This window comes from Streptomyces sp. NBC_01241, from assembly GCF_041435435.1.
Classification (GTDB): domain Bacteria; phylum Actinomycetota; class Actinomycetes; order Streptomycetales; family Streptomycetaceae; genus Streptomyces.
On the sequence record NZ_CP108494.1, the window covers coordinates 5,905,877 to 6,021,219 of the forward strand.

The following is a 115,343-nucleotide window of genomic DNA, read 5'->3' on the forward strand; positions in this document are numbered from 1 at the left end:
GAGACCGTCGACGCTGTTCTCGCGGATCACACCCAGCGCCTCGCGCGAGGTGTCCGGCTCGTCGATGGAGAGCGCGGCGGTGGAGTGGATGGCGATGGCGGAAAGATGGTTGGCCACCATGTCGTGCAGCTCTCGGGCCATCCGGGCGCGCTCCGCGGTCACCGCCTGCGTCCGGTCCATCTCGGCCAGCAGCGCGGTCTGATCGGCGCGCAGCAGGGCGGCCTCGGCGGCGTCCCGGTGGTTGCGGACGCTGACCCCCGTGATGGCGGGCAGGAAGGAGACCATGCCCGTGACGACGCCGATGAGCAGCGCCTGCGGGTTACGGAACCAGGTCAGGAATCCGATCGTGACCGCGACCGTGATCAGGAACGTGGTCACCGGGATGCGACGGGCGGCGGACGGTGTCCCGTACAGCACGGCCGCGTACATCAGGTCGGTGAACATCAGCACCGTCGCCAGATTCCCGACCGTGAACTGGTCCGCGACCAGCGCGAGCGTGCCGATGACCAGCGCCGCCTGCGGGGCGTTCCTGCGTACCAGTTCGAGACCCGAGACGACGGCGAGCGGCAGCAGGGAGACCCACGGTGCGACGAAGGGCCGGTCGCCCTGCATGTGCAGCCCGAGCACCCACAGGAACAGACCGCCGAAGAGACCGATGGCGGCGATGAGTACGTCGTGGCGGTGCGGCCGGGAGAAGGAGAACACCCTCCCATCCAACACGGCGGCCCGGCCCCGGACCTCCCTACCGGGGGTGAGGCCCGAGTACATCGAAGGATGCAGCCGCGGTTCGTCACTGCCGACGACGATTTCGGGTAGCTCGGCCGGAAGGCTGGAGGCGACGGGAAGGAGAAGCGCCGTGATCCTCACGCTGATCGTGCTCTGCGAAGTCGCCTTCTGGGTGCTGCTGGCCGTGGGGCTCGCGCTGCGGTACCCGGCGAAGAAGCCGCGTCTGGGCGCGGCCGTGCTGCTGTGCGAGCCGCTGCTGGAGGTCGTACTGCTGGTGGTCACGGCCATCGACCTGAAGAACGGGGCCGAGCCCGACTGGAAACACGGGCTCGCCGCGGTCTACATCGGTTTCACGGTGGGGCTCGGCCACTCCACGATCCGCTGGGTGGACGCCCGGGTCGCCCACCGTTTCGCGGGCGGCCCGCCGCCGGTGAAGCCGCCGAGGTACGGGATGGCCCGGGCGGCGCACGAGTGGCGGGTCGCGGCGCGCTGGACGGTCGCGGCGACGGTCGCGCTGGCGCTGCTCCAGGCGGCGGTCTGGTACGTGGGCGGGGACGGCGACGTGACGTCGCTCCAGGCGTGGCAGCAGAGGATGCTGTTCGTGATCGGGATCAACGTGGTCATCGCCGGGAGCTACACGGTGTTCCCGAAACGGGAGCCGGCCGGCCGCTGAGTGGCCGGACGGGCGTGGACCGCACCCGTCCGGCGCCGTCGGCTACCGCTCGCCGCCCGGCGCCTCCGGCTACCGTTCCCCGTCCGGCGCCCCGGCTACCGCTCGCCGCCCGGCACCCACAGCACGTCGCCGACCTCCTTGTTCGCCGTCCTCGCGAGGATGAACAGCAGGTCGGAGAGCCGGTTGAGATACGTCGCCGTCAGCGCGTTCATCACCTCGCCGTGCACCTCCAGCGCCGCCCACGTGGACCGCTCGGCCCGCCGGACCACGGTGCACGCCTGGTGCAGCAGCGCCGCCCCCGGCGTACCGCCCGGCAGGATGAAGCTGCGCAGCTTCTCCAGCTGTTCGAGGAAGTGGTCGCAGTCCGCCTCCAGCTTGTCGACGTAACTCTGCTCGACCCGCAGCGGCGGGTATTTCGGGTTCTCGACGACCGGCGTCGACAGATCCGCGCCCACGTCGAACAGGTCGTTCTGCACGCGGACGAGAACCTTCACGACGTCCTCGGAGAGCTGTCCGAGCGCGATCGCGGTACCGATGACGGCATTGGCCTCATTGGTGTCGGCGTACGCGGAGATCCGCAGATCGGTCTTGGCGGTCCGGCTCATGTCGCCGAGGGCGGTGGTGCCCTGATCGCCGGTGCGGGTGTAGATACGTGTCAGATTGACCATGCCGCCAGCCTAGTGACGCGACGGGGCAACGCCTGCGGGGAGGGGCGCCGGTCGCGCACCGGCCCGGCGGAGACGCTCGCGGTGCGAGAACCCTCAACTGCGCCCGGCGCGCTGCCGAATGACGTGTCCCGGTGTGATGTCCGTCATGTGAGACGTGACGCGCATCTCTTCCCCGCCCCAGGACCCCTCGCGGGTACTAATCTCCGCCGGAGAGCATGTGAACAAGGGGCAGGACCGGCCGTGCGGCGACCAGCCGCGGAGGCGAACAGAAACCGAGGGGTGTACACGTGGCCAGGAAGCTCGCCGTCATCGGAGCCGGACTCATGGGATCCGGCATCGCGCAGGTCTCCGCCCAGGCGGGCTGGGACGTCGTGCTGCGGGATGTCACCGACGAGGCCCTGACCCGTGGACGCGACGGCATCAAGGCCTCGTACGACAAGTTCGTCTCCAAGGGGAAGCTGGCGGCGGCCGACGCCGATGCCGCGCTCGCCCGCATCACCACCACCACCGACCTCGACGCGGTCGCCGACGCGGATGTCGTCGTCGAGGCCGTCTTCGAGAAGCTGGAGGTCAAGCACGAGATCTTCCGGGCCCTCGACAAGATCGTCCGGGACGACGCCGTGCTCGCCTCCAACACCTCCGCCATCCCGATCACGAAGATCGCGGCCGTGACGGAGCGCCCCGAGCGGGTCGTCGGTGTGCACTTCTTCTCGCCGGTTCCCATGATGCAGCTCTGCGAACTCGTACGCGGCTACAAGACCAGCGACGAAACCCTCGCCACCGCACGGGAGTTCGCCGAGTCCGTCGGCAAGACCTGCATCGTCGTGAACCGCGATGTGGCCGGCTTCGTCACCACCCGGCTGATCTCGGCGCTCGTCGTCGAGGCCGCCAAGCTGTACGAGTCCGGCGTCGCCTCGGCCGAGGACATCGACACCGCCTGCAAGCTGGGCTTCGGCCACGCCATGGGGCCCCTGGCCACCGCGGACCTGACCGGCGTCGACATCCTGCTGCACGCGACGAGCAACATCTACACCGAGTCGCAGGACGAGAAGTTCGCCGCACCGGAGCTGATGCGCCGGATGGTGGATGCAGGTGACATCGGCCGCAAGAGCGGGCAGGGCTTCTACACGTACTGATCGTTTTCGGTCCACCGGTTTGCCTGATCTGCCGTCGATCAGGCCCGGAGACCGGGGGGAGCTACCCGGAATCAGCGGATCCGCACGGGTCCGTGCCGGGCCTCGGTCACTCAACGGAGTGAATCCGATATCGGTTCGCTTACAGACGGCAACTTCCCTGTCGCTGCCGCAGTCAGTTGTGGAAGAGACAGAACAGACAGACGAACCTTGCAACGGAGTAATCCCGGGGAGCGCATATGCACATCAGGGGCGACCACGCCGAGCTGGTCGTCGGGGGCCGCCTCGATGTCCGAAGCGCGGCGGACGCCCGTACGGTCCTGCACTCGGCCCTCGACGACGGAGTCGGCGACCTGGTGCTCGACCTGACCGAGCTGGATTCCTGGGACGCCACCGGACTCGGCGTCATCATGGGCGCACACCGCCGGGCCGGCCGGGCCGGACGACGGCTGGTGCTCCGCGGTGTGCCGCCGCAGATGCAGCGCCTGCTGGTGGCGACCCGACTGCACCGCATCCTGGCCATCGAAGGCGGGATCGCCGCGGACTCCCTGCCCCGCGTGTAGGGCCGGTCCGGCCCGGTCGCGCGGCGCGACCGGGGGCGCACATTCCGCACGAGAACGTGCGCTTCGGGCGGCGTGGCCCCCCGACTGTGCGGGTACACCGTGCGACGGTTTAGGGTTCGGCCGTCCGCCGATTGACGGAACCCACCGGGCGGACACCGGACCAGAAGCGACAGCAGGGCGTGCGAGGCCGGGAGGGGCAATCGTGCGCTACGCGTCTGGGGGCTTTGTCGATGGACCCGACACACCGGGGACCGGAAGAGTACGGCCGGGAGAACGACGGCTTCGGCACGCCGGACGGCCGGCGCCGGCCGTCCGGCGACGTGTCCCCGGGCTCTCAGCTCCGTTCGGGCAGCAGGGGAGGCCCCGTCGCGCCGGATTTCGGCCAGCAGACGCCGCAGCAGGCGCGTGTCGTACGGCTCATATCGGGCGACTACCTCCTCACCGTCAATCCGGTCGACGGCAGCGAGGTCGAGCTGTGCCCGCCTGGGGAGCAGCCCGACCCGCCGGCCCGGCGCACCGCGGCCGAGCGCACCGACCGCGAACGCGCCACCGCACCGCCCGTGCCTGCGGGGCCGCCCGCCCCGCAACTGCCCCTCCTGGAGCGCGCGGAAGAACGCGAACGGCTGGCGCGCCTGCTGGCCCGCGGCCACTCGGTGCGGCTCACCGGACCGGCCGGATCCGGCCGTACGGCACTGCTGGACGCTGTCGCCGCCGACTGCGCGGACCTCGCGCCGGACGGGGTCGTACGGCTCTGCGGCCACAAGCGGACCGCCACCGACCTGCTGTACGGGCTCTTCGAGGCCGTGTACGAGGCGCCGCTGCACCGGCCCGACCGCGCAGATCTCCTCGACAGCGTCCGGACCATCGGCGCCGTCGTCGTACTCGACGACCTGGAATTCGGCGGGGCCGCCCTGGAGGAGCTGCTCGACGCCACGCCCGAGTGCGCCTTCCTGTTCGCGACGACTCCGGACGTTGCCGCACCCACCGGCGACTCGCACCTCGAAGAGGTCGTCCTCGCGGGCCTCGGACGCGGCTCCTCGCTCGAACTGCTGGAGAACGTCGTCGAGCGAGCGCTCACCGACGAGGAGGCGAACTGGGCGGGAGACCTCTGGTTCGAGTCGGAGGGGCTGCCGCTGCGCTTCGTCCAGGCGGGCGCCCTGCTGCGCCAGCGCGACATGCTGCGCACCGACCCCGAGGCGTACGACGGCCTCGACCTCCGGTCCACCGAGGCGCCCTTCGGGCACGACGAGGACATCGACGGCGTCCACATACCGCTGCCCAGCCTCGGCGAGGGTGCGGCGCCCGCCGCACTGCTCGCCTCGCGGCTGAGCGGGGCCGCCCGCGACACCCTGCGCTTCGCGGTCGCGCTCGGCGGCGAGGTGCCGCACCAGGCGCATCTGCCGGCGCTCGTGGGGGACACCCACGCCGACGCCGCGCTCGGTGAGCTGGCCGGCTGCGGACTGCTCTCCCCGGCCGGCCCCCGCTACCGGCTGGCCGCCTCAGTCGCCGCCCAGCTGGCGGCCGCCGGATACGACGGGGACAGCACCGACCGGGCCCGGACGGCGGTCCAGCACTACGCCTGGTGGGCCGGTCACCCCTCGGTCACCCCCGCGCGGGTGACCGCCGAGGCGGACGCCATCGTCGCGGCCATGACGCAGCTTGTCCCCGGCGAGGGGGCGGGGCAGACCAGTGCGGCCGTGCTGCTGGCCCGCAGCGCCTCTCCCGCCTTCGCCGCCGGACTGCACTGGGGCGCCTGGGAGAGGGCCCTGCGGCTCGGTCAGGAGGCGGCCAGGATCGCCGGAGAGGTCGCCGAAGAGGCGTATTTCCACCACGAGTTGGGTGTTCTCGCGCTCTGCACCGGCAATCCGGACCGGGCCAGGGCGGAGCTGGAGACCTCGATCAGCATGCGCGGGGCGCTCGCCGACAAGTCCGGTGCGGTGGCCGGGCGGCGCGCGCTCGCCCTGGTCGCGGACCGTTCCGGCGGCTCGCTGCCGGACGTTCTCGCGCCGGTGGGCGATGAGGGGCCGGTCCCGTGGCCGGACGAGCCGGTGCGGCCGCCCGTCGGTCCGACGACAGGCGTGACGCAGACGCTGTCGCGGCCGTACGAGGAGGCCACCGCGGTGATGGCCCGGCAGGGCGCCCCCTCGGCCGCCGGAGGTGCGCGGGGAGGCCGCCCGGCGGTGCTGGGCAAGGCCCGTCGCAATTCCGTCGCGGTGGGCGCGGGCGTGCTCCTGGCCGGTGTGCTCGGCACGGTGGTGGTGCTGGGGCTGACCTCCGGCGGCGATGCGCAGGGGAATCCGGGGGTCACGAGCGAGGATTCGGTGAGCCAGGACGACAGCGGCAACGAGGCCCCGGCGGACGGGCCATCGGACGGTTCGGCCCCCGCGGGCCCGGCGTCCAGCGGCGCCGCGGTGGCGCCGGGCTCCTCGGGCAGCGAGGTCACGCCGAGCGGGAGCGGTACGCCGTCCGGTGGCTCGGCGGAGCCGGGCGACACCCCGTCGTCGGCCGCGCCGTCCAGCGGCCGGCCGTCGTCGCAGGGGCCGACCGGGCCGAGCAGGTCGCCCAGCCCGACGAAGCCCACGCCGACGAAGCCGAGCAGCCCGCCCCCGAGCCCCTCGGACACCAACTCCCCGAGCCCGACGGACACGGCGACCGAGCCCGAGCCGACCGAGCCCGCCACGTCCGACTCGGCGAGCGGGCCCTCGCTGACGTCGTCGTCACCGGCGGCGGCAGCGAGTGGGGACAGTGGCCCCCTCGTGGTCTGAACCGCCCCGTGGACGCCGAACGCCGGACGTGACGTACACGTCCGGCGTTCGAAGAAGTTCGGGGACGAGGCTCGGAGGAGAAGCTCGGAGAAGAATTTCGCGACGAAGTTCGGAGGGCAGGTTCGAGGGCCTTGTGAGAGCGATCGGAGGAGGTCTCAGAACAGCCGCAGCTTGTCGTCCTCGATGCCGCGCAGCGCGTCGTAGTCGAGGACCACGCAGCCGATCCCGCGGTCCGTCGCCAGCACCCGCGCCTGCGGCTTGATCTCCTGCGCCGCGAAGATGCCCTTCACGGGGGCGAGATGGGGATCGCGGTTGAGCAGTTCCAGGTATCGGGTCAGCTGCTCCACACCGTCGATGTCGCCGCGCCGCTTCAGCTCCACGGCCACGGTCTGCCCGTCGGCGTCGCGGCAGAGGATGTCGACCGGTCCGATCGCGGTGAAGTACTCACGCCGGATCAGGGTGTAGCCCTCGCCGAGTGTCTCGATCCGGTCAGCGAGCAGTTCCTGCAGATGCGCTTCGACGCCGTCCTTGATGAGACCCGGGTCGACACCCAGCTCATGGGACGAGTCATGGAGGATTTCCTCCATCGTGATGATCAGTTTCTCGCCCGCTTTGTTCACCACGGTCCAGATGCCCGCGGTGTCGTCCGTGCCCTCCTTGAGGGTGCAGGGCGGTGACATCCAGTTCAGAGGTTTGTACGCCCTGTCGTCGGCGTGGATCGACACGCTCCCGTCCGCCTTCACCAGGATCAGACGGGGAGCGGAGGGCAGGTGGGCCGTGAGCCGGCCGGCGTAGTCCACGGAGCAGCGGGCGATGACGAGACGCATGGTCGGCAACGCTACTCGACGACGGGTGCTCCACGCGATTCTCCCCCTTCCGCCGCCGATCACCGGACCGATGACTTTCGGTCTTGCCCCTCTTTGCTCCCCTTCGTTATTGGCCGGTTGTGTTCCCAATCTCCTGGTGCGGCCAGGACTGCACCCTTACCGTGTAAGCAGGAGGTCGCCGTGTGTGCACGCTGCGTCGCCGTCCTCCTTCCCTGCCCGTAAGGCCCCGACCCGTCGTCGGGGTCGCGAGAGGAGAACCCATGTCGCTCGACGTCTCACCGGCGCTGTTGGAACAGGCCGAGCGAGGCGAGGTCGACGAAGCCGACTTCGTCGACTGCGTCCGGACCTCCCTGCCCTACGCATGGGAGATGATCAGCTCCCTGGTGGCTCAGCTGAAGGTCGACGGCGGAGAATTCGCCGACAACCAGACGCCCCCGCCGGACGAGCAGGCACGTGGTCAGCTGCTGCGCGCGCTTGCGAGTGATGCGATACGCGGCGCTCTGCAGCGGCACTTCGGGGTGCGTCTGGCATTCCAGAACTGCCACCGCGTCGCGGTGTTCCCGCTGGATGCCTCGGTCGACGAGCGGCTGGCCCGATTCACCTCGGTGAGGGGCCAGTTGCTCAATCAGTCGCCCGAACTACGGGACTGCTAAACGCTTCTGCTGCCGCTCCGGGCCGCGGGAGGTGCAACTGGCTCCGGGGCGGCAGCACCCTCGGCTCCGACGATGTGTCATGTGAGCAGCGGCAGTACGTCGGTGCCCAGCCGCGTTACGTTCTCCTCCGTGGCCGCCAGATCTCCCGAACCCTCCACCAGGAGCGCGAAGCGGGTGATGCCTGTCCGCTCGGCGGTGGCGGCGAGCCGGTCGGCGGCGAGCCGGGGCGGGCCCACCGGATGAAGGCCGCACAGCAGCTCCGTATAGGCGACCGGGTCGCGCATCACCCGGCGCCGGCCGTCGACCGTCACATGGGCGTCCAGGCCCTGCCGCAGCCAGCCGGGCATCGTCTTCACGAGCGTCTCCACGGCGTCCTCGGCGCGGTCGGCGATCTGGGCCACCCCTGCGGACACATGTCCGGCTTCCCGGACGCTCTCGGGCGAGCGTCCCGCGGCGAGCGCGGCGGAGCGCCACAGAGCGACCATCTCGGCCTTCTCCTCGTCCCCGCAGTGCATCCCGAGCAGCATCGGCAGACCGTTCTGTGCGGCGAGCCGGACCGTCTTCGGCGAGGTGCACGCGACGACCACCTCGGGGCCGCCCGGGCTCTCGCCGCCGTCCTGGCCGAGCAGTTCGTCGGCCCGGGGGACCACCGCCACCTCGCGGAAGTCGTAGCGCCCCCCGTTGCCCGCGACCCGGGGCGCGGTCAGCCAGTCCAGCAGCAGCTCCAAGGACTCCGGGAAGCCCTTCTCGTACGCCTCCAGGCCCCCGCCGAACACCTCCAGATCCACCCAGGGGCCGCCCCGGCCGACGCCGAGCGTGAATCTGCTGCCGCTGGTGAGGTGGAGCAGCGCGGCCTGTTCGCCGAGCGCGACCGGATGCTGGGTCGACAGCACGCTCACCGCCGTACCCACCCGGATTCTCCGGGTGCGGCCGAGCAGCAGCGCGGCCAGCGTGACGGCGGACGGGCAGACCCCGTACGGCACGAAATGATGTTCCGCCAGCCAGACCGAGTCGAGACCGGATTCCTCCGCGACCTCGGTGGACCGGATCGCGCGGTGCAGCGCTTCAGCCGGCCCCTGTCCCGGAAACTGGGCTGCCAGTACGAACGTTCCCACACGCATCGCCAATTGCCTCCTTGCGGCCGACGCGGGCTCCCCTACCCGCAACAACGTCCGACACGTGCCAAAGGCACGGTCCACCAGCAAGCTGTTGCGATTTTCCGGTAACTCACCCTGTGCGGGGCGCCGCCCCACGCGCTGCGGGACACGGGACTCGGCCGAATGGCCCTACGCTGGACGGAACTGCCCAGCCTGCCCCGTGAGGTGTCACGTGTCCCCGCGCCGCAACCGCCCCCGAGGCGGCGAGAGTCCCCACGACAGCACCGCGGATCCGGGGGCCCGGTACGGCGGTGGGGGGCGCACCGAGGAGTGGCGGGGCGAGGAGTGGACGGTACGCCCGGTCAGCGGCGCGAGTGCGGCCGGCAAGCGCTACCGCTGCCCCGGCTGCGACCAGGAGATCTCGTCCGGCGTTCCGCACCTGGTGGCCTGGTCCGAGTACGGCGGGATCGATGACCGCAGGCACTGGCACAAGGCCTGCTGGAACGCGAAGGACCGCCGCACCACACAGGTGCAGCGGTCCAGGAACGCGCCTCGCTACTGAGCCCGGCCACCGGCCGGGCCGGGAAGCGGTCAGACGTCGCGGTTCTCCAGCGTGATGTACGCGCCGAGCATGGCCACGGCGGTCACCCCGAGCATGATCCACAGCGGGTCCCAGCCGGACGGTCCCGATCCGGTGACCGAGGTGTCGTAGAAGGCACTGAGCTGGCTGGGGATCGAGTACTCGAAGAGCGCCTGCTGCAGGCCGGCCAGCGCCTTCGTGAACATGAACAGGGCCAGCACGAGCGGCAGCAGCACCACCCCGATCATGACCGTGATCGCACCCGCGGAATGCCGGATGAGCGCGCCGATCGCCAGCGCGAGCAGCCCCAGCGTCGCCATGTAGAGGCCGACGCCGACCGTGGCGCGCAGCCACTCGCCGCCGGTGGGCGCACTGCCGTCCAGCATGGCCGAATGCAGCGCGGCGACCGCCGTGGTCACCACGGTCGTGATCGTGAAGGTGAGCAGGAAGAAGACGATCGCCTTGGCGGTGAGTACCCGGGCACGGCTGGGGCAGGCCGTGAGCGTCGTACGGATCAGGCCCGTGCCGTACTCGGAGGCGATGGTCATCACGCCGAGCGTGATCACACAGATCGAGCCCAGGAGTACGCCGAAGAAGCCGAAGCTCAGCTTCGGGACGCTTTCTGTGTGCGCGTCGGTCACGCTGAGCAGGACCGCTGTCATCACGCCGAGACCGAGGACCAGCACGATCATGATGCCGAGCGTCCACACCGTGGACCGCACCGAACGGATCTTGGTCCACTCGGAGGCGAGCGCATCACCGAGGGTGGCGGCGCGCTGCGGGATCGGTGAGGCGTAGAGCCCGGCCGAGGCATCCTGCCAGTTCTGCTGCGGGGCATCGGCGGGGGCGGGGGCCTGCTGGTACGGCGCCTGCGGGGGCGGCGGTGTCGTCATCGGGCGTCCTCGCTGCTCTCGCTCTTGGTCAGGTCTGCGGGGTCTGCGGCGGGCGCTGCCGGGGCGGGTGCGACCGGAGCGACCGGGGCCGCCGTGTACGGGTTCTGTCCGGGCGGCGGCGGGGCGTACCAGCCCTGCTGCGGCAACTGTGGCACCGGCTGCGGCTCGTAGCCGGGCGGCCCGCCGTACCCGCCGGGAACCGGCTGCTGCAGTCCCACCTTCTGGTCCGCCGTCGAGCGGTAGTCCACGGCGCCCTGCGTCATCCGCATGTACGCCTCCTCCAGCGAGGCCTGGTGCGCTGAGAGCTCCCACAGCCGTACGTCCGACTCGTGGGCCAGATCGCTGATCCGAGGCAACTGCAGACCGGTGACCCGCAGGCCCCCGTCCGGCTCCGGCATGACCTGGCCGCCCGCCTCGGTGAGCGCGGCGGTCAGCTTCTCCCGCTGCTCCCGCACACCGTCCGCGACGCGCACCCGGGCGAAGTCGGCCGAGTTGGCGGAGATGAACTCCTTGACGCTCATGTCGGCGAGCAGCTGCCCGCGGCCGATCACGATCAGATGGTCGGCGGTGAGTGCCATCTCGCTCATCAGATGGCTGGAGACGAAGACCGTACGGCCCTCCGACGCCAGCGTCTTCATCAGATTGCGGACCCAGAGGATGCCCTCGGGGTCGAGGCCGTTGACCGGCTCGTCGAAGAGCAGCACCTTCGGGTCGCCGAGCAGCGCGGCGGCGATGCCGAGCCGCTGGCCCATGCCGAGCGAGAAGCCCTTGGACCGCTTGCGCGCGACGTCGTGCAGACCGACGACGCCGAGCACCTCGTCGACCCGGGCAGCCGGGATACCGGCGAGCTGGGCGAGCGAGAGGAGGTGGTTACGGGCGCTGCGGCCGCCGTGCACCGCCTTCGCGTCCAGCAGCGCACCCACCTGACGCGGGGCGTTCGGCAGGCTGCGGAAGGGGTGGCCGCCGATCGTGACATGACCGGACGTCGGACGGTCCAGGCCCAGCATCATGCGCATCGTGGTGGACTTGCCCGACCCGTTGGGACCGAGGAATCCGGTCACGGCGCCCGGCCGCACCTGGAAGGAAAGATTGTGCACGGCCGTCTTCGCACCGTAGCGCTTGGTCAGGCCGACTGCCTCGATCATGCTCCAGCCCCATCGACTTCTGTCTGTCGTCGGGGCCCGGGCCGTCCGGCCACACACCCCCGTAAGAGTTAGGAGGATATCCAGGCCTTGACGGTTCCGGCCAAGCCGTTGTGCGAGCGCATCCCCGCGTCGGAGCGGACGGGGCGCTTCCGGGGGCGGGACGCGCGCTCCCGGAGCGCTCCGGTCACACGCCCCGCCCTTCGCTCACGCGTCGCGCTTCTTCAGTACGAGATAGCCGCCGGCCAGCGCGGCCACCACCCAGGCGAGCAGAATGCCCAGCCCGCCCCACGGACCGTACGGAGCGGGATTGCTGTTCATGGCGTCCGGAACCACCTGCATGATCTTGGACCCGGCCTGGTCGGGGAAGTAACGGGCGACCTTCTTCGCGCCCGGGACCGCCGACAGGATCTGCGAGACCAGGAAGAAGAACGGCATCAGGATGCCGAGCGACAGCATGGAGCTGCGCAGCATCGTCGCCACACCCATGGAGAAGATCCCGATGAGGCCCATGTAGATGCCACCGCCGACGACCGCGCGCAGGACGTTCTCGGCGCCGATGTCCGTGCGGTGATCGCCGAGGAGAGCCTGCCCGAGGAAGAACGAGACGAAGCTGGTGACGATGCCCACCACCAGGGCCAGCACACCGGCCACCGCGATCTTGCTGAAGAGGAACGAACCACGCTGCGGTACGGCCGCCAGCGAGGTGCGGATCATGCCCGAGCTGTACTCCGTACCGACCACGAGCACACCGAAGACGACCATGGCCAGCTGGCCGAGGACCATGCCGGAGAAGCTGATGAGCGTCGGGTCGAAGGTGGCCCGCTCGGCCACGGGCAGGTCGCTGAACTGGGCGTTCATCAAGGCACAGAGCGCCGCGCTCATCGCGACGGTGACGACGAACGCGGAGATCAGGGTCCAGACGGTCGACGAGACCGTACGGATCTTGGTCCACTCGGAGGTCAGGACCGCGGGTACCGATGCCATCGTCGTCACGCCTCCTTCCCGGTGCCGGAGGGTGTCTGCCGGCTGTACGGATCGTCCCAGTGCGGGCCCACGGGAGGCGGCGCCTCGGCGAGCTCGGAGTGCGCGTGGTACTCCACCGAATCCGCCGTCATCTGCATGAACGCTTCCTCCAGGGAGGCCCGCTGGGAACTCAGCTCGTGCAGCACGAGCTGATGCCGGGCGGCGAGCTCACCCAGCGCCTCTGTGGTGGCGCCGTCGATCTCCAGCGTGCCGTTCCCCGTCTCGACCACGACGAGCCCCTCCTGGTGCAGCACATCGCGCAGCCGCTCCTGCTGCGGGGAGCGCAGCCGTACGTAACTACGGGAGTTCTGATGGATGAAGTCGGCCATCGAGGTGTCGGCGAGCAGCTTGCCTTGACCGATCACGATCAAGTGGTCCGCCGTGAGCGCCATTTCGCTCATCAGATGCGAGGAGACGAAGATCGTCCGGCCTTCCGCGGCGAGTGCCTTCATCAGATTGCGGATCCAGTGAATGCCCTCGGGGTCCAGACCATTGACCGGCTCGTCGAAGAGCAGCACCTGCGGGTCGCCGAGCAGTGCGGCCGCGATGCCGAGCCGCTGGCCCATGCCCAGCGAGAAACCCTTCGACTTCTTCTTCGCCACCGCGGTCAGGCCGACGGTGTCCAGGACCTCCGCGACCCGGCTCCGCGGGATGCGATTGCTCTGGGCGAGGCAGAGCAGGTTGTTGTACGCGCTGCGTCCGCCGTGCATCGACTTGGCGTCCAGCAGCGCACCGATGTATTTGAGGGGTTCCTCCAGGTCGCGGTAGTGCTTGCCGTCGATGCGCACCGAACCGCTGGTCGGGTTGTCGAGGTCGAGCATCATCCGCATCGTCGTGGACTTGCCCGCCCCGTTGGGCCCCAGAAAGCCCGTCACCATTCCGGGTCTGACGCGGCACGAGAGCCCGTCGACGGCAACCTTGTTGCCAAAGCGCTTGGTGAGGCCATCAAGCTCGATCATGCGTTCACGCTAGAACGGCCGCGCGCCCGGCGCCACCACAAAGGCGGAACCGGGCGCGCGAGGGTCGCACGGACCGTACGACTGCGGTACTCCGGGGTCAGCGGGTCTGCTGAGCCGGAACGCCGCGGGTGACCGGCTCGTCGTCGGCGGGGGTGCCGGCGGCGGCCACCGCGGCACCGGTCAGCGTCGCCAGCATCTCGCGGACGTTGGTCAGCTGGGCGTTGATCGAGTCGCGGCGGTTGGTGAGCGCCGCGAGCTCGCGCTCCGACTCGCTGCGGATCCGGTCGGCCTTCGCGTTCGCGTCGGCGACGATGTCCTCGGACTGGCGCTGTGCCGTCTCCACCGTCTGACGGGCCCGGCGCTCGGCGTCCGTACGGAGCTTCTCGGCCTCCAGGCGGAGCTGCTCGGCGCGGTGCTCGATCTCGGCGAGGCGCTTCTCGGCCTTGGCCTGACGGGACGCGAGGTCGCGCTCCGACTGGTCGCGGCGCTTGGCCAGGTTGGTCTCGAAGTCCGCAGCGGCCTGGGCGGCCTTGGCGCGGGTCTCCTCGAAGAGGGCGTCCGCCTCCTCACGCTTCTGCGCGGCGTCCTTCTGGGCGTCGGCACGCAGCGTGCCGGCCTCGCCCTTGGCCTTCTCGACGATCCGGACGCCCTCGTCCTCGGCCTTCGCCTTGCGGTCGGCGGCGAACGACTCGGCGTCGTTGCGCACCTGCTGGGCGGCCGACTCGGCGAGCTCACGGTGCTGCTCGGCGGCGCGACGGGCCTCCTCACGCAGGTCCTTCGCCTCCTCCTCGGCCAGGCGGAGAATCTTCTCCACACGGGCGCCGAGACCGGCGTACGACGGCTCCGCGTCGTTCACCTGGGCCTGGGCGTTCTGCGTTTCGAGGTGGAGCTCCTCGATGCGCTTTTCCAGAGACGTGATGCGGCCGAGAGCGCTGTCACGGTCGGCGACGAGCTTGGTAATGCGGTCATCCACCTGACCGCGGTCGTATCCACGTCGCACGAGCTCGAAGCCGAAGGGGGAGGAAGGGTCGCTCATGGGGTTCCTGTCGAATGAGACCGGTGAGGTGTTAGGGGGAATCCTAGGGGTGCGGACGGCGTGTCATCGAGCGGATGCCCTTTTGATCTGGAGAATGACACCCCTTTCGAGTGGCTGACCCACCGTAACTCTTGCCACTCGGAGAGTTGAACGCTCCTGCCGAAGCACGGGAGATGACGGGGCGACTACCCATCGGACGACTTGCCACTCGAACGCGTACCCGCCGAGGCCCCGGCCTTGACGCCGCCGGTGGAAGTGCCGCCCTTGCCGCCGGCGGCCGGTGTCTCGAACGACTCCAGCGCTTCCAATACGTCCTGGACACGGGAGATCTCGGTGTTGATGTCCGCGCGCCGGCGCACCAGCAGATCGAGTTCGCGCTTGCCCTCGTCCACCGTGCGCTTCGCCTCGGTCTCGGCGTCGGCCCGCAGCTTCTCGGCCTCGCGGATCAGCGTGGCCTTCTTCTGCTCGGCCTCCTTCAGCAGCGACTCGGCCCGCTTCACCGCCGCGATCCGGACCTTGCTCGCCTCCGAATTCGCGTCTGCCAGCAGCTCCTTGGCCTTGGCCGCCGCCTCGTCGCGCTGTTCGGTCGCCGCCTTCATCAGGTTGTCGACGCGCTCGCCCGCCGTCCTCATCTGCTCGGACGTCTCCCGCCGGGCCCGGTCGTGCAGCTCCTCGATCTCGCTCTCGAGCCGGGCCCTGAGCTCCTCGGCCCGCTCCCGGATGGCCGTGGCGTCCCGGCGCGCGCCGACCAGCAGCTCGTCCGCGTCCGTACGGGCGCGCTCCACCAGGGAGTTGCCCTCGACGGTCGCCTCCGAGGTGATCCGCACGGCCTCCTTGCGGGCCACGCCGACCATCGTGTCGGCCTGCTCCTCGGCCTCGGTGGCGGCGCGCAGCGCCTCCTCCTGCGCCTTGTTCATCAGCTGGTCCGCCTGCTCGGCGGCATCGGCACGGCGCTTCGCCGCGGCTTCCCGCGCCTCGTCCAGCAGCAGGTCCGCCTCCTCGCGGGCCTGAGTGCGCATCAGCTCGGCCGCCGCCTCCGCCTCGGTGCGCACCCGCTCCGACTCTTCGCGGGTACGGGCCGCGTGCTCCTGTGCCGAACCGACGGTGGCCGCCGCCTCGGCACGCAGCCGCTCCGCCTCGTCCGCGGCCTCGTCCGTCGTCCGGGCCGCCTGCTGCGTCGCCTCGTCGACCAGCCCGTTCGCCCGCTGTGTCGCCTCCTCGACGAGCCGGGTGGCCTGCTGCGTCGACTCCGTACGGACCCGCTCGGCCTCGCTCGTCGCCTCGCCGATCAGCCGGTCGGCCTGGGCCGCGGCGTCGGAACGCATGCGGTTGGCGTCCTCGCGGGCCTCGGCCCGGCTGCGCGTCGCGTCCTGCTCGGCCGAGGCCAGCGAGTCGGAGGCCTCGGTACGCATCCGCTGGCTGTACTCCGCGGTGTCCGCCCGCAGCCGCTCCGACTCCGCGATCGCGTCCGAGACGGTCCGCTCGGCCATCGCCTTCGCGGCCTCGGACTCCTCCCGCGCCTCCCGGCGGATCCGGGTCGCGTCCTCGCCCGCCCGCTCGCGCTCGGCGTGCGCGTCGGCGCGGAGCCGGTCCGCCTCCTCCTGCGCCTCGGACTTCGTCCGCTCCGCGACATGCTCGGCGGTGGAACGCAGCCCGGCGATCTCCGCCTCGGCCTGCTCCTGCAGCCCGCTGACCGAATCCCGTACCTGCTGGGCGGTCTGCTCGGCCGTGGAGACCAGCTCCGTCGCCCGGCTGTCCGCCTCCTCGACCAGGCGGTGCGCCTCGGCCTGCGCCTCCGCGACCCGCTTGCGGGCGGAGGCGAGCAGCTCCTCGCTCTGCTCGCGGGCCCGCTCGCGCTCCTGGTTCGCCTCGGTACGCGCGGCGTCGAGGGTCTCCTCGGCCTCCCGGCGGCGCCGGTTCGCCTCCTCCTGCGCGGCGGCCAGCGCCTCGGCGGCCTCCGTGCCCACCCGCTCCGCGGCGGCAGCGGCCTCGCCGCGCAGCCGGTCGGCGCTCTCCTGCGCCTCGGACTTGAGCCGCTCCGCCTCGGCGGCCGCCTCACCGCGCAGCCGTACGGCGGTGGACTCGCCCTCCGCACGCGACTGCGACGCATCCGCCGCGGCCTCGTCGCGCAGCCGTTCCGCCTCGGTCTCCGCCTGCTCCCGCAGCGCCCGCAACCGCTCGGCGGCCTCCGCGCGCAGCCGCTCGGACTCCTCGTTCGTCTCGCGCCGGATGCGCTCCGCCTCGGCGCGCGCGTCCGTGAGCTCCTGCTCGGCGGTGGTGACCTTGGTCTCGGCCTCGGTGTGCAGCCGGGTCAGCTCCTCGGCTGCCTCCGCCTGCCGGGCCGCGACCGCACGCTCGGTGTCCTCGCGCAGCCCCGCCGCCGCCTCCTCGGCCGCGACGGTGGTGGACCGGGCCTGCTCCTCGGACTCCGTACGCAGCTGCTCGGCCTCGGCACGGGCCCGCTCCAGGGCCTCCTCGGCCTGCTTGCGCAGCGCGCCGGCCCGCTCGGCCGCGTCGCTACGGACCCGCTCGCTCTCCGCGCCCGCGGTGCCGCGCAGCTCCTCGGCGTCCGCCTTCGCCTTGGCGAGCAGCTCCTCGGCGGTCTTCGCGCCCTCCTCGATCTGCTGGACGGCCTCGCGCCGGGCCTCGCCGCGGATCCGCTCGCCCTCGGCGACCGCCTCGGAGCGCAGCTGCTCGGCCTCGCCGCGCAGCCTGCGCGCCTCCTCCTGCAGCTCGACCGTCTTGGCCCGGTACTCCTTGGTGTCGTCCTTGGCCGCGCCCTTGAGCTGATCGGCCTGTTCGGCGGCCTCGCCGCGCAGCCGGTCCGCCTCGGCCTCCGCCTCGCGGCGGATCCGGTCGGCTTCCTCGCTCGCCGCCCTGGTGGTGGACTTCGCGTCCTCGGACGCCTTGGTCAGCACCTCCTCGGCGGCCCTGGCGGCCTTGGCGAGCTGGGCGGCGGCGTCCTCGGCGGCCGCCGTGCGGGCCTGCTCGGACGCCTCGGACTTCAGCCGGTCCGCCTCGGCACGGGCATCGGCGAGGGCCTGCTCGGCCTCCGCCTTGAGGGTCTCGGCGCCCTTGGTGGCCTCGCCGACCAGCCGGGCGATCTCCGACCTGGCCGTACGGGTGCGCTGCTCGTTCTGCGACTCGGCGGCGGCCAGCCGCTTGACGGCGGCCTCCTTCGCCTCCGCGGTGACCTTCTCGGCCTCCAGCCGGGCCTCGCGCAGCTGGGTCTCGGCCTCCTGCATGCGCTGCTCGGCGGCCCGGTTCAGCTCGGTGGTCCGCTGCCGGGTCTGCTGGGTCTCCGCCGTCGTCGACGTCCGCAGCTGCTCGGCGTGGCTGGTGGCCTCCTGCGCCTGGCTGGAGGCGGCGTTCAGCAGCCGCTCGGCGTCCTTGCGGGCACGCAGCAGGATCGCCTCGGCCTCGGCACGGGCCGACTCCGCTTCGGAACCGAGCCGCTGCCGGGTCTCCTCCGCCAGCCGCCCCGCCTCGGCGCGTGCCGCCGTCAGGGACTGCTCGGCCTCGGTACGGGACTCCTCCAGCAGCCGGCGGGCCTGGGACTCCGTCCTGGCGCGGAGCTGCTCGGCCCAGGCGACGTTCTCGTTGACGTGGGACTCGACGGTCTGGCGGCGCTCGGCCAGCTCCTGGTCGAGCTGCTGGCGCCGCTGCACGGCCTCGTTGTGCAGCTCGGCCTGGAGCCGCGCCTGGTGCTCGGCGTGCTCCTGCAGGATGCGCTGCGTCTGCGCACGGGCGTCACGGAGCTCCCGCTCGGCGTCCGTCCGCAGCTGCTCGGCCTGGATCTGGGCATTACGGAGCAACTGCTCGGCCTGGTAGCCGATGTCCGCGCTGTCGTAGGCGGGACGGGTCGCGAGATTGCGCCGAGCCTCGTGCAGCTTGGCGCGCAAGACCTCGACCTGGTAACCGAGGTCCTCGGCGTGCTGGACGGCCTTCTCCCGGTCGGTCTTCAGCCGGTCCATCTCGGCTTCGAACCGCGAGAGATGGTCGTCGTCAGCTCGGTGGCTCTCCTGGCGTTCGTAGCCCCGCACTGCGCGGTCCCATCCTTCCCCGAGCTCTCAACTTCGTTCGAGCAGGGGAGACCCCAACCCTGGTCGCAACTCTCCAACGAGTACCGTTCACCGGTGAACGGTCCCCCGGGGAATGGTGACAGATCAACGGCTGAGGACGCGGCGCGGCCCCGACCCGGCCCCGGCCCGGAACTGCCCACTCTACCGGGCCGGGTATCCGGAGGTCAGTGCTCCGCTGCGGACGTGACCAGTTCGGTCAGAACGCCGTGGCAGTCCTTCGGGTGGAGGAAGGTGATCCGGGACCCCATGGACCCGGTCCGGGGCTCCTCGTACAGCACCCTGACCCCCTTCTCCCGGATGTCCGCGGCGTCGGCGTCGACGTCCGCGGTGCCGAAGGCGATGTGGTGGACGCCCTCACCGTTCTTCGCGAGCCACTTGCCCACGGCCGAGTCCTCCCGGGTCGGCTCCAGGAGCTGAAGGTAGGAAGCGCCGCCGTCGGACGTATCGTTGATCTTGAGCATGGCTTCCCGTACGCCCTGCTCCTCGTTGATCTCGGAGTGGAACACCTCGAACCCGTAGGTCGAGCGGTAGAACTCGACGGTCCTGTCCAGGTCGAAGCAGGCGATCCCGATGTGGTCGATTCGCGTCAGCATGCCACCAGTGCAGCGCTCCACCGATGGTTACGCAACGTGCGCGCGATCACACCGGCTGCGGGATGACGGACGAGGTACCGCTCAGTACATTCGTGTAAACCCTCGTTCACTCCTCATCCCAAGGGGCCGTGTCTCATGTCAGGAACGACCGGTACCACCTCAGTGATCGTCGCGGGCGCGCGTACGCCCATGGGCCGGCTCCTTGGCTCACTGAAGAGCTTCTCCGGGGCCGATCTCGGCGGCTTCGCCATCAAGGCCGCGCTGGACCGGGCCGGCATCGGCGGCGACCAGGTCGAGTACGTGATCATGGGCCAGGTGCTGCAGGCCGGTGCGGGCCAGATCCCGGCCCGCCAGGCCGCGGTCAAGGCGGGCATCCCGATGAACGTCCCCGCGCTCACCGTCAACAAGGTGTGTCTGTCCGGGCTGGACGCGATCGCGCTCGCCGATCAGCTGATCCGTGCGGGTGAGTTCGACGTCGTCGTCGCCGGGGGCCAGGAGTCCATGACGAACGCCCCGCATCTGCTCCCGAAGTCCCGGGAGGGCTACAAGTACGGCGCGATCGAGATGCTCGACTCGATGGCGTACGACGGTCTGACCGACGCCTACGAGAACATCCCGATGGGTGAATCCACCGAGAAGCACAACACCCGGCTCGGGCTGAACCGCGCCGACCAGGACGAGATCGGCGCCCTCTCGCACCAGCGCGCCGCCGCCGCCCAGAAGAACGGCATCTTCGAGGCCGAGATCACCCCGGTCGAGATCCCGCAGCGCAAGGGCGACCCGGTCCTCTTCTCCAAGGACGAGGGCATCCGCCCGGAGACGACCACGGAGTCCCTCGGCAAGCTGCGCCCGGCCTTCACCAAGGACGGCACGATCACCGCGGGCACCTCCTCGCAGATCTCCGACGGCGCCGCCGCGGTCGTCGTCATGAGCAGGGCCAAGGCCGAGGAGTTGGGCCTGGACTGGATCGCCGAGATCGGCGCCCACGGCAACGTGGCGGGCCCGGACAACTCCCTCCAGTCCCAGCCGTCCAACGCCATCAAGCACGCCCTGAAGAAGGAAGGCCTGGAGGCCGCGGACCTCGACCTCATCGAGATCAACGAGGCGTTCGCGGCGGTCGCCGTCCAGTCGATGAAGGACCTCGGCGTCAGCCCCGACAAGGTGAACGTCAACGGCGGCGCCATCGCGCTGGGTCACCCGATCGGTATGTCCGGCGCCCGCGTGGTGCTGCACCTCGCGCTGGAGCTGAAGCGGCGCGGCGGCGGCACCGGGGCGGCGGCGCTGTGCGGCGGCGGCGGTCAGGGCGACGCGCTGATCATCCGCGTTCCCAAGTAGGACCCGGGGTTTCCCGGCAGGAACGGCCCGGCCGAGCCGTACGTAGTACGTAATGCACGGCGTACGAAATGCACGGCATACACGGCGTACGTAATGCACGGCGTAGTACGCGGAGAGCACGCAGCGAGTGAACGGAGCGGTGATGGTGGACGTCCCCACCCTGGTCGAGCAGGCCCGTGCGGGCCGGCCGAGGGCCGTGGCCCGGCTCATCTCCCTGGTGGAGGGGGCGTCGCCGCAGCTGCGCGAGGTGATGGCGGCCCTGGCGCCGCTGACGGGCAACGCGTACGTCGTCGGTCTGACCGGTTCGCCCGGTGTCGGCAAGTCGACGTCCACGTCGGCGCTGGTCTCGGCGTACCGGCGGGCGGGCAAACGGGTCGGCGTCCTGGCCGTCGACCCGTCCTCGCCGTTCTCCGGGGGCGCGCTCCTCGGCGACCGGGTCCGGATGTCGGAGCACGCCTCCGACCCGGGCGTCTACATCCGTTCCATGGCCACCCGCGGACATCTGGGCGGCCTCGCCTGGTCGGCCCCGCAGGCGATCCGGGTGCTGGACGCGGCGGGCTGCGAAGTGATCCTGGTGGAGACGGTCGGCGTCGGCCAGTCGGAGGTGGAGATCGCCTCCCAGGCCGACACCTCCGTGGTCCTGCTGGCGCCCGGCATGGGGGACGGCATCCAGGCGGCGAAGGCCGGAATCCTGGAGATCGGCGATGTGTACGTCGTCAACAAGGCCGACCGCGACGGCGCGGACGCCACCGCGCGCGAGCTCAACCACATGCTGGGCCTCGGCGAGTCCCGCGGTCCGGGCGACTGGCGCCCGCCGATCGTGAAGACGGTCGCCGCCCGGGGCGAGGGCATCGACGAGGTCGTCGAGGCGCTGGAGAAGCACCGGGCGTGGATGGAGGAGCACGGCGTGCTCGCCGAGCGGCGCACGGCCCGTGCGGCCCGCGAGGTCGAGACGATCGCCGTCACGAGGCTGCGCGAGCGCATCGGAGATCTGCACGGCGACCGCCACATCGACGCGCTCGCCGAACGCATCGTGGCGGGGAGCCTCGACGCGTACGCGGCGGCGGACGAACTGGTGGCGGGGCTCACCGAAGGCTGATCCCGATCCGGTGCGGACGGTCGGGGGGCGGCGTGCGGGCCGCTTCGGGGGCGTCGGCGGCCGGTGCGGCCCGGCGCGGCGCCTGTTCGGGCCGTCGGGCCGCTCCGGGTTCCTCGGGGTGGCCGAGTCCCGGTGGGCCGGGCCCTGTTGGAGACCTCCGGTCACGACGGCCCTTCCGGCGGGTGCCGGATCCTGGAACCGCCGTCCGGCGTCGCCCGTCCTTGATGGCCGAGGGTGCGTCAGCCGGGCCCTGGCGTGCGGTTTCCGTGCTGTTCGGCGCTACGGTTGATGACGTGCTCGTGGCAGGATTGCCGCCGGACGCGAGCACGGGGCGTCCGGCGTTTCATGCGTGACGACGGGGGGAATGGCGCATGCTCGGACCGTTGCGGGACGACTCGCCCAGGCGGATCGGGAGCTACGGGATACGGGCCCGGCTCGGCGCGGGCGGCATGGGGGAGGTCTTCCTCGGCGCCCCGGACGGCGGCGGCGACCCGGTCGCCGTCAAGACGGTACGCCGCGACGTGGCCCAGGACCCCGGCTTCCGCAGCCGCTTCCGCCGCGAGATCGCCGTCGCCCGGTCCGTCACCGGCCCCCATGTCGCGCCGCTGCTCGACGGGGACGCCGACGCCGAAGTGCCGTGGCTCGCCACCGAATACGTCGCCGGACCGACCCTGTCCGCCGCCGTCCGCGGGGCGGGGGCCATGGCCGGGGCCGAGGTGCGGATGCTCGGCGCCGGACTCGCCCACGCGCTGGCGGCCGTCCACGCGGCCGGAATCGTCCACCGCGACGTCAAGCCCGGCAACGTACTGCTCGCCTCCGACGGCCCGCGCCTGATCGACTTCGGAATCGCCCGCGACGCCGGCGCGACCCCGCTCACCACCACCAGCCGCATGGTCGGCAGCCCCGCCTTCATGTCCCCGGAACACGTGGCGGGCAGCGGACGCGTCGTCCCGGCGTCCGACGTCTTCTGCCTCGCCTCCGTGCTCTGCTTCGCCGCCACCGGGCGCGATCCTTTCGGTGACGGGCCGGTCGCCGCCGTGCTCTACCGGGTCAAGTACGTCGAGGCCGACCTCGGCGACGTGCCCGAGGCGCTGCGTGCCGTCCTGGCGGACTGCCTGGTCGCCGACCCCGCCGCTCGCCCCACCGCCGCGGAACTCGCGCAGCGGCTCGCCCCCGACGCGGCCGCGCGATGGCCGGAGCCGGTGGTGCGGCACATCGCCGAGTACGAGCGGGAGCTGGCCCGGGTCGTCGCACTGGGCGGACCGCTGCTGCCGGGATACACGCCGACCGAGGTGGCCGCCGGAAGTCCTCCGGCCCCCCATCAATTGCCCACCCAGGGAACCGACTTCGCTCCCGGCCTGCACATCGCGCCCACCCAGGGCCCGGGACTCGCCCCGCCCCCGCGCCGCTCCCGGCGCACCCTGGGCGCGGTCGTCGCCGCGCTGATCGTGCTGGGTGCGGCCACCGGGGGCGTCCTGGCCTGGCGCAACAACCGCACCACCCCCAACGAGGCCTCTCCCGGCGGCGGTTCACCCGCAGCGGCCAAGATCGTGGCCGGTGTGGACGAGAACGGCGGCCCGGACGCCTCGGGCACCGTCCCGTACGGCCGCGATGTCCGGCCGACGGGGTGGAAGAAGTCCTGGCAGGGCAAGTTCTCCGGATCGCCGATCGGCTGCTCCGCCGGCCGGGACGTCGTGGTCTGCCGGAAGACGGACGGTACGTACGAGGCGTTGTCGGCGGCGGACGGGCACCGGATGTGGACGTTGGATGCGGGGGAGACCACCCGCCCGGCGGGCTGGGGACCCCGTGGACAGTTCTTCATGCCGGCCGGCGCCACCCGCCCCCGCGTGTACGACGACACCGTCCTGCTCGCCGCAGGCGACCGGTTGCAGTCGGTGGACGCCCGTACAGGGAAGGTCCGTTGGGAGGCCCGAGCCGGTGGGGCGCACGACCTGGACAGTGCGCCGGTCGTGGTCGACGGCCTGGTCTTCGCCTCCACCTCACCGTCGTTCGACGGTGCGTCCCTCGCTGCCTACGACCTGAAAACCGGCGCCGAGAAGTGGCGAAAGCCGCTGTCCCCGCAGGGCGTCTCCAACGCCCAGGGGGGCAACTTCTGGCCGGTCGCCACCGACGACGGTGTGCTGTACGCCGTGGGTGAGGAAGCACCGAAGGCTTTTCGGCCGAAGGACGGCACGCTGCTCGGCACAGCCGGTGGCGAGGCCGTTCAGGGGGCCGGCGAGCGGACGAACCCGGGGTGCGGGGACCTCCGGGTGCGCGGTGGTTTCGCCTTCTGTACGGCCTACTTCACCAGCGAAGACCCTGCGGGCTCCGGCAGTGACATGCACCTGCTGCGGCTTTCGGCGGGGACACTCAAGACGCTGGGGCGGGTGCCGGTGGATTCCTCGCTCGCTGCCGAGGCGACGCTCACCGCGCTGGACGACCGGGTGATCACGCTCCGCAGAGGCGGCAAAGGCGTGCACGACGAGCTCGTGGTCGTGAGCAGCGACGGCAGCCGGATCCTCGGCAGGTTCCCGCTCGGCGGGAAGCCGGCGCAGGGCATGAGCAACCCGGTGTCCGACCCGATGATCGTCGCCGACACACTGGTCTGGGCGGACAGCACAACGCTGTACACGGTCCCTATCCGCTCCGACGGAACCCTGGGCCCACTGGCCGGGACCCGGGTTCCGGGCGCTCCTGGCCCGACCAGGACACCGACCTACGACAGCGTCACCAACGGCATCGATCTGGAGCAGGAACTGCTCGACCCGCAGGTGCTGCCGGTCGGCGGCGTCGTGCACGTCGTGTACGACGACGGCACCACGGTCTCCGTACCGCTGCCCGGATGAACGACGAACCGCTTGAGGGGACCGTGCAGTGATCGAGCCGCTTCCACCCGGCAGAGCCAGGCTGATCGGCCCGTACCAGTTGCTCGGACTGCTGGGTGCAGGCGGCATGGGCGAGGTGTATCTGGCCCGGCCCGCCGGTGCGGGGGACACCACCGCCGGGCTGGTCGCGCTGAAGACCGTGCGCCCGGACCTCGACCTCGACGACGGCTTCCGGATCCGCTTCCGGCGCGAGATCGACGCGGCGGGTGCAGTCTGCAGTCCGCACACCGCATCCCTCGTCGGCGGCGACGCGAGCGGCCGGCTGCCCTGGCTGGCGACCGAGTACGTCCCGGGCCCCTCGCTCGCCGAGGCGGTGATCCGTGGCGGGCCGATGCCCGAGCCGGTGGTGCGCGAGATGGGCGCCGGTCTCGCCCGCGCGCTCGCCGACATGCACGCGGTACGCGTACTCCACCGCGACCTCAAGCCGGGCAATGTGCTGCTCGGCGCCGACGGGCCGAAAGTGATCGACTTCGGGATCGCCCAGGCCTTCGATGCCACCCAGCTCACCCGGACCGGTGTGGTCGTGGGCAGCCCCGGCTACATCTCGCCCGAGCACGTCAACGGCTCACGGTCGCTCGTACCGGCGTCGGACGTCTTCTGCCTCGGTGCGGTGCTCGCCTTCGCGGCGACCGGTCGGGGCCCGTTCGACGACTCCGACATGGCTGCCGTGATCTTCCGGATCGCCCAGGGCGAGGCCGAACTGTCAGGTGTGCCACCGCAGTTGCGTGCAGTGATCGAGGAGTGCCTGCGCAGCGACGCCGAGGCCCGGCCGACCCCTCGGCAACTGGCCGGCATGCTGCTGCCGGGAGACCGGGTGGGCGCGGCGGCGGGCGGACCGTTTCCCTGGACGGAAGCGGTACGGGGGCAGCTCGCCGCGCACGCGGCGGGGGCGCGCGCCGTCGTGGAGGCGGCTGCGCCGTCCGCTGCCGCGCCACCGGTCCCGTCCGGTGCCCCGCACCCCGGCGGGCCCGCCCTCGCTCCGACGCCCGTCGTGCCCGTGTCCGTGCCCGGCGACGGCAAGGGCAAGAAGGGACTGTGGATCGGGCTGGCGGCAGCGGCCACGGCGGTGTGCGTGGTGCTGGGGGCGGTGCTGCTGCCGGGTCTCTTCGAGGGGGACGGCGGGGGCGACGGCAAGGCGGGCGGAGCCGGTGACGGCGCGCAGCCGACCGCTGCCGCCACGGACGCTGTGCGGACGAAGGCCGGGCCCGCCGTCATTCCGGGCGCGGACTCGGGACACACCGGCGATTTCGGGACGGTTGCCGCAGATGCCTCCGGGAAGCCCGCAGGCTGGCAGCCCTGGCACGTCAGGATCGCAAACGGCCGCGTCGAGTGCGTACTCGCGGACACGTCCCTGGTCTGTGGCGGCCCGCAGCGGATCACCGTGCTGGACGCCGCGAACGGCAAGCAGCGCTGGCAGACCGAGCCGGGAAAGGCGGGCACCGGACCGGCCTCGGTGGCCGCAGTGATCGGCAACACCGTGTACGCGTTCTCGGACGGGGCCCTGGTGGCGCTCGGCCTGGCCGACGGCGCCGAGAAGTGGCGCGAGCCGCTGCCCGACGGCACCCGGGTGACCGACTCCGTCCAGTCGGGCGGAGTTCTGTACTACGCCACGAGGGCCACCGGCACAGGTGCGGCCCGGATCTTCGCCCACCAGCTCACCGGCGCGCACACCCGCAAGTGGGACAAGCCGTGGGACGACACAGCCGGCGAAGGGGAACTGGCCTTCGCCGACGGTCGGCTCGTCGCGGTCGGCGATGTCGTCACCGTCCTGAAGGGTGCGGACGGGGCGAGGTCGGGAGGCACCGGACCCGGCGACATCACCTGCCGCATGCCTGTCCTGAAGGGGATGGCACTGCTCTGTCCGGGGCCGAACGGTCTGACGGTCGTCGATGTGACCGCCCCGCAGAACCGCCGGACGATCGCCGACGGAGTGGACATCGCCTACCGGCCCGCCGTCACCCAGGGCGGCACGGTCGTGCTGAGCAGCGAGGAACGGGTGTACGCCTTCGGACTTGCCGACGGGCGGCAGAACTGGACGACGCCCGACTCAGTGGACTACTCGGGCGCACCGGTCGTCGTCGGCGACCACGCCTACCTCGTCACGGAGGACTATGTGGAGTCCTACGAATTCGCCCCCGAAGGGCAGGACATCCCGGTCAACACCAAGCGGTACGACGGCTGGCCGGACGAATCCGCCAACGGGGCCGACCCGGGAACCGTCTCCCTGCTGGCGAAGGGAGACGTGGTGTTCCTGAGCTTCGAGGACGGAAGAGTCCTCTCCGGGTACGCGCCCTGAGCTCTCCCCGGTCCTAGCCGCGTCCTAGTCGTCGTCCCCGTGGCGGTCGTCGCCGTGGTCGTCGTCATCGCGGTCATGGCCGTCGTCCGACCGGTCCACCGTGACCTTGGCCGTCTTGGCGTCGACGTTCAGCTCGTGCGGCACGGCCTCGCCGGTGGTCACCGCAGGTGCTCTGCGCATGGACACCGCCGCCGCCGGGTGCATCTCGGCACAGCCGAAATCGCCCTCACCACCAAGGAGTTCGCGGTGCCGGAACAGTTCGTGCTGCGGGCCGGGCAGGTGGTGAGCAAGGCGGACATCCTGGAACACGTCTGGGACTTCGCCTACGACGGCGACCCGAACATCGTCGAGGTGTACGTGAGCGCGCTGCGCCGCAAGCTCGGCGCCGCGGCCATCCGTACGGTGCGCGGCGCCGGATACCGGCTGGAGGCGCTGTGAGGTCGGTACGGGCCAGGGCCGCGCTCGGTGCCACCGTGGTGGTCGCCGTGGCACTGATCGGCGCCGGGCTGGCCGTACTCCTCGTCCTGCGCGCCAACCTCACCGACCAGGCGGAGCTGCAGGCCGAGGTGGTGGCCCGCGAGGTGGCCGGGCAGCTGGCCCTCGACGTGCCGTACGACCGGCTGGAGATGCGCGCCGAGGAGGACAATCCGGTCCAGGTGACCGACGAGGACGGGCGCGTGGTGGCCGTCTCCAAGGACCTGGAGGCGATCTCCGGCACGGGCACGGACCAGGTCACTTCGGCCAGGTCGCCGGCCGCGGGGGACCCCACGGCCTCCGAGGGTTCCGACGACGGCGGCAGCGATGGCGACGACGGGCGGCACAGTACCCCCGGACGGGGCGAAGCCGACTCCGGCGACCCGGACTTCGGCAACGGCACCGCCACCGTCGACGGCGACACGGCCGACTACCGTTTCGCTTCCGTGCGGGCGGCCACCTCCGCCGGGGTGACCCTGACCGTCCACGCGGGCGCCCCGCTGGCCGCCGAGCAGGAGGCGGTGGGCAGTGTGCGCGACGCGGTGCTGATCGGGCTCCCGGTGCTGCTGCTCGTCGTCGCCGCGGTGACGGGGCTGGTGACCCGGCGGGCGCTGCGCCCGGTCGAGGGCATCCGGCGCGAGATGGCCGCGATCACCGCCTCGGAGGATCTGAGCAGGCGGGTGCCCGAGCCCGGTTCGCGCGACGAGATCGCCCGGCTGGCCCGTACCACCAACGAGACCCTGACGGCCCTGGAGGCATCGGTGGACCGCCAGCGGCGCTTCGTCGCGGACGCCTTGCACGAACTGCGCAGCCCGATCGCCTCGTTGCGCACCCAGTTGGAGGTGGGCGCCGCGCATCCGGAGCTGCTGGACGTGCCGGCGCGGTCGCCGACACCGTACGGCTGCAGGCGCTGGCGGCCGATCTGCTGCTGCTGGCCCGGTTGACCGCTCAGGCCGCCCGCCGCAGCAGGCCGTCGCCGCCCCGCGGGTCACACCTTGCCGCGTCGGCCCCGCAGATGATCGGCGACCGGGGCCAGCGCCGCGTGCAGTTCCGCCAGCGCCTGAGGCGTCAACAGGTCCATGAAGTGCTTGCGCACCGACGCCACGTGGTGCGGAGCCACCTTCCGCATCGTCTCCGCGCCGTCCTCGGTGAGGACCGCGTACAGACCGCGCCGGTCGGACTCGCAGTTCTCCCGGCGGACCAGGCCCGCGCTCTCCATGCGGGTGATCTGGTGCGAGAGCCTGCTCTTGGACTGCAGCGTCGCGGTGGCGAGATCGCTCATCCGCATGCGCTGGTCATCCGACTCCGAGAGATTGACCAGGATTTCGTAGTCGTTCATGGTCAGCCCGAAGGGCTGGAGGTCCTTCTCCAGCTGGTGGGTCAGCAGCCTGCTGACGTCCAGGTGGGTACGCCAGGCGCACTGCTCCGCGTCGTTCAGCCAGCGGGTGGCCGTCTCGGTCTCCATATGTGGATTCTACCTAAGAAGTTGAAAGCCGGACGAAGTGGGGGAGTGTGACGCCCGGCACCCGCCCGGAGGCGGACTCGGATGCGGGGTGCGGACGTTCGACGTCACACTCCGCAGGTTACCGTTCACAACCCGAAGCGGCGTTGGAGATCCCCGAGCTGACCGGGCATGCGGGATGCGGACCCGGGTTGACCGCCCCCGCCCGGGACCCCCGGCTGCTGCGGCACCGCCCCGGTCGGCTGCTCGGGCATCAGGATCTCGGTCGACTGGAGCAGCACCGTACCCGCACCGACGAACTCGAACTGGTGCTCCTCGCCCGAGGTTCCGCCGATCCCGGTCAGCGACCGCAGCCCGCCCAGCACGCCGGTCATATAGCCGTGGTCGTAGTGGTGGCACGGCGAGGGGCAGTCCGCCCAGCCCACCAGGGCCTGCGGATCGACCCGCAGCGGCGGCTCCATGAAGACCACCGGACCGTTGGACGCCGCCACGAACTTCCCCGTGCCGATCAGCGTCAGAAAACCCGGCACGATGGACTGCTTGAGCGCCAGCGTCGGCTGGTACGCGAGGAGGTTGCCGGACCGGATCGTCAGATTCCCGTCCTGAAGGTCGTACGAGTTGACGTCGAAGGCCCGGTCCGCGAGCAGCATCTTGCCGCTGCCCTCGGCCACCACCCAGTCGCTCACGTGCAGCGGCGAGTGGAAGCTCGTACGGATCAGCCGCTCGAAGCGGCCGTGACCGATGCCGTTGAACTCGATCCGCCCGTAATAGGCGATCATCTTGCCCTTCTGCAGGAACCACTGGCTCCCCTTGAGCTCCACGCAGAAGGTGTAGGAGTTGACGTTGTCGTCCGACGGCAGCGTCATCGGGTCGAAGACCACGGGCGTGCTCACAGCTTCTCCTCCGAGGCCTGGACGTACACCGCGCCGCTGCCGCTCAGCTCCAGCTGGAACGCCTCGCCGGAGCCGCGCCCCACCATCTCGCGCCAGCCGAGCGCGGTGGAGAGCTTGTTGCGCACGTCGCCGTGGTGTGCGACGTACGCCTGCGGGTCCACGTGCACCTCACGGCCCGGGGTGATCGGCAGCTCGATCACCCCGCCGTGTGCCATCACGGCGACCGCGCCATGCCCCTTGAGGGTGGTGGTGAACAGCCCCTGCCCGGTCACCTGACCGCGCACCATGCCCATCACCCCGCCCTGCGAACCCATGAACATCGTGCCCTGCTGGAGCGTCCCGTCGAAGGCGAGCAGCCGGTCGGCCTCCACGTACAGGGTGTCGCCGGCCAGGTTGATCACCTGGATGTGATGTCCGCCGTGGCCGAACATCACCGTGCCATTGCCCTCGACCGTCATCAGCGGGGTCGCCTCATTGGCCACCCGGCGGCCGATCATCGACATCACACCGCCCTGACCGCCCTGGATGTTCGGGGTGAACGACACCTCGCCCTGGTGGGCGAGCATCGCGCCGCGCTGGCTGTACATCTTTTGGCCGGGAACGACCGTCGCCTCGACCATCTTCGAGTTGATCTCGCGGAACGGCATCAGACATCGCCCCCGATGGTGTTCCGCTCGCTCGGCTGGACGTAGACGATGCCCTCGCCCTCGAAGCGGATCTGGAAGGACTCGCCCGAGCCCTCGCCCATCAGCGTCCGGAAGTTCACCCCGGACTGGAAGTGCTGTTGCACGTTTCCCTGATGGGCGATGTAGGCGCCCGGGTCGACGAACAGCGGGTACGAGGCCGAGACCCGCAGCGCCACCGCCGAACCCTCCGACATGATCGCCACCTGTCCGGTGCCCTCGACGGTGGTGGTGAACAGGCCGTTGCCGCTCGCCCCGCCGCGCAGGCCGGTGAAGGTGGTGCCGGTGCGCAGCCCGGCGTCGGTGCAGAGCAGATTGCTCGCCTCGACGCAGAGCTTGTCGCCGCGCAGCGAGACGAGACTGATCTCGCTCGCGCGGTCGGCGAAGTAGCAGGTGCCCTGCCCCTTCACCTCCATCACGGCCATCTGCTCGCCGGTCAGCCGGCGGGTCACCATGCCGCGCAGGCCGTCACCACCGCCGGTCATCTTCTTGAACGTGATCCGGCCGTCGTACGCGACCATCGAACCGTTCTTCGCCTTCACGGCGTCGTCGGCCAGGTCGACGGCGAGCGTTCTGCTGCCTTGGAGTCGGAACATTGCCACGGAGCGACGTTAACCGCAGCGGCCCGGCCGGGACAGGGCCCAGGGGAGGAACCGGCCCCCTGAACGGCCCCTGATACGCATCCGGTACGGGACCCGGACGCAATCGGGACGTACCCGTACGGGGTACCGGGCCCGGCCGACGACACGTGACCGGCGACATACGGCCCCGGCACCGACCACCGCCCGGGTCGATGCCACAATGGAACGCGCTTGTGCCTGCATTCACAAGCTGTCACGATCCTCCCACCGAAGGTGCCCTCGTGGACGTCAAGACCGCTACCGCCCTGCACCGGCTGCGCCTCATCTCGGTTCCCGAGGCGCTCTCCTTCCCGGCACTGATCATCTTTGGCTCGATCCTCAGCCGGGTCTCCGACATCGACTTCCTGATGATGCCGCTCGGCATCCTGCACGGCGTCCTCTTCGTCATCTACGCCGTGCTGCTCCTCGACGTCTGGGCCAAGACCAAGTGGCCGCTGAAGCGCGTCGCGCTCTTCTTCCTGCTCGCACTGCTGCCGTTCGGCGGCCTGTACGGCGACAAGGTGCTCAAGCGCTACGAGGCCGACGGCGCCATCGCCGCCCGCGCCCGCCGGGAAGGCGTGGTCAGCGCATGATCGTCGCGTTCTCGGTCAGTCCGCTGGGCGTCGGTGAGGACGTCGGTGAGTACGTCGCCGACGCCGTCCGGGTCGTCCGTGAGTCCGGGCTGCCCAACCGCACGGACGCGATGTTCACCTCCATCGAGGGCGAGAGCTGGGACGAGGTCATGGACGTGGTCAAGCGGGCCGTCGCCGCCGTCGAGGCCCGCGCCGGACGCGTCTCCCTCGTACTGAAGGCCGACATCCGCCCCGGTGTCACCGACGGTCTGACCTCCAAGGTCGAGACGGTCGAGCGGTACCTCGCGGACTGACGCCCGTACCACCCGAGGAGCCCCCTTGCCGCACGGCAGGAGGGCTCTTCGTCATCCAGGTCTACTCGGTCGGCACCGCCAGGGCGATCCCGAGCGGCGTCCGCTCGTACAGCACCTGGTGTCCATACCGCCGCGACGTCAGCAGCCCCGCCGCCCGCAGCACCGACAGATGCTCCGACACGGAGGACGGCGCCAGGCCCAGCCGGTGCGCGAGCGCGCTCGTCCCGGCCGGTTCGTCGAGCGCGCACAGCACATCGGCCCGCGCCCGCCCCAGCAGCTGGGCGAGCGTGTTCGGCGTGCGGTCCGCGGGCTCCGTCCACAGAGCGCCGATCCCGCGCGCCGGGTAGATCACCGCGGGCTGCCAGGGCGGCTCGTACCCGCTGACCACATCCGGCCAGGCGAAGACGCTCGGCATGAGGACGAGGCCCTGACCGCCGAGCACCCGGGAATGCCGGCCCTTGACCCCGATCAGCGTGAGCGTCGAATCCGCCCAGCTCAGCTGCGGGCTCAGCTCACCGAGCAGCCGCGAGAAGCCGACCGCGGCCAGCCGGCGCGAGTGGTACGCGATGTCCGCCTCCAGCAGCGCGCGCAGTCGCGGCCAGTCCGGTTCGACCAGCACCCGCCACGCCTGCTCCAGCAACGCGGCCAGCTCCTGCCGCGCCCGTGCGGGGTCGGCGAGCATCGCCCGCCCGGCGGGGGAGCCCCGGGTACCCGGCATGCACGCGAGCGTCAGCTCCAGGTCCTCGCGGACCAGCCGGGGGTCGATGGCACGGACCCCGGCGATCTCCTCCTCGAAGGAGGCGTAGGGCCCCAGCGGTGGCGGGGACAGGAAGTCGGGACTGTGTCCGCTCTCCGGCATCAGCGACCACAGCGGCCGCAGATCGAGCCCCGTGGCGGCGCTCCGGATGCGCCTCAGCCACGGTTCGTGGTAGCCGTGCCGACCGGGGCGCAGGAGGGTACGTACCGCCTGCTGCGTCTCCCAGATCGGAGAGATGGCGAACCTGCAGCGGAGCAGATCGCTCTCGTCGAAATGCAGATGGAACGACATCGGCTGCCTCGTCAAGATTCGGTTTGGGCCGAAAGTCTACGGAACGAGGGTGTTGCTCCTTCAAGCTGCGCCCATGCCGAGCAACAGCCCCGACCTGATGGGCAGCCCCCACGACGCGGCGGACACCCCGGACGGCCCGACGGGTCGGACTTCCCACGAACCGTCAGCCGCACGCCGCCGAGCGGACGCCCACCCCGCAGGACCGGAGCCGTCGCCGGCCCCCTCCCCGGAGCGCGCCGACCCCATTGACCCGAACCCGTCGCCCGCGCTCCGGGCCCCGGCCGCCGCGGACCCCGGCACGTCCCGCGGCTACCGCGCCGTCTTCGCCGTACGGGAGTTCCGGGCCGTATTCACCGCTCATCTGCTTTCCCTCATGGGCCTGATGGTCAGCGAGCTGGCGCTCACCGTCCTCGTCTACGACCTCACCGACTCGCCGCTGCTCAGCGCCCTCACCTTCGCGCTCGGCCTGCTGCCGTACCTGATCGGCGGCACGCTCCTCGCCGGGGTCGCCGACCGCTACCCCGCCCGCCGGGTCCTGGTCACCTGCGATCTGCTCTGCGCGGGCTGCGTCGCCGTCATGGTGCTGCCCGGCACCCCCGTCGGCGGGCTCCTCGCCCTGCGCTGCGCCGTCGCGCTCGTGTCACCCGTCTTCACCGGCACACGGATGGCCGCGCTCACCGACATTCTCGGCGAGGGCGATCTCTATGTACTGGGCCGCTCGCTGCTGCGGATCGTCTCGCAGAGCGCGCTGCTGATCGGCTTCGGCGCGGGGGGAGTGCTGCTCACCGTGGTCTCCGCGCGCGAGGCGATCGCGATCACCGTCGTGACCTTCCTCTCCTCGGCGGCCCTGCTCCGCTTCGGCACCCGGAACCGGCCCGCCCGGACCGGCGACAGCGGCGACGGGGGCAATCTGCTCAAGGACTCACTCGCGGGAGCGCGCACCGTCTTCGCCGACCGCAGGATCCGCGCGCTGACGCTGCTCTTCTGGGTGCCGCCCATGTTCGTCGTGGCACCGGAGGCGCTCGCCGCACCGTACGCCGACGAGATCGGGGCCGGCCGGGCCGCGCTGGGGCTGCTGATGTGCTCGATGCCGATCGGCAACATCGTCGCGGAGCTGTACGTGGGCGGCGTGCTCACACCGCGCGCCCGCTCCCGGATCGTGCTGCCGGCCGCCGTCGCCGGGCTCCTGCCGCTCCTGCTGTACGGGCTCCGCCCCGGCCTGCCCCTGACCATGGCCGCGCTCGCACTGGCCGGGGTGGGGGCGGCATACGTCATCGGCCTCGACCAGTGGTTCGTCGAAGCAGTGCCCGAGGAGCTGCGGGGCCGGGCGATGACCCTGCAGACCGCGGGGCTGATGACGGTCCAGGGCATCGGCATGGCCCTTGCCGGGCTGGCCGCCGAATTCCTTCCCGTCCATCAGGTGGTCGCCGGAGCCGCCGTGATCGGTACGGTGTGCACGCTCCTGCTCGTCCGCGAGGTCAGCCGCACGGCATCCGCACCCCGAATTCGGACCGAGGTTCGAGACAGTGATGACCAGCATATGACCAGTGGGTAAGGTCGGTGCCGTGCCGAAGCCGCTCCGTCTCCCCTTCGATCCCATCGCCCGCGCCGACGAACTCTGGCAGCAGCGCTGGGGTCCGGTGCCCTCGATGGGGGCGATCACCTCGATCATGCGCGCCCAGCAGATCCTGCTCGCCGAGGTCGACGCGGTCGTCAAACCGTACGGACTGACCTTCGCCCGTTACGAGGCGCTGGTGCTGCTCACCTTCTCCAAGGCCGGCGAGCTGCCGATGTCCAAGATCGGTGAGCGGCTCATGGTCCACCCGACCTCCGTCACCAACACCGTGGACCGGCTGGTCCGCTCCGGGCTGGTCGCCAAGCGCCCCAATCCGAACGACGGCCGCGGCACCCTTGCCTCCATCACCGACAAGGGCCGCGAGGTCGTCGAGGCGGCGACCAAGGACCTGGTCGACATGGAGTTCGGGCTCGGGGCGTACGACGCCGAGGAGTGCGCGGAGATCTTCGCCATGCTGCGGCCGCTGCGGATCGCGGCCCATGATTTCGAAGAGGCCTGACAGCCCTTCCGGCCGCCGGACCCGGTGCGCGGCCCCCGGCCGGCCGCGCCGGAGGGCTGCCGTGCCGCGCCCGGCGGGTCCTCCTGCGCGGACGCACCCGGCCGCCGCGTTCCGAGCGGGTCCTCCTGCTTGTGCGCCCCCCGCTCGTGCACGGCGCACTCGTATGCGGTCTACTCGTACACGGCGACGAGCCGCCCGATGACCTCGCCCCGCTCCAGCCGGCCGATCCCGTCGCCGATCGCGTCGAAGCCGATGCGGGTGATGCGAGAGGTCACCTTGCCCTCGGCGATGAGTCCGACCACCGCCTCGCAGTCCTCGATGGTCCCGGCCTGGGAGCCGATGAGGACGACCTGGTTGAGGGTCAGCTGCTGCAGGTTGATGGTGCCTTCCGCGACTCCGAGGCCCACCTGCACCACGCGCCCGTCCCGCCGGACCGTGTCGACCGCACCCGCGGTCGTGGTTCCGAAGCCGGCGAAGTCCACGACGACGTCCAGCTTCTCGTCGGCGAGTTCCGTGATGTCCTTCACGACCTTCTTCGCCCCGAGCTCGCGGGCGAAGGCGTGCACCTTCTCGTTCTTCTCGGCGACATAGACTTCGGCACCGACCGCGAGAGCCACCTGCGCCCCCAACGAGCCGAGCCCGCCGAAGCCGATGACGCCGACCTTGGTCCCAGCCGTCACGCCGCCCTGTACGACCACGGCGTGGTACGAGGTCAGCCCCGCATCGGTCGCCGCGGCCGCCTGGTCCCAGGCGATGGCGTCGGGCAGCCGGATCACCAGTTCCTCGCGGACCGCGACCCTGCTCTGGAAGCCACCGTTCGACGAGGTGCCGGGTCCTTCGATCGCGGCGGGCACAGCGACCCTGTCCCCGACACGGAAGCGTGATACACCCGAACCGACCACGGACACCACGCCCGCGATCTCATGCCCCAGGGTGATCGGCCGGAACGGCAGCAGCGAGGTGAGGGTGCCGTCCAGGAAGCCGACGTCGCTGTGGCAGAGCCCGGCGGCCTTCACGTCGATGACGATCTCACCGGCCCCCGCCTCCGGCTCGGGGATCTCGTGCAGCGAGAGGGGCTGCCCGACCTCGGTGAACTGCCATGCTTTCATGATCGATTCCTTCTGGTTCAGTTGCTGTGACGTCATACGTGCGTCGGCGGCGGCGCGCACGGGCGTCACCTGCGACGTAATTAACGGTACCCGGTCCCGAAAATAGTCGGAACGTGTGCCTCCGAATGGAGAGGAGCAGCCGGTATGGGAGACACGAGGCGGCCGCGAGGGCGGCCGCCCGCCTCGTCGCGGGAGAAGATCGAGGTGGAGGCCGTCGAGCTCTTCCTCCGCCACGGCTACGCCGGGACCAGCATCGCGATGATCACCGAGGCCTGCGGTGTCGGCAGAACGACCTTCTTCCGCTACTTCGACTCCAAGTCGCAGATCATCTGGTCCGCCTTCGACGACCACACCCAGAGGCTTCGCGAGCTGCTCGCCCGTGCGGAGCCGGATGCCCCCGCCCTGACGGTGATCCGTGCCTGCGTCGTCGAGGCGCTGCGCGACTCTGTCGACGAGCGGGGCATCTGGCTGAAGCGGTTCACCATTCTGGACACCTCGGTGGAGCTGCGCTCCGAGGAGTCGGCCCAGTGGCTGAGCTGGGCGCGTGCCGTCGCCGGGTATGTGGCGCACCGCACCGGGGCCGATCCGGACGGCATCGTCCCTGCCGGCATCGGCGGTGCGCTCCAGGCTGCCTTCCTCGCCACACTCCGCAGCTGGCAAGGGACGGAGGAGTCGCCGGACCGGCTGCTGCACCAGATGGACGTGGGACTTGCCCCGCTCTGCGACGTGCTCCAGGAGTGGCTGGACCGGAGCTGAGTCCGGGCTCGCCCGGGTCCGGCCCGCTGCAAGATCGCCCCGGGCGTCCGGTTACGCTCGATTCCATGAAACCCAGCGTGCTGACCCGCTATCGGGTGATGGCCTACGTCACCGCCGTCATGTTGCTGATCCTGTGTCTGTGCATGATCTTCAAGTACGGCTTCGACATGGGCAAGGATCTGACGCTCGTCGTCTCCCAGATCCATGGTGTGCTCTACATCATCTACCTGATCTTCGCCTTCGACCTCGGCTCCAAGGCGAAGTGGCCGGTGGGCAAGCTGCTCTGGGTGCTGATCTCCGGCACCATCCCGACGGCCGCGTTCTTCGTCGAGCGCAAGGTCGTCCGCGAGGTCGGGCCGCTGGTCGCCGACGGTTCTCCCGTCACCGTCAAGGCCTGAGTCGCCCGGCCGGGCCCGGCCCGAACCGCACCACCCGAACCGCCCCGTGCAAAGCACCGGGCGGTTTGCCATCGACATTTACTAGGACGTCCTAGTAAATTCGATTGTATGGACGCTGACGCGATCGAGGAGGGCCGCCGCCGCTGGCAGGCCCGTTACGACAAGGCCCGCAAGCGTGACGCGGACTTCACCACACTCTCCGGGGACCCCGTGGAGCCCGTGTACGGCCCCCGCCCCGGGGACACGTACGAGGGATTCGAGCGGATCGGCTGGCCCGGCGAGTACCCCTTCACCCGGGGGCTCCACCCGACCGGCTACCGCGGCCGGACCTGGACCATCCGCCAGTTCGCCGGCTTCGGCAACGCCGAGCAGACCAACGAGCGCTACAAGATGATCCTCGCCGCGGGCGGCGGCGGGCTCAGCGTCGCCTTCGACATGCCGACGCTGATGGGCCGCGACTCCGACGACCCCCGCTCGCTCGGCGAGGTCGGGCACTGCGGTGTGGCCATCGATTCCGCCGCCGACATGGAGGTCCTCTTCAAGGGCATCCCCCTCGGCGACGTCACGACGTCCATGACGATCAGCGGACCCGCCGTCCCCGTCTTCTGCATGTACCTGGTCGCCGCCGAGCGCCAGGGCGTCGACCCGGGCGTGCTCAACGGCACGCTCCAGACCGACATCTTCAAGGAGTACATCGCGCAGAAGGAGTGGCTCTTCCAGCCCGAACCCCATCTGCGCCTCATCGGCGACCTGATGGAGCACTGCGCCCGCGACATCCCCGCGTACAAGCCGCTCTCCGTCTCCGGCTACCACATCCGCGAGGCCGGGGCGACGGCCGCGCAGGAGCTCGCGTACACGCTCGCCGACGGTTTCGGCTACGTGGAGCTCGGCCTCTCCCGCGGGCTGGACGTCGACACCTTCGCGCCCGGCCTCTCCTTCTTCTTCGACGCGCACCTCGACTTCTTCGAGGAGATCGCCAAGTTCCGCGCGGCCCGCCGGATCTGGGCCCGCTGGATGAAGGAGACCTACGGCGCGAAGACCGACAAGGCGCAGTGGCTCCGCTTCCACACCCAGACCGCCGGTGTCTCGCTCACCGCCCAGCAGCCGTACAACAACGTCGTACGCACCGCGGTCGAGGCGCTCTCCGCCGTCCTCGGCGGCACCAACTCGCTGCACACCAACGCCCTCGACGAGACCCTCGCGCTCCCCTCCGAGCAGGCCGCGGAGATCGCGCTGCGCACCCAGCAGGTGCTGATGGAGGAGACCGGCGTCGCCAATGTGGCCGACCCGCTGGGCGGTTCCTGGTACGTCGAGCAGCTCACCGACCGGATCGAGGCCGACGCCGAGAAGATCTTCGACCAGATCAAGGAGCGCGGCACCCGGGCCCATCCCGACGGGCAGCACCCCGTCGGGCCCATCACCTCCGGCATCCTGCGCGGCATCGAGGACGGCTGGTTCACCGGCGAGATCGCCGAGTCCGCCTTCCAGTACCAGCAGTCGCTGGAGAAGGGCGACAAACGCGTCGTCGGCGTCAATGTCCACCACGGCTCGGTCACCGGCGACCTGGAGATCCTGCGCGTCAGCCACGAGGTGGAGCGCGAGCAGGTCCGGGTGCTCGGCGACCGCAAGGACGCGCGCGACGACGCCCGGGTGAAGTCGGCGCTGGACGCGATGCTGGCCGCCGCCCGCGACGGCTCCAACATGATCGGCCCGATGCTCGACGCGGTACGGGCCGAGGCGACGCTCGGTGAGATCTGCGGGGTCCTGCGCGACGAGTGGGGCACCTACACGGAGCCGCCCGGCTTCTGACGGGCGGTCGGTGGCCGCGTTCGGCGGCCGAGGAAGGAGGCGGGCGGCAGCGGTCCGCCCCGTCACGCGGAGGCCGCCGCCCCCAGCCCCGCGAGCAGCAGCACGGTGAAGCGCCGGGCCCAGTCCGCGTCGATGGGCTCGGCGCTCACCAGGGCCCGGTGCACGACCGCGCCGGCGATCACATCGAAGATCAGATCGGCGGTCGCCGCCGCCCGCTTCTCGTCCTGCTCGACGGGCAACTCCCCGCGCTCCTGGGCCCGTTGACGCCCCTGAAGCACCAGTCGCTTCTGCCGGTACACGATCGAGTCGCGGATCCGGGTCCGCAGCGCCTCGTCGCGTGTCGACTCCGCGACCACCGCCATCAGCGCCGTCCGGGCCTCCGGCCGCTCCAGCAGCACGGCGAACTGCAGCACCACCGCCTGCACATCGGCCGACAGGCTGCCCAGATCGGGCAGTTCCAGCTCGTCGAAGAGAACCGCGACGGCGTCAACGACCAGTTCGTTCTTGCCCGCCCAGCGCCGGTACAGGGTCGTCTTGGCGACACCCGCCCGCGTCGCCACATCCCCCATCGTCAGCTTCGACCAGCCGAGGTCCACCAGGGAGGCTCTGGTCGCCTCCAGGATCGCTTCATCGGCCGCGGCGCTGCGCGGGCGTCCCGTTCGAGGGGGTTCGGGGTGGCTGTGGCTCAGCATGCCGTGACCATACCGGTCAGTAAGTAGTGCCGACCGGCCCCGTTCGCCGTGAGACAGATCACCGAACACACTTGCTGCGCGAGGGGTGCAGGGCAGTTACGCTACGGGTCGTAGCGTAAGGGCGGCGGTCATCCCGTTCGTTGCGCCACGACCGAACGACAGCCACAGGCACTGGGTGGGGACCCGGCGCCGAACAGGGCCTTTCAGGGGCCCTCGGGCCGCATCCGTCCGGGCGCCCCGCACGCCGGCGGGGACTACGGACGGGTGGGGTTCTCGTATCGCTTTCCGTATCGGTGCGCCAAGGGGGGAGGATGTACGTATGCAGCCTAGGAACATGTCCATGAGCGGCGTCGTCGACCTCGCCGCGGTGAAGGCGGCCGGCGAGGCCAAGGTGAAGGCGGAGCAGGCCCGTGCCGAGGCCGCCCGGCAGGGTGGTGGCGGTGCCGTATCGCCGTCCGCCCTGGTGATCGATGTCGATGAGGCGGGCTTCGAGAGCGATGTCCTGCAGCGCTCCACGGAAGTCCCGGTCGTCATCGACTTCTGGGCCGAGTGGTGCGAGCCGTGCAAACAGCTGGGACCGCTCCTGGAGCGGCTGGCCCACGATTACAACGGCCGCTTCGTGCTGGCCAAGGTCGATGTCGACGCCAACCAGATGCTGATGCAGCAGTTCGGCATCCAGGGTATTCCGGCGGTCTTCGCCGTCGTCGCCGGGCAGGCCCTCCCGCTCTTCCAGGGCGCGGCCCCCGAGGCCCAGATCCGGCAGACGCTGGATCAGTTGATCCAGGTCGCCGAGGAGCGGTTCGGTCTCACCGGGATCGCGGTCGACCAGGACGCGGCCGCCGCCGAGGGAGCCGGTCAGGCTCCGGCCGAGGTGCCCGCCGGGCCGTACGACGCCCTGCTCGAAGCAGCCGTACAGGCCCTGGACGCCAGCGACTTCCCCGGTGCCGTCCAGGCGTACAAGAACGTCCTCGCCGAAGACCCGGTTAACACCGAGGCCAAGCTCGGTCTCGCCCAGGCCGAACTGCTCGCCCGGGTCAAGGACATCGACCCGCAGCGGGTCCGCCAGGACGCCGCGGAGAAGCCGGCCGACCTCGCGGCGCAGCTCGCGGCCGCCGATCTGGATCTCGTCGGCGGTCATGTCGAGGATGCCTTCGGGCGGCTCGTCGAGACGGTGCGCCGTAATTTCGGTGACGACAGGGACGCGGCGCGGCTGCGGCTGCTGGAGCTGTTCGAGGTGATCGGCCCCGACGACCCGCGGGTCGTCGGGGCGCGTACGGCGCTGGCGCGCGTCCTGTTCTGACGCGGGTCTTGTCCTGATGTGACAACACGGCCGTGGTGCCCCGGGGTGCCACGGCCGTTTTCGCGATCAGAGCGATAAGAGGCGACTTCGCTTTACCAAATCTTGATAAAAGTGTCGCCTGTTACTCGCAGTAAATCACCACTCGGGATCTGTCCGTATAACGGCCCCGATTCTCCCTTTCGTCCTTCCGTTCGGTGCCACCCTGTGTGGTCGGGTGGTATCACCCGGTCGCGGCTCGGTTATCGGGCCATTACTAGCGAGTAACGAACCCCTTGTGCGGCGGGCGCGAATGCACCACGATCGGCCACGCTCGGTCCAATAACGCCAGCCCGGCTGCCAGTCGGCGCGGCGGCCCTGTTGGGTCCCCACCGAGTGGGTCGGCGGCAGTGGTGCCGACTCCGGACAGGGGGGTTCCTGCCGTCCGGCAGGGCCTGTCCGATCAGGTTGCGCGATTGCGTGGCCAGTGGTTGTCGCTCGGGGGTGATCGCCGGTGATTCGGACGCGGTTCCTGCCTCCGTACGCGGGCGCTCTCCTTGCCGAGGACGTAGCACTTCTCCCATCCCAGGACGGGCCAGGCCCGGACCGGAGATGTACGTCCGAGAAGGAGGAAAATTATGAGTTCCCAGGTTCGTGGCGGCACCAGATGGAAGCGCTTCGCTCTGGTCATGGTGCCGAGTGTTGCCGCGACCGCCGCGGTCGGCGTGGCCCTCGCGCAGGGTGCGCTCGCCGCGTCGTTCAGCGTGTCCGGCCAGTCGTTCAAGGTGTCGGCCGATTACCTCGACGGCCACGGCTTCTCGCAGTACGGCGGCATAGACGCCGGCTACGCGGAGCTGAAGGGTGACAAGAAGACCATGCACCCGGTCGCGATCTCGTCGTTCCGGACGGCCGAGATCACCAAGATGTGCCAGTCCGTCGTCACGCCGGACATCCCGATCCTCGGCTCGGTCAGCCTTCAGCTGAAGGCCGGCGGCAACGGGACCCCGGTCTCGGCCGAGAACCTGTACATCGACGTCGCCGACCTCAAGGCAGATGCCGAGTTCTCCAACATCGACATCGGTGTTGCGGCCAGGGACGCCCGGAAGGGTCCGGCGATCAAGGCCAACGAGAACGTCTTCGAGAACGGTTTCGCCCAGCAGGCGAAACGCGCCCAGTTGCGGAACGTGCGGCAGACGGCGTGGGCCACCACGGCCGGAACCTTCAAGCTGAGCGGTCTGAGCATGAAGCTCTACAACGGCGTCAAGGAGTGCTACTAAGCACTCCGCCCGGACGGGCGGGGCGGTCACGCCGCTCCGCCCGTCCGACTCCCTTCTTCTTTTCACAGCACGACCGGTTCCAGGGAGCTGTTTTCCATGAGCGCCGAGACCACAGGCACCCGCGACTTCACCTACTGGAGGCTGCGGTTCCGTGACTGGCGGCAAACCCGGCCTTTCTGGGCGGGTCTTTTCACCGCGCTCGGTGGCGGTCCGATCGCATATTTTCCGTACGCGAATCTCAAGCTCGGCCATCTGACGCTGGCCATGGCAACCACCGCCGGCGCGGGTTCACTGATCATCGGTGTACTGCTGGTCACCCTCGGCCTGACCATGTGGTACCAGCAGATCGTCCGGGTGTTCTCCGGTGTCGCCACGATCCTGCTCGCGCTGGTCTCCATCCCGGTGTCCAACCTCGGCGGCTTCTTCCTCGGGTTCCTGTTCGCTCTGGTCGGCGGCTGTCTCGCGCTGTCATGGGCCCCGGGTGAGCCCGGGGCCGAGACGGAGTCCGGTGGGCACACGGCCGGCAAGCAGGCCGAAGAGCCGCAGGGCGGGGAAGCAGCCGGCGTCGAACTGCCGGAGCAACGCGCCACGGCGGCGTACGACCCGGGTGGCGCTCCCTGGAGCGACGACGTCCCGAGCGGAATTGTTGACGCCAACGGCGGGAGGAACAGTGCGGGGTGACGAGACGCAGCTGAACGCGACCGGGGAGGACGTCCGGACGAGAACCGGACCGCGCCACGCGGCCCCCCGGAAGTCGTTGCTGACGAAGCTGCACATACCCGCGGGCAAGGCCTTCGCCCTCGCCGCGATGCCGACGGCCGTCTTCGTGGGCATGGGGCTCACCCCCAAGCTGGCGCTGGCCGACGACAGCATGGACATCCCGTTCGCGCCCGGTCCCTGCGTGACCCGCTCCGACGAGCCGAGCGAGTCGCCGTCACCGTCCGCGTCGGAGACGAAGTCGCCGTCCCCGTCCCCGTCCGCCTCCGAGTCCGGTGACAAGGGCGACGCGGCGACGCCGAAGCCCTCGGCCACCCCGTCGGCCGGCGAGACCGTCGAGGCTGAGCCCAAGTCCGTCCAGGCCGAGCCTAAGTCCGTCGAGGCCGAGCCCAAGTCCGCCCAGGCGCCCGCCGCCACGCCGAGCGCCTCGCCCACCCCCACGAAATCGACGAACCCGCTCGACCCGCTGGGTGTCGGCGACGCGCTCAAGGACCTCTTCGACGGACCGGCCAAGGAGACGGCGAGCCCGTCCCCGAGCGCCACCACAGCGTCCCCGAAGCCGTCGGAGAGCGACGCGGCCAAGCTCGTCGAGAAGCCTGTCGCGAAGCCCGTCGAGAAGGCGACGGACGCCGCGAAGGAGACGGTCGACAAGACCGCCGCTGCCATCCGCGACGCGGCGGAGAAGGCCGGCAAGCCGGTCGAGGAGCTCGACGAGAGCGTCAAGGGACTCGACGCGAAGAAGGACGAGGACATCCCGGACGGCGCCAAGGAGCGCTTCCCGTGTCCGACCGCCGACCCCGAGGCGCTGGCCGCGGCCGATCTGGAGCAGGGCATCCCGCTGCTGCCGAACGAGCCGTGGATCCTGGAGAGTTCGATGCTGACCCTGGGCGGCCTCGACTACAAGGGCATCGTCGAGGTGAAGAAGGGCGACGGCACCACGAAGAAGGTGCTGAAGTTCACGGCCAAGTCCGTCGACATCAAGGACCTCCACCAGCTGACAGTCGGTCCGGCCGGCACGACGGGCCATGTCGAGGCGCGGAAGGGCTCCACGTCCACCATCCGCAACGGCACGGTGACGATGTACACCGAGGAGCTGAAGGGCAACCTCTTCGGCCTCATCCCGGTCACCTTCAGCCCGCAGACCCCGCCGCCGCTGAACGTGCCCTTCGCCTTCTTCAGCAACGTCAAGGTGACCCAGGCCGGCCAGTTCGGCGGCACGCTCAAGGTGCCCGGGCTGCACAACTACTTCACCGGCGGCAACAGCTAGCAACACACCGAACCGTTCGGGAGCCGTACAAAGGCCGTGGGCCGCACTCCGGAAGGAGTGCGGCCCACGGCCTTACGGGCACCGGGCGCGTCAGTCGCGCGCGCCGCCACCGACATGGTGCACCCGCACCATGTTCGTCGTGCCCGGGATGCCGGGGGGCGAGCCGGCCGTGATGACCATCGTGTCGCCCTCGTTGTAGCGGTCGAGCTTCATCAGCTCCCCGTCGACCAGGTCGACCATCGCGTCCGTGTTGTCCACGTGCGGGACGACATGGGCCTCCACGCCCCAGCTCAGGGCGAGTTGGTTGCGGGTGGACTCGTCCGTGGTGAAGGCGAGGATGGGCTGCGCCGCACGGTAGCGGGAGAGACGGCGGGCCGTGTCACCGGACTTGGTGAAGGCGACCAGTGCCTTGCCGTTCAGGAAGTCCGCGATCTCGCAGGCGGCACGGGCCACCGACCCGCCCTGGGTGCGGGGCTTCTTGCCCGGGACCAGCGGCTGGAGGCCCTTGGAGAGCAGCTCCTCCTCGGCGGCGACGACGATCTTCGACATCGTCTTGACCGTCTCGATCGGGTACGCGCCCACGCTGGACTCGGCGGACAGCATGACCGCGTCCGCGCCGTCCAGGATCGCGTTGGCGACGTCGGACGCCTCGGCGCGGGTCGGCCGCGAGTTGGTGATCATCGACTCCATCATCTGGGTCGCCACGATCACCGGCTTGGCGTTCCGCCGGCAGAGCTCCACGAGGCGCTTCTGCACCATCGGGACCTTCTCCAGGGGGTACTCCACGGCCAGGTCGCCACGGGCGACCATCACACCGTCGAACGCCATGACGACGCCCTCCATGTGCTCGACCGCCTGCGGCTTCTCCACCTTGGCGATGACGGGGACCCGGCGGCCCTCCTCGTCCATCACCTTGTGGACGTCCTTGACGTCATTGGCGTCCCGCACGAAGGAGAGCGCCACCAGGTCGCAGCCCATCCGCAGGGCGAACCGCAGGTCGTCGACGTCCTTCTCGGACAGCGCCGGGACATTGACCGCCGCACCGGGCAGGTTGATGCCCTTGTGGTCGGAGATGACGCCGCCCTCGATGACGATCGTCCGGACCCGCGGGCCGTCGATCGCGATGACCTTCAGCTCGACGTTGCCGTCGTTGATCAGGATCGGGTCGCCCTTGGTGACATCGCCGGGCAGGCCCTTGTAGGTCGTGCCGCAGATCGACTTGTCGCCGGGAACGTCCTCCGCGGTGATGGTGAACTCGTCCCCGCGGACCAGCTCGACGGGGCCCTCGGCGAACTTCGCCAGGCGGATCTTCGGGCCCTGGAGGTCGGCGAGCACGCCGACCGCACGACCGGTCTCGACGGCGGCCTTGCGGACCCGGTCGTAACGGCCCTGGTGCTCCTCGTGGCTGCCGTGACTGAAGTTGAAACGGGCCACGCTCATGCCGGCCTCGATCAGAGCGACGAGCTGCTCATGGGAGTCGACGGCGGGACCGAGTGTGCAGACGATTTTGGAACGGCGCATGAGGCGGATCCTATCGGTTTGTTTCGCTGCGGAATATTCCGTCTGGTGGAAGGTACAAAGGGGCGCGGGGGTGCTCAGTTGTGGACCTGTCCGAGAAGCGCGAAGGTCTGGACCGCGATCTCCAGTTCCTCGTCCGTCGGGACCACGGCGACCGCGACCCGTGCGTAGTCCGGCGAGATCAGCCGCGGTGCGCCGGACCGTACGGCGTTCAGATCCGCGTCCACCACCAGGCCGAGCTCCTCGAGACCGGCGATCGCAGCCTCCCGCACGGGCGCCGAGTTCTCCCCGACACCCGCCGTGAACACCACGGCATCCACTCGCCCGAGGACCGCCGAATAGGCGCCGATGTACTTCTTCAGCCGGTGCACATAGATGTCGAACGCCAGCGCCGCACGCTCGTCGCCCTCGTCGATCCGGCGCCGGATCTCCCGCATGTCGTTGTCACCGCACAGCCCGACCAGGCCGCTCCTCTTGTTCAGCAGCTCGTCGATCTCGTCCGTCGACATCCCCGCCACCCGCCGCAGGTGGAAGGTGACGGCCGGATCGATATCGCCGGAACGCGTGCCCATCACCAACCCCTCCAGCGGCGTCAGCCCCATCGAGGTCTCCACGCACCGGCCGCCCGCCACCGCCGACGCCGAGGCGCCGTTGCCCAGGTGCAGCACGATGACATTGACCTCCTCGGGCGTACGTCCCAGCAGCTCGGCGGCCTTGCGGGAGACATGCGCGTGCGAGGTGCCGTGGAAGCCGTAGCGCCGGATGCGGTGCGCGTCAGCGGTCTCCACATCGATCGCGTACCTCGCCGCGTACTCCGGCATCGTCGTGTGGAACGCCGTGTCGAAGACCGCCACCTGCGGAAGGTCGGGACGCAGGGCCTGTGCGGTACGGATGCCGACGATGTTCGCCGGATTGTGCAGCGGGGCCACCGGGACCAGGCGCTCGATCTCGTCCAGCACCTCGTCGTCGATCACGACGGGCTCGGTGAACCGCAGTCCGCCGTGCACCACCCGGTGACCGATCGCCGCCAGCGCGGGGGAGTCCAGGCCCAGCCCGTCGGCCGCCAGCTCGTCGGCCGCCGCCTTCAGCGCGGCCTCGTGGTCGGCGATCGGACCGATTCGCTCGCGCGGCTCGGCGCCTCCACCGACCAGCGGGGTGTGCACCAGCCGGGAGGTCTCCTCGCCGATCCGCTCGACCAGCCCGACCGCGAGCCGGGAGCGGTCGCTCATGTCCAGCAGCTGATACTTCACCGACGAGGAGCCGGAGTTGAGGACCAGCACACGGTACGCGCCCGTCGGGGCAGAACCCTCCGTGGTCGGGGTGGTCATCCGTTCACTCCTCGCCCTGCGCCTGGATCGCCGTAATGGCCACGGTATTGACGATGTCCTGGACGAGCGCACCCCGGGACAGATCGTTGACGGGCTTCCGCAGCCCCTGGAGCACCGGTCCGACGGCCACCGCGCCCGCCGAGCGCTGCACGGCCTTGTAGGTGTTGTTGCCGGTGTTCAGGTCCGGGAAGATCAGCACCGTCGCCTGCCCCGCCACCGCGGAGCCGGGCAGCTTCGTCGCGGCGACGCTCGGCTCCACCGCGGCGTCGTACTGGATCGGGCCCTCGATCATGAGGTCCGGTCTGCTCGCCCGGACCCGGTCCGTCGCCTCGCGCACCTTGTCGACATCGGCGCCCGATCCCGAAGTACCCGTCGAGTACGACAGCATCGCGATCCGCGGCTCCACACCGAACCGGGCGGCGGTGGCGGCCGACTGCACCGCTATGTCCGCGAGCTGCTCCGCGTCCGGGTCCGGGTTCACCGCGCAGTCGCCGTACACCAGGACCTTGTCGGCGAGGCACATGAAGAAGACGGACGACACGATCGAGGCGTCCGCCTGGGCCCTCCCGTCGCCCGCCACCGCCCTGCCTGACGAGCTTCGCTCGGCCCCCTTGGTTTTTATGATCTCGAACGCCGGGCGGATCGTCGCCGCGGTGGAGTGCACCGCCCCGGAGACCATGCCGTCGGCGAGCCCCTCCTGGACCATCAGGGTGCCGAAGTAGTTGACGTCCGCGATGACGTCGTACGCCAGCTCCACCGTGACCCCGCGGTGCGCGCGCAGCTGCGCGTACCGCTCGGCGAAGACCTGGCGCAGCTCGGAGGTCTGAGGGTCGATGAGCTGTGTCCCGGCGAGATCGATGCCGAGGTCCGCGGCCTTCTTGCGGATGACGTCGGCGTCGCCGAGGAGGGTCAGGTCGCAGACGTCGCGGCGCAGCAGTACGTCGGCGGCGCGCAGCACCCGTTCCTCGGTGCCCTCCGGCAGGACGACGCGGCGCCGCACGGCGCGGGCCTGCTCCAGCAGCTCGTGCTCGAACATCATCGGGGTGACGCGGCCGCTACGGGCCAGCGAGATTCGTTCCAGCAGCGCGCCGGTGTCCACGTGGCGCTCGAAGAGACCCAGCGCGGTCTCCGCCTTGCGGGGCGTCCCCGCGTTCAACTTGCCTTCCAGGGCGAAGAGCTGCCCGGCGGTCGGGAAGGAGCCGCCGGCCACGGAGAGGACCGGCGTACCCGGTGCGAGCCGCGCGGCCAGCTGGAGTATCTCCTCGCCGGGGCGTTCGTCCAGGGTCAGCAGCACACCGGCGATGGGCGGGGTCCCGGCGGTGTGCGCGGCCAGCGAACCGACCACCAGATCCGCCCGGTCCCCGGGCGTGACCACCAGACAGCCCGGCGTCAGCGCCTTCAGCATGTTCGGCAGCATCGCCCCGCCGAAGACGAAGTCCAGCGCGTCCCTGGCCAGCCCGGAGTCGTCGCCGAGCAGCACCGTGGCGTCGAGCGACGAGGCGATCTGGGCGATGGTCGGCGCGGAGAGCGCCGCGTCGTCGGGCAGCACCGAACAGGGGACGGGCAACCGGGCCGCCAGCCGCTCCGCGATGGCGTCGCGGTCCTCGGCCGCCACCCGGTTCACGATCATCGCGAGGACGTCGCAGCCCAGGCCCGCGTACGCCCGGTAGGCATTGCGGGTCTCGGCCCGCACGGACTCCGCGGTCTGGCCCGTCCCGCCGACCACCGCGATCACCGAGGCGCCGAACTCATTGGCGAGCCGGGCGTTGAGCGCCAGCTCGTCGGGGAGCTGGGTGGCGGCGAAGTCGGTGCCGAGTACCAGCACCACCTCGTACTTCTGGGCCACCCGATGGAAGCGTTCGACGAGCCGGGAGACCAGCTCGTCGGTGCCCTGCTCCGCCTGGAGCGCGGACGCCTCGTGGTAATCCAGGCCGTAGGCCGACTCGGGGTCCTGGGGGAGGCGGTAGCGGGCCCGCAGCAGTTCGAACAGCCGGTCGGGTCCGTCGTGGACGAGCGGCCGGAACACCCCGACCCGGTCCACCTGACGCGTCAGGAGCTCCATGACTCCAAGATCGACGACCTGGCGGCCGTCTCCCCGGTCGATTCCCGTCACGTACACGCTGCGCGTCACGCGTGCTCTCCCGTCCAGATTGTGGTTTGGGATGGTATTGCCATGTTGACGATACCTGCGGGGGCTCGGGCGCCGCCCGCCGGGCGAAGGGCCCTGAGCCAGGGGCGTACGGCCTGCCTCGGACCTCACGTACGCACTCGCCGGAGGGCCTGCCGCAGGCCACGCCGGACCCCTGCCCGGAGGGCCTGTCGCACCCGGCGGAACACCCGTGCGGGGATCCGCGGAGCGACGGGGAGCGGTGGGGAGCGCGAGGTCCAGACCTGACGTGGGACAATCGACATGGCTCACAGTACGGGGGATTCTCACGGGGGATTCTGTAGTCGTCCCCGAATCGAACGTCACCAGCGAGCAGGAGATACAGCACGATGCGCATCGGAGTTCTCACCGCAGGCGGCGACTGCCCGGGCCTGAACGCAGTGATCCGGTCGGTCGTGCACCGAGCCGTGGTGGGGCACGGGGACGAGGTCATCGGCTTCGAGGACGGGTTCAAGGGACTCCTCGACGGCCACTTCCGCCCCCTCGACCTCAACGCGGTCAGCGGCATCCTCGCCCGCGGCGGCACCATCCTCGGCTCGGCCCGGCTGGAGCGCGACCGGCTGCGCGAGGCCGCCGAGAACTGCGCCGAGCTCAGCCGCCGTTACGGCATGGACGCCCTCATCCCGATCGGCGGCGAAGGCACCCTCACGGCCGCGCGGATGCTGTCGGACGCCGGAATGCCCGTCGTCGGCGTCCCCAAGACCATCGACAACGACATCTCCGCCACCGACCGCACCTTCGGCTTCGACACGGCGGTGGGCGTCGCCACCGAAGCCATAGACCGGCTCAAGACCACCGCCGAATCGCACCAGCGGGTCATGGTCGTCGAGGTGATGGGCCGCCACGCCGGCTGGATCGCGCTGGAGTCCGGAATGGCGGGCGGCGCGCACGGCATCTGCCTCCCCGAGCGCCGCTTCCAGGTCGAGGACCTGGTCAAGATGGTCGAGGAGCGCTTCGCACGCGGCAAGAAGTTCGCGGTCATCTGCGTCGCCGAGGGCGCGCACCCGGCCGAGGGCTCGATGCCGTACGCCAAGGGCGAGATCGACCAGTACGGTCACGAGCGCTTCCAGGGCATCGGCAACCGGCTGGCCATCGAGCTGGAGACCCGGCTCGGCAAGGAGGCCCGGCCGGTCATTCTCGGCCACGTGCAGCGCGGCGGCACGCCGACCGCGTACGACCGGGTGCTCGCCACCCGCTTCGGCTGGCACGCGGTGGAGGCCGCGCACCGGGGCGACTTCGGCCGGATGACGGCGCTGCGCGGCAACGACATCAAGATGGTTCCGCTCGCCGACGCCATCACCCGGCTCAAGACGGTGCCCGCGGACCGGATGGACGAGGCGGAGTCGGTCTTCTAGTCCCTCCCAGCCCTCCAGCCCCTTTCAGCCCTCCAGCCCCTCCCGGCCCTGACGGGCGCGACGGCTTCGCAGGAGCTGACCGGCGGCCCCGACTGTCTCCCGTGGACGGTCGGGGCCGCTTGGAAGCCGGGCGGCTCAGACGGTCGTCCCCCGTACCCCCGCCGCCTGCCAGAACCGTTCCACGATCTGTGTCAGGAACGCCCGTCCCGCATCCCCCGTCGATCCGGCCCGCTCCGTACCCGTGCTGCTCCAGCTCAGCGTCGACACCATCAGCGCCTGGTAGTCGGTGTACAGCTGTTCCAGTACGTCCCGCAGGAAGCCGCGCTCCAACGGCACCAGCTTCGCCACCGGACGGACATGGGCCTGCCAGCGTGTCTTCACCGCCGCACGCAACAGGTCGGCGAGCTCCTCCTCCCGGCCGGACACCGTCACGAACCCGGCGGCGGTCAGCCCCAGCACCTCGCTGAGCGCCTCGGACTGGCGTTCGTTGCCGCGCCAGCGCCCTGCCTCCTCCATCCGCAGATACGCGGAGGTGGTCAGCCCCAGCAGACGCGCCAGTTCCTCCACCGCCAGCTCCCGGGACATCCGGTGCTCGCGCAGGGTGCGCGCGGCGGTGAGCAGCTCACCCGGTGAGCACCACAACACTCCGGCCAGCGCGGTGAGTTCGTACTCGCCGGGGACAGCCAGCCCGCGTTCCCAGGCGACCACCGTCTCGGTGCTGACACGGAGTCCGTACTGCGCTCCGAGACCGTACGCGACATGGCCGGGAAGCATCCCCAGGGCCTCGCGGAGCCGGCGCGCGGCGGGGGCATTGAAGGGCGGAGAGGGGTGCACGGCCCCACCGTAGGAGTCACCGTGTGGACTGACTACGGTGTGTTCCACCGATATCACGGCTTGTAGGAACATCTAGGACCTGTCCGGCCTTGGTGCCGCAGGCCGGGGGCCGTACGGTCAGCGCTCCTGGGCCACCCATCGGTAGTGCAGCTCCGGGCGCCCGATCTGACCGTACTGCGGACTGCGCACCGCGCGCCCCACCGTCACCAGATGTTCCAGGTAGCGGCGCGCCGTGATCCGCGAGATGCCCAGCTCCGCCCCGGCGGCGCCTGCCGTGACCCCGTCCGCTGCGGCCCGCAGGACGCGGGTGACGGCCTCCAGCGTCGGACCGCTCAGCCCCTTCGGCAGCCGGGTCGGCTGCGGTGCGCGCAGGACGCCGAGCGCCCGGTCCACCTCGTCCTGGCCGCTCGCCTCGCCGGCCGCCGCGCGGAACTCGGCGTAGCGGACGAGCCGGTCGCGCAGGGTGGCGAAGGTGAACGGCTTCAGCACGTACTGGACGACACCGAGCGAGACCCCCTCCCGGACCACCGCCAGATCACGCGCCGACGTCACCGCGATGACATCGGCCGAGTGCCCGGCCGCGCGCAACGAGCGCAGCAGTTGCAGACCGTGCCCGTCCGGCAGGTACAGATCCAGGAGCAGCAGATCGACCGGCGTACGCTCCAGCGCCCGCACCGCCTCCGCGCGCGAGTGCGCGACCGCGGCCACCGCGAATCCGGGGACACGGCCCACGTACAGCTGATGGGCGTCCGCGGCCACGGGGTCGTCCTCGACGACCAGTACCTGGATCACGCGGTGGCCTCCTTCGTCGTGTGCGTCGTGCGGCCGCCGCCGGCCAGGGGCAGTCGTACCGTGAACTCCGCACCGCCGTCCGGGCCGCGGTCCAGCGCGACCGTCCCGCCGTTGCGGTGCACGGCCTGCTGTACGAGGGCCAGCCCGATGCCCCGGCCTGCTCCGTGCGTCGACCAGCCCCGGTCGAACACCTCGGCGGCATCGGCCGGATCGATCCCGGCCCCGGTGTCGGCGACCCGCAGCAGCAGCTCGCCCTCTTCGGCGAGCGCGGTGACGGTGACCCGGGCACGGGCGGCCCGGCCCGGCCCGGTCGCTCCCCGCTGAGCGGGCACGGCCACACCGTCCCCCGTACCGGCCGCACCGGCCCCCGTACCCGACGCATCCGTCGCCGCTTCCGAAGCCGCGTCCACCGCGTTGTCGATCAGGTTGCCGAGAATCGTCACCAGGTCCCGGTGCGGCAGCGTCGTGTGCAGGGCGCCGTCGTCGATCAGGCTGTCGTCCGCGAGCACCAGCTCCACACCCCGCTCGTTCGCCTGCGCGGCCTTGCCCAGCAGCAGCGCCGCCAGCACCGGTTCGGCGACCGCGCCCACCACCCGGTCGGTGAGGGTCTGGGCCAGCTCCAGCTCGGCGGTGGCGAAACCGACCGCCTCCTCCGCCCGGCCCAGTTCGATCAGCGAGACGACGGTGTGCAGCCGGTTCGCCGCCTCGTGCGCCTGCGAGCGCAGTGCCTGGGTGAACCCCCGCTCGGAGTCCAGCTCCCCGGACAGCGCCTGGAGCTCCGTATGATCGCGCAGCGTCACGACCGTGCCGCGCTGCTCGCCGCCCACCACCGGACGGGTGCTGACCACGATCACCCGGTCCGCCGTCAGATGCAGCTCGTCGACCCGCTCCTCCGATGCGAGCAGTGCACCGGTCAGCCGCGCCGGCAGATCCAGTTCGGCGACCCTGCGCCCGACCGCACCCGGTTCGAGACCGAGCAGCTCCCGGCCGGCGTCGTTGATCAGCGCGATCCTGCGCTGCCCGTCGAGCATCAACAGTCCCTCGCGTACCGCGTGCAGCGTGGCCTGGTGGTAGTCGTGCATCCGGCTCAGCTCGGCGGCGTTCATGCCGTGCGTGTGCCGCCGCAGCCGGGCGTTGATCACATACGTGCCGATGCCGCCGAGCGCCAGCGCCCCGCCCGCCGCCAGCCCCAGCGCCCCGAGCTGCGCCCGCACCTGCGAGGAGACCCGGTCGACCGTGATGCCCGCGCTGACCAGGCCGGTGATCCGGCCGCCGTCCCGGACCGGGGTGACGACCCGGATCGAGGGACCGAGCGTGCCGGTGTACGTCTCCGTGAACGTCTCGCCGCGCAGCGCCCGCGCGGTGTGCCCGAGGAACTCCTCCCCGATCCGGTTCGTGTCCGGGTGCGTCCAGCGGACCCGCTGCGGGGACATGATCGTGACGAAGGCGATCCCGGTGTCCCCGCGGACCTTCTCCGCGTACGGCTGGAGCACGGCGGACGGGTCCGGGGTGCGGATCGCCTCCCGTACGGACGGCGAGTCGGCGATCGCCAGCGCCGCCGCCGTGACCTGCCGGGTCGCGGTCTCTTTCGCCTGCCCGCTGCCGGAGACGTAGGCGAAGAACGCGCACCCCGCCACCACGGCGGCGACCAGTACCACCTGCATGGCGAAGAGCTGGCCTGCCAGGCTGCGCGGGCGGGTACGGGGACGGGGGAAACGCATGGCACCAGTCTGCCTGGCCGAAAACATATGAACGAAATGCACGCAACCGTGACCGGCATCACAAGCGGAGGGATAGTCGCCGGGACCCCCAGGGACGGGGGAGCGACCAGGACGAACCGAGGAGACCCCCGTGGGAGTGGCAGCCGCCAAGCGGGACCGTACGCATTATCTGTATCTCGCCGTGATTGCGGCTGTGGGTCTCGGCATTCTCGTGGGCTTCGTGGCCCCGGGCGTCGCCGTCGAACTCAAGCCGATCGGTACCGGCTTCGTGAACCTCATCAAGATGATGATCTCGCCCATCATCTTCTGCACGATCGTGCTGGGCGTCGGATCGGTGCGCAAGGCCGCCAAGGTCGGCGCGGTCGGCGGCCTCGCCCTCGGCTACTTCCTGGTGATGTCGACCGTCGCGCTCGCGATCGGCCTGCTCGTCGGCAACATCCTGGAGCCCGGCCAGGGCCTCCACCTCACCGAAGCGGTACGCGCCGCCGGCGAGAAGCAGGCGGCGGGCGCCAGCGAGTCCACCGTGGACTTCCTGCTCGGCATCATCCCGACGACGATGGTCTCCGCCTTCACCGGCGGTGAGGTGCTGCAGACCCTGCTCATCGCCCTCCTCGCGGGCTTCGCGCTCCAGGCCATGGGCTCGGCGGGCGAGCCGGTCCTGCGCGGCATCGGCCACATCCAGCGCCTCGTCTTCCGCATCCTCGCCATGATCATGTGGGCGGCCCCGGTCGGCGCGTTCGGCGCGATGGCGGCGGTGGTCGGCGAGACCGGTGTCGACGCGCTGAAGTCGCTCGCGATCATCATGGTCGGCTTCTACGTCACCTGCGCGATCTTCGTCTTCGTGGTGCTCGGCACGATTCTGCGACTGGTCGCCGGGGTCAACCTGATCTCGCTGCTGAAGTACCTGGGCCGCGAGTTCCTGCTGATCCTCTCCACCTCCTCGTCGGAGTCCGCCCTGCCGCGGCTCATCGCGAAGATGGAGCACCTCGGCGTAAGCAGGCCCGTCGTCGGCATCACCGTGCCGACCGGCTACTCCTTCAACCTCGACGGCACCGCGATCTACCTCACGATGTCCTCGCTCTTCATCGCCAACGCGATGGGCAACCCGCTGAGCGCGAGTGAGCAGATCTCGCTCCTCCTCTTCATGATCGTCGCCTCGAAGGGCGCGGCCGGAGTCACCGGCGCGGGCCTCGCCACCCTCGCGGGCGGCCTCCAGTCGCACCGCCCCGGCCTGGTCGACGGCGTCGGTCTGATCGTCGGCATCGACCGCTTCATGAGCGAGGCCCGCGCCATGACGAACTTCGCGGGCAACGCGGTCGCCACCGTCCTCGTCGGCACCTGGACCAAGGAGATCGACAAGGAGCGGGTCGACCAGGTCCTCTCCGGCGCGCTCCCGTGGAACGACCAGATGCTCAACCAGGAAGCCGACCACGGCGACGACACGGGCACCGTTCCGCAGCCGCGGGACAGCGACCAGGAGCCCGCCGCGGCGAAGGCGTAGCCAACCCGGGACCCGGTACCAAACGGCAGGGCCGTCGCGGAAGCACCCGCGACGGCCCTGCCGCGTTCTCCTTGCCCTGACGTCCGCGTCAAGGTCTACGGTCGAGGACATGCGCATCGGGGAGCTGGCCGAACGGGCCGGAACGACCACACGGACTCTGCGGTACTACGAGTCGCGCGGACTGCTGCCCGCGCGACGGGCGGGCAACGGCTATCGCGCGTACGACGAGGACGATCTGCGGCTTGTCCAGCAGATCCGGACCCTCCAGGACTTCGGGTTCGAACTGGAGGAGACCCGCCCGTTCGTCGAGTGCCTGCGCGCCGGTCACCCGGCCGGTGACGCCTGCCCCGCCTCGCTCGCCGTCTACCGGCGCAAGCTCGGCGAGCTCGACGCGCTCATCGGACAGCTCCAGGCGGTACGCGTCCACGTGGGCGCCCAGCTCGCGAAGGCCGAGCTGGAGGCCGAGGCGGAGCTTCCGGGCGGCCCCGAACCACGTTGTGAACTGGGAGGATGACAGATGATTCAGGCAGAAGGCGTGGCCGAGGTCACGGACACCACTTTCGATACGGAGGTCCTTACGGCCGGCCTCCCCGTACTGGTCGAGTTCACCGCCGACTGGTGCGGCCCGTGCCGCCAGCTCGCCCCGGTGCTCAGCGCCGTAGCCGCCGAGGAGTCCGGGCGCATCAAGATCGTCCAGATCGACGTCGACCGGAACCCGGGCATCGCGAGCCGGTACGCGGTCCTGTCGATGCCGACCCTGATGGTGTTCCGCTCCGGCGAACCCGTGAAGTCGATGGTGGGCGCCCGCCCCAAGCGCCGGCTGCTCCAGGAACTGGAGGACGTGTTCGAGGCGGTGTGAGGCGGGGCATCGTGAGGCAGGGGCATACGCCCGAGAAAATGCGGCCGCCGATTTCGCACGGAGATGTCGAGAACCCGTGGCCGGCTCCGTCCTCGCAGTGAACGCGACCAGAATGGGTCGCACCAGCATCGAGGAGAATCACGATGGCCAAGTACTTGCTGCTCAAGCACTACCGCGGCGCCCCGGCTCCGGTCAATGACGTCTGCATGGACCAGTGGACGCCACAGGAGATCTCGGCGCACGTGCAGTACATGCAGGACTTCGCGGTCCGGCTCGAAGGGACCGGCGAGTTCGTCGACGCTCAGGCGCTCGCCCCCGAGGGGACGTGGGTCCGGTACGACGGCGAGGGGCGCCCGCCGGTCACCGACGGCCCGTTCGCCGAGACCAAGGACCTCATCGCCGGCTGGATGGTGATCGACGTCGACAGTTACGAGCGCGCCGTCGAACTGGCCGGGGAACTGTCGGCCGCACCCGGGGCGGGCGGGAAGCCGATCCACGAGTGGCTCGAGGTGCGCCCGTTCCTGGCCGCGCCGCCCACCATCACGGAGTGACTTCCCAGATGAACGAGGCCCTGCTCCGGAGCCTCACGCCGAGCGTGCTCGGGATCCTCGTCCGCCGCGGAGCCGACTTCGCGGCGGCCGAGGACGCCGTGCAGGACGCGCTGGTCGAGGCGGTCCGCGTCTGGCCGGCCGACCCACCGCGGGACCCGAAGGGCTGGCTGGTCACCGTGGCCTGGCGCCGGTTCCTCGACGCGACCCGGGCGGACACCGCCCGCCGCCGGCGTGAGGATCTCGTCGACGAGGAGCCGGCGCCCGGGCCCGCGCCCGCGGTGGACGACACGCTCCAGCTCTACTTCCTGTGCGCCCACCCGTCGCTGACGCCGTCGTCCGCGGTCGCGCTCACGCTGCGCGCCGTGGGCGGGCTGACCACCCGCCAGATCGCCCGGGCCTACCTGGTGCCCGAGGCGACCATGGCGCAGCGCATCAGCCGGGCCAAGCGCACCGTCTCCGGCGTGAGGTTCGACCAGCCCGGCGACGTCGCCACTGTGCTGCGCGTCCTCTACCTGGTCTTCAACGAGGGCTACTCCGGCGACGTCGACCTCGCCGCCGAGGCCATCCGGCTCACCCGGCAGCTCGCGGCCGCGATCGACCACCCCGAGGTGGCGGGGCTGCTCGCCCTCATGCTGCTCCACCACGCCCGGCGCGCCGCCCGGACCGCGCCCGACGGCAGCCTGGTGCCGCTCGCCGAGCAGGACCGCGGCCGGTGGGACACCGAGTCGATCGCCGAGGGCGTCGAGATCCTGCAGGCGGCCCTCGCCCGCGACCGACTGGGCGAGTTCCAGGCCCAGGCCGCCATCGCGGCGCTCCATGCCGACGCGCCCACCGCCGAGGAGACCGACTGGGTGCAGATCGTCGAGTGGTACGACGAGCTCGCGCGCCTGACCGGCAGCCCGGTCGTCCGGCTCAACCGCGCGGTGGCCGTCGGCGAGGCCGACGGACCGCGCGCCGGCCTGGCGGCGCTCGCGGCGCTGGACGACTCTTCCCCAAGCTCTCGGCTTCGCTCGAGCAGGGGAGACCCCATCCCCCGCCACGCCGCGGTGGCGGCGTACCTCCACGAGCGCGACGGCGACCTGGCGACGGCGGCACGGCTGTACGCCGAGGCGGCGCAGAAGGCCCCCAACCTCGCCGAACGCGACCACCTGACCCGCCAGGCCGCCCGGCTCAACGCCCGCGGCTGTCGCTGACGGGCCGCGCGGCTCACGCCTTGCCGGCGGGGAAGCCCGGCGACGACGGGCGCGCTTCACGGCCGGTCTCGACGGTCGGACGGGCCGCGCTACACGGTCCACGGCCGGAGCTTCTCGGGGTTGCGCACCGCCCAGATGTGCGTGATCCGGTCGTCCGCGAGGCCGAACGCGGCCACCGTCACGGTGACGCCGCCGTGCTGCGCCACCAGACCGGGCCGGCCGTTGACCGAACGTTCCAGGAGCGTCAGGCCGGGTGCCTTGCCGCCGATCTCGCTGATGTAGCGGGCAATGCGCTCGCCGCCTGTGACCGGGCGGAGCACCGCACCGACCCGGCCGCCGCCGTCGGCGATCATCGTGGCGTCGGGGTCGAGCAGGCCGACGAGGGCGGCGATGTCCTTGGCCTCCCACGCGTGCTTGAAGTCCCTGATGACGCCGGCCTGCCGGGTCGTCGGAGCCACCGGAGCCGCTGCCGCACGGATACGACGGCGGGCCGACGACGCCAGCTGCCGGCACGCCCCCGGCGTTCGGCCGACGATCGCGGCCACTTCGGTGAAGGGGTACCGGAAGACATCGTGCAGGACGAACGCGACCCGTTCGGCCGGGGTCATGGATTCGAGCACAACGAGGAAGGCCATGTCGACCGACTCGTCCAGGGTGACGCGGTCGGCCGGGTCGACCGGTTCACCCCTGCCGCCACCCGGCCGCCCGTTCATCCACTCCGTACGGTCGGGCAGCGGCTCCGGGATCCACTCGCCCACATAGCTCTCGCGCCGCGCCCGCGCCGAGCCGAGCAGGTCGAGACAGATGCGACCGGCCACCTTCGTCAGCCAGGCACCGGGGGACTCGATGGCCTCCTGCTGCTGCTGGGACATGGCGTACCAGCGGACGTAGGTCTCCTGTACGGCATCCTCGGCCTCGGCCAGGGAGCCGAGGAGCCGGTAGGCGAGATTGATCAGTTGCCGACGCTCGCTCGTGATCGCGCTCAGGCTCGCATCGGGTCGGCCGAGTCTGGGCTCGGATCGGGTGGTCATGGTCTCGACGATTCCCTTGTTCGAGTCTGTTTTCACCATGTTCGACGAGACACCGCGGCGAAAGGCCGGTGCGCCGCCTCACATTCCCGGTGGCTACGTCGTCGGACTGGTGGGACGTCGGGGCGGCAGCCGCGAGGAACCACTGTCGACAAGCAGAGTTGAGCAACAGAAGGGATGGGCCCACCATGCCCATAGGGACGACGGCACAGCAGCGCAGCCTCACGTTCATGATGTTCCTGCGAGCCGCGATCGCCTTGCAGACCGTGGCCATTTTCTTCCAGGCGGTCACCGCCGGGCTGTTGTTGTCCACGTCGTACGGAGAGACGCTGCACGGTGCCGGGGCGCGTGGGATGTACGCCGCGTCGATGTTGTACGTACTCACCGCGATCCTGGTGTGGCGGCCGGGCGGCGGCTCGCCCAAGTCCATCCTGCACGCGTTCGGTTTCCTGGTCCTCGCGTCGGTGCAGGTGGTCCTGGGCATCGCACATGTGCCGTCCCTGCACGTCCCGTTGGGGGTCCTGATGTTCGGCCTGAGCGTCCTTCGGCTGGGCCAGGTGCTGGCCGGCCGCCGCACTCGCGCAAACGCCGCGACATGACGGCGGGCTGCCGGTCGGGCCGGTGGGGTGGGGAGTGTCAGGGGCGCTTGAGCATGCCCCGGAGTTCGGCGACGAGGCCGCGGACGTCGCGTTCTGTGTCGGCTCCGGTGGCCTGCTCGTGTGTGGGGTCCGGGTGGGGTGTGTGGCAGGGGCGGCAGAGGCCGTCGGGGAGCGCTTCGGGGTGGCCGGGGGCGCCGCATCGGGTGCATTCGGCCATGAGGCGGCGGGTGGGGGAGCCTGGTGCGGTGGGTGTTGGGGTGGTGGGCAGGTGGGGTGGGATTTTGTCGTTGAGGCGGCGGCGTACGAAGCCGATGGGGGAGTCGACCTGGGTGGGGAGGCCGGAGGTGAGGGCGTGGGTGAGGTAGTCGGCGCCGACGCCTCGGGTGAACCACTGGGCGGCCAAAGGTTCCAGGGCGGTGCAGTCGGCGGCGGAGAGGGCCAGGCGTGGTTCGAGGCGGCCCAGTCGGGCCAGGGCGAGATACGCGGGCGAGGGGTGCGCCGGAGTTGGTTCGGGGGTTCGATGCTGCGGGATGGCGGGCACGTCGGCGGGCTCGGCCGGTGTCACGGGGGGCGGGGCCGGGGCCGGAGGCGGCGGCTGGGGAGCGGTTGCTTCCTGGGTGGCCCGGTCGTTCTCGGCGTTCAGAAAGGTGCCCCACCATTCGTTGTCGCGGGCGGTGCGGGACCAGAAGGTGCGGGTGACCCAGCGGACCTGGCCGCGCTCCTCGACCCGGCACTGGGCGTGCCGCAGGTGACCGGCCACTCCCAGTGCCCTGAGGGCGCTGGCGACGGCCATCTGCCCGTACAGGGGGATGTGCTTGGCCAGTGACTTGATGTCCATGGCCGCGCCGTCGGGCAGGTGGTCGACGTACCCGGCGATGTGGCGCTCACGCTCGGGCAGCAGCATGAAGTCGTCGGCGTGCGCGGGGCGTTGGTCGGGTGCGGATCGCTTGCCGTAGCCGCGGCCGGCTTTCGCGTACGGGCGCGAGGATGCGGACGTACGCAGGGCGGGGCTAATGTTCTCGGTAGCCATGAGATCGACCTTCTTTCGATCTTGGGGTGAGACCCCGGCCCGGTGCTCTAACACCGTGTCGGGGTCGTTTCGTTGGGGGCACCGTAAGCAGCCGCGCCAGCGCGCCGCAAGCTGGTCACAATTAGTCGTACTTGCTGGTCGTTACGGGTCGGGGAGGGCGGGGAGGTTTCCCAAACCACCTTCTTTTACCCACCGGTTGAAGGACAGCGCTCGAATCCCGGAGCCCGGATCCCGACACCCGGATCCCGAAGCTCAAGCGTCGGGGCCGACCCCTCCCTCGTACCCACGAATGAGTGAACCAGCCGGTCCCGGAGCTCGAACCCCGACCCTCGAAGCCCGGAGCTCGGGTTCCGGACCGCTGTCGAATTACCCCGCCCAGTCGTGGCATTTCGCAAGCGCTCACTCAGTGAGCCGCATCGTTGTGCAGCTGAAAACCGGGTGTCACTGGATCTGCGGAGCTGCTGTCCGGGCTCCGGGCCGACTCCGGGTGACGCCGACGCGTGGCGGGGCATCCTCGTACGGCTGCGCGCCGTGCTCGATGCGACGACCGCGCCGAGCCTCTGTCAAGCGTCTTCCGGAGGCAAACAAAAACCCCGGTCCGAATTGACGGCCGGGGTATTTCTTCGCCTATATTGAATAGTTCTGTGTGTGCACACTGTGCAATATGCGGAGAACTTCAATAAACATACTCTATCGCGCCAGGAGCTGAATTGTCAACCGAGGAAATGCGGCAGGAACAGCAATTCGTCTCCCTCGCCCACAAGCGGCTCGACCAGCTCCGGGCAGGGGCCGAAGCCGCCATGCACGCCACGATCGCGCAGCTCAGCACGGGTCGACAGGCGCGGGTGGAGCGCGACATCGGCGTCGCCGAGCACTCCGCCTCGCTTGCCGCGCTGAATGCCGCCGTCACGGGACTCTGTTTCGGGCGAATTGACAGGCGCGACGGAGTCACCTATCACATCGGGCGCATCGGAATCCGGCAGGACGACGCCGAGCGGACCCCGTTGCTGATCGACTGGCGGGCTCCCGTCGCGCGGCCGTTCTATCTCGCGACCGGGTATGAACCGATGGGGCTGCGCCGCAGGCGGCACATCACCACGCAGGGGCGCACGGTCACCGGGTTGCACGACGAGATCATGGATCTCGCCGACACCACCCGCACCGGATACGAGTCGCACGACGCCGACGAGGTGCTGCTCGCCGCGCTGAACAGCGCCCGCACGGGCCGGATGGGCGACATCGTCTCGACCATCCAGGCCGAGCAGGACCACATCATCCGCGCCCCGCAGCGCGGGGTGCTCGTCGTCGAGGGAGGGCCGGGCACCGGGAAGACAGCGGTAGCGCTGCACCGGGCCGCGTATCTGCTGTACGCGGACCGGGAGCAGCTCGCCAAGCGGGCCGTGCTGATCGTCGGGCCCAACCCGGCTTTCCTCGGCTACATCGGCGACGTGCTGCCCTCGCTCGGTGAGACCGGCGTGCTGCTGTCGACGGTCGGCGAGCTGTTTCCCGGCGTGCACGCCACCGGCACCGACAGCCCCGCGGCCGCCGCCGTCAAGGGCCGGGCGGACATGGCCGGCGTACTGGCCGAGGCCGTACGGGACCGGCAGCAGGTGCCCGAGAAGGGCGAGCCGATCGTCATCGCGCACGACGACGGGGAGCTGATCCTCGACTGGGACATGGCAGTCGAAGCGCGGCACAAGGCCCGCGAGACCGGGCTGCCGCACAATCTCGCCCTGCCCACCTTCGCCTTCCGGATCATCGACGATCTCACCACGCAGGTCGCCGACCGCATCGGCGCCGACCCCTACGGCGGCCCGAACTTCCTCGGCCCCGACGACATCGCCCAGCTCGGCAAGGGCATCGCCGCCAGCGCGGAGGTGCACGCCGCCATCACCTCCCTGTGGCCCCCGCTCACCCCGCAGGAGTTTCTCGCCGGCTATCTGGAGGAGCCCACGCATCTGGCCGAGGACGACGCCGAGCTGCTGCGGCGCGCGAAGAAGGCCGCCTGGTCACCCGCCGACGTGCCCCTCCTCGACGAGGCCGCCGAACTGCTAGGTGCGGACGACTCCGCCGCCCGGGCCGCCGCCGAGGCCGAGCGGGCCCGCCAGATCGCCTACGCGCAGGGCGTCCTCGACGTCTCGTACGCCTCCCGTACCTACGAGTTCGAGGACAAGGAGGACATCGACGAGGACGCCTCCGAGGTCCTCGCGGCGCACGACATCATCGACGCCGAACGGTTCGCCGAGCGTCAGGAGGAGGCCGACCACCGCAGCGCCGCCGAGCGCGCTGCCGCCGACCGGACCTGGACGTTCGGGCACATCATCGTCGACGAGGCGCAGGAACTGTCGGCGATGGCCTGGCGGCTGCTGATGCGCCGCAGCCCGACCCGCTCGATGACCCTGGTCGGCGACCCGGCCCAGACCGGCGACCTGGCAGGCTGCGACTCCTGGCAGGAGATCCTCGCGCCGTACGTCCAAGGCCGCTGGCGGCTGGCCCGGCTCGGGGTCAACTACCGTACGCCCGCCGAGATCATGGAGTACGCGGCCGAGCGGCGCCGGGCCACCGATCCCGCCTTCGAACCCCCGCGCTCCATCCGCTCCACCGGTGCACGGCCCTGGGAACGCACCCTGCCGCTCGCCGACGTGGCCGGGCTCGCCGAGGCCCAGACCCCGGCGGAGGGCAGGCTCGCCGTCATCGCCCCGCGCGAGCTCCACGCGGAACTCACCGGACTCGACGACGGGCCGCTGGATCTGCACCGGCCCGTCGTCCTGCTCGACCCGCGCCAGGCCAAGGGCCTGGAGTTCGACACGGTTCTCGTCGTCGCGCCCGCGCTGATGACACCCAACGATCTCTATGTGGCGCTGACCCGGGCCACCCAGCGGCTCGGGATCATCACACCGGCTTCAGCCACACCGTCGCCGGCGGCGGCAGAGTGAGCTGGAGGCTCGTGCGGTGACCGTGGGCGGCGACGGACTGCGGCTTCAGCGGGTCCGGGTTGAGGACGTCACCGCCGCCGTACCGTGCCGCGTCCGTGTTGAGCACCTCCGCCCAGGCGGGCACGGGCGGCGGCACGCCCAGCCGGTACGCGTGGCGGACCACCGGCGAGAAGTTCGACACCGCGAGCAGCGGCGAGCCGTGCGCGTCGTAGCGCAGGAAGGCGAAGGCGTTGTCCTCGGCCGCGCCGCCGTCGACCCAGTCGAAGCCCTCGGGGACGGTGTCCCGTTGCCACAGCGCCGGTGTCGCCGCGTACACCGCGTTCAGCTCACGCACCAGGTCCCGTACGCCCCGGTGGTCGCTCTGAGCCTCGTACGAGGGGTCGAGCAGCCACCAGTCCGGACCGTGCCCCTCCGACCACTCCGCTCCCTGCGCGAACTCCTGCCCCATGAAGAGGAGTTGCTTGCCCGGGTGGGCCCACATGAAGCCGAGGTACGCCCGGTGGTTGGCGCGCCGCTGCCACCAGTCGCCGGGCATCTTGCTGACCAGTGCCTGCTTTCCGTGCACCACCTCGTCGTGCGAGATCGGCAGGACGAAGTTCTCGCTGTACGGGTACACCATCGAGAAGGTCATCTCGTTGTGGTGGTACTTGCGGTGCACCGGCTCCTTCGACATGTACTGGAGGGAGTCGTGCATCCAGCCCATGTTCCACTTCAGCCCGAAGCCGAGCCCACCGAAACCGTCTGGGCCGGGGCGCAATCCGTCCCACCACACGTACCGTGAGCTGATCACGAGACCTTGGTGAACGTGGATGGACTCGTGACGCGGCCTGGATGCTTTCCTTTTGGTGGGTATCTGAGAAATAAGTGGGCTCTTGGCGGGTGCGTGCGCCGTGATGACCATGGTGTGCATGCCTACGCATACGAACACCTCGTCCACACCCGTCACTGTGGCCGTCATCGGCCTCGGCGCCATGGGCCGGGCCCTCGCCGGCGCCTTCCTCGAAGCCGGCCACCGCACGACCATTTGGAACCGCTCGCCGGGCAAGGGCGAGGAGCTCGTCGCCCGGGGAGCCGTACGGGCCGGATCGGCCGAAGAAGCCGTACGCGCAAGTGAGTTGGTGATCGTCTGCGTCGTCGACCACGAGGCCTCGCGGCAGATCCTGGCGCCGCTGACGGACGCGTTCGCCGGGCGTGTGCTGGTTGACCTCACCTCGGACACCCCGGACAGTGTCCGTGCCTCCGCGGCCTGGGCGGATGCCCATGACGTCGAATATCTGGCAGGCGCCGTCATGGTGCCCATCGAGGTGATCGGCGGGCCGGAGGCGCTGATCTTCTACGCCGGGTCGCCGTCCGCGTACGACAGGTACGGGGCCGTACTCACGGCGCTCGGCGCCCACGCTCCGTTCCTGGGCCCGGATCACGGACTTGCCGCCGCATACGACATGGCGATGCTGGACTTCTTCTACGGGAGCATGGCGGGGCTGGTCCACGCCTTCGCCCTGGCCGGGGCCGAGAACGTTCCCGCGGCTGCCATCGCCCCGTATCTGCGGACCATCGTGAACATCCTGCCGCCGATCGTGGCCGGGACGGCGGCCGACATCGACGCGAAGGAGTACAACGGCGCGGGTGCCAACCTCGCCATGATGACCGCCGGTGTCGATCACGTGCTGCACGCGGCCCGCAGCAGGGGCCTGGACACGGCGCAACTGGAAGCGATCAAGGCCGTCGCCGACCGTGCCATCGCGAAGGGGCACGATGCCGACTCCTGGGCGAGCACCGTCGAGGCGATCGGCGGCTGAGCGGGCGGGCACGGCAAGGGCCCGCGACCGGACCTTGAGTGCTGCGGCCTCTCGATGGACCTTGAGTGTGCCTCGCGGACCCGGCGGCCGCGCCGTCGAGTGGAGCGGCGCGGAAGGGCGCACCATGGTAGGGCGCGAGTACGACATGGAGTACCTGCCAGGAGTTCGCCGGTGGCACGTGGACAGTTGCGGATCTACCTCGGGGCGGCCCCCGGGGTCGGGAAGACGTACGCCATGCTCGCGGAGGGGCAGCGGCTGCGTTCACTGGGCGCGGATGTCGTCGTGGGCTTCGTCGAACCGCACGGGCGTCGGCCGACCGCGGCCATGGCCGACGGTCTGGAGACGGTTCCCCGGCGTACCTCGGCCCATCGTGGTGCGGCGTTCTCCGAGATGGATCTGGACGCGGTGCTGGCCCGCCGCCCTCAGGTCGCGCTGGTGGACGAGCTGGCCCACTCCAATGTTCCCGGGGCCCGCAATGCCAAGCGGTGGCAGGACGTCGAGGAGCTCCTCGACATCGGCATCGACGTTGTCACCACGCTCAACGTCCAGCACCTGGAATCCCTTAATGACGTGGTCCGGCAGATCACCGGGGTCAGGCAGCGCGAGACGCTGCCCGACGAGGTGGCGCGTCGCGCCGATCAGATCGAGCTGGTCGATCTGCCGCCCGAGGTGCTGCGCCGCCGTATGGTGCACGGCGACGTCTACCCACCGGACCGCATCGAATCCGCCCTCACGCACTACTTCCGGGTAGGCAACCTGACCGCACTGCGGGAACTTGCCCTGCTGTGGCTCGCCGACCGGGTCGAGGAGGGGCTGCAGCGCTACCGGGCCGAACACGGCATCTCCGTTCCTTGGGAGACCCGGGAACGGATTCTCGTGGCCCTGAGCGGTGGCCCGGAGGGCGAGACGCTCATCCGCCGCGCCGCGCGGATCAGCGCTCGTACGCCCGGCACCGAACTGCTGGCCCTCCACGTGGTCCCGGAGGACGGGCTCACCGGCGTCGACCCGGCTGTACTGAACGCGCAGCGCACCCTTCTGGAGTCGCTCGGCGGCAGCTACCACCAGGCCAGGGGCGAGGGGGTTGCCGATGCCTTGCTCCAGTTCGCCGAGGCGGAGAGCGTCACTCAGATCGTGCTGGGTGCGAGCCGGCGCGGCCGTCTCGCCTCCTTTCTGAGAGCAGGTGTGGGAGAGCGGACGGTCAAGCGGTCCGGCCCCATCGACGTGCACATCGTCACCCATGAGGAGGCAGCAGGGACCGCTGTGCCGGTGTTTCCGCGTCCGAGTCGTGGCACGGGCCCACGGCGGTACTGGACCGCGCTGGCCGGCGCCGTGGTGCTGCTGCCCGTACTGACGCTGCTGCTGACCGCGCTCCGCGACCACCTCGGCCTCGCCGGCGACCTGGTGATCTATCTGCTTGCCGTGGTCGGGGTCGCCCTGGTCGGCGGTCTCTACCCCGCACTGTTCGCCGCGGTTGCCGCGGCGCTGCTCGCCGATTACTACTTCACGGCACCGATGCACTCGCTGGCCATCGAGCGCGCCGACGAGATCGCCGCGCTCGTGGTCTTCATCGCCACGGCCGCTCTCGTCGGCACGGCAGCCGGATCAGCCGCACAACGTACGCATCAGGCCGTACGTGCGACAGCGGAGGCGAAGGCGTTGAGCCGCCTGGCCACCGCCATGATGCGCGGCCAGGAGCTGCCGGCACTGGTGGAGCAGATCCGGGAGAACTTCGGCCTCAGAGCGATCAGCCTGCTCGAACGGGATCCCGAGGCATCCCCCGTGCCCCGCTGGTACGTGGTCGCCAGCGCAGGGGAACGGCCGCCGGAAAAGCCCTACGAGGCGGATGTGGAATGCCCGGTCGACGACAACCTCACGCTGGCCGCCCGCGGCAAAGGACTGAGTACGGAGGACCAACGCGTCCTCGCAGCGTGCGCCGCCGAACTGGGACTGGTCCACGACCGGGGACGTATCGTCGGGAGCGGCGGTGCCACGGACGCTCTCGCAGCCGCCGAACGGACCCGGGCATCACTGCTCCTGGCAGCAGGCCGCGATCTGCGCGCGCCCTTGCACACCGCCGAGGAGGCGCTCCAGCGCTTGCGGCGTCGGCGTGCCGGCGAGCCGGTTCCCGAGGAGACGCGGCTTTTGGACGCGGCCCGGGCGGCCGTGCACCGGGCGGCGCAGCTGGTCACCGATCTCGACGATCTGAGCCGTCTGCATGCCGGGGCCCTTGACCTCTACCTCCGCCCGGTCGACCTCAACGAGGCACTGGGCGCCGCCTTGGACGACCTCGGGCCCGGTGGCCACTCGATCGTTCTGCGCCTGCCGGAACAGCTTCCTGACGTGATCGCCGACGCCGCGCTCCTCACCCGTGCCCTGACCGCACTCGGGGCCGACGCACTGCGGCACAGCCCACCGGACCGGCCCCCCGTCTTCACCGCCGAGGCCCGGGGCGACCGGCTGGTGATCCAGGTGAAGGACGGGACGCACGGCCCGGGCCCGGAGCCGGGCAAAGCAGTCGCCCGGGCATCGAGTACCCGCGGTGACAGTCTGGCTCTGCGGCTGTCGCGCGACCTCACCGAAGCCATGAACGGTGCCCTGGAGACGACCGTCGAGGACGGCGGCGCCGCCTTCTCGGTGGCGCTCACTCTTCCGAGCGCCGCGCCCGGTGGCGGCGTGACGTTCGGCCATGCCGGGTGAATCCCCACGCTCCACGCTCCACGTTCACCTGATCGGCCCGCGGAGCATCGGGCCACTCCCGCAGCGAACTGATATAGCGTCAAAAATATCCTTCGCGCCATATTTTTTTGCGCCATATTCCGACCGGGGTGAGCAGTCCCGCCTCTGATGCCTCTGTGAGGTGCTTCGCGTATGCCGGACGTAGCGTTCATCGGCCTCACGGTCGTGGTGTTCGCACTCATTGGTCTGGTCGCAAAGGGGGTCGGACGTCTGTGAGCGCGGAAAACATCGTGGGCTTGATCGTTGCCGTATGCCTCGTGATCTACCTGGTCGCCTGCCTGATTTTCCCTGAGAAATTCTAGGCGGAGATGCCTGATGAACGACACTCTCGCGGGATGGCTCCAAGTACTCGCCCTGGCCGTCGCGCTGGGACTCTCGTTTCGGCCGTTGGGCGACTACACGGCCCGCGTCCTGACCACCGATCGCCATGGGCGGGCGGAACGCCTGATCTACCGGGCAGGCGGAGTGAACGGCGACGCCGACCAGACGTGGCCGGTCTACCTGCGCAGCACTCTGGCGTTCTCCGCGGTGTCGGTAGTGTTCCTGTACGCATTCCTTCGCCTGCAGAACCATCTCCTGCTGTCTCTGGGAATGAAGCCGGTCAGCCCGGACCAGTCGTTCAACACCGCGGCATCCTTCGTCACCAATACCAATTGGCAGTCGTATTCCGGTGAATCGGCCATGGGACACCTGGTCCAGATGGCGGGCCTCGCGGTGCAGAATTTCGTCTCGGCGGCTGTGGGTATCGCCGTCGTCGCCGCACTGATCCGGGGCTTCGTCAGGAAGAAGACCGATCGCGTCGGAAATTTCTGGGTCGACCTGACTCGGATCGTGTTTCGCGTTCTACTGCCCCTGGCATTCGTCTTCGCGATCGTTCTGGTGGCCGCAGGTACCATTCAGAATTTCCACGGAATCCACGACATCACCACCATCGCAGGCGGACACCAGGGCATGACCGGGGGCCCCGTCGCCTCCCAGGAGGCCATCAAGCAACTGGGTACCAACGGCGGTGGTTTCTACAACGCGAACTCCGCCCACCCCTTCGAGAACCCCAACGCCTTCACCAACCTGATCGAGATCTACCTCCTGCTGGTCATCGCGTTCTCGCTGCCGCGGACTTTCGGGAGGATGGTCGGCGACAACCGGCAGGGCTACGCGATCGTTGCCGTGATGGTACTGATCTGGGGTGCATCGGTCGCCCTCGTGACCGTCAATGAGCTGCACAGCGTCAGCAGCACGGCAGGTCACGCGGCCGGCGGAATGACGGAGGGCAAGGAGACGCGGTTCGGGATCTGGGCCTCCGCCCTGTTCGCCGCATCCACCACCCTCACGTCGTGCGGAGCGATCAACTCCTCCCACGACTCGTACACGCCGGGCGGCGGCGGAATGACGATCTTCAACATGATGCTGGGGGAGATCGCGCCCGGCGGCACCGGATCCGGGCTCTACGGAATCCTGATCCTGGCGATCGTCACGGTCTTCGTCGCCGGACTGATGGTCGGCCGTACGCCCGAGTACCTGGGCAAGAAACTCCGGGGCCGGGAGATGAAGTTCGCCTCGCTCTACATCCTGACCACGCCCGCGCTCGTGCTGGTCGGTGCGGGGCTGGCGATGGCGTTCCCGGGTGAAAGGGCCGCGATGCTCAACTCCGGACCGCACGGCTTCTCCGAGGTCCTGTACGCCTTCACGTCGGCTGCGAACAACAACGGGTCGGCGTTCGCGGGGCTGAGCGCGAACACCGTCTGGTACAACACCACGCTCGGTGTGGTCATGCTCGTCGGCCGGTTCCTGCCGATGGTGTTCGTTCTGGCGCTCGCCGGCTCGCTCGCCGGGCAGCAGTCCATTCCGGTCACCGCGGGCACCCTGCCCACTCACCGGCCGCAGTTCGTCGCGCTGTTGATCGGAGTGATCCTCATCGTTGTCGGTCTGACGTACTTCCCCGCGCTCGCACTCGGCCCTCTTGCGGAGGGCCTGCGCTGATGTCCACGACCACTACTCCTGCTCCCACCCCGCCGGGCGCCGGGCGTCAGCAGCACCGGGTCCCGGGCGGACTGCTCGATCCCAAGCAACTTCTGACGTCCCTCCCCGACGCCCTGCGCAAGCTGGATCCGCGCTTGATGGTCCACAACCCCGTCATGTTCGTGGTGGAGGTCGGGGCGGTGCTGACCACGCTGTCGGCCATCAGCATGCCCAGTGTCTTCGCCTGGGTGATCACGGCATGGCTCTGGCTGACGTCGCTCTTCGCCAATCTCGCCGAAGCCGTGGCCGAAGGACGCGGCAAGGCCCAGGCGGAGACCCTGCGCCGCACCAGGACGACGACGAAGGCCCGCCGTCTCACCGGCTGGCGGCCAGGCGCGACCGACGCCGCAGAGGAGGAGGTTCCGGGCGTCGAACTCCGGCTGGGCGATCATGTCGTCGTCGAGGCCGGGCAGACCATCCCCGGCGACGGCGATGTGGTCGAGGGCATCGCGAGTGTCGACGAATCGGCCATCACGGGCGAGTCGGCGCCGGTGATCCGCGAGTCCGGTGGTGACCGGTCGGCGGTCACGGGCGGAACCAAGGTGCTCTCGGACCGGATCGTAGTGAAGATCACCTCGAAGCCGGGGGAGACCTTCATCGACCGGATGATCGCACTCGTGGAGGGAGCCGCGAGGCAGAAGACACCGAACGAGGTCGCGCTCAACATCCTGCTCGCATCCCTCACGATCATTTTCCTGATCGCGGTGGCGACCCTGCAACCCTTCGCCATCTTCGCGGGGGCCGAGCAGACCATCGTCGTCCTCGTCGCCCTCGTCGTTGCCCTGATCCCCACGACGATCGGGGCGCTGCTGTCGGCGATCGGCATCGCGGGCATGGACCGACTCGTGCAGCGCAACGTGCTGGCGATGTCCGGGCGCGCGGTGGAGGCCGCGGGCGACGTCAATACCCTGCTGCTCGACAAGACCGGCACCATCACCCTCGGCAACCGCCAGGCCGCCGAGTTCCTGCCGGTGGACGGGGTGATCACCGAAGAACTCGCGGATGCCGCCCAGCTGTCATCGATCGCCGACGAGACGCCCGAGGGCCGCTCGATCGTCGTCCTCGCCAAGGAGCAATACGCGCTGCGCGGCCGTAGCGAGGGCGAACTGGCCACGGCACAGTTCGTACCCTTCACCGCCCAGAGCCGGATGAGCGGTGTCGACATCAGTGATCCTCAGGACCATCGGTCTTTGCGCAAGGGAGCGGCGACGGCAGTGATGCGCTGGGTCCGTGACAACGGCGGCCACCCCACGGCAGAGGTCGGTGCCATCGTCGACGGAATCGCCGCGAGCGGCGGCACCCCGCTGGTCGTCGGCGAAGTGACCCGGCAGGGCGAAGCTCGCAGCGCCCGGGTTCTCGGCGTCATCCACCTGAAGGACGTCGTCAAGGAAGGCATGCGCGAACGCTTCGACGAACTGCGCCGCATGGGCATCAGAACCGTCATGATCACCGGAGACAACCCGCTGACCGCGCGCGCCATCGCCCAGGAGGCAGGGGTGGACGACTTCCTCGCCGAGGCCGCACCCGAGGACAAGATGGCCCTGATCCGGCGCGAACAGGCGGGCGGCAAGCTGGTCGCGATGACGGGCGACGGTACGAACGACGCGCCCGCGCTCGCCCAGGCCGATGTCGGCGTGGCGATGAACACCGGTACCTCGGCCGCCAAGGAGGCCGGGAACATGGTGGACCTGGACTCCAACCCGACCAAGCTGATCGAGATCGTCGAGATCGGCAAGCAGTTGCTGATGACCCGTGGCGCGCTGACGACGTTCTCGATCGCCAACGACGTCGCGAAGTACTTCGCGATCATCCCGGCCATGTTCGCGATGGTCTACCCGGGCCTGGACAAACTCAACATCATGCGTCTGCACAGTCCGACCTCGGCGATCGCCTCGGCGATCGTGTTCAACGCGCTGATCATCGTCGCGCTGATCCCGCTTGCGCTGCGCGGCGTGCGCTACCGGCCGTCCTCCGCAGCGAAACTGCTCAGCCACAACATCTGGATGTACGGGCTCGGCGGGCTGGTACTGCCCTTCGTGGGCATCAAACTCCTTGATCTCCTCCTCCAGTTCATCCCCGGACTGCGCTGACAGACGTCCCGACGACGTCCCGACGGAAGAAAGAAGGCGATCCCACGGTGCGCACCCACCTTCCCCCCGTACTCCGGCACCATCTGACCGCCCTGCGGATGCTTCTCGTGTTCACCCTGGTCACCGGCATCGCCTATCCGCTGCTCGTCACCGCCATCGCCCAGGCCGGTTTCTCCCACCAGGCCAACGGTTCGCTGCTGACGACGAACGGCAAGCCGGTGGCCTCCTCACTGATCGGCCAGAACTTCACACTGCCGAAGAAGAATCCCCAGGGCGCGCAGGAGCCGCTGCGCCCCGACCCCACGTGGTTCCAGCCCCGCCCGTCCACGGGCGGCTACGACCCCGTGAACTCGGGCGCCTCCAACCTTGGACCGAACAACACCGATCTGATCGAGACCGTCCACAACCGCCTTGCCGCCGTCGCCGCCTTTGACGGAGTTCCGCTCTCGTCCGTCCCCCCGGACGCCGTGACCGCCAGCGGCTCCGGCCTCGACCCGGCGATCTCCCCGGCCTACGCCTACGAACAGGTCGACCGTGTCGCGAAGGCCCGCCACCTCGCGCCCGCCGAGGTCAGGGCGCTGGTCGCCCAGCACGTCCAGGGGCGTGTTCTGGGCTTCCTGGGGCAGGAACACGTCAACGTGGTCGAACTCAACCACGATCTGGCCAAGCTGGTGTGACCACCATGCAGGGGGTCGACAGTGGCGCGGGTCGAACCGAAGCCGGACGACGGCTCCTCCGACGGGACGGGCCCGCGCCGTCAAGCCGCCACGGCGACGTCGGGCACGGCCCGGTGGTCGTCGCGGGCCCCTCCGCCCGGCTCACACGGGCTTGAACCAGACCGTCGCCAGCGGCGGCAGCGTCAGCAGGATGCTGCTGGGACGGCCGTGCGAGGCCACCCGTTCGGGCTTCAGCGGGCCGGAATGGCGCACGTCGCTGCCGCCGTACCGGGCGGCGTCCGTGTTGAGGACCTCCGCCCACGCGACCTGATCGCCGAGGACGTCCGGCACGCCGATGCGGTAGTCCTGCCGCACCACCGGGGAGAAGTTGCAGACGGCGAGCAGCGGCGAGCCGTGCGCGTCGTAGCGCAGGAAGGCGAAGGCGTTGTCCTCGGCCGCGCCGCCGTCCACCCAGTCGAAGCCCTCCGGGACGGTGTCGCGCTGCCAGAGCGCGGGCGTGGCGGCGTACACCGCGTTCAGGTCGCCGACCAGAGTGCGTACGCCCCGGTGGTCGCTCTGAGCCTCGTACGAGGGGTCGAGCAGCCACCAGTCCGGGCCGTGCCCCTCGGACCACTCCGCTCCCTGTGCGAACTCCTGCCCCATGAACAGGAGTTGCTTGCCCGGGTGGGCCCACATGAAGCCGAGATACGCCCGGTGGTTGGCGCGCCGCTGCCACCAGTCGCCGGGCATCTTGCTGACCAGCGCCTGCTTTCCGTGCACCACCTCGTCGTGCGAGATCGGCAGGACGAAGTTCTCGCTGTACGCGTACACCATCGAGAAGGTCATCTCGTTGTGGTGGTACTTGCGGTGCACCGGCTCCTTCGACATGTACTGGAGGGAGTCGTGCATCCAGCCCATGTTCCACTTCAGCCCGAAGCCGAGCCCACCGAAACCGTCGGGGCCGACATGGTGGGTGGCGCGGGTGACGCCGTTCCAGGCGGTGGACTCCTCGGCGATGGTGACGACGCCCGGATTGCGCCGGTAGACGGTGGCGTTCATCTCCTGGAGGAAGGAGACGGCGTCCAGATTCTCCCGGCCGCCACGCTCGTTCGGGGACCAGTCCCCGTCCTCGCGCGAGTAGTCGAGATAGAGCATCGAGGCGACGGCATCGACCCGCAGTCCGTCGATGTGGAACTCTTCGCACCAGTAAGTCGCGTTGGCGACGAGGAAGTTGCGTACCTCCTTGCGACCGTAGTCGAACTCCAGCGTGCCCCAGTCCGGATGCGCCGCCCGTGACTGGTCCGAGTGTTCGTACAGCGGACGGCCGTCGAACTCCGCGAGCGCCCAGTCGTCGCGCGGGAAGTGCGCGGGCACCCAGTCGACGATGACGCCGATACCGGCCCGGTGCAGCGCGTCGACGAGGAAACGGAAGTCGTCCGGTGTGCCCAGTCGCGACGTCGGCGCGTAGAAGCCGGTGACCTGATAGCCCCACGAACCACCGAAGGGATGCTCGGAGACCGGCATCATCTCCACATGGGTGAACCCCAGATCCTTTACGTAACGAGGGAGTTGGGTGGCCAACTCGCGGTACGTGAGTCCCGGGCGCCAGGACGGCAGATGCACCTCGTACACGGAGAACGGCGCCTCGTGCACCGGTACGTCGCCCCGGTGGGCCACCCACTCCTGGTCCCGCCACTCGTGGTGCGAGGCCGTCACGATCGAGGCGGTGGCGGGCGGGACCTCGGTGCGGCGGGCCATCGGGTCGGCGCGCGTGGTGTGCGAACCGTCCGGGCGGCAGATGTCGAACTTGTAGAGCGTGCCCTCCCCGATCCCGGGCAGGAACAGTTCCCACACCCCGGAGGAGCCGAGCGAACGCATCGGAAAGCCCGTGCCGTCCCAGAAGTTGAAGTCACCGACGACCCGCACCCCGCGCGCGTCGGGGGCCCATACGGTGAACCGGGTACCCGGAACGCCCTGGTGTTCCATGGGCTGCGCGCCGAGGGCGGTCCACAGCTCCTCGTGCCGCCCCTCGCCGATCAGATGCAGATCGAGATCGCCGAGCGCGGGCAGGAAGCGGTACGGATCGTGCACCTCGATCTCGTTTTCCTCGTAGGCGACCAGGAGTTGGTACTCGGGGAGTGAGGGCATCGGCAGCAGCCCGGAGAAGAGGCCGTCGCCGTCGTCGTGCAGCTGTGCCCGCAGTCCCTTGGCGAGCACGGTCACGGACCGCGCGTACGGGCGCAGCACCCGGAAGGTCACACCGCCGCGCACCATATGGGCGCCGAGCAGGTCGTGCGGGGCGTGGTGCTCGCCGTACAGCAGCCGGGCCCGGTCGCCGTCGTCGAGGGGCTGCGCCTTGCGTACTCCCTGGCTGCCGGCTCCTCCCCGGCGAAGCGGCGGCGTAACACCGGAATCGGCACCGGAATCGGCACCGGCACCGGCATCGACTCGCTTGGACGCAGGCCTCTTCCGCTTGGCGGAGCCGGCCGGTTCCGGAGGGGGCTGGGCAGCCGCCTTCGCCGGGGCCGCGGGGGATGCCTTGCCGGCCGGTGTCACCGGTGGGGCTTGCGGGGCCTCGACCTCGGTCTCGATCTCGGCTTCGGTGCGGGCGGACGATGTACGGGAGGGCTTGCGGGCGGTCACGGGGACAGCCTCCTCGGAGGGTGTTGGCGGAGCGGAGCGGAGCGGGGCGGGAGGAACGAAAACGTGAACGGGACGGGCGGCGGCCTCGAACCGGGCGACAGGGGCGGCGCCCCGGGCCGTCAGTCCGCGACCACGGCGGCCAGGCGGTGGATCGCCGCCATCGGGACCGGCAGCCAGTCGGGCCGGTGACGTGCCTCGTACAGCACCTCGTACACCGCCTTGTCGGTCTCATGGGCGCGCAGCAGCTCCGGTTCGCTGCGCGGGTCGACGCCCGCGGCCTCGGCGTACCCCTCGCAGTAGGCGGTCCGGCAGCGCGCCGCCCACTCGGCGTTCCACGGGCGGTGCGAGCGGGCCGCGTAGTCGAAGGAGCGGAGCATGCCCGCGATGTCGCGCACCGGGGGCTGCGGCCGGCGGCGCTCGGGCAGCGGCCGGGCCGGTTCGCCCTCGAAGTCGATCAGTGACCAGAAGCCGTCGGCCGCGCGCAGCGTCTGGCCGAGGTGGAGATCGCCGTGGACCCGTTGGGCCGCCCAGTTGCGGCCCCGGTGACCCAGCGCGGCCACCGCGTCGAAGGCGGTGCGCAGCCCGGGGACGTACGGCGTGAGGGCCGGTACCGCGTGCGCGGCGGCCTCCAGCCGCTGCACCATCGCGGCGGCGAGGTGCTCGGTCTGGGCGCGGCGCAGAGCGGGCTGCGGCAGTGCGGCGGCGAGCGCGGTGTGGACCTCGGCGGTGGCCCTGCCGAGGGCGTGTGCCTCGCCGGTGAAGTCGAGGCCCTTGGCGAGGGCGCGCAGGGCGAGCTGCCAGCCGTCCTCCGCGCCGCGCAGGAACGGCTGCAGGACGCCGAGGGTGAGCGGCTCGGGGGCGGCGGCCTCGAACCAGGCGACGGGGGCGGGCACCCGTCCGCAGCCCTCGCGCGCGAGGGCGAGCGGCAGTTCCAGATCGGGGTTGGTGCCCGGGAAGATCCGGCGGAAGATCTTGAGGATGTAGGCGTCGCCGTAGACGAGCGAGGTGTTGGACTGCTCGGTGTCGAGCAGTCGCGGCGCCAGCCCCGCGGCGATCGGGGCGCCGCCCCGGTCGAAGCGCAGCGCGCCGAGGGTGCCGGGCGCACGGAACCGTTCCAGCAGGAGTTCGGCGAGGCGCGGGTCGTGCAGCCCCTCGTAGACGGTGCGGCCGGCGAGCGGCCCGTCCGTCACGTGCCCGATGAGCGCGGGCGCCAGCCGCGACGGCAGCACGGACCGTACGCCGAGCAGGATTTGATAGCAGTCGTCCGGCGACTGCCCTGGCATGGACGGCTGATGGGCCCGGACCAGCAGATGGAGCAGCCCGGTGCGGGCGCGGGCCGGGCCGGTGTCCACCGGCAGTATCTCGGTCGCCGACAGCAGCGAGAAGGCCGCGATCGGCTGCCCCTTGCCCGCGAACCACCGTTGCCGGGGCAGCCATTCGTGCAACAGGGGGGCGAGAGACGGGAGCAGAGCTGTGCTGTCAGCCAGGGCGACCCGAGTGGATGCAGCCTCCGACATGGCATCGCGTCCTTTCCCCGGGCACACCACAGGATGCGAAGAGTGTCCCGGATTGCGGCATTGGCTGTCCGGCTGTGCGGGACGTGTCGGGTCAGGATGGTCCGTACGGACTCGACTCGAAGGGTTCGAAACGCCAGCGGGGACCCGGAAGGTCCCGGAAGTGCTCGATGTGGGGGGAGAGTGCCCCGTGCGGGGCGGCGGAAACCGCCCCGCGGTGGGTGGTGGGAGGTGGCGCCCGGTCAGTTCGGCGGTGCGTCCTTGCGCAGCCGGAACCAGTAGAAACCGTGTCCGGCGAGAGTCAGCAGGTAGGGCCACTCGCCGATGGCGGGGAAGCGCACCCCGCCGATCAGCTCCACCGGATGACGCCCGTTGAACGACCGCAGATCGACCTCCGTCGGCTGCGCGAACCGCGAGAAGTTGTGCACGCACAGCACGAGATCGTCCCCGTGCTCCCGGGTGAAGGCGAGCACGGCGGGGTTCGACGACGGCAGTTCGCTGAACGAACCGAGACCGAAGGCGGGGTTTTGCTTACGGATCTCGATCATCCGCCGCGTCCAGTGCAGCAGTGACGACGGAGACGCCATCGACGCTTCGACATTGGCGACTTGATAGCCGTAGACCGGATCCATGATCGTGGGGAGGTAGAGCCGCCCGGGGTCGCTGGAGGAGAATCCGGCGTTCCGGTCGGGGGTCCACTGCATCGGCGTGCGGACCGCGTCCCGGTCGCCCAGCCAGATGTTGTCGCCCATCCCGATCTCGTCCCCGTAATAGAGGATCGGGGAGCCGGGCAGGGACAACAACAGCGCCGTGAACAGCTCGATCTGGTTGCGGTCGTTGTCCAGCAGGGGGGCGAGCCGCCGCCGGATGCCGATGTTGGCCCGCATCCGCGGATCCTTGGCGTACTCCGCGTACATGTAGTCGCGCTCTTCGTCCGTGACCATTTCGAGGGTGAGCTCGTCGTGGTTGCGCAGGAAGATGCCCCACTGACAGTTCTTCGGGATCGCCGGTGTCTTCGCCAGGATTTCGGAGACCGGGTAGCGGCTCTCGCGCCGGACGGCCATGAAGATCCGTGGCATCACCGGGAAATGGAACGCCATGTGGCACTCGTCGCCGCCGGCCTGGAACTCGCCGAAGTAGTCGACGACGTCCTCCGGCCACTGGTTGGCCTCGGCGAGCAGCACGGTGTCCGGGTAGTGCGCGTCGATCTCCTTGCGGACCCGCTTGAGGAAGTCGTGGGTCTCCGGGAGGTTCTCGCAGTTGGTTCCCTCGCGCTGGTAGAGGTACGGCACGGCGTCCACGCGGAAACCGTCGATGCCGAGGTCCAGCCAGAAGCGCAGCGCGGAGATGATCTCCTCCTGCACCGCCGGGTTCTCGTAGTTGAGATCGGGCTGGTGGGAGAAGAACCGGTGCCAGTAGTACTGCTTGCGCACCGGGTCGAAGGTCCAGTTGGACGTCTCCGTGTCGACGAAGATGATCCGGGCGTCCGGGAACTGCTTGTCGTCGTCGGCCCAGACGTAGTAGTCGCCGTACGGCCCGTCGGGGTCGGTGCGGGACTGCTGGAACCACTCGTGCTGATCGCTCGTGTGGTTCATGACGAAGTCGATGATCACGCGCATGCCGCGCTGGTGCGCGGCGTCGACGAACTCCACGAAGTCGGCCAGGTCGCCGAACTCCGGGAGCACGGCGGTGTAGTCGGAGACGTCGTAACCGCCGTCGCGCAGCGGCGACTTGAAGAACGGCGGCAGCCAGAGGCAGTCGACGCCGAGCCACTGCAGATAGTCCAGCTTGGCGGTGATGCCCTTGAGGTCGCCGATGCCGTCGCCGTTGGAGTCCTGGAAGGATCGGACGAGGACCTCGTAGAAAACGGCACGCTTGAACCAGTCGGGATCGCGGTCCTTGGCCGGGGTGTCCTCGAACAGGTCGTGGACGGGCTCATTGACGATCATGGTGTGGGTGACCCTCCGGTCGGCGGGGACGGTCGCAGGACGACGATGTGCGCGGGCGTGACGCCCGGCTCCAGACGCACATAGAAGGTCCTGCCCCAGTGATAGGTATCGCCGGTGAGCTCGTCGCGCACCGGCACGCTCTCGTGCCGGTCGAGGCCGAGTCGCGGCATGTCCAACGAGACCGTGGCCTCGTGGGTGTGGTGCGGGTCGAGGTTGACGACCACCAGAACGATGTTCGAACCCGAACGCTTGCTGTAGACGATCAACGCGTCGTTGTCGACGGAGTGGAAGTGCACATCGCGCAGTTGCTGCAGCGCCGGGTGGCGGCGCCTGATGCGGTTGAGACGGGTGATGAGCGGGGCCAGTGAGCGGCCCTCGCGCTCCGCCGACTCCCAGTCCCTGGGCCGGATCTCATACTTCTCCGAGTGGAGGTACTCCTCGCTGCCGGGCCGGATCGGGGTGTTCTCGCACAGTTCGTACCCCGCGTACACACCCCAGGCCGGCGAGAGCGTGGCGGCGAGAACGGCCCGCGCCTCGAAGGCCGGACGGCCCCCGTCCTGGAGGTAGCCCGACAGGATGTCCGGGGTGTTCACGAAGAAGTTGGGGCGCATGTAGGAGGCGGTCTCGCCCGACAACTCGGTCACGTAGTCGGTGATTTCCTGCTTGCTGTTGCGCCAGGTGAAATACGTGTAGGACTGCTGGAAGCCGATGGCGGCGAGCGTACGCATCATCGCGGGCCGGGTGAATGCCTCGGCCAGGAAGATCACATCCGGGTCGGTCCGGTTGATATCGGCGATCACCTTCTCCCAGAAGATCACCGGTTTGGTGTGCGGATTGTCGACGCGGAAGATCCGTACCCCGTGGCCCATCCAGAAACGGAGAATGCACCCGGTCTCCTCGACCAGGCCGGGCAGGTCCTTGTCGAAGGCGATCGGATAGATGTCCTGGTATTTCTTCGGCGGATTCTCCGCGTACGCGATCGTGCCGTCCGCGCGGTGATGGAACCACTCGGGGTGTTTTTCGACCCAGGGGTGGTCGGGGGAACACTGGAGCGCGAAATCCAGCGCGATCTCCATGCGCAGGGTGCGGGCGGTAGCGACGAAATGATCGAAGTCGTCGAGCGTGCCGAGTTCGGGATGGACGGCGTCGTGACCGCCCTCGGTCGAACCGATCGCCCAGGGCACGCCCACGTCGTGCGGGGCGGGGGAGAGCGAGTTGTCGGGGCCCTTGCGGTGGGTGGTTCCGATGGGGTGGATGGGCGGGAGATAGACGACGTCGAAGCCCATGGCGGCGACCGCGGGAAGCCGTTCGGCGGCCGTACGGAACGTGCCGCTGATGATCCTCTCCGGCTGGACCGCCGTCTTTCCCGCCCTGCCGGTTCTGCCCTTCTTCGCCGTACCGGCGGGCTTGGCCGGTACCACCCTGGCGCCCTCCGAACGGGGGAACAGCTCGTACCAGGAGCCGAACAGGGCCCGCCGGCGCTCGACCAGCAGGGGGAGTGGGTGGGACGCGGTGACCAGTTCGCGCAGCGGGTGACGGTCGAGCGCGGCCCGCGCCGCGGGGACGAGCGCCGCGGCGAGCCGGGCGGCGGCCGGGCGGGACTTGTCGCGCAGGGCGTCGGCCGCGTCCAGCACCGCCTCGCGCCCGTCGCGCTTGGGCACGCCCGCGGCGGCCCGTTCATACAGCTCGGCGCCCTCCGCCAGGACGAGCGCGGTGTCGATCCCGGCCGGGATCTTGATCCGGGCCTGCTGCCGCCAGGTGGTGACCGGATCGCTCCAGGCCTCGACCGTATACGTCCAGTGGCCCTCGCAGGCCGGGGTGACATCGGCGCCCCAGCGGTCGGTGCCGGGGGCGAGCTCGCGCATCGGCGTCCAGCGACCGGGGCGCCCGTTCGGATCCAGCAGGACCACATTGGCGGCGACGGCGTCATGGCCCTCCTGGAAGACGGTCGCGGTGACCTGGAACGTCTCACCGGCAACGGCCTTGGCAGGCCTTCTGCCGCAGTCGACGAGTGGGCGGACGTCGAGGACGGGAATGCGACCGATCATGGAATCACCTGGGGACTGAGGCTCGGACCGAACGGGACGCGACGCGACCGCGGAGGGCGGAATTCGCGCACCGCGACCGATGGGGTCCGTCCTTTCTAGCTGCTCTGTTGACGACTGACGGGGTGTGGGCATGGCCGCTCCTGTCCGCATTCACTCGAATGGCACTCGAATGGCTGGGGTGCGGATGTGTTTCGCGGAGGTAAACCGGCTGGACACCGGTCCCGCGGGTGCCTCGTATTCATGCTGCATTCGGGCGGCATTCGCATGTTCCCGTGACGCACTCGGGCTCCGTACCGGAGAAGCCTTCCCACGATTCCCGGGAGGGCAATCCGGTGGTGTGTCAACTACTCGGGCGTATCTGTAACGAACTGAATGCGCCGAGCGCTGCCGCACGTGCGCGGGCTCGTCGGTGCTTCCCGGACGCCACTGGGCAGCTTTCCCCTTGGTGCGGCGTGTCACAAGACCGGACGAGGCAAGGGAATCGGCCATTACCTGCGGGGCGGATGTGTCTATACGGGCCGTGAGGGGCGCCGGGTGCGGATGAGGCGGATCGGTCGGCGCGGAGATCGCCCCCGGGCGGAAACGGAGCGGAACAGGGGTGCGGCCCACGGCTGATGCCGAGGGTGACGGAGCGGCGCACCCCCGTGGTGCGTCCCCTCGGATTCGTACGTCCCCTGTAATGGTGGAATACGTGAAGGCCATTCGTCGATTCACCGTGCGTCCCGTCCTCCCCGATCCCCTTCAACCGCTCAGCGACCTCGCCCGCAATCTGCGCTGGTCCTGGCACACCGAGACCCGTGAGCTCTTCCAGGCCGTCGACCCGGAGGTCCGGCGGACGGCGGAGTGCGACCCCGTGCGGCTGCTCGGTGCCGTATCCGCCGGGCGACTCGCCGAGCTCGCCCGCGACGAGCAGTTCCTGCACCGGCTGACCGAGGCGTCCGCGGACCTCCGGGACTACCTGGACGGATCCAGGTGGTACCAGGAGCAACTGGCCCAGGGGGCGGAGCTGCCGGCCGCCATCGCCTATTTCTCACCCGAGTTCGGGGTGACCGCCGCTCTGCCCCAGTACTCCGGCGGACTCGGGATCCTCGCCGGGGACCACCTGAAGGCCGCCAGCGACCTCGGCGTCCCCCTCGTCGCGGTCGGCCTGCTCTACCGGCACGGCTACTTCCGCCAGAGCCTGTCCCGCGACGGCTGGCAGCAGGAGCACTACCCCGTGCTCGATCCGAACGAGCTGCCGCTCACCCTGTTGCGCGAAGCCGACGGCACCCCGAGCCGGGTGGTGCTCACCCTGCCCGGTGGCCGTTCGCTGCACGCCCACATCTGGCAGGCCCAGGTGGGACGCGTACCGCTGCTGATGCTCGACTCCGCCGTGGAGGAGAACGCACCGGGCGAACGCGAGGTGACCGACCGGCTGTACGGCGGCGGCAGCGAGCACCGGCTGCTCCAGGAGATGCTCCTCGGCATCGGCGGCGTACGCGCGGTACGGACGTACTGCCGTCTCACCGGGCATCCGGCGCCCGAGGTGTTCCACACCAACGAGGGGCACGCCGGCTTCCTCGGGCTCGAACGCATCCGTGAACTCGTCGGCACCGGGCTGGACTTCGACTCCGCGGTGGAGTCCGTACGGGCCGGCACGATCTTCACCACCCACACGCCCGTGCCCGCCGGGATCGACCGGTTCGACCGCGAGCTCGTGGCCCGGCACTTCGGGGACGGCGGCGAACTCCCGGGGGTCGGCGTCGAACGCGTCCTGCAACTGGGCATGGAGACCTACCCCGGCGGCGAACCCGAGCTCTTCAACATGGCGGTCATGGGACTGCGGCTGGCCCAGCGGGCCAACGGGGTCTCCACCCTCCACGGTTCGGTCAGCCGGGAGATGTTCGCCGGGCTGTGGCCGGGCTTCGACGCGGCGGAGGTGCCGATCACCTCGGTGACCAACGGCGTCCACGCGCCCACCTGGGTCGCGCCCGAGATCCTCCGGCTGCGCAAGGACTACGGCGGCACACCCGGCCGCTGGGACTCCGCCGCCGATGTCCCGGACCGGGAACTCTGGGATCTGCGGCGGTCCCTGCGCGCACAACTGGTCACCGAGGTGCGGACACGGCTCTACGCCTCCTGGCGAGACCGGGGCGCCGAAGCCGCCGAACTCGGCTGGATCGACAACGTACTGGACCCGGACGTGCTGACCATCGGCTTCGCCCGGCGGGTGCCCTCGTACAAGCGGCTGACGCTGATGATGCGCGACCGCGACCGGCTGCGCGACCTGCTGCTCCACCCGACCCGCCCGATCCAGATCGTCGTCGCCGGCAAGGCCCACCCCGCCGACGACGGCGGGAAGCGGCTGGTGCGGGAGCTGGTGCGGTTCTCCGACGATCCACGGGTGCGCCACCGCATCGTGTTCCTGCCGGACTACGGGATGGCCATGGCGCAGAAGCTCTACCCGGGCTGCGACGTCTGGCTCAACAACCCCCTGCGCCCGCTGGAGGCCTGTGGTACGAGCGGCATGAAGGCGGCGCTCAACGGCTGCCTCAACCTCTCGGTCCTCGACGGGTGGTGGGACGAGTGGTTCGAGCCGGACTTCGGCTGGGCGATCCCGACGGCCGACGGTCTGGCCGTGGACGAGGACCGCCGCGACGATCTGGAGGCGGGCGCCCTCTACGAGTTGATCGAGGACAGGATCGCGCCGCGCTTCTACGACCGGGGCGGCGAGGGGCTCCCCGAACGCTGGATCGAGATGGTCCGCCGCACCCTGGGCACGCTGGGGCCCAAGGTTCTGGCGGGGCGCATGGTGACCGAGTACGTGGAGCGGCTGTACGCGCCCGCCGCGCTCGCCCAGCGTGCGATGGACCCCGGCGCGGCGCGGCAGCTCGCCGACTGGAAGGCCCGGGTCCGTGCCGCCTGGCCGCGCGTCGCCGTCGATCACATGGAGGCGGTGGCGCCCGATACGGCGGGCGGTCCGGCCGAGCTGGGGTCGACGCTGCTGCTGCGGGTCCGGATCGACCTCGGGGCGCTGGAGCCGGACGAGGTGGAGGTGCAGGCGGTGGCCGGCCGGGTGGACGCCGCCGATGGGATCTCGGACGCCCAGCTCTTCCCGCTGAAGCCCGCCGGGGGCCAGGACCTGGAGGGCCGCTGGCTGTACGACGGTCCGCTGGCCCTCGACCGCACCGGCCCGTACGGCTACACCGTGCGGGTGCTCCCGGCCCATCCGCTGCTGGCGACCGGCGCGGAACTCGGCCTGGTGGCGTTGCCCACGGAGTCGGCGGGGGACGGCGCGGGCGTGCTGATGCGCTGACGTACCGTCCGCCCGGCTCCGGCACCCGGTCGCGGACGTGAAACCGCCCGGGAGGAAGCGAGAGCTCCTCCCGGGCGGTTCGTTCAGTAGCCGGACCCGGCTCCGGGTTCAGCGGGCCGACGGGTTCAGAACGTCAGCTTGAAGCTGTTGATCTTGCCGGTGTCGCCCGAGAAGACGTCCTGGACCTTCAGCTTCCAGGTGCCGTTCGCCGCCACGGACGACGCGTTGACCGTGTACGTCGTCTGGACGTTGGGCGCCGAGTCGCTGATCGAGGAGTTCTTCAGCCGGTAGGTCGTACCGTTCGGGGCGACGAGGTCGATGACCAGGTCACCGCGCCAGGTGTGGGTGATGTCCACGCCGACCTTGAGGGCGCTGGGCGCGTTCCCCGTGACGCCGGTGACGTTGACCGAACTGGTGACGGCCGCGCCGCGGTCCGGGATGGCGACGGGGGTGGTGTTCTCGAAGACCGTGCCGCCGGGGTCGGTGCCGCCACCGGGGCGCGTGCCGACGTTGATGCCGGCCCAGGCGTCGGCGACGGCCTTGTACTCGGCGCTGGCCGTGCCGTACAGCTCACCGGCCACGGCGAGCGTACCGGTGCGGGCCGCCGCGTAGTTCGTGGTGGAGGTGAACTTGGTGGTGAGCGCCTTGAACCAGATCTGCGCGGCCTTGTCGCGGCCGATGCCGGTCACCGGCAGACCGTCGGAGGTCGGCGAGTCGTAGTTGACGCCGTTGATGGTCTTCTTGCCGCTGCCCTCGGAGAGCAGGTAGAAGAAGTGGTTCGCCGGGCCCGAGGAGTAGTGGACGTCGACGTTGCCGATGCCCGAGTACCAGGCGTCCTTGGACGCGCCGTCCTTGCTCGGCTTGTCCATGTAGCGCAGCGGGCTGCCGTCGCCGTTGATGTCGATCTTCTCGCCGATGAGGTAGTCGCCCGGGTCCGAGGCGTTGTTGGCGTAGAACTCGACCGCGGTGGCCATGATGTCGCTGGTCGCCTCGTTGAGGCCACCGGACTCACCGCTGTACACCAGGCCCGCGGTGGCGGCGGTGACGCCGTGCGTCATCTCGTGCGCGGCTACGTCGAGGGCGGTCAGCGGGGCGGCGTTGCCGCTGCCGTCGCCGTACGTCATGCAGAAGCAGCTGTCCTGCCAGAAGGCGTTGACGTAGTTGTTGCCGTAGTGGACGCGGGAGTACGCGCCGACGCCGTCGCCCCGGATGCCGGTGCGGCCGTGGACGTTCTTGTAGTAGTCCCAGGTCTCCGCCGCGCCGTAGTGCGCGTCGGCGGCGGCCGTCTCGGCGTTCGACGGGTTGCCGTTGCCCCACACGTCCGTGGAGTTGGTGAACAGCGTCCCGGTTCCCGACGAGCCGTGGTTCAGGTTGTACGTCTTGTGGTTGCCGCGGCCCGTGTCGGTCAGCGTGTACGACGGCGCGGTGCCGAGGGTGACCTGGCCGCTGTACTCGGTGTTGCCGACGCCGTTCTCGACCGCCTGCCACTCGTACAGCTTCGCGCCGGTGGTGGCGTCGGTGATGACGTGCAGCTCGTTGGGGGTGCCGTCGTCCTGGAGACCGCCGACGACGGTCTCGTAGGCGAGCTGCGGCTTGCCCTGCGCCATCCAGACCACCTTGCGGGGTGCCCGGTCGGCCTCGGTCTTCTTGGAGCCGTCGGCCTTGGCGAGGCCGAGCGCCTGCTTCTCGGCCGCGGCGGGCGCGACGTCGGCCGTCGTGTCCACGGCCTTCAGCTGGCCGCTGGTGACCTTGGACGCCTTGGTGACGCTCTTGGTCGCGCCGGCCTTGGACTCCTGGACGACCAGGTCGCCACCGAGCACCGGAAGTCCGGCGAAGGTGCGCTCGTAACGCGTGTGCGTGGTGCCGTCGTTGTCCTGGACGACATCCCGGACGACGAGCTTCTCCCGAGAGCCGAGGCCGAGCTCCTTGGCCGTGGCCGCCTTGCTCGCGTCGGCCTCGCGGATCAGCTCGGCGCGCTGGGACGGGGTGAGCTGCTTGGCCAGGGCGCCGTGGTTGGCGCCGGCGGTGGCGCTGCCGGGAGTGGCTGTGGCCGTACCGGTCTGGACTCCGACGGCGAGGAGGGCTGCTGCGGCTATCAGAGCGCCGGTCGCGGTGGCACGACGGCTGGACGTGGATCTCACGCGGACTCCTTCTGCGAGGGGGGTACCGGCGGCAGGTGGCCGTCGGAAGAACGAGAAGTGCGCAGAACGGGGTGAAGAGTGTCAGCCGGAAGGCCGTTCTGTCAGGACCGCGTCAACAAGTTGGCCGGAAGTCGTCCGTTGCCGTAAATGTCATGTTCGTTAAGCGGACGTTTCACCGATCATCATCGCGACGCCATCCAGCGTCCTTCGCAGGCCGAATTCGAAGAGTTCGTCGAGATCGAGCTCGAACTCATCCTGTTCGAACAGCGAGTTGAGGAACGGGTAGTCGCCACTGGCCGAGATGGCATCGAACTGTGGCTCATTTCTTACCATCCACTCCGCGGCGGACAGCCCGGTGTCCTGACGCGCCTGTGTCTCCATGTCGCCGGCCATGGCAAGTCCCTGGACGTGGGCGAAAAGGGTGAACAACAGTTCCCATTTCTTTCAGTGGATATCGGTCATTCTGTGTGAATATCCTGATGTGGTGAAGCTTTCCGAGTGGGCGGCGCGCAACGGCGTGCATTACCAGACCGCGTGGATCTGGGCGAAGGAGGGCCGTATGCCGGTCCCGGTTGTCCAGACGCCGTCGGGTACATGGCTCGTGACCGAGTCCGTCCCGCAGGCTGCGGGACGGGTTGTGGCGCACTGCCGCGTCTCGTCCGGTGACCAGAAAGCGGACCTGGAGCGCCAGGTCGCCCGGACCGTTCAAGGCGCAACGTCCCGGGGTCTCACGGTCGCTGACGTGGTGACGGAGGTCGGCTCCGGCTTGAACGGGCGCCGTCGCAAGCTGCACCGGCTGCTCGCCGGCCCGGGTGTGGGGACGGTCGTGGTCGAGCACCGTGACCGCCTCGCCCGGTTCGGCGTCGAGCACCTGGAGGCCGCCCTCTCGGCCTCGGGGCGGCGCCTGCTTGTCCTTGACCCCGCGGAGAGGGCCGACGATCTCGTACGGGACATCACCGAGGCCCTGACCTCGATGTGCACACGCCTGTACGGCCGGCACTCCGCGAAGAACCGCGCCGCCCAGGCAGTCGCCGTTGCCACCGGCCCCGAGGTGGCCGGATGAAGAAGTTCAAGCCCCGGCCCGGTTTCACCGTCCTCGCGTACAAGCTCGCGCTGGACCCGAACGCCACGGCCGGCCACCACCTGCACTCGCACGCAGGTGCCGCGAGGGCAGCGTACAACTGGGCGGTCACGTACATCACCGCCGCGTGGTGGCAGCGCAAGGCCGAGCAGTCCTACAACATCCCCGAGGACGAGCTGACACCATGGCGGTCGTGGTCGCTGCCCTCGCTACGCAAGGCGTTCAACGAGGACAAACGCACCAACCCACGTTTCGCCCACTGGTGGGAGGAGAACTCCAAAGAGGCATACAACACCGGCCTGGCAGGCGCGTCGGCGGCGTTCGACAACTACGCGAAGTCGAAGAGCGGTAAGCGCAAAGGCCCGAGGATGGGCATCCCCCGCTTCAAGTCGAAGCGGAAAGCATCCCTGACCTGCCGGTTCACCACCGGAACGATCCGTATCGAACCTGACGGCAGGCACATCACCCTGCCCAGGATCGGCACCATCCGCCTCCACGAACACCGGGCCGACCTGCGCGCCCTCGCCGACACGGGAAACATGCGGATCCTGTCCGCGACGGTGCGCCTGGACCAGGGCCGCTGGTTCGTGTCGTTGCAAGTCGAGGAGAAGCATCAGCCGGCGAAGGTCGCCCGTCCGGATGCGTCGGTCGGTATCGACCTCGGCATCAAGACCCTCGCCGTCCTCGCGGACAGCGACGGTGTCCTCGCTACGGAACCCAACCCACGCCACCTCGACCGCGCGCAGAAGCAGCTGCGCCGCGCCAGTCGTGTCGTCTCGCGCCGCCAGGGCCCCGACCGGCGCACCGGTCGGCAGGCATCGAAGCGCTGGGAGAAGGCGAACCGGGCGCGGAACAAGGTGCACCACCGGGTCGCGAACCTCCGCGAGGACACCCTCCACAAGATGACGACCCGTCTTGCCCGCGAGTACGGCACGATCGTCATCGAAGACCTCAACGTGGCAGGAATGGGCCGCAACCGGCGCCTGTCCCGCCGGGTCGCGGATGCCGCGTTCGGCGAGATCCGACGCCAGCTCACCTACAAGACCCGTCGCCACGGCACGCGACTCGTCGTTGCCGACCGCTGGTTCCCCTCCTCGAAGACCTGCTCGCGCTGCGGTGCGGTGAAAGCCAAGCTGCCCCTCAGCATGCGCGTCTTCGAGTGCGACAACTGCGGACTCGTCATCGACCGGGACGCAAACGCCGGACACAACCTGGTCGCCCACGCGGCCCGCACAACAGGTACCGGAGTGGCCGGAGACCTGGACCCCGCCAAGGTGGAGTCGAAGCCCCGTGGAGCCGACCGCAAGACCCGCAGCACCCGCCCGCGCCGCAAGGCCGGGACGGGGCGGGCAGGTGGCACAATCCCCAGCCCCCGGGCCGGGAAGGAAACGGGAGACCGTCAACAAGTCACCAGAGCACAACTCACGCTCTGGTGACCCGTTACGGACCATTCCAGCGGAAACGCCGGGATTGCTGAGATCACTTGATGATCAAAACAACGGTGAGATGGATGTGCAGCTCGGCGCCCAGGCGGCGTTCACCGAACACCTCGTCCGACATCAGCCGGACCAGCTCGGCCTTGCCCGGCACATGGTGGTACAGCGCCATGGTGGAGGTGGCCAGCATGGTCGTGACCCGGCGCATGGAAACCGCGGACATTCCTTTGGCGTCGGCCAGTTTGATGGCGGTACGCACGATGCGCTCACGGCTCAGACCGGGGCCGCCGTGCTCTCCGTCGTCCTGCTCCGGGGCTCGGGGTCCGTACCGGCCCGCCCAGCGGGCGGCGAAGCCCGTACCGAGGAGCGGAGCCGGTCGCGGTGAGGCCCAAAGGACCCGGGCGTCAGGCGGTGGTGAGGACCATCCGGAAGCGGGCGGCACCGGACAGCATCTTCTGGTACGCCTCGGCTGCCCCGTCCAGTGGCACGGTCTCGGTCATCGGGCGGATCCCGTGCAGGACGCTGAACGCCAGGGTGTCCTGCACGTCCTGCGCGGTGCCCGACGGGTGGCCCCGGACGACCTTGCCGCTCATGAGCAGCTGGGTCGGGCTGATGCCCAGCGGTTCGGAGTCCGCGCCGATGACGACCAGCTCGCCGCGGGGCGCGAGGCCGCCCACGGTAGCCGTGATGGCCCCGGACGCGGACGCGGTGGCCAGGACGACCTTGGCACCGCCGAGGGCCTGCAACGCGTCTGCGACGGTGGTGTCCGCCGTGCTGTCGATGTAGTGATGCGCGCCGAGCTCCTTGGCGAAATCGGCCTTGGCGGCTCCGCGGGCGATGGCCACGGTCTCGAAGCCCATCGCGGCCGCGTACTGCACCCCCAGATGGCCGAGGCCGCCGATGCCGAGCACGGCGACCAGGTCACCCGGCCGCGCGGAGCTGCGCCGCAGACCGTTGTACGTGGTCACCCCCGCGCAGCCCATGGGCGCCGCATCGACCGCGTCCAGCGCGTCGGGGATCCGGGCCAGGGCGTCCACCGGTGCGATCACCGTCTCGGCGTAGCCTCCGTCGTACGACCATCCGGGGACCTTCAGGTTCTGGCACACCATGAAGTCACCCTGCCTGCACGGTGTGCAGTGGCCGCAACTGCCGCCGAACCAGCCGACGGCCACCCGGTCGCCCACCTGCCAGACGTTCTGCGTTCCCTCGCCGAGCTCCACGATCCGTCCGGCGATCTCATGCCCGGGGACCACGGGAAACCGTACGCCCGGAAGCGCGCCGTTCACGAAGAAGGCGTCGCTGTGACAGACCCCGCAGGCATCCACGGCCACTCGTACGTGACAGGGGCCGGGGTGCGGCACATCGCGCTCCACGATCTCGAACGGACCGCCGGCGGTGGCGACCTGCGCGGCTCGATAGACGCTCATCTGGATCTCTCCGGGTTACGGGCGGATGTCCCCCGGAATCAGCAGACCAGCTCCGGCCCGATCGCGCGCGGCGGGTGGAGCAGGCGGGGACTTTCGTAACCCGCCGAGATGCACGTTCAGGCGCGTCAGCCGGCGAACCCCGGCACCACCAGACCGGACTCGTACGCGATCACTACCGCGTGGGTCCGGTTCTGCGCGCCGAGCTTGGTCAGCACGTTCCCGACGTGGGTCTTCACCGTCTCCAGGCTCACCGTGAGCGACTCGGCGATCTCCGGGTTGGACAGGCCGGTGGCCATCAACCGCAGCACCTCCTCCTCCCGCCCCGTCAGCGCCGCCTTCGGCAACGCCTCGGCGGAGCCCAGCGGGCGGGCGGCGACCATCCGGCGCAGTGCCGCCGGGAAGAGGATCGCCTCCCCCGCCGCCACCACCCGTACCGCCTCCGCGATCTGCTGGACCGGAAGCCGCTTGAGCACGAACCCACTGGCCCCCGCGCTGAGCGCGGCGGTGACGTAGCCGTCGTTCTCGAAGGTGGTGATCACCACGACCTTCGGCGGTTCGGCCGACTCGGCAAGGAGTTGTCGGGTGGCCTCGATCCCGTTGCGACGCGGCATCCGCACATCCATCAGGACCACGTCCGGCCGCAGCCGCCGCACCTGCTCGACCGCCTCAACGCCGTCGGCGGCCTCCCCGACCACCGCGATCCCCGGCCGTGCCGCGAGCAACGTGCGCAGACCGCTGCGGGTCACCTCGTCGTCGTCCGCGATCAGGAGTGTGACGGGGGGACTGGTAGGGCTGGTGGTGGCGGGGCCGGTGCCAACGCCAGCCGTGACGGCTGCGCTCGCGTCAGGGCTGGTCGCGACGGCCGCGCTCGCGTCGGAGCCGATCATGCCGACAACCGTACCGGCAGCAGGACTGTCAACCGCCAGTGCTGCGGTCCGTCCGGGCCGGCCTCGATCTCACCGTGCAGCAGCCGCACGCGCTCGGCCAGCCCGGGCAGGCCGTGCCCGGACGTCGGGAAGGCGGCCGGGCCTCTGCCTCTGCCTGTGCCCGTCCCTGCCCGGGTCCGGTTGACCACACCGAGCTCCAGTCCGTGCGACGCGGCCGCCACCCGGACCTCGATCGGACCACCTGCCCCGTGCCGCAACGCGTTCGTCAACCCTTCCTGCAGGATCCGGTACGCCGCCCGGGAGAGCGTCCCCTGCACCTGCGTCAACTCGCCCGAAAGCTCCGGTTCCACCACCGCGCCCGCGTGCTGCAACCGGTCCAGCAGCTCAGGCAGGTCGGCCAAGGTGCGGGTCGGCGCTGTCTCCGCCTTCTCCTCGCGCAGCACGCCCAGCACGTAGTCCAGGTCCTCCAGCGCGGCCCGGGCCGATTCCTCGATGCTGCGCAGGGCGGCCCGCGCCGCCACCGGGTCGGCGGAGAGCACCTCGCCCGCCACCGCCGCCTGGATCGTGGCCGCCGTCAGCGTGTGCCCGATCGAGTCGTGCAACTCGTGGGCCAGTCGGTTACGTTCGGCCAGCCGCAGCTCCCGCTCGGCCGCCAGCGCGAGCCGCTCAGCCGAAGACGGCCCCAACAGCCTTGGCGCCAACCACCGCAGAGCGTTCGTCACCACCACGCACACAGCCGCCGCCAGCAGCACGCAGCCGAGCGCCACCGCCCAGCTGCCCCCGCCACCCGCCACCCGCACCGACCAGCCGAACAGACTCAGCCCCGCCTCGGCGCGGAACCAACCCGCCGGGAGGGTCAGGCCCGCGAGGATCAGCACACCGCTCACCATCGCCCCCGTCCACCCCAGTGCCACGTGCAGCAGCAGCCAGACCGGAGTCCGCCAACGGTCGGCGCCGGACGGCACGGCGGGGGCCAACCCAGTGCCGGGTGAGCTCGTGGACTGACGAGCGGCCACCGGATCCGGCAACGGCACCCCCAGCAGTCGACGGGCGCACGTGACCAGCACCCGCCGCGTGGTGCGGGCCAGCCCGACCACGCCGATCAGTGCCGCCCAGACCAGCAGGGTCAGAACGACCTGCACTCCATAGGGGGCGGATCGCCACGCCAACACCGGCAGCAGTGCGAAAAGCAGCAGTGGAATGCTCGCCAACGCGCCGCAATAGGCGAACAGCGCGCCCGCATACGTGGAGCCGCGCAGCAGCGGCCGGATTCCCCTGATCATAATCGGCCAGTATGACCGGGCGGCTCACCGGCGGCCTCCCCCGATCGAGGGAGCATTTTCTCCCGCCTTCCCGCGATGCGCACCGGAGATCCCGGAAACCAGAATCGTGTCCTGCCCAGTTGACGGGAGGACGGATGATGAACATGCAAGGAACAGAGACGTCGCCGAATCACACGACGCCGGCCGAGGCCGTGTCGACCCGGACGACGTCAATGCCGACTCGGGCGGCATCGACCGAAGTCGCTGGGGCGGACCCCGATTCCCCGTATCCGCAAGGCCCCGGCTACGGCATGCGGTCCCGGCCGGCAGGAACGGCCTGGCCGTGGCCGCCATGGTGCTCGGCATCATCGGCCTGATCACCTCGATCGCCTTCGTCGGCGGCCTGTTCGGCGTCATCGGCCTGATCCTGGGCATCGCCGCCCTGATGAAGGCCAGGCGGACCGGCGTCGGCCGGGGCATGTCCATCACCGGCGTGGTGACGTCGTTCATCGCGATAGTGGTGTCCATCCTGGCCGCCATTCTCATGGCCTGGTACGCCAACAACACGCAGAAGTGCTACCAGCCAGAGAGCTTCCAGCAATACAAGCAGTGCGTTCACCAGCAGCTCACCGGAGACTGACCGGCGGCCGGCGGCACCGCCGGCAATGACCGGGCCTCGGCGCACCCAAGTCCCTGGCGATGGAATCGCTGACCTCCCGCGCACACAAGGGAGGAAGGGCCAATCACCTCTCCCCAGCAAGGACAAGCAACACTGTGCGAAACAGACGAATAGCATCTCTTCTGGCTGTCGGTGCCGCGACGACTTTCATTTCGGCGCTCACACCCGCAACGGCCTTGGCCGCATCTCGGACCACTGCGGCCAAGGACCCTCTGCGGCAGTACACGCAGCAGAATTCCCGATGGCAGCGCTGCGACGCGGAGAACCCCGCCACCTATCAGTGCGCGACTCTCAAGGTGCCGCTGGACTACAGCGATCCCGGTGGAAAGAGGATCGACATCGCGATATCCCGGCTGAAGGCAAGCAGCGCAAAGGAACGTCGCGGTGTTCTGCTGCTCAGCCCCGGCGGCCCCGGCGGGCCGGGCCTGAGCATGCCCGTAGACCCGGCATTGAACATTCCCCAGGAAGTGAAGAGACAGTACGACCTCATCGGGTTCGACCCGAGGGGCGTCGGGCAGAGCTCTCCCGTCAGTTGCGGTCTGACCGACGAAGAAAGGAACGATGAGCGCCCGTACAGGGCCGAGACATTCGCAAAGGACGTGGAGTGGGCACGTACGGTGGCCGACAAATGCCGGGCCGAGGCGGGTGACACACTGCGGCACCTCACCACCCGCAACACCGCTCGCGACATGGACGTCATCCGTGCCGTGCTGGGGGAGAGAAAGATTTCCTACCTGGGGTACTCCTACGGCACCTACCTCGGCGCCGTCTACACGCAGATGTTTCCCCGGCGAACCGACCGGTTCGTGCTGGACAGCGCGACCGACCCCGCGCGGGTCTGGCGGGGCATGTTCCAAGGGATGGCGGAGGGGGCCGAGCCCGCCTTCACGAGATGGAGCGAATGGACTGCCAGGCGGCACACGACGTACAGACTGGGCAATACCCCGGCCGAGGTCCGCGAGACCTTCTGGAAGCTGATCGCCCGGGCCGACCGCGAGCCCATCGACTCCGGCGGGAGCCCCCTCACCGGTGACGAGATCCGCTCCGAGCTGCGCGCCACGTTCCCCCGCGTTCGCGTAGCCGCCGAAAGGGTCGCCGAGCTGAAGAGGGCGGCCGAGGGCAGGAAGCCGGCCCCGTCCGGCACGCCCGAACAGGCCCCGGCCCCGTTGGCGTTCGCCCGTGACGTCCCCTCGGACAATGACGCCGCGAGCGCTTGGGCTGTCCTGTGCGCCGACACCCGTACGTGGCCGCGCGACCCCGAGCAGTACCGCCGCGACGCGATCCGCGACAGGGCCCGGTATCCGCTCTACGGCGATTTCGCGTCCACCATCAAGCCGTGCGCCTTCTGGAAGCAGGGCAGCGAGCCCGCGACAACGGTGAACAACAAGGTCAATGCACTGATCCTGCAGAACCAGTGGGACCCCCAAACGCCCCTGGCCGGCGCCCAGGGCATGCACCGGGCCCTGCACGGCTCCCGGATGGTCACTGTCGCCGGAGGGGAGGGGCACGGCGTCTACGGCATCACCAACTCCTGTGCGGACAGGAACGCCACGGCCTATCTGACCACGGGCAGGCTCCCGTCCGAGGATCTGACCTGCCGAGCGGGGTCGGATACTCGGAGCGGCTGACTGCGGCTGTCCGGGCGGGGGCTGGGGCCCCAGCCTGCGACGAACGCTCTGCTGTCGCAGGAATCCGAAGCACCACGGCGGCGAGCAGCGGCTCCACGGCCAGCAGCAGCGCGGCCACGACGACGAAGGCGAGGACCGCGCCGACACCGGGGCCGGTGATGGTCAGCGTGTCGGCGATCACGGCGACGTCGCCGAACCCGATCGTGACGACTTCCCCGGCTGTGACCCGGCGCGCCAGCGCCCCGCCCAGCCGGGTCGCCTGCGTGACGACGGCCCGCACGGAACGGAAGGCGGCGTCCAGCCGCACCCTGGTCATCGTGCGGTGCCGCATGATGGCCAGCCAGGCGTTCAGCACCCCGACGCCCAGCAGGGCCGCTACCCAGCCGGCCAGTGCGGGCCACTGCCCCGGTTGCAGCCCGTCGTCGATGGCGTGGGACAGCAGGTACGGAGGCAGTGTCAGGCAGACGACCCAGGCGCTGCCGAGCAGCGAACCTGCGGCGATCCGGTGGCGCTGACAGGCGATCAGCCACCACAGGTACCGCAGGGAGCTGCGGCGGTCCGGGGGCCGTATCGGGTGCAGTGAGCGATTCTTGGTCTGGATCCCTCCCCGGGGTGGTGGCGGAACGCGGTCGCAGGTGCCTGCTCCACGGATCGTACGGACAGCGTGTACGTGCAGTCCGTGTCGGGGACGACGACGAGGAGCGGGGCGCCGGTCTTGATCTGTGCGTGGGCGGCGCGTTGGCTCTCGCGGTCCTCGTACCAGGCGCGGAGTTCCGCGAGGTGGCCGAGGTACGGGTCGAGGCCGAGCCGGTCCACGATCCATAACGCCTGTCCGCCGAGCCATCGCAGTGCGAGGACAGGGGAGATGGTCCGGAAGGTGCCCAGCACGTACCGCGCTGTTTGGCCGGTGCCGTACACGAGCCCTTCGGCGAGCGCCTCGCACCGGTAACCCGCCTGCTCGGGCTGACCGTTCACGCCCGGCCGTCCATCCACATCGCCGGTCACAGGATGCGCCCCGCGCTCCGGGCATTGCACCGCGCAATCTCGGCCCGCAACCGCTCTAAGGGGCTCGGCGGCCGCAGGTGTTCGGGCTCCGCCTCCCACTCCGTCCCGCCACAGACCGGCCGCAACGACCAGTACGGGCCGGCCACCCCCCGGAACTCTCCCACCTGGTCACGACGGCTGGTATCCACCAACAGCGTGCCGGGGGCGGGTACTTGCGGGGGCCTCTGCTCATTCGGGGGGCCGTCTTTCGCAGACACGGGCCACTCCTCTCCGTAACGGTTCCGCTACCAAGGGTGGCTCAGCGTGGCCTAGAGTCGGGGGGTCTTCAACTTGCACAAGTTGTTTGGGTAGTTGGGCGGAGACCGTTGAATCGGAAAGAATTAGACCCTGAGGAATCACCGAGCGCGCAGTTCGGGCAGCGTCTGCGCACGCTGAGAGATGAGCGAGGGTGGACGCAGGACGAGCTGGCCGCACGTATCGGATGCTCGGGAACGCATATTTCCGCCGTAGAAACTGGTCGTCGTCCTCCAACTCGCCATTTTGCTGCAAGAGTTGACAGGGTGTTCGGCACCGGGGGCAGGTTCGAGCGCCAGAGCCTGGCTGTGCGCCACACAGCGCTCATCGAAGGGTTCTCGGAGTACGTCGCGCATGAAGCGCGAGCCTCGGAGATCAGGCTGTACGAGGTGGGCGTCATCCCTGGCCTGCTCCAGACGCCGGAGTACGCAGCGGCGCTCGAAGCAGACGCAGTGCGGCGGGAAGCAATCACCCTCGAGCAGGCCGACGAACGCGTCGGGCTGGTGGCAAGGCGCCAAGCCTCCCTCGTGCGGTCGCCATCGCCCCTGATCCTCGCGGTACTCGACGAAGGATGTATCCGCCGGCCAATGGGATCTCCCGCTGTCACGGACGCCCAGTTCGCGCGCTTGCTCAAGTTCGCCGAGCTACCGAACACCGTGTTGCAGATCGCGCCGTTCTCCATGGGAGAACGCAGACCGTTCAGCCTGCCCATCACCGTGCTCACAATGCCGGACCGCTCGCTGATGTCGTACGCCGAGTCCACTCATCGGGGCCATCTCGAACGGGAAAGTACGTTCGTGCTGCCGATACTGACGGCCTACCATCAGCTACAGGCCGAGGCGCTCTCCCAGGCGGCATCCGTGGCCCTGATCGAACAGGTACGAAAGGGCACCCCGTGACTACCGAATCCCCCCGTTGGTTCACGTCCTCCTACAGCGGCAACGGCGGCCAGTGCATCGAGGTCGCCGCAAACCTCGTCGGCTCGCTCGGCGTGATCCCCGTCCGTGACTCGAAGAACCCGAGCGGTCCGGTGCTGAATGCCTCCGCCCCCTCGTTCGCCTCGTTCGTGGCGGGCGTCAAGGCCGGAGAGTTCGGCGCCGTCTAACCAACCGGCTCCGCACGTACTGATCCCGGACACGACGAAAGCCCGCCACACTTCTGAATCGGGAGCGTGGCGGGGCTTTCGTCGGTGGTTGCAGGCGGCTGCCGGTCCCACTCGTCGCCCGGTCTCACGCCAGGCTCTCCCGCCACGCCCGGTGGAGACCGGCGAAGCGGCCGGTGCCGCCGATGAGTTCGGACGGGGCGCCGTCCTCCACGATGCGGCCGTGCTCCATCACCAGGACCCGGTCCGCGATCTCCACGGTCGACAGGCGGTGGGCGATCACCACCGCGGTGCGGCCGTGGAGCACCGTGTCCATGGCCCGCTGCACCGCCCGTTCGCCCGGGATGTCCAGGGAGCTCGTCGCCTCGTCGAGGATCAGCACGGACGGGTTCGCGAGCAGGGCCCGGGCGAACGCGACCAACTGGCGCTGACCGGCCGAGATCCTGCCGCCCCGCTTGCGTACGTCCGTGTCGTAGCCCTCGGGCAGCCCGGCGATGAAATCGTGTGCGCCGATCGCCTTGGCGGCCTGCTCGATCTCCTCACGGGTCGCGTCCGGGCTGCCGATCGCGATGTTCTCGGCGACCGTCCCGGAGAACAGGAACGCCTCCTGGGTCACCATCACCACACCCCGCCGCAGCTCGGACACGGCCAGATCCCGCAGATCGGTCCCGTCGAGCAGCACCCGGCCCTCGGTCGGGTCGTAGAAGCGGGCCAGCAGCTTGGCGAGCGTCGACTTGCCCGCGCCCGTCGAACCGACCACGGCGACGGTCTGACCGGCCGGGACCGTCAGACCGAAGCGGGGCAGGACCTCGCCCCCCGTACGGTAGGCGAACCGCACCGAGTCGAAGACGACCTCGCGGCCCGGGTGCTCACCCGTGAGCGCGGGCAGGCCGACCGGATTCGCCGTCTCGGGGACGGACGGGGTCTGGGCCAGCAGACCCGCGATCTTCTCCAGCGAAGCGGCGGCCGACTGGTAGGAGTTGAGGAACATGCCCAACCGGTCGATCGGGTCGTACAGCCGGCGCAGATAGAGCACGGCCGCGGCCAGCACACCGAGCGCCAGCGTGCCCGACGCCACCCGGTACGCACCCCACAGCACGATCCCCGCGACCGCCGTGTTGGCGACCAGCCGGGAGCCGACGACATAGCGCGCCATCTCCAGCAACGCGCCGCCGTTCGCCTGCCGGTGCGCGGAGTTGAGGCCCTCGAAGTGCGCGTCGTTGCGGCGCTCGCGGCGGAACGCCTGGACGGGGCGGATGCCGTTCATCGACTCGGCGAACTTCACGATGACCGCGGCGATCGCCGACGACCGCGCCGCGTAGAGCACGCCCGCCCGCCGTTGGTAGCGCCGCACCAGCAGATACAGCGGGGCGAAGGAGAGCACGGCCACCGCGCCGAGACCGAAGTCCAGCCAGAGAAGCACCAGGGAGATGGAGACGAAGGACAGGACGATGCCGATCAGCTCCTGCAGCCCCTCGCTGAGCAGTTCCCGCAGCGATTCCACATCCGTGGTCGAACGGGAGATCAGCCGCCCCGAGGTGTAGCGCTCATGGAAGTCCACACTCAGCGCCTGCGCGTGACGGAAGATCCGGCCGCGCAGATCGAGCAGGACGTCCTGGCTGATCCGGGCGGAGACCATGATGAACGTGTACTGCATGAGCCCCGCGACCGCCGAACACAGCGTGTACCCCACGGCCACCGCGATCAACGGCCCGTAGTCCGCGTCCCGGAACGCGGGCACACCGCTGTCGATGGCGTACGCGACGAGCAACGGGCCCGCCTGTACCGCCGCCTGCTGGATCAGCAGCAACAGCGCCGACACCAGCACCCGGCCCCGGTGCGGCCGGAGTAGCGACATCAGCAGCGAGCGGGTCGCACCGCGGGGCGTGGGCAGATCGTCCCGGTCGAACCGGTCCCCGGCACCGTCGGAGAGGGACGGGCCCGCAGGCTCCTTCCGCGCGTCCGGCCGCCGGTCGGCGGGCCCGGTCGTCGTCGTACCGGTCGTCGTGCTGGTCATCGGGTACGGCCCTTCTCAGCGGGGACGTCCGGTACGAGACGGCCCTCGCCGGACAGGTCGGGGACGGTGTCCACGGCGGGGGCACCCTCCTGCGCGTCGGTGGCCCCCGACATCAGCCACGCGTACTCCGCGTTGCCGCGCAGCAGTTCCTGATGGGTGCCGACGGCGGTGATCCGGCCCTCGGAGAGCAGTGCCACCCGGTCCGCGAGCATCACGGTGGACGGCCGGTGCGCGACCACGATCGCCGTCGTCTCCTCCAGCACCTGCCGCAGCGCGGCCTCCACCAGCGTCTCCGTGTGCACGTCCAGGGCGGAGAGCGGATCGTCGAGCACCAGGAAGCGCGGCCGGCCGACCACGGCGCGGGCCAGTGCGAGCCGCTGCCGCTGCCCGCCGGAGAGGCTGAGCCCCTGCTCGCCGACCTGGGTGCCGACGCCGTCGGGCAGGTCGTACACGAAGTCGGCCTGCGCGACGGCGAGCGCCCGCCGCAACTCGTCCTCCCCGGCGCCCTCGGCGCCCATCAGCACGTTCTCCCCGACGGTCGCCGAGAAGAGCGTCGGCTCCTCGAAGGCCACGGACACCAGCTTGCGCAGCTCCTGGCGGGGCATGGCGGTGATGTCCCTGCCGTCCAGCGTGATCCGCCCGCCGGTGGCCTCGTGCAGCCGCGGTACGAGCGCGGTGAGCGTCGTCTTCCCGGAACCGGTGGTCCCGACCAGGGCCATCGTCTCGCCGGGGCGGATGCGCAGATCGATCCGGGACAGTACGGGTACGGAACCCGGCTCCGCGTCGGGATAGCGGAACTCCACGCCCTCGAAGACCATTTCGCCCCGACCGTCGTCCGTGCCCTGAGGCGCGGGGCCGTCGGCGGCGGCCGCGTCCTCCTCCTCGGCCACGTCCATCACCTCGAAGAACCGGTCGGTCGCCGTCGCCGACTCCTGACTCATCGCGAGCAGGAAGCCGATCGACTCGATCGGCCACCGCAGCGCGAGCGCCGTCGACAGGAAGGCCACCAGCGTGCCCGCCGACAGCCCGCCGTCGGCGACCTGGACCGTGCCGAGGACCAGCGCCGCCCCGATGGCCAGCTCGGGGATCGTGGTGATGACGGCCCAGATGCCCGCGAGGAGACGCGCCTTGCCCAACTCCGTACCGCGCAGCTGCTGCGAGAGGGCACGGAACGCGAGGGCCTGGCTGCGGTGCCGGCCGAAGCCCTTGATGATGCGGATGCCGAGCACGCTCTCCTCGACGACCGTCGTCAGATCACCGACCTGGTCCTGCGCCTGGCGCGCCACGACCGAGTACTTCGTCTCGAAGACCGAGCAGAGGATCACCAACGGCACCACCGGAGCGAGCAGCACCAGCCCCAGCGTCCATTCCTGCATCAGCAAAATGATGAAACCGACCAGGACCGTCGTGCCGTTGACCAGCAGGAATGTCAGCGGAAAGGCCAGGAACATGCGGAGCAGCATCAGGTCCGTGGTCCCGCGCGACAGCAACTGCCCCGACGGCCAGCGGTCGTGGAACGCCACCGGCAGCCGCTGCAGATGCCGGTACAGGTCGGCCCGCATCGCCGCTTCGACCCCCGCCAGCGGCCGGGCCACCAGCCACCGCCGTATCCCGAAGAGCACGGCCTCGGCGATGCCCAGCAGGAGCAGGTACAGCGCGCCCAGCCAGACACCTCCCGGATCGCGGTCCGCCACCGGGCCGTCGACGATCCACTTCAGTACGAGAGGGATCACCAGACCCAGGCACGAGGCGACTATCGCGACCAGCGCGGCGGCGGACAGGCGGGTGCGTACCGGCTTCACATAGGGCCACAACCTCAGCAGGGAGCGTGCGGCTGACCGTTCCTTGGGATCTACATGTTCTTCGGGCATCACAGTCGAGCCTACGGTTCACCGCTGACATCGCTCATGTGGTTTTTCGGCCGTCCGGCGGTCCCGGAGCGGACGTCCGGCGGTCCCGGAGCCGCCGTTCGACCGTGCCGGAGCCGTCGTCCGGTGGTTCCGGAGACCGCTGGTCGTACTCCGTATCAACCGATCGGCCGATGCCGCTTCGAGCGCGATGGACGATGGCGCGCCGGTTCCCCGGACACGATGCTCGTAGGCATGGCAATCATCGAAGTGAACGCGGTGCACAAGGCCTACGCCGGGCGCCCCGCGGTGGACGGAGTGAGCTTCGCCGTCGACGAGGGGGAGATCTTCGGGATCCTCGGCCCCAACGGAGCCGGCAAGACCACCACCGTCGAGTGCATCGAGGGGCTCCGGGTCCCCGACGCCGGTACGGTCCGGGTGGCCGGCCTCGACCCCGTCGCCGACCACGACCGGGTGACCGGGCTGCTCGGCGCACAGCTCCAGGAGAGCGAACTCCAGCCCAAGCTCACCGTGGCCGAGGCGCTGGAGCTGTACAGCGCCTTCTATCCGGCCCCCGCCGACTGGCGCGCGCTGGCCGAACGGCTCGGTCTGCACACCATGTACGGCACCCGGTTCGCCAAGCTGTCCGGCGGTCAGAAACAACGGCTGTCCATCGCGCTCGCCCTGATCGGCAACCCGCAGGTCGTGGTCCTCGACGAGCTGACCACCGGTCTGGACCCGCGGGCCCGCCGGGACACCTGGAAGCTGATCGAGGACGTACGCGACAGCGGTGTGACGGTGCTTCTGGTCACCCACTTCATGGAGGAGGCCAACCGGCTCTGCGACCGTGTCGCCGTGATCGACAAGGGAAAGGTCGTCGCCCTCGACACCCCGTCCGGCCTGGTCAGCCGGGCCGGCAGCGCCACAGTCATCTCCTTCACCCCCGCACAGCCGCTCGACCCGACCGAACTGGATTCGCTGCCCGGTGCGGTCTCCGTCGAACAGAAGAACGGCCGGATCGTCATCCACGGCAGCGACGAGACGGTCAACGCGGTGATCTCACTGCTGGCCCGCCACCGCATCACGGCACACCAACTCCGCGTCTCCGAAGCAACGCTGGACGACGCCTTCCTCGACCTCACAGAAGCAGAACAGGCGGCCTGAGATGACCACAGCGACCCCGGCCAGGACGACGGCCACCCCCACCCCATGGGCAGCGGTGCTCAGGACCGAGACGCGGCTCTTCCTCCGCGAACCCGGCGGCCTGTTCTGGGTCCTCGTCTTCCCGACCGCGCTGCTGACGATCCTCGGCCTGATCCCGTCCTTCAGGGACCCCGATGACGCGCTCGGTGGACGCCGCGTCGTCGATCTGTACGTACCGGTGTCGGTGCTGCTCGCCATGATCATGGCCGGGATCGGGGCCATGCCGCCCATCCTCACCGGCTACCGCGAGCGCGGGATCCTGCGCCGGATGTCGACCACTCCGGTGCCGCCGTCCGCCCTGCTCACCGCGCAGATCGCCCTGCACGGCGCCGCGGCCCTCGGCTCCGCCGCGCTGGTGATGACCGTCGGCCGCACCGCCTTCGGCGTGAGGCTGCCCGGACAGCCCTTCGGCTACGTCCTGGCGCTGCTCCTGGCGACCGCGAGCGTCCTCAGCCTCGGCGCGCTGCTGTGTGCGCTCTCCCGCACCACCAAGGCATCCTCCGCCATCGGCACGGTCGCCAACCTCGTGATGATGTTCACGGCCGGGGTCTGGATCCCGGTGCAGACCATGCCCGACACCCTCCGGCGCATCGTCGAGGTCACCCCGTTCGGCGCGGCCTCCCAAGCACTGGACCGGGCGGCGTCCGGCGGCTGGCCCGGCTGGGTACAGCTGGGCGTCATGGCGTTGTGGGCGGCCGTGGTGACCGGGCTGGCTACCCGGCTGTTCCGTTGGGAGTGACGGTTCCGGGGGAGAATCCCCTCATGAACGCGGGGGGCACGGCAGAGGTGGGCACAGCCGGAGCGACGACGGCCGCGCAGTGGTGGGAACGGTTCTTCCGGTACGGGCCGTACGGTCTGCTCGGCCTGGCCACCGCGGCCTCTGCCGTGTCCGTCGAGCTCATCATGGACCGCTCGGACGTGTACGCCGCCGCGGCGCTGGTCCCGGTGGTGCTCGTCCTCCAGCTCTGGTGGGGACGGTACGGGCCGGCGCTTCCCCCGCGTTCGCGGGTGGCACAGTTCTACTACGTCGCCCGCACGTCACTCGCCTTCGGACTGACCTGGTGCAGCCCGTTCTTCTCCATCTTCGCGGTTCTCGGCTACTTCGACGCCGGCCGGCTGCTCCCGCAACGGGCCGTGCGCGCCGGGCTGCTGGCCACCGCCGTCATCATGGCGGGATCACAGTCCGGCAGCGGCCTCCCGCCGACCGGCCTCATGAACTGGATCGCCTTCGGCATCGTCTTCGCCCTCCACGCAACCATCACCCTGGTCTTCGCCCAGATCGGCGACCGGGAGGCCGAGCAGACCCGCGCCCAGGTCAACACCATCACTGAACTGGAGTCCGCCAACGCCCGCCTCGAACAGGCCCTCGCCGAGAACGCCGGACTCCATGCCCAACTCCTGCTCCAGGCCCGCGAGGCGGGGGTCGCCGACGAGCGGCGCCGGCTCGCCGCCGAGATCCACGACACGCTCGCGCAGGGCCTGACCGGCATCATCGCCCAGCTTCAGGTGGTCACCTCGATCGCCGACACCGATCCGGCCCTGGCCCGGCAGCACCTCGACCGCGCCGTCGCCCTCGCCCGGCACAGCCTGAACGAGGCGCGCCGCTCGGTCCACGATCTGGTCCCCGTCGCACTGGAGCACGACGACCTCGTGGGCGCGCTGAAGAAGACCGTCACCGGCTGGGGCGAACGCCACGGAGTGCGGGCCGAGTTCACCGTCACCGGTACCGCCGAGCCGGTCCACGACGAGATAGCCGCCACCCTGCTCCGCATCGCCGAAGAGGCCCTTGCCAACGCCGGCCGCCACGCCGGGGCCGCACGCGTCGGCATCACCCTGTCCTTCATGGATGACGAACTCGCCCTGGACGTACGGGACGACGGCCGCGGCTTCGACCCCGCCGCCCTGGGGCCACGCCGACGCGGCGCGGGCGGATTCGGGCTCGGCGGCATGCGGGCCCGCGCCGAACGCATCGCGGGCACCGTCGAGGTGGAGACGGAACCGGGGCACGGTACGGCGGTCTGCGCCCGGGTGCCCCTGGTCCGGCACGGCTGATGACCAGTACGGTTGCCCTGCCATGGCTGAGGATTCCGCACGCGTCATCACGCTCGTCGTCGTCGACGACCACCCCGTCGTACGGGACGGTCTGCGCGGCATGTTCGACTCCGACCCGGGGTTCCGGGTCCTTGGGGAGGCGCCGGACGGGGTGGCGGGCGTCGACCTCGTGGCCCGGCTGGACCCCGACGTCGTCCTGATGGATCTGCGGATGGCGGGCGGCGGCGGAGTCGCCGCCATCGCCGAACTGACCGGGCGCGGCGCGCGCGCCAAGGTGCTGGTCCTCACCACGTACGACACCGACTCCGACACCCTCCCCGCGATCGAGGCCGGCGCGACCGGCTATCTCCTCAAGGACGCGCCCCGTGCAGAGCTGTTCACCGCCGTCCGCGCCGCCGCCGACGGCCGCACCGTGCTCTCACCCGCCGTCGCCTCCCGCCTCGTCTCCCGGGTGCGCACCCCGGTGGCGCCGGGCCACGAGGCACTGTCGGCCCGGGAGCGCGAGGTGCTCGAACTCGTCGCGAAGGGCACCTCGAACCGGGAGATAGCCGCCGAACTGTTCATCAGCGAGGCCACCGTGAAGACCCACCTCACCCATGTCTTCGCCAAGCTCGGCGCCAAGGACCGGGCCGCCGCCGTGGCGATCGGCTACGACCGCGGCATCCTCGGCTGACCCTTCCCCGGCCCTCGTTCCCCGGCCCTCGTTCCCCGACCGTCATTCCCTGACCCGTAGCAGCAGCACCGACCTGGGCGGCACGGTCAGCACCGTGCCACCCGGGTGGACGCTGCCCGGCGCCTCGGCCTGGTCCTCCCGTGAGGTGTCCAGGACCAGTTCGTAACTCTGCGCCCATGGCGGTCCGGGCAGCCGGAAGCCGCTCGGCCGGTGGTCCGCGTGCAGGATCGCCAGGAAGCTGTCGTCCGTGACGGGTTCGCCGCGCGCGTCCCGGCCGGGGATGTCGCGCCCGGAGAGATAGAGCCCGACCATCGCGGCCGGTGCGTACCAGTCCGCCTCCGTCATCTCCGCGCCCTGCCGGGTGAACCACGCCAGATCCCGCAGCCCGTCCGCCGCATGCGCACGCCCGGAGAAGAAGGCACGGCGGCGCAGCACGGGGTGGGTGTGGCGCAGGGTGAGGATGCGTGAGGTCAGCTCGGTCAGCGCCCGCCACTCCGGCCGGTCGAGCAGGGACCAGTCCAGCCAGCCGACCTCGTTGTCCTGGCAGTACGCGTTGTTGTTGCCGCCCTGCGTACGGCCCATCTCGTCGCCCGCGACCAGCATCGGCACACCCGTCGACAGCAGGAGGGTGGTGAGCAGATTGCGCAGCTGACGGCGGCGCAGCGCGTTGACGGCGGGGTCGTCGCTCTCGCCCTCGGCGCCGCAGTTCCAGGCCCGGTTGTCCGAGGTGCCGTCCCGGTTGTTCTCGCCGTTGGCCTCGTTGTGCTTCTGCTCGTAGCTGACCAGATCGCGCAGCGTGAAGCCGTCGTGCGCGGTGACGAAGTTGACCGAGGCGTACGGCCGCCGGCCGCCCCACGCGTACAGATCGCTGGACCCGGTCAGCCGGTAGCCGAGATCCCGTACGTCGGGCAGTGCGCCGCGCCAGAAGTCCCTTACGGCGTTCCGGTAGCGGTCGTTCCACTCGGTCCACAGCGGAGGGAAGGCGCCCACCTGGTACCCGCCGTTGCCGACGTCCCACGGCTCGGCGATCAGCTTCACCCGGCGCAGCACCGGGTCCTGGGCGATCACCGCGAGGAACGGGGAGAGCATGTCGACATCGTGCATCGAGCGGGCCAGCGCGGCCGCCAGATCGAAGCGGAAGCCGTCGACGCCCATCTCTGTGACCCAGTACCGCAACGAGTCTGTGATCAGCCGCAGGACGTGCGGCTGGACCACGTGCAGGGTGTTGCCGCAGCCGGTGTAGTCCGCGTACCTGCGGGCGTCCGCCTGGAGGCGGTAGTACCCGCGGTTGTCGATGCCGCGCAGCGACAGCATCGGACCCAGCTCGCTCGCCTCCGCCGTGTGGTTGTAGACCACGTCGAGGATCACCTCGATCCCGGCGTCGTGCAGGGCCCGTACCATCCGCTTGAACTCACCGACCTGCTGGCCCGTGGTCCCGCTCGCGGAGTAGTCGGCGTGCGGGGCGAAGTAGCCGATGGAGTTGTAGCCCCAGTAGTTGTGCAGACCGCGCCGGAGCAGATGGTCCTCGTGGGCGAACTGATGCACCGGCAGCAGTTCCACCGCCGTCACTCCCAGCCGCCGCAGATGATCGACGGCGGCCGGATGGGCGAGACCGGCGTACGTGCCCCGCAGCTCCTCCGGGATCCCGGGGTGCAGCTTGGTGAAGCCGCGCACATGCAGCTCGTAGATGACGGAGTCCGCCCATGAGGTCTTGGGGCGGCGGTCCTGCGCCCAGTCGTCGTCATCGTGGACGACGACGCCCTTCGGGACGTACGGAGCGGAGTCCCGCTCGTCGCGCACGGTGTCGGCGACCTGCTGGTGCGGCCAGTCCCTCACATGGCCGTACACCTCGGCCGGGAGGGTGAACGAGCCGTCCACGGCGCGCGCGTACGGGTCGAGGAGCAGCTTCGCCGCGTTCCAGCGCGCACCGGTCCAGGGGTCCCAGCGGCCGTGCACCCGGTAGCCGTACCGCTGACCCGGCCGTACGCCCGGCACGAAGCCGTGCCAGACCTCATGGGTCAGTTCGGTCAGCGGAAGGCGCCGCTCGCTTCCCTCCTCGTCGAAGAGGCAGAGCTCGACGGCCTCCGCACCGCCTGCCCAGAGCGCGAAATTGGTGCCCGCCACCCCGTCGGGGCCCACCCGGAAGCGGGCCCCGAGCGGCATCGGGGCACCGGGCCACACGGCGGCCGGCCGCCCCGGCACGGCCATCGGCGCGCTCTCCCGTTTTGCCCGCTCCTCCGTCTCCCCGGTCTCCTGCACTGCCTCCTGCTCGGCTGCGCTCGACACCTGCTCGCCTCCCGCGGCTCGTGGGGACCGGCACCGAAAAGGAGTGCACGGCGTCCCGGCCGCGGCTCCCCGAGTGTGGTCCTCCCCTCTGTTCTGCCCACACCGGCGCCAGGACTCACGTTTCCCCCGACCGGCCCCCGTCGTTGGGGGGACGTGAACCACGTAGCGAAGAGGGCGGTGGCGAGCTCGGCCACCGCACGGACATGGGCGGGACTGCTCACCCTCCTGGCCCTGCTGAGCGGCTGCTCCGACGACGGATCCGTCAGCAGCGGGAAGGCGCGTTCCCCGCAGGACGCGATCCTGATCAGCCCGGGCGACGGGGCGAAGAACGTAGGTCCGGACGACCGGATGGAGGTGAAGGTCCCCGACGGGCGGCTGGAGAGCGTCAAGGTGGCGCGGATCGAGGACGCGCAGCGCCAGGAGGTGCCGGGCCGGATCGCGCACGACGGTACCTCCTGGACACCGTGGGCGACGGCGGGCCGGCTCAGGCTCGCCGCCGAGTACAGCGTCGACGCGGTGGCCGTGGACGGCGCCGGGCACCGCTCGGCCCGCCACACCACCTTCACCACGGCGGTCCCCGAACACCGGTTCATCGGCTACTTCAAGCCGGAGAACCGGTCCACGGTCGGCACCGGAATGATCGTCTCCTTCAACTTCAACCGCCCGGTCGAGAACCATGCGGCCGTGCAGCGGGCGATCCGGGTGAGCTCCGTGCCGGCGGTCGAGGTGGTGGGGCACTGGTTCGGGGACAGCCGTCTCGACTTCCGGCCCGCCGCCTACTGGAAGCCGGGCACCGAGGTCACCGTCGAGGTGGGGCTGCGGGACGTGGAGGGTGCGCCGCAGGTGTACGGCACCCAGGACAAGACGGTCGCCTTCACGGTGGGCCGCTCGCAGACGTCCCTGGTCGACGCGGCCGCCCACACCATGAAGGTACGCCGCGACGGCCGGCTCGTCTCCACGGTCCCGATCACGGCGGGCTACCCGGGGATGGACACGTACAACGGGAAGATGGTGGTCAGCGAGATGCACGACGTGACCCGGATGGACGGCCGCACCGTCGGTTTCGGCGGCGAGTACGACATCAAGGACGTCCCGCACGCCCTCCGGCTCACCAACTCCGGCACGTTCCTGCACGGCAACTACTGGTCGGACAAGGGCGTCTTCGGCTCGGACAACGTCAGCCACGGCTGCGTCGGGCTGCGCGATGTGCGGGGCGGCAGCAGCTACACCCCGGCCGGCTGGTTCTTCGACCGGACACTCATCGGCGATGTCGTCGAGGTCGTCAACTCCAAGGACAAGCAGGTCGCGCCCGACAACGGTCTCGGAGGCTGGAATCTGAACTGGAACCAGTGGAAGGCCGGCTCCGCCCTCCGCTGATCTCCCGCCACCTCCGTACCCCGTGTCACCTGGAGAAGCTCCGGAACGAGTTGGGACTGAACGGTGACATTCTGCGGGGTCAATTCCGCACAGTGAGTGTGATTATCTTTCGCTGAGCGCGCATGTACAGCGTGCGGGGGCGGGGCCCGAGGGCCCCCAGGGCCTTGGCGCCGCCAGGCCGTGTGAGGGGAGACGACCACATTGAACGGGCAGCCGATATCGGGGACATCGGCCGGGGCGGACAGCGGGCGACGCGGACGTGGAGCCACCGGAGTGCGGGCTCTGGTACTGGGTGCGCTGCTGTTGCTGGTGACGGCGTGCGGCCAGGGAGGCGACGCCGGCGCGGGCGAGGACCGCAAGGGCGGGGCGAAGGTCGATGACACCACCGCCTCGCAGGCCGTGGTGACCGTCGCCCCGAAGGACGGGGCGGACTCCGTCGCCACCAGCGGGGCGCTGAAGATCTCCGCCGTGCAGGGGAAGCTGACGACGGTCAAGGTCGCCGGGCCCAAGGGCGTCGAGGTCGAGGGCAGGATCGCGGCGGACGGCACGAGCTGGACACCGGACCGGCATCTGGCCGCGGCGACCAAGTACACCGTCCACGCGGTCGCCAAGGACGCCAAGGGCCGCGAGTCGGCCAAGGACACCAGCTTCACGACGCTGGTCCCGCAGAACACCTTCATCGGTCAGTACACCCCGGAGGACGGTTCCACGGTCGGCGTCGGCATGCCCGTCTCGATCCACTTCACCCGCGGCATCACCGACCCGGCCGCGGTCGAGAAGGCCATCAAGGTGACCGCCGAGCCCTCCGTACCGATCGAGGGCCACTGGTTCGGCAACGACCGCCTCGACTTCCGCCCCGAGGACTACTGGGCCGCGGGCACCAAGGTGACCGTGAAGCTCGACCTCGACGGCGTCGAGGGGCGTCCCGGCGTCTACGGCAAGCAGGCCAAGACGATCGCCTTCACCATCGGCCGCAAGCAGGTCAGCACCGTCGACGCGAGCACGCACCGGATGAAGGTCGTCCGTGACGACAAGCAGATCAAGGACATCCCGATCTCGGCCGGTGCCCCGGCGACCACCACGTACAACGGTCGGATGGTCATCAGCGAGAAGCTCAAGGTGACCCGGATGAACGGTGACACCGTGGGCTTCGGCGGCGAGTACGACATCAAGGACGTCCCGCACGCGATGCGCCTGTCCACCTCGGGCACCTTCATCCACGGCAACTACTGGGGCGGCTCCGGCATCTTCGGCGCGGCCAACACCAGCCACGGCTGCGTCGGCCTGCAGGATGTGCGCGGCGCCTGGAGCAAGGAGACCCCGGCTGCCTGGTTCTTCGACAACTCGCTCATCGGTGACGTCGTCGTCGTGAAGAACTCGAAGGACAGGACGATCCAGCCGGACAACGGCCTCAACGGCTGGAACATGTCCTGGTCGGAGTGGACCAAGTAGCTCCCGACGTACCCGACACGGACGGGCCCGGCGCTGTGACCAACAGCACCGGGCCCGCCGCCGTCAGCGCCGGTCAAGACCGACCGGCAATTGGGGGGCGGCGTCGCGGGGCTGGGCACGCACATCTGCCGCGTTGTCGTCAATCACCAACGCTCCGCGTTGCCTCAATCCTCCGCCTTGCAGCTGCACGCACCCAGCCCCGCTCCTTCTCCCACCCCCCAATTGCCGGTCGGTCTAACCTGCCTCTCATGACCGCAAATCTCGAAGTGACCGACGGTGTCGGCACGATCCTGCTGGACCGTCCGCCCATGAACGCCCTGGATGTCGCCACTCAGGACCGGCTGCGTGAACTCGCCGAGGAGGCGACCCGGCGCGAGGACGTGCGCGCCGTGGTCCTCTACGGCGGCGAGAAGGTGTTCGCGGCGGGCGCGGACATCAAGGAGATGCAGGTGATGGACCACGCGGCGATGGTCGTACGGTCCAAGGCGCTGCAGGACTCCTTCACCGCGGTGGCCCGGATTCCCAAGCCCGTCGTCGCCGCAGTCACCGGCTACGCGCTGGGCGGCGGCTGCGAGTTGGCGCTCTGCGCCGACTACCGGATCGCCGCCGACAACGCCAGGCTGGGCCAGCCCGAGATCCTGCTCGGGCTGATCCCCGGCGCGGGCGGCACCCAGCGCCTCGCCCGGCTGATCGGCCCCTCCCGGGCCAAGGACCTGATCTTCACCGGCCGTCACGTGAAGGCCGAGGAGGCCCTGACGATCGGACTGGTGGACCGCGTGGTGCCTGCCCCCGAGGTGTACGAGCAGGCGCACGCCTGGGCCGCCGGGCTGGCGAAGGGGCCCGCCCTCGCGCTGCGCGCCGCCAAGGAATCCGTCGACGCCGGTCTGGAGACGGACATCGACACCGGGCTCACGATCGAGCGGAACTGGTTCGCAGGTCTGTTCGCCACCGAGGACCGGGAGCGTGGAATGCGCAGCTTCGTGGAAGAGGGTCCGGGCAAGGCCAAGTTCCTCTGAGCGGAAGTCAGTTGGGCACAGACTGACGCATGTTCATCCGTGCGGGCGGATTGGCTGGGCCTTGGGGGAACCTTGAGGCCCAGCTCTCCGAAGGGGCCGGAAATCCCGCTCGGAGGCGGTATCCATGCAGGTCAACAGGGGTGCGATGGGCCGCATTCTGCCAGTGGCATATGCCTGCCGACTTCTGCGGAATGTTGCATTCCGGGGTAGGGATTCCGTTGGAACGGCCCCGGAGGGCCTGCCTTGCGGCCATGATGGTGTGCATGGCGGGCCTGGAGGGTGTGGAACAGCCGCGACCGCACAGCGGCGCGACGGCGGCACGCTGGATGCCGGGCATCGAGGATGAACAGGCGTTCAAAGCGCTGGAGTTGTTCGGAAATCCGGCGGACGGCGAAGTTCGGCTGCCCTCTCGTCCGGAGTCCGCGGCCACCGCTCGGCGGCTCACTTCCTGCGTGGTGCTGCGTCAGTGGGCGCTCTCCCCGCAGACCGCCGAATACGCCGTCCTCCTCGTCTCGGAACTCGTCGGCAATGCCGTCCGGCACACCGGTGCCCGGGTCTTCGGGTTACGGATGCTGCGCCGCCGCGGCTGGATCAGGATCGAGGTGCGCGACCCCTCGCGCGGACTGCCGTGTCTGATGCCCGTGCGGGAGATGGACATCAGCGGGCGGGGGCTCTTCCTTGTCGACAGGCTCTCCGACCGATGGGGCGTGGATCTGCTGCCGCGCGGCAAGACCACCTGGTTCGAGATGCGGATCTCCGACCGCTGATCCCGGCTCGCGCGCCCGGGAAGCACAGAAGCCCCCGGTCCGCCGTCGTGGGGCGCTTCGGGGGCTGCTGTGTGGGGGCCGTGAAATGGGGGGGTGTTCACGGCCGCTTGTGACGACCGAGCTCGGGTCATGCGGTCGTGTCACCGACTATGGCAGACGGGCGACCTCTCCGCCAAAGGTGCAAATGGGGCATTCACGGAAAATCTGGATCATTTTCCGGGTGAATCGCAGGTGTGATGGGTCACTTGCCTGGAAATCCATGAATATTTACGGGATTCGTCGAGTGATTCGGTCGCTCCCCCTATAAGTCTTAAATGTGATTTTCGGAACACTTCACCCCTATTGTTCTGCGTATGAACGCCTCCGACCCACCGGTGCACCGCCGCAGCGCCCTGCGCGCGGGAGCAGGGGCCGCCCTCACCGGCGCCCTGACCGCCGGATGCGCGGACCGCGGCGACGCCGCCGGTGCGTCGGCCGGGACCCGCACGGCCGCGGCGAGCCCGAAGAACACCCCCGCGACCGCGACCACCGGGCACCCGGCCCCGCACCCCGCGCCGGCCCCGCGCCGCTTTCCCGGGCAGCCGGCCCAGATCGACCACGGCCCCCGCGACCGCGCCCGCGTCGCCCTCACCTTCCACGGCCAGGGCGACCCCGCCATCGCCCGGACCGTACTCGCCGAGGCCGAACGGGCCCACGCCCGGATCACCGTCCTCGCTGTCGGCAGCTGGCTCGACGAACACCCCGAGATGGCCCGCCGCATCCTCGACGGCGGCCACGACCTCGGCAACCACACCCAGCGCCACCTCGACATCTCCGCGATGGGCGAGGCCGAGGCATACGCAGAGATCACCGGCTGCGCCCAGCGGCTGCGCCGGCTCACCGGCTCCATCGGCACCTGGTTCCGGCCCTCGCGCACCCGGTACGCCACCCCGCTCGTCCAGCGGCTCGCCGCCCGGGCGGGCTACCCGCACGTCCTCTCGTACGACGTGGACTCCCTCGACTTCACCTCTCCCGGCGCCGCGGCCGTCACCCGCAAGGTGGCCGGGGAGATCCGCAACGGATCGGTGGTGAGCCTGCATTTCGGCTACGCGGACACGGTCGCCGCCCTGCCTCTCCTCCTCACCGAAATCGACCGCCGCCAACTGCGCGCGGTGACGACCACGGAGCTGCTGACCTGATGCCTCCCTCCACCAAGCACACCGCGGCCCTGCTCGGGGGCGTCCTCATCGCCGTACTCACCGGCTGTGGCACCCCCGCAGAGAAGGGGACCGTCAAGGCCGTCGGCAGCGAAGCCGCCACGCCGCCCGTCGATGCCGAACGCGTCACACCGCCGGGCCTGCCCGGCATGCCACCGGTGCTCGACGCCAACGACGTCTACGCGGCCGACCGGCCGGGGAAGCTCTCCCCGGCCGTCAAGGACTTCCCGTCCCGCGTCTACGTCCCCAACACCAACTCCGACACCGTGTCGGTGATCGACCCGGCCACGTACAAGGTCATCCGGACCATCAAGGTCGGCCGCCAGCCGCAGCACGTCGTCCCGTCCTGGGACCTGAAGACCCTCTGGGTCAACAACGACATCGGCAACAGCCTCACGGCCATCGATCCCGCCACCGGGAAGGTGGGCCGCACGCTGCCCGTCTCCGACCCGTACAACCTCTACTTCACCCCGGACGGCAAGTACGCCGTGGTGATGGCCTCGAAGGACCGCGAACTGGTCTTCCGCGACGCCCACACCATGAAGACGGCCAAGGCCGTCCCGGTCAGCTGCGGGGGCGTCAACCACGCCGACTTCTCCACGGACGGCCGGTACTTCATCGTCTCCTGCGAGTTCTCCGGCGAACTCCTCAAGGTCGACACGGCGAAGATGAAGGTCGTCGGCCAGCAGAAGCTACCCGTCAAGGGCGCGATGCCGCAGGACGTGAAACTGTCACCCGACGGCAGCACCTTCTACATCGCGGACATGATCGCGAACGGGGTGTGGGTGCTGGACGCCAAGAAGTTCACCACCCCGAAGCTGCTGCGCACCGGCAAGGGCGCCCACGGCCTCTACGTCAGCCGCGACTCCAAGGAGATGTACGTCTCCAACCGGGGCGAGGGCTCCATCTCGGTCTTCGACTTCGGCCGGCGCGAGCTGGTGAAGAAGTGGCGCCTGCCGGGTGGCGGCAGCCCCGACATGGGCGGAGTCTCGTCGGACGGCAAGGTCCTCTGGCTGAGCGGGCGTTACAACTCCGTGGTGTACGCGATCGACACCACCACCGGCAAGCAGCTCGCCCGCATCCCGGTGGGCAGCGGCCCGCACGGACTCGCCGTGTACCCGCAACCGGGCCGCTACTCGCTCGGCCACACCGGCGTCTTCCGCTGACAGCGCGGCGTCAACACTCCGCCTGACACGCTCGCCTTCGGGTGGTGCTCCACGGCCCGGCGCCGCACTGCCGAGACAGTGACCGTCATGATGATCACTTCTCGTCTGCGGCGTCGGGCCGCAGTCGCCGTTATCGCCATCTCCGCCGTACTCGTCCCGGCCGCCGCCACCGAGGCCGCCCCCGCCGCCGTTCCCGCGGCCGTCGCGTTCAAACCCGGTGGCTGCCCGGTCGTCGCCGACCATCTCTTCGCCGCCGCAGACCCGGTGGACATCCGCCGGATCACCCCGCGCCCCTCCTGGCGGGACAACTGCCGTCAGCTCTACCGGGCGGACGGCCGGGGCCCGCAGACCGTCTTCGACGAAGGCTTCCACGCCAGGGACATCGTCTACGGCCAGTACGACCTGGAGAAGTACGTCCTGGTCAACCAGCCCTCGCCGTTCGTCTCCACCACGTACGACCACGACCTGTACAAGCGCTGGAAGAGCGAGTTCAACTACTACATCGACGCTCCCGGCGGCATCGACGTGAACAAGACGATCGGTGACACCCACAAGTACGCCGACCAGGTGGAGGTCGCCTTCCCCGGCGGCGTCAACCGCACGTTCATCGTCGGGGCGTGCCCCATCGACCAGGCGACCAAGACCGAGATCATGAACAAGTGCGTCGACAACCCGCACTACAAGCCGTGGCGCAGCTGATCCGTTGAACCCTCAA

96 protein-coding genes and 4 pseudogenes (2 of these 100 running past the window's edge) are annotated in these 115,343 nt (G+C 70.2%); 55 read left to right on the top strand and 45 right to left on the bottom strand.

All coding sequences use genetic code 11. From position 1 onward, the window contains the following. On the bottom strand, positions 1-705 hold the 5' portion of the coding sequence (locus OG306_RS26600; protein ID WP_266752451.1) for a sensor histidine kinase. 492 nt of this gene lie to the left of the window's left edge; the window shows 705 of its 1,197 coding nt (coding positions 1-705); it begins with the start codon at positions 703-705; its stop codon lies beyond the left edge, outside the window. Between the two features lie 151 nt (positions 706-856). On the opposite strand from OG306_RS26600, the gene OG306_RS26605 reads away from it, so the two are divergent. Next, the gene (locus tag OG306_RS26605; RefSeq protein WP_266748605.1) at positions 857-1,399 is read left to right on the top strand and encodes a hypothetical protein; all 543 of its coding nucleotides are present in this window, start codon (positions 857-859) and stop codon (positions 1,397-1,399) included. A gap of 95 nt (positions 1,400-1,494) precedes the next feature. Here the strand turns inward: OG306_RS26605 and OG306_RS26610 are convergent, their stop codons facing one another. Then, positions 1,495-2,067: a cob(I)yrinic acid a,c-diamide adenosyltransferase gene (locus OG306_RS26610; protein WP_266748606.1), complete on the bottom strand. Its 573-nt coding sequence runs from the start codon at positions 2,065-2,067 to the stop codon at positions 1,495-1,497. Between the two features lie 287 nt (positions 2,068-2,354). Here OG306_RS26610 and OG306_RS26615 point away from each other — a divergent pair, with 287 nt between their 5' ends. The 3 genes from OG306_RS26615 (at position 2,355) to OG306_RS26625 (ending at position 6,528) form a co-directional block, all read left to right on the top strand. Beyond that, positions 2,355-3,203, top strand: a complete 849-nt coding sequence (locus OG306_RS26615) for a 3-hydroxyacyl-CoA dehydrogenase family protein (protein WP_266748607.1) — start codon at positions 2,355-2,357, stop codon at positions 3,201-3,203. 236 nt (positions 3,204-3,439) lie between these two features. After that, a complete protein-coding gene (locus tag OG306_RS26620; protein ID WP_250967584.1) occupies positions 3,440-3,763 on the top strand; it encodes an STAS domain-containing protein in 324 nt (107 codons plus the stop codon). A 230-nt stretch (positions 3,764-3,993) separates the two neighbouring features. Then, positions 3,994-6,528: an ATP-binding protein gene (locus OG306_RS26625; RefSeq protein ID WP_266905394.1), complete on the top strand. Its 2,535-nt coding sequence runs from the start codon at positions 3,994-3,996 to the stop codon at positions 6,526-6,528. Positions 6,529-6,683: 155 nt separating this feature from the next. On the opposite strand, the gene nucS is transcribed toward OG306_RS26625, so the two are convergent. Then, positions 6,684-7,355, bottom strand: a complete 672-nt coding sequence (gene nucS, locus OG306_RS26630; protein ID WP_266748611.1) for an endonuclease NucS — start codon at positions 7,353-7,355, stop codon at positions 6,684-6,686. A 260-nt stretch (positions 7,356-7,615) separates the two neighbouring features. Between nucS and OG306_RS26635 the strand changes: the two genes are divergently transcribed. After that, positions 7,616-8,008 carry an SCO5389 family protein gene (locus OG306_RS26635; protein ID WP_030971516.1) on the top strand — a complete coding sequence of 131 codons (393 nt, stop codon included), beginning with the start codon at positions 7,616-7,618 and terminating at the stop codon, positions 8,006-8,008. Between the two features lie 77 nt (positions 8,009-8,085). Here the strand turns inward: OG306_RS26635 and OG306_RS26640 are convergent, their stop codons facing one another. Beyond that, the gene (locus tag OG306_RS26640; protein WP_266748613.1) at positions 8,086-9,129 is read right to left on the bottom strand and encodes an LLM class flavin-dependent oxidoreductase; all 1,044 of its coding nucleotides are present in this window, start codon (positions 9,127-9,129) and stop codon (positions 8,086-8,088) included. Between the two features lie 208 nt (positions 9,130-9,337). Here OG306_RS26640 and OG306_RS26645 point away from each other — a divergent pair, with 208 nt between their 5' ends. After that, positions 9,338-9,667, top strand: a complete 330-nt coding sequence (locus OG306_RS26645; protein WP_266748615.1) for an ATP/GTP-binding protein — start codon at positions 9,338-9,340, stop codon at positions 9,665-9,667. 29 nt (positions 9,668-9,696) lie between these two features. On the opposite strand, the gene OG306_RS26650 is transcribed toward OG306_RS26645, so the two are convergent. The 7 genes from OG306_RS26650 to mce all read right to left on the bottom strand — a co-directional run bounded on the left by OG306_RS26650 (position 9,697) and on the right by mce (position 19,416). Then, a complete protein-coding gene (locus OG306_RS26650; protein WP_266748617.1) occupies positions 9,697-10,578 on the bottom strand; it encodes an ABC transporter permease subunit in 882 nt (293 codons plus the stop codon). Continuing rightward, positions 10,575-11,723 carry an ABC transporter ATP-binding protein gene (locus tag OG306_RS26655; protein WP_371665673.1) on the bottom strand — a complete coding sequence of 383 codons (1,149 nt, stop codon included), beginning with the start codon at positions 11,721-11,723 and terminating at the stop codon, positions 10,575-10,577. Before OG306_RS26655 ends, OG306_RS26650 begins: the two co-directional genes overlap by 4 nt. 204 nt (positions 11,724-11,927) lie before the next feature. Next, positions 11,928-12,707 carry an ABC transporter permease subunit gene (locus tag OG306_RS26660; protein WP_266905390.1) on the bottom strand — a complete coding sequence of 260 codons (780 nt, stop codon included), beginning with the start codon at positions 12,705-12,707 and terminating at the stop codon, positions 11,928-11,930. Between the two features lie 5 nt (positions 12,708-12,712). After that, the gene (locus OG306_RS26665; RefSeq protein ID WP_266905388.1) at positions 12,713-13,705 is read right to left on the bottom strand and encodes an ABC transporter ATP-binding protein; all 993 of its coding nucleotides are present in this window, start codon (positions 13,703-13,705) and stop codon (positions 12,713-12,715) included. 97 nt (positions 13,706-13,802) lie between these two features. Beyond that, the gene (locus OG306_RS26670; RefSeq protein WP_266748623.1) at positions 13,803-14,741 is read right to left on the bottom strand and encodes a cellulose-binding protein; all 939 of its coding nucleotides are present in this window, start codon (positions 14,739-14,741) and stop codon (positions 13,803-13,805) included. A 185-nt stretch (positions 14,742-14,926) separates the two neighbouring features. Continuing rightward, complete coding sequence (scy, locus tag OG306_RS26675; protein ID WP_266748624.1) at positions 14,927-18,784, bottom strand: polarized growth protein Scy; 3,858 nt, start codon at positions 18,782-18,784, stop codon at positions 14,927-14,929. Between the two features lie 203 nt (positions 18,785-18,987). After that, positions 18,988-19,416 (bottom strand): methylmalonyl-CoA epimerase, encoded by a 429-nt coding sequence (gene mce, locus OG306_RS26680; protein WP_266748626.1) that lies wholly within the window; start codon positions 19,414-19,416, stop codon positions 18,988-18,990. A gap of 135 nt (positions 19,417-19,551) precedes the next feature. Here mce and OG306_RS26685 point away from each other — a divergent pair, with 135 nt between their 5' ends. From OG306_RS26685 to OG306_RS26700, 4 genes are all read left to right on the top strand, one after another. Continuing rightward, positions 19,552-20,751 (top strand): acetyl-CoA C-acetyltransferase, encoded by a 1,200-nt coding sequence (locus OG306_RS26685; RefSeq protein ID WP_266748628.1) that lies wholly within the window; start codon positions 19,552-19,554, stop codon positions 20,749-20,751. A gap of 142 nt (positions 20,752-20,893) precedes the next feature. Next, positions 20,894-21,850 carry a methylmalonyl Co-A mutase-associated GTPase MeaB gene (gene meaB / locus OG306_RS26690; RefSeq protein ID WP_266748629.1) on the top strand — a complete coding sequence of 319 codons (957 nt, stop codon included), beginning with the start codon at positions 20,894-20,896 and terminating at the stop codon, positions 21,848-21,850. A gap of 371 nt (positions 21,851-22,221) precedes the next feature. Then, the gene (locus OG306_RS26695) at positions 22,222-24,696 is read left to right on the top strand and encodes a protein kinase domain-containing protein (RefSeq protein WP_327258756.1); all 2,475 of its coding nucleotides are present in this window, start codon (positions 22,222-22,224) and stop codon (positions 24,694-24,696) included. 28 nt (positions 24,697-24,724) lie between these two features. Continuing rightward, positions 24,725-27,031, top strand: a complete 2,307-nt coding sequence (locus OG306_RS26700) for a protein kinase domain-containing protein (RefSeq protein WP_266748631.1) — start codon at positions 24,725-24,727, stop codon at positions 27,029-27,031. Positions 27,032-27,055: 24 nt separating this feature from the next. Here OG306_RS26700 and OG306_RS26705 read toward each other — a convergent pair whose 3' ends face one another. Continuing rightward, entirely contained in the window at positions 27,056-27,211 is a 156-nt protein-coding gene (locus tag OG306_RS26705) for a hypothetical protein (protein WP_266752751.1), read from the bottom strand. Between OG306_RS26705 and OG306_RS26710 the strand changes: the two are divergent. Both OG306_RS26710 and OG306_RS26715 read left to right on the top strand, forming a co-directional pair. Further along, positions 27,171-27,469, top strand: a pseudogene (locus tag OG306_RS26710) (winged helix-turn-helix domain-containing protein); the annotation flags it as partial. The gene OG306_RS26705 and the pseudogene OG306_RS26710 sit on opposite strands and share 41 nt — an antisense overlap. After that, positions 27,466-28,535 (top strand): annotated as a pseudogene (locus tag OG306_RS26715) (HAMP domain-containing protein); the annotation flags it as partial. The pseudogenes OG306_RS26710 and OG306_RS26715, both read left to right, overlap by 4 nt. Here OG306_RS26715 and OG306_RS26720 read toward each other — a convergent pair. From OG306_RS26720 to OG306_RS26735, 4 genes are all read right to left on the bottom strand, one after another. Further along, on the bottom strand, positions 28,494-28,970 hold the full coding sequence (locus tag OG306_RS26720; RefSeq protein WP_266752453.1) for a MarR family winged helix-turn-helix transcriptional regulator: 477 nt from the start codon (positions 28,968-28,970) through the stop codon (positions 28,494-28,496). The pseudogene OG306_RS26715 and the gene OG306_RS26720 overlap by 42 nt on opposite strands. Before the next feature lie 125 nt (positions 28,971-29,095). Next, a complete protein-coding gene (locus tag OG306_RS26725) occupies positions 29,096-29,860 on the bottom strand; it encodes an AIM24 family protein (protein WP_266748632.1) in 765 nt (254 codons plus the stop codon). Then, on the bottom strand, positions 29,857-30,507 hold the full coding sequence (locus OG306_RS26730) for an AIM24 family protein (protein WP_266748633.1): 651 nt from the start codon (positions 30,505-30,507) through the stop codon (positions 29,857-29,859). Before OG306_RS26730 ends, OG306_RS26725 begins: the two co-directional genes overlap by 4 nt. Beyond that, complete coding sequence (locus OG306_RS26735; RefSeq protein ID WP_266752455.1) at positions 30,507-31,139, bottom strand: AIM24 family protein; 633 nt, start codon at positions 31,137-31,139, stop codon at positions 30,507-30,509. Before OG306_RS26735 ends, OG306_RS26730 begins: the two co-directional genes overlap by 1 nt. Before the next feature lie 266 nt (positions 31,140-31,405). On the opposite strand from OG306_RS26735, the gene OG306_RS26740 reads away from it, so the two are divergent. Next, entirely contained in the window at positions 31,406-31,756 is a 351-nt protein-coding gene (locus OG306_RS26740; protein ID WP_266748635.1) for a DUF3817 domain-containing protein, read from the top strand. Then, positions 31,753-32,049, top strand: coding sequence for an MTH1187 family thiamine-binding protein (locus OG306_RS26745; protein WP_266748636.1), 297 nt, complete (start codon positions 31,753-31,755; stop codon positions 32,047-32,049). The genes OG306_RS26740 and OG306_RS26745 overlap by 4 nt, the downstream gene beginning before the upstream one ends. A gap of 61 nt (positions 32,050-32,110) precedes the next feature. On the opposite strand, the gene OG306_RS26750 is transcribed toward OG306_RS26745, so the two are convergent. Beyond that, the gene (locus OG306_RS26750) at positions 32,111-33,097 is read right to left on the bottom strand and encodes an ArsR/SmtB family transcription factor (protein ID WP_266748637.1); all 987 of its coding nucleotides are present in this window, start codon (positions 33,095-33,097) and stop codon (positions 32,111-32,113) included. Between the two features lie 73 nt (positions 33,098-33,170). Between OG306_RS26750 and OG306_RS26755 the strand changes: the two genes are divergently transcribed. Then, positions 33,171-34,652: an MFS transporter gene (locus tag OG306_RS26755; protein WP_266905382.1), complete on the top strand. Its 1,482-nt coding sequence runs from the start codon at positions 33,171-33,173 to the stop codon at positions 34,650-34,652. Positions 34,653-34,662: 10 nt separating this feature from the next. After that, complete coding sequence (locus tag OG306_RS26760) at positions 34,663-35,172, top strand: MarR family winged helix-turn-helix transcriptional regulator (RefSeq protein ID WP_266748639.1); 510 nt, start codon at positions 34,663-34,665, stop codon at positions 35,170-35,172. Between the two features lie 170 nt (positions 35,173-35,342). Here the strand turns inward: OG306_RS26760 and OG306_RS26765 are convergent, their stop codons facing one another. Next, complete coding sequence (locus tag OG306_RS26765) at positions 35,343-36,281, bottom strand: zinc-binding dehydrogenase (RefSeq protein WP_266748641.1); 939 nt, start codon at positions 36,279-36,281, stop codon at positions 35,343-35,345. Positions 36,282-36,425: 144 nt separating this feature from the next. On the opposite strand from OG306_RS26765, the gene OG306_RS26770 reads away from it, so the two are divergent. The 3 genes from OG306_RS26770 (at position 36,426) to OG306_RS26780 (ending at position 39,244) form a co-directional block, all read left to right on the top strand. After that, positions 36,426-37,037, top strand: a complete 612-nt coding sequence (locus tag OG306_RS26770; protein WP_266748642.1) for a TetR family transcriptional regulator — start codon at positions 36,426-36,428, stop codon at positions 37,035-37,037. Between the two features lie 65 nt (positions 37,038-37,102). Next, complete coding sequence (locus tag OG306_RS26775; RefSeq protein ID WP_266748644.1) at positions 37,103-37,435, top strand: DUF3817 domain-containing protein; 333 nt, start codon at positions 37,103-37,105, stop codon at positions 37,433-37,435. Between the two features lie 108 nt (positions 37,436-37,543). Then, a complete protein-coding gene (locus tag OG306_RS26780; RefSeq protein ID WP_266905380.1) occupies positions 37,544-39,244 on the top strand; it encodes an acyl-CoA mutase large subunit family protein in 1,701 nt (566 codons plus the stop codon). Positions 39,245-39,306: 62 nt separating this feature from the next. Here the strand turns inward: OG306_RS26780 and OG306_RS26785 are convergent, their stop codons facing one another. Next, positions 39,307-39,936: a TetR/AcrR family transcriptional regulator gene (locus tag OG306_RS26785; RefSeq protein ID WP_266748647.1), complete on the bottom strand. Its 630-nt coding sequence runs from the start codon at positions 39,934-39,936 to the stop codon at positions 39,307-39,309. Between the two features lie 319 nt (positions 39,937-40,255). Between OG306_RS26785 and OG306_RS26790 the strand changes: the two genes are divergently transcribed. From OG306_RS26790 to OG306_RS26805, 4 genes are all read left to right on the top strand, one after another. Further along, on the top strand, positions 40,256-41,236 hold the full coding sequence (locus OG306_RS26790; protein ID WP_266905378.1) for a tetratricopeptide repeat protein: 981 nt from the start codon (positions 40,256-40,258) through the stop codon (positions 41,234-41,236). A gap of 614 nt (positions 41,237-41,850) precedes the next feature. Then, positions 41,851-42,489, top strand: a complete 639-nt coding sequence (locus OG306_RS26795) for a DUF6230 family protein (RefSeq protein ID WP_266748650.1) — start codon at positions 41,851-41,853, stop codon at positions 42,487-42,489. 96 nt (positions 42,490-42,585) lie between these two features. Then, a complete protein-coding gene (locus tag OG306_RS26800) occupies positions 42,586-43,170 on the top strand; it encodes a DUF6114 domain-containing protein (RefSeq protein ID WP_266905376.1) in 585 nt (194 codons plus the stop codon). Continuing rightward, positions 43,160-44,473 carry a hypothetical protein gene (locus OG306_RS26805; RefSeq protein ID WP_266748652.1) on the top strand — a complete coding sequence of 438 codons (1,314 nt, stop codon included), beginning with the start codon at positions 43,160-43,162 and terminating at the stop codon, positions 44,471-44,473. Before OG306_RS26800 ends, OG306_RS26805 begins: the two co-directional genes overlap by 11 nt. Positions 44,474-44,563: 90 nt before the next feature. On the opposite strand, the gene pyk is transcribed toward OG306_RS26805, so the two are convergent. The 3 genes from pyk to pta all read right to left on the bottom strand — a co-directional run bounded on the left by pyk (position 44,564) and on the right by pta (position 49,450). Then, the gene (pyk, locus tag OG306_RS26810) at positions 44,564-45,994 is read right to left on the bottom strand and encodes a pyruvate kinase (RefSeq protein WP_266748654.1); all 1,431 of its coding nucleotides are present in this window, start codon (positions 45,992-45,994) and stop codon (positions 44,564-44,566) included. Positions 45,995-46,068: 74 nt separating this feature from the next. Further along, on the bottom strand, positions 46,069-47,319 hold the full coding sequence (locus tag OG306_RS26815) for an acetate kinase (RefSeq protein ID WP_266748655.1): 1,251 nt from the start codon (positions 47,317-47,319) through the stop codon (positions 46,069-46,071). 4 nt (positions 47,320-47,323) lie between these two features. Next, the gene (pta, locus tag OG306_RS26820; RefSeq protein WP_266748656.1) at positions 47,324-49,450 is read right to left on the bottom strand and encodes a phosphate acetyltransferase; all 2,127 of its coding nucleotides are present in this window, start codon (positions 49,448-49,450) and stop codon (positions 47,324-47,326) included. A 365-nt stretch (positions 49,451-49,815) separates the two neighbouring features. On the opposite strand from pta, the gene OG306_RS26825 reads away from it, so the two are divergent. Next, complete coding sequence (locus OG306_RS26825; protein WP_266748657.1) at positions 49,816-50,841, top strand: ATP-dependent 6-phosphofructokinase; 1,026 nt, start codon at positions 49,816-49,818, stop codon at positions 50,839-50,841. Positions 50,842-50,976: 135 nt separating this feature from the next. Here OG306_RS26825 and OG306_RS26830 read toward each other — a convergent pair whose 3' ends face one another. The 3 genes from OG306_RS26830 to OG306_RS26840 all read right to left on the bottom strand — a co-directional run bounded on the left by OG306_RS26830 (position 50,977) and on the right by OG306_RS26840 (position 54,188). Further along, positions 50,977-51,615, bottom strand: a complete 639-nt coding sequence (locus tag OG306_RS26830; RefSeq protein WP_266752457.1) for a helix-turn-helix domain-containing protein — start codon at positions 51,613-51,615, stop codon at positions 50,977-50,979. A 177-nt stretch (positions 51,616-51,792) separates the two neighbouring features. Beyond that, positions 51,793-52,467, bottom strand: coding sequence for a response regulator (locus OG306_RS26835; RefSeq protein WP_266748658.1), 675 nt, complete (start codon positions 52,465-52,467; stop codon positions 51,793-51,795). Further along, on the bottom strand, positions 52,464-54,188 hold the full coding sequence (locus OG306_RS26840; protein ID WP_327349319.1) for a sensor histidine kinase: 1,725 nt from the start codon (positions 54,186-54,188) through the stop codon (positions 52,464-52,466). The genes OG306_RS26835 and OG306_RS26840 overlap by 4 nt, the downstream gene beginning before the upstream one ends. Before the next feature lie 130 nt (positions 54,189-54,318). On the opposite strand from OG306_RS26840, the gene OG306_RS26845 reads away from it, so the two are divergent. From OG306_RS26845 to OG306_RS26865, 5 genes are all read left to right on the top strand, one after another. Continuing rightward, positions 54,319-55,689 carry a cation:dicarboxylate symporter family transporter gene (locus OG306_RS26845; RefSeq protein WP_266748661.1) on the top strand — a complete coding sequence of 457 codons (1,371 nt, stop codon included), beginning with the start codon at positions 54,319-54,321 and terminating at the stop codon, positions 55,687-55,689. Between the two features lie 109 nt (positions 55,690-55,798). Next, a complete protein-coding gene (locus OG306_RS26850) occupies positions 55,799-56,203 on the top strand; it encodes a MerR family transcriptional regulator (RefSeq protein ID WP_266748663.1) in 405 nt (134 codons plus the stop codon). A 3-nt stretch (positions 56,204-56,206) separates the two neighbouring features. Then, entirely contained in the window at positions 56,207-56,548 is a 342-nt protein-coding gene (gene trxA, locus OG306_RS26855; protein WP_323183945.1) for a thioredoxin, read from the top strand. Positions 56,549-56,691: 143 nt separating this feature from the next. Next, positions 56,692-57,099, top strand: coding sequence for a YciI family protein (locus OG306_RS26860; protein WP_266748664.1), 408 nt, complete (start codon positions 56,692-56,694; stop codon positions 57,097-57,099). Positions 57,100-57,107: 8 nt separating this feature from the next. Beyond that, positions 57,108-58,292: an RNA polymerase sigma factor gene (locus OG306_RS26865; protein ID WP_266752461.1), complete on the top strand. Its 1,185-nt coding sequence runs from the start codon at positions 57,108-57,110 to the stop codon at positions 58,290-58,292. Positions 58,293-58,381: 89 nt separating this feature from the next. Here the strand turns inward: OG306_RS26865 and sigJ are convergent, their stop codons facing one another. After that, positions 58,382-59,323: an RNA polymerase sigma factor SigJ gene (gene sigJ / locus OG306_RS26870; RefSeq protein ID WP_371665674.1), complete on the bottom strand. Its 942-nt coding sequence runs from the start codon at positions 59,321-59,323 to the stop codon at positions 58,382-58,384. 185 nt (positions 59,324-59,508) lie between these two features. Between sigJ and OG306_RS26875 the strand changes: the two genes are divergently transcribed. Continuing rightward, positions 59,509-59,919 carry a hypothetical protein gene (locus OG306_RS26875; RefSeq protein WP_266748667.1) on the top strand — a complete coding sequence of 137 codons (411 nt, stop codon included), beginning with the start codon at positions 59,509-59,511 and terminating at the stop codon, positions 59,917-59,919. A 37-nt stretch (positions 59,920-59,956) separates the two neighbouring features. On the opposite strand, the gene OG306_RS26880 is transcribed toward OG306_RS26875, so the two are convergent. Beyond that, positions 59,957-60,949, bottom strand: coding sequence for a MarR family transcriptional regulator (locus OG306_RS26880; protein ID WP_266748668.1), 993 nt, complete (start codon positions 60,947-60,949; stop codon positions 59,957-59,959). Between the two features lie 725 nt (positions 60,950-61,674). Here OG306_RS26880 and OG306_RS26885 point away from each other — a divergent pair. Next, positions 61,675-63,885, top strand: a complete 2,211-nt coding sequence (locus OG306_RS26885; RefSeq protein ID WP_266752462.1) for a HelD family protein — start codon at positions 61,675-61,677, stop codon at positions 63,883-63,885. On the opposite strand, the pseudogene OG306_RS26890 reads toward OG306_RS26885, so the two are convergent. Then, a pseudogene (locus tag OG306_RS26890) lies at positions 63,842-64,624 on the bottom strand (alpha amylase C-terminal domain-containing protein); the annotation flags it as partial. The gene OG306_RS26885 and the pseudogene OG306_RS26890 overlap by 44 nt on opposite strands. Positions 64,625-64,793: 169 nt before the next feature. On the opposite strand from OG306_RS26890, the gene OG306_RS26895 reads away from it, so the two are divergent. The 6 genes from OG306_RS26895 to kdpC all read left to right on the top strand — a co-directional run bounded on the left by OG306_RS26895 (position 64,794) and on the right by kdpC (position 73,206). After that, positions 64,794-65,684: an NAD(P)-dependent oxidoreductase gene (locus tag OG306_RS26895; protein ID WP_323183947.1), complete on the top strand. Its 891-nt coding sequence runs from the start codon at positions 64,794-64,796 to the stop codon at positions 65,682-65,684. Between the two features lie 171 nt (positions 65,685-65,855). Beyond that, positions 65,856-68,381 carry a sensor histidine kinase gene (locus OG306_RS26900; RefSeq protein ID WP_371665675.1) on the top strand — a complete coding sequence of 842 codons (2,526 nt, stop codon included), beginning with the start codon at positions 65,856-65,858 and terminating at the stop codon, positions 68,379-68,381. A 269-nt stretch (positions 68,382-68,650) separates the two neighbouring features. Beyond that, on the top strand, positions 68,651-68,722 hold the full coding sequence (gene kdpF, locus OG306_RS26905) for a K(+)-transporting ATPase subunit F (RefSeq protein ID WP_266752464.1): 72 nt from the start codon (positions 68,651-68,653) through the stop codon (positions 68,720-68,722). Positions 68,723-68,735: 13 nt separating this feature from the next. Beyond that, positions 68,736-70,400: a potassium-transporting ATPase subunit KdpA gene (gene kdpA / locus OG306_RS26910; protein ID WP_266748672.1), complete on the top strand. Its 1,665-nt coding sequence runs from the start codon at positions 68,736-68,738 to the stop codon at positions 70,398-70,400. Further along, positions 70,400-72,529: a potassium-transporting ATPase subunit KdpB gene (kdpB, locus tag OG306_RS26915; protein WP_266748673.1), complete on the top strand. Its 2,130-nt coding sequence runs from the start codon at positions 70,400-70,402 to the stop codon at positions 72,527-72,529. The genes kdpA and kdpB overlap by 1 nt, the downstream gene beginning before the upstream one ends. Positions 72,530-72,576: 47 nt before the next feature. Then, positions 72,577-73,206 carry a potassium-transporting ATPase subunit KdpC gene (kdpC, locus tag OG306_RS26920; RefSeq protein ID WP_266748675.1) on the top strand — a complete coding sequence of 210 codons (630 nt, stop codon included), beginning with the start codon at positions 72,577-72,579 and terminating at the stop codon, positions 73,204-73,206. 141 nt (positions 73,207-73,347) lie between these two features. Here the strand turns inward: kdpC and glgB are convergent, their stop codons facing one another. From glgB to OG306_RS26940, 4 genes are all read right to left on the bottom strand, one after another. Beyond that, complete coding sequence (glgB, locus tag OG306_RS26925) at positions 73,348-75,828, bottom strand: 1,4-alpha-glucan branching enzyme (protein WP_371665676.1); 2,481 nt, start codon at positions 75,826-75,828, stop codon at positions 73,348-73,350. Positions 75,829-75,947: 119 nt separating this feature from the next. Then, positions 75,948-77,345: a maltokinase N-terminal cap-like domain-containing protein gene (locus OG306_RS26930; protein WP_266748678.1), complete on the bottom strand. Its 1,398-nt coding sequence runs from the start codon at positions 77,343-77,345 to the stop codon at positions 75,948-75,950. Between the two features lie 239 nt (positions 77,346-77,584). After that, on the bottom strand, positions 77,585-79,291 hold the full coding sequence (treS, locus tag OG306_RS26935) for a maltose alpha-D-glucosyltransferase (protein WP_266748680.1): 1,707 nt from the start codon (positions 79,289-79,291) through the stop codon (positions 77,585-77,587). Further along, entirely contained in the window at positions 79,288-81,339 is a 2,052-nt protein-coding gene (locus OG306_RS26940) for an alpha-1,4-glucan--maltose-1-phosphate maltosyltransferase (RefSeq protein ID WP_266748681.1), read from the bottom strand. Before OG306_RS26940 ends, treS begins: the two co-directional genes overlap by 4 nt. Positions 81,340-82,030: 691 nt before the next feature. On the opposite strand from OG306_RS26940, the gene glgP reads away from it, so the two are divergent. Then, positions 82,031-84,634: an alpha-glucan family phosphorylase gene (glgP, locus tag OG306_RS26945; RefSeq protein ID WP_266905373.1), complete on the top strand. Its 2,604-nt coding sequence runs from the start codon at positions 82,031-82,033 to the stop codon at positions 84,632-84,634. A gap of 125 nt (positions 84,635-84,759) precedes the next feature. Here glgP and OG306_RS26950 read toward each other — a convergent pair whose 3' ends face one another. Together OG306_RS26950 and OG306_RS26955 are read right to left on the bottom strand one after the other, a co-directional pair. Next, positions 84,760-86,775 carry a M4 family metallopeptidase gene (locus tag OG306_RS26950; protein WP_327258747.1) on the bottom strand — a complete coding sequence of 672 codons (2,016 nt, stop codon included), beginning with the start codon at positions 86,773-86,775 and terminating at the stop codon, positions 84,760-84,762. Between the two features lie 159 nt (positions 86,776-86,934). Next, entirely contained in the window at positions 86,935-87,168 is a 234-nt protein-coding gene (locus tag OG306_RS26955) for a TetR/AcrR family transcriptional regulator C-terminal domain-containing protein (RefSeq protein ID WP_327349314.1), read from the bottom strand. Positions 87,169-87,259: 91 nt separating this feature from the next. On the opposite strand from OG306_RS26955, the gene OG306_RS26960 reads away from it, so the two are divergent. Continuing rightward, positions 87,260-87,838, top strand: coding sequence for an IS607 family transposase (locus OG306_RS26960; RefSeq protein ID WP_266745417.1), 579 nt, complete (start codon positions 87,260-87,262; stop codon positions 87,836-87,838). Then, a complete protein-coding gene (gene tnpB, locus OG306_RS26965; RefSeq protein ID WP_266748687.1) occupies positions 87,835-89,292 on the top strand; it encodes an IS607 family element RNA-guided endonuclease TnpB in 1,458 nt (485 codons plus the stop codon). Before OG306_RS26960 ends, tnpB begins: the two co-directional genes overlap by 4 nt. 43 nt (positions 89,293-89,335) lie before the next feature. On the opposite strand, the gene OG306_RS26970 is transcribed toward tnpB, so the two are convergent. The 4 genes from OG306_RS26970 to OG306_RS26985 all read right to left on the bottom strand — a co-directional run bounded on the left by OG306_RS26970 (position 89,336) and on the right by OG306_RS26985 (position 92,889). Continuing rightward, positions 89,336-89,551, bottom strand: a complete 216-nt coding sequence (locus OG306_RS26970; RefSeq protein ID WP_323183948.1) for a TetR family transcriptional regulator — start codon at positions 89,549-89,551, stop codon at positions 89,336-89,338. A 145-nt stretch (positions 89,552-89,696) separates the two neighbouring features. Beyond that, a complete protein-coding gene (locus OG306_RS26975; protein WP_266748689.1) occupies positions 89,697-90,719 on the bottom strand; it encodes an alcohol dehydrogenase in 1,023 nt (340 codons plus the stop codon). Positions 90,720-90,844: 125 nt separating this feature from the next. Then, on the bottom strand, positions 90,845-91,606 hold the full coding sequence (locus tag OG306_RS26980; protein WP_266748690.1) for a response regulator transcription factor: 762 nt from the start codon (positions 91,604-91,606) through the stop codon (positions 90,845-90,847). Continuing rightward, the gene (locus OG306_RS26985) at positions 91,603-92,889 is read right to left on the bottom strand and encodes a sensor histidine kinase (RefSeq protein WP_371665677.1); all 1,287 of its coding nucleotides are present in this window, start codon (positions 92,887-92,889) and stop codon (positions 91,603-91,605) included. Before OG306_RS26985 ends, OG306_RS26980 begins: the two co-directional genes overlap by 4 nt. A gap of 331 nt (positions 92,890-93,220) precedes the next feature. On the opposite strand from OG306_RS26985, the gene OG306_RS26990 reads away from it, so the two are divergent. Next, the gene (locus OG306_RS26990; RefSeq protein WP_371666274.1) at positions 93,221-93,508 is read left to right on the top strand and encodes a DUF4190 domain-containing protein; all 288 of its coding nucleotides are present in this window, start codon (positions 93,221-93,223) and stop codon (positions 93,506-93,508) included. Between the two features lie 134 nt (positions 93,509-93,642). Further along, on the top strand, positions 93,643-95,175 hold the full coding sequence (locus OG306_RS26995) for an alpha/beta hydrolase (RefSeq protein WP_266748695.1): 1,533 nt from the start codon (positions 93,643-93,645) through the stop codon (positions 95,173-95,175). Positions 95,176-95,242: 67 nt separating this feature from the next. Here the strand turns inward: OG306_RS26995 and OG306_RS27000 are convergent. The 3 genes and pseudogenes from OG306_RS27000 to OG306_RS27010 all read right to left on the bottom strand — a co-directional run. Continuing rightward, positions 95,243-95,755 (bottom strand): annotated as a pseudogene (locus tag OG306_RS27000) (ABC transporter ATP-binding protein); the annotation flags it as partial. Beyond that, positions 95,698-96,150: a hypothetical protein gene (locus OG306_RS27005; RefSeq protein WP_266748696.1), complete on the bottom strand. Its 453-nt coding sequence runs from the start codon at positions 96,148-96,150 to the stop codon at positions 95,698-95,700. The gene OG306_RS27005 and the pseudogene OG306_RS27000, both read right to left, overlap by 58 nt. A 26-nt stretch (positions 96,151-96,176) precedes the next feature. Next, positions 96,177-96,437 (bottom strand): hypothetical protein, encoded by a 261-nt coding sequence (locus OG306_RS27010; protein WP_266748698.1) that lies wholly within the window; start codon positions 96,435-96,437, stop codon positions 96,177-96,179. 108 nt (positions 96,438-96,545) lie between these two features. Between OG306_RS27010 and OG306_RS27015 the strand changes: the two genes are divergently transcribed. Together OG306_RS27015 and OG306_RS27020 are read left to right on the top strand one after the other, a co-directional pair. Continuing rightward, complete coding sequence (locus tag OG306_RS27015) at positions 96,546-97,373, top strand: helix-turn-helix domain-containing protein (RefSeq protein WP_371665678.1); 828 nt, start codon at positions 96,546-96,548, stop codon at positions 97,371-97,373. Continuing rightward, complete coding sequence (locus OG306_RS27020) at positions 97,370-97,579, top strand: DUF397 domain-containing protein (protein WP_266748700.1); 210 nt, start codon at positions 97,370-97,372, stop codon at positions 97,577-97,579. The genes OG306_RS27015 and OG306_RS27020 overlap by 4 nt, the downstream gene beginning before the upstream one ends. A 124-nt stretch (positions 97,580-97,703) precedes the next feature. Here OG306_RS27020 and OG306_RS27025 read toward each other — a convergent pair whose 3' ends face one another. Further along, positions 97,704-99,593, bottom strand: coding sequence for an ABC transporter ATP-binding protein (locus tag OG306_RS27025; protein WP_371665679.1), 1,890 nt, complete (start codon positions 99,591-99,593; stop codon positions 97,704-97,706). Then, entirely contained in the window at positions 99,590-101,464 is a 1,875-nt protein-coding gene (locus tag OG306_RS27030; RefSeq protein WP_371665680.1) for an ABC transporter ATP-binding protein, read from the bottom strand. The genes OG306_RS27025 and OG306_RS27030 overlap by 4 nt, the downstream gene beginning before the upstream one ends. Before the next feature lie 231 nt (positions 101,465-101,695). Between OG306_RS27030 and OG306_RS27035 the strand changes: the two genes are divergently transcribed. From OG306_RS27035 to OG306_RS27050, 4 genes are read left to right on the top strand one after another with little or no spacing between them, the layout of a single operon-like run. Next, positions 101,696-102,604 (top strand): ABC transporter ATP-binding protein, encoded by a 909-nt coding sequence (locus tag OG306_RS27035; RefSeq protein ID WP_266748703.1) that lies wholly within the window; start codon positions 101,696-101,698, stop codon positions 102,602-102,604. Position 102,605: 1 nt separating this feature from the next. Beyond that, complete coding sequence (locus OG306_RS27040; protein WP_266748705.1) at positions 102,606-103,382, top strand: ABC transporter permease; 777 nt, start codon at positions 102,606-102,608, stop codon at positions 103,380-103,382. Positions 103,383-103,405: 23 nt separating this feature from the next. Further along, positions 103,406-104,695 (top strand): sensor histidine kinase, encoded by a 1,290-nt coding sequence (locus OG306_RS27045; RefSeq protein WP_371665681.1) that lies wholly within the window; start codon positions 103,406-103,408, stop codon positions 104,693-104,695. A gap of 22 nt (positions 104,696-104,717) precedes the next feature. After that, the gene (locus tag OG306_RS27050; protein ID WP_266748708.1) at positions 104,718-105,368 is read left to right on the top strand and encodes a response regulator; all 651 of its coding nucleotides are present in this window, start codon (positions 104,718-104,720) and stop codon (positions 105,366-105,368) included. 42 nt (positions 105,369-105,410) lie between these two features. Here OG306_RS27050 and glgX read toward each other — a convergent pair whose 3' ends face one another. After that, a complete protein-coding gene (gene glgX, locus OG306_RS27055; protein WP_371665682.1) occupies positions 105,411-107,654 on the bottom strand; it encodes a glycogen debranching protein GlgX in 2,244 nt (747 codons plus the stop codon). Between the two features lie 153 nt (positions 107,655-107,807). Here glgX and OG306_RS27060 point away from each other — a divergent pair, with 153 nt between their 5' ends. From OG306_RS27060 to OG306_RS27090, 7 genes are all read left to right on the top strand, one after another. After that, positions 107,808-109,031: a L,D-transpeptidase gene (locus tag OG306_RS27060; RefSeq protein WP_266905369.1), complete on the top strand. Its 1,224-nt coding sequence runs from the start codon at positions 107,808-107,810 to the stop codon at positions 109,029-109,031. A gap of 201 nt (positions 109,032-109,232) precedes the next feature. Then, the gene (locus tag OG306_RS27065) at positions 109,233-110,483 is read left to right on the top strand and encodes a L,D-transpeptidase (RefSeq protein WP_266748711.1); all 1,251 of its coding nucleotides are present in this window, start codon (positions 109,233-109,235) and stop codon (positions 110,481-110,483) included. A gap of 248 nt (positions 110,484-110,731) precedes the next feature. Continuing rightward, positions 110,732-111,499 carry an enoyl-CoA hydratase/isomerase family protein gene (locus OG306_RS27070; protein ID WP_266748712.1) on the top strand — a complete coding sequence of 256 codons (768 nt, stop codon included), beginning with the start codon at positions 110,732-110,734 and terminating at the stop codon, positions 111,497-111,499. Positions 111,500-111,750: 251 nt separating this feature from the next. Continuing rightward, positions 111,751-112,266, top strand: a complete 516-nt coding sequence (locus OG306_RS27075) for an ATP-binding protein (RefSeq protein WP_266748713.1) — start codon at positions 111,751-111,753, stop codon at positions 112,264-112,266. 353 nt (positions 112,267-112,619) lie between these two features. Next, positions 112,620-113,444, top strand: coding sequence for a polysaccharide deacetylase family protein (locus OG306_RS27080; RefSeq protein ID WP_266748714.1), 825 nt, complete (start codon positions 112,620-112,622; stop codon positions 113,442-113,444). Then, positions 113,444-114,628 (top strand): YncE family protein, encoded by a 1,185-nt coding sequence (locus OG306_RS27085; RefSeq protein ID WP_266748716.1) that lies wholly within the window; start codon positions 113,444-113,446, stop codon positions 114,626-114,628. The genes OG306_RS27080 and OG306_RS27085 overlap by 1 nt, the downstream gene beginning before the upstream one ends. A gap of 90 nt (positions 114,629-114,718) precedes the next feature. Then, positions 114,719-115,327 (top strand): ADP-ribosyltransferase, encoded by a 609-nt coding sequence (locus OG306_RS27090; protein WP_266752468.1) that lies wholly within the window; start codon positions 114,719-114,721, stop codon positions 115,325-115,327. 12 nt (positions 115,328-115,339) lie between these two features. Here the strand turns inward: OG306_RS27090 and OG306_RS27095 are convergent, their stop codons facing one another. Beyond that, positions 115,340-115,343 carry the 3' portion of a GNAT family N-acetyltransferase gene (locus tag OG306_RS27095; protein WP_266748717.1) on the bottom strand. It continues 635 nt past the right edge of the window, so 4 of the gene's 639 nt are visible here — the last part of the coding sequence; its start codon lies beyond the right edge, outside the window; it ends in the stop codon at positions 115,340-115,342.

Coding starts and splice junctions, on each gene's coding strand:
- OG306_RS26610 (WP_266748606.1), bottom strand. CDS start 2,067: ATGGTCAATCTGACACGTATCTACACCCGCACCGGCGATCAGGGCACC.
- OG306_RS26620 (WP_250967584.1), top strand. CDS start 3,440: ATGCACATCAGGGGCGACCACGCCGAGCTGGTCGTCGGGGGCCGCCTC.
- OG306_RS26625 (WP_266905394.1), top strand. CDS start 3,994: ATGGACCCGACACACCGGGGACCGGAAGAGTACGGCCGGGAGAACGAC.
- nucS (WP_266748611.1), bottom strand. CDS start 7,355: ATGCGTCTCGTCATCGCCCGCTGCTCCGTGGACTACGCCGGCCGGCTC.
- OG306_RS26635 (WP_030971516.1), top strand. CDS start 7,616: ATGTCGCTCGACGTCTCACCGGCGCTGTTGGAACAGGCCGAGCGAGGC.
- OG306_RS26640 (WP_266748613.1), bottom strand. CDS start 9,129: ATGCGTGTGGGAACGTTCGTACTGGCAGCCCAGTTTCCGGGACAGGGG.
- OG306_RS26650 (WP_266748617.1), bottom strand. CDS start 10,578: ATGACGACACCGCCGCCCCCGCAGGCGCCGTACCAGCAGGCCCCCGCC.
- OG306_RS26655 (WP_371665673.1), bottom strand. CDS start 11,723: ATGATCGAGGCAGTCGGCCTGACCAAGCGCTACGGTGCGAAGACGGCC.
- OG306_RS26660 (WP_266905390.1), bottom strand. CDS start 12,707: ATGGCATCGGTACCCGCGGTCCTGACCTCCGAGTGGACCAAGATCCGT.
- OG306_RS26665 (WP_266905388.1), bottom strand. CDS start 13,705: ATGATCGAGCTTGATGGCCTCACCAAGCGCTTTGGCAACAAGGTTGCC.
- OG306_RS26670 (WP_266748623.1), bottom strand. CDS start 14,741: ATGAGCGACCCTTCCTCCCCCTTCGGCTTCGAGCTCGTGCGACGTGGA.
- mce (WP_266748626.1), bottom strand. CDS start 19,416: ATGCTGACGCGAATCGACCACATCGGGATCGCCTGCTTCGACCTGGAC.
- OG306_RS26685 (WP_266748628.1), top strand. CDS start 19,552: ATGTCAGGAACGACCGGTACCACCTCAGTGATCGTCGCGGGCGCGCGT.
- meaB (WP_266748629.1), top strand. CDS start 20,894: ATGGTGGACGTCCCCACCCTGGTCGAGCAGGCCCGTGCGGGCCGGCCG.
- OG306_RS26695 (WP_327258756.1), top strand. CDS start 22,222: ATGCTCGGACCGTTGCGGGACGACTCGCCCAGGCGGATCGGGAGCTAC.
- OG306_RS26705 (WP_266752751.1), bottom strand. CDS start 27,211: ATGCGCAGAGCACCTGCGGTGACCACCGGCGAGGCCGTGCCGCACGAG.
- OG306_RS26720 (WP_266752453.1), bottom strand. CDS start 28,970: ATGGAGACCGAGACGGCCACCCGCTGGCTGAACGACGCGGAGCAGTGC.
- OG306_RS26730 (WP_266748633.1), bottom strand. CDS start 30,507: ATGCCGTTCCGCGAGATCAACTCGAAGATGGTCGAGGCGACGGTCGTT.
- OG306_RS26735 (WP_266752455.1), bottom strand. CDS start 31,139: ATGTTCCGACTCCAAGGCAGCAGAACGCTCGCCGTCGACCTGGCCGAC.
- OG306_RS26745 (WP_266748636.1), top strand. CDS start 31,753: ATGATCGTCGCGTTCTCGGTCAGTCCGCTGGGCGTCGGTGAGGACGTC.
- OG306_RS26750 (WP_266748637.1), bottom strand. CDS start 33,097: ATGTCGTTCCATCTGCATTTCGACGAGAGCGATCTGCTCCGCTGCAGG.
- OG306_RS26755 (WP_266905382.1), top strand. CDS start 33,171: ATGCCGAGCAACAGCCCCGACCTGATGGGCAGCCCCCACGACGCGGCG.
- OG306_RS26765 (WP_266748641.1), bottom strand. CDS start 36,281: ATGAAAGCATGGCAGTTCACCGAGGTCGGGCAGCCCCTCTCGCTGCAC.
- OG306_RS26770 (WP_266748642.1), top strand. CDS start 36,426: ATGGGAGACACGAGGCGGCCGCGAGGGCGGCCGCCCGCCTCGTCGCGG.
- OG306_RS26775 (WP_266748644.1), top strand. CDS start 37,103: ATGAAACCCAGCGTGCTGACCCGCTATCGGGTGATGGCCTACGTCACC.
- OG306_RS26780 (WP_266905380.1), top strand. CDS start 37,544: ATGGACGCTGACGCGATCGAGGAGGGCCGCCGCCGCTGGCAGGCCCGT.
- OG306_RS26785 (WP_266748647.1), bottom strand. CDS start 39,936: ATGCTGAGCCACAGCCACCCCGAACCCCCTCGAACGGGACGCCCGCGC.
- OG306_RS26790 (WP_266905378.1), top strand. CDS start 40,256: ATGCAGCCTAGGAACATGTCCATGAGCGGCGTCGTCGACCTCGCCGCG.
- OG306_RS26795 (WP_266748650.1), top strand. CDS start 41,851: ATGAGTTCCCAGGTTCGTGGCGGCACCAGATGGAAGCGCTTCGCTCTG.
- OG306_RS26800 (WP_266905376.1), top strand. CDS start 42,586: ATGAGCGCCGAGACCACAGGCACCCGCGACTTCACCTACTGGAGGCTG.
- pyk (WP_266748654.1), bottom strand. CDS start 45,994: ATGCGCCGTTCCAAAATCGTCTGCACACTCGGTCCCGCCGTCGACTCC.
- OG306_RS26815 (WP_266748655.1), bottom strand. CDS start 47,319: ATGACCACCCCGACCACGGAGGGTTCTGCCCCGACGGGCGCGTACCGT.
- OG306_RS26825 (WP_266748657.1), top strand. CDS start 49,816: ATGCGCATCGGAGTTCTCACCGCAGGCGGCGACTGCCCGGGCCTGAAC.
- OG306_RS26830 (WP_266752457.1), bottom strand. CDS start 51,615: ATGCTTCCCGGCCATGTCGCGTACGGTCTCGGAGCGCAGTACGGACTC.
- OG306_RS26840 (WP_327349319.1), bottom strand. CDS start 54,188: ATGCGTTTCCCCCGTCCCCGTACCCGCCCGCGCAGCCTGGCAGGCCAG.
- OG306_RS26850 (WP_266748663.1), top strand. CDS start 55,799: ATGCGCATCGGGGAGCTGGCCGAACGGGCCGGAACGACCACACGGACT.
- trxA (WP_323183945.1), top strand. CDS start 56,207: ATGATTCAGGCAGAAGGCGTGGCCGAGGTCACGGACACCACTTTCGAT.
- OG306_RS26860 (WP_266748664.1), top strand. CDS start 56,692: ATGGCCAAGTACTTGCTGCTCAAGCACTACCGCGGCGCCCCGGCTCCG.
- OG306_RS26865 (WP_266752461.1), top strand. CDS start 57,108: ATGAACGAGGCCCTGCTCCGGAGCCTCACGCCGAGCGTGCTCGGGATC.
- sigJ (WP_371665674.1), bottom strand. CDS start 59,323: ATGACCACCCGATCCGAGCCCAGACTCGGCCGACCCGATGCGAGCCTG.
- OG306_RS26875 (WP_266748667.1), top strand. CDS start 59,509: ATGCCCATAGGGACGACGGCACAGCAGCGCAGCCTCACGTTCATGATG.
- OG306_RS26880 (WP_266748668.1), bottom strand. CDS start 60,949: ATGGCTACCGAGAACATTAGCCCCGCCCTGCGTACGTCCGCATCCTCG.
- OG306_RS26885 (WP_266752462.1), top strand. CDS start 61,675: ATGCGGCAGGAACAGCAATTCGTCTCCCTCGCCCACAAGCGGCTCGAC.
- OG306_RS26895 (WP_323183947.1), top strand. CDS start 64,794: ATGCCTACGCATACGAACACCTCGTCCACACCCGTCACTGTGGCCGTC.
- kdpA (WP_266748672.1), top strand. CDS start 68,736: ATGAACGACACTCTCGCGGGATGGCTCCAAGTACTCGCCCTGGCCGTC.
- kdpB (WP_266748673.1), top strand. CDS start 70,400: ATGTCCACGACCACTACTCCTGCTCCCACCCCGCCGGGCGCCGGGCGT.
- OG306_RS26930 (WP_266748678.1), bottom strand. CDS start 77,345: ATGTCGGAGGCTGCATCCACTCGGGTCGCCCTGGCTGACAGCACAGCT.
- treS (WP_266748680.1), bottom strand. CDS start 79,291: ATGATCGTCAATGAGCCCGTCCACGACCTGTTCGAGGACACCCCGGCC.
- OG306_RS26940 (WP_266748681.1), bottom strand. CDS start 81,339: ATGATCGGTCGCATTCCCGTCCTCGACGTCCGCCCACTCGTCGACTGC.
- OG306_RS26955 (WP_327349314.1), bottom strand. CDS start 87,168: ATGGCCGGCGACATGGAGACACAGGCGCGTCAGGACACCGGGCTGTCC.
- tnpB (WP_266748687.1), top strand. CDS start 87,835: ATGAAGAAGTTCAAGCCCCGGCCCGGTTTCACCGTCCTCGCGTACAAG.
- OG306_RS26975 (WP_266748689.1), bottom strand. CDS start 90,719: ATGAGCGTCTATCGAGCCGCGCAGGTCGCCACCGCCGGCGGTCCGTTC.
- OG306_RS26980 (WP_266748690.1), bottom strand. CDS start 91,606: ATGATCGGCTCCGACGCGAGCGCGGCCGTCGCGACCAGCCCTGACGCG.
- OG306_RS26985 (WP_371665677.1), bottom strand. CDS start 92,889: ATGATCAGGGGAATCCGGCCGCTGCTGCGCGGCTCCACGTATGCGGGC.
- OG306_RS26990 (WP_371666274.1), top strand. CDS start 93,221: ATGGTGCTCGGCATCATCGGCCTGATCACCTCGATCGCCTTCGTCGGC.
- OG306_RS27025 (WP_371665679.1), bottom strand. CDS start 99,593: ATGACCAGCACGACGACCGGTACGACGACGACCGGGCCCGCCGACCGG.
- OG306_RS27030 (WP_371665680.1), bottom strand. CDS start 101,464: ATGCCCGAAGAACATGTAGATCCCAAGGAACGGTCAGCCGCACGCTCC.
- OG306_RS27035 (WP_266748703.1), top strand. CDS start 101,696: ATGGCAATCATCGAAGTGAACGCGGTGCACAAGGCCTACGCCGGGCGC.
- OG306_RS27040 (WP_266748705.1), top strand. CDS start 102,606: ATGACCACAGCGACCCCGGCCAGGACGACGGCCACCCCCACCCCATGG.
- OG306_RS27045 (WP_371665681.1), top strand. CDS start 103,406: ATGAACGCGGGGGGCACGGCAGAGGTGGGCACAGCCGGAGCGACGACG.
- OG306_RS27050 (WP_266748708.1), top strand. CDS start 104,718: ATGGCTGAGGATTCCGCACGCGTCATCACGCTCGTCGTCGTCGACGAC.
- OG306_RS27070 (WP_266748712.1), top strand. CDS start 110,732: ATGACCGCAAATCTCGAAGTGACCGACGGTGTCGGCACGATCCTGCTG.
- OG306_RS27075 (WP_266748713.1), top strand. CDS start 111,751: ATGATGGTGTGCATGGCGGGCCTGGAGGGTGTGGAACAGCCGCGACCG.
- OG306_RS27080 (WP_266748714.1), top strand. CDS start 112,620: ATGAACGCCTCCGACCCACCGGTGCACCGCCGCAGCGCCCTGCGCGCG.
- OG306_RS27085 (WP_266748716.1), top strand. CDS start 113,444: ATGCCTCCCTCCACCAAGCACACCGCGGCCCTGCTCGGGGGCGTCCTC.
- OG306_RS27090 (WP_266752468.1), top strand. CDS start 114,719: ATGATCACTTCTCGTCTGCGGCGTCGGGCCGCAGTCGCCGTTATCGCC.